General features: G+C 74.5%; 104 protein-coding genes, 1 tRNA gene and 1 pseudogene (2 of these 106 running past the window's edge). 54 read left to right on the top strand and 52 right to left on the bottom strand.

The features are described from left to right. On the top strand, positions 1 to 438 hold the end of the coding sequence (locus tag LN037_RS01935) for a L,D-transpeptidase (protein ID WP_230749279.1). It extends 756 nt beyond the left edge of the window; the window shows 438 of its 1,194 coding nt (coding positions 757-1,194); the start codon falls outside the window, past its left edge; it ends in the stop codon at positions 436 to 438. A gap of 10 nt (positions 439 to 448) precedes the next feature. Here LN037_RS01935 and LN037_RS01930 read toward each other — a convergent pair whose 3' ends face one another. From LN037_RS01930 to LN037_RS01905, 6 genes are all read right to left on the bottom strand, one after another. Then, a complete protein-coding gene (locus LN037_RS01930) occupies positions 449 to 889 on the bottom strand; it encodes an FHA domain-containing protein (RefSeq protein ID WP_230749278.1) in 441 nt (146 codons plus the stop codon). After that, positions 886 to 2,133 (bottom strand): PP2C family protein-serine/threonine phosphatase, encoded by a 1,248-nt coding sequence (locus LN037_RS01925; RefSeq protein ID WP_230749276.1) that lies wholly within the window; start codon positions 2,131 to 2,133, stop codon positions 886 to 888. The genes LN037_RS01930 and LN037_RS01925 overlap by 4 nt, the downstream gene beginning before the upstream one ends. After that, positions 2,130 to 4,388 (bottom strand): serine/threonine-protein kinase, encoded by a 2,259-nt coding sequence (locus LN037_RS33285; protein ID WP_230749275.1) that lies wholly within the window; start codon positions 4,386 to 4,388, stop codon positions 2,130 to 2,132. Before LN037_RS33285 ends, LN037_RS01925 begins: the two co-directional genes overlap by 4 nt. 100 nt (positions 4,389 to 4,488) lie before the next feature. Continuing rightward, complete coding sequence (locus LN037_RS01915) at positions 4,489 to 5,463, bottom strand: glutamate ABC transporter substrate-binding protein (RefSeq protein ID WP_230749273.1); 975 nt, start codon at positions 5,461 to 5,463, stop codon at positions 4,489 to 4,491. Next, a complete protein-coding gene (locus tag LN037_RS01910; protein ID WP_230749272.1) occupies positions 5,460 to 6,803 on the bottom strand; it encodes a GlnX family signal transduction membrane protein in 1,344 nt (447 codons plus the stop codon). Before LN037_RS01910 ends, LN037_RS01915 begins: the two co-directional genes overlap by 4 nt. Before the next feature lie 90 nt (positions 6,804 to 6,893). Then, positions 6,894 to 7,514 (bottom strand): C40 family peptidase, encoded by a 621-nt coding sequence (locus LN037_RS01905; protein ID WP_230749270.1) that lies wholly within the window; start codon positions 7,512 to 7,514, stop codon positions 6,894 to 6,896. Positions 7,515 to 7,751: 237 nt separating this feature from the next. Here LN037_RS01905 and LN037_RS01900 point away from each other — a divergent pair, with 237 nt between their 5' ends. After that, entirely contained in the window at positions 7,752 to 8,714 is a 963-nt protein-coding gene (locus LN037_RS01900) for an undecaprenyl-diphosphate phosphatase (RefSeq protein WP_372460350.1), read from the top strand. Between the two features lie 3 nt (positions 8,715 to 8,717). Here the strand turns inward: LN037_RS01900 and LN037_RS01895 are convergent, their stop codons facing one another. After that, positions 8,718 to 9,242, bottom strand: coding sequence for a type II toxin-antitoxin system PemK/MazF family toxin (locus tag LN037_RS01895; protein ID WP_230749267.1), 525 nt, complete (start codon positions 9,240 to 9,242; stop codon positions 8,718 to 8,720). A gap of 52 nt (positions 9,243 to 9,294) precedes the next feature. On the opposite strand from LN037_RS01895, the gene LN037_RS01890 reads away from it, so the two are divergent. Continuing rightward, positions 9,295 to 10,923 carry a Na+/H+ antiporter gene (locus LN037_RS01890; RefSeq protein ID WP_230749266.1) on the top strand — a complete coding sequence of 543 codons (1,629 nt, stop codon included), beginning with the start codon at positions 9,295 to 9,297 and terminating at the stop codon, positions 10,921 to 10,923. A gap of 27 nt (positions 10,924 to 10,950) precedes the next feature. On the opposite strand, the gene LN037_RS01885 is transcribed toward LN037_RS01890, so the two are convergent. Beyond that, positions 10,951 to 12,597: a dihydroxyacetone kinase family protein gene (locus tag LN037_RS01885; RefSeq protein ID WP_230749264.1), complete on the bottom strand. Its 1,647-nt coding sequence runs from the start codon at positions 12,595 to 12,597 to the stop codon at positions 10,951 to 10,953. Between the two features lie 132 nt (positions 12,598 to 12,729). Here LN037_RS01885 and LN037_RS01880 point away from each other — a divergent pair, with 132 nt between their 5' ends. After that, complete coding sequence (locus tag LN037_RS01880; protein WP_230749263.1) at positions 12,730 to 13,389, top strand: thermonuclease family protein; 660 nt, start codon at positions 12,730 to 12,732, stop codon at positions 13,387 to 13,389. Positions 13,390 to 13,433: 44 nt separating this feature from the next. Continuing rightward, positions 13,434 to 13,712, top strand: coding sequence for an MSMEG_0570 family nitrogen starvation response protein (locus LN037_RS01875; protein WP_230749261.1), 279 nt, complete (start codon positions 13,434 to 13,436; stop codon positions 13,710 to 13,712). Here the strand turns inward: LN037_RS01875 and LN037_RS01870 are convergent, their stop codons facing one another. After that, on the bottom strand, positions 13,713 to 15,197 hold the full coding sequence (locus tag LN037_RS01870) for a serine/threonine-protein kinase (protein ID WP_230749260.1): 1,485 nt from the start codon (positions 15,195 to 15,197) through the stop codon (positions 13,713 to 13,715). A gap of 256 nt (positions 15,198 to 15,453) precedes the next feature. Between LN037_RS01870 and LN037_RS33280 the strand changes: the two genes are divergently transcribed. From LN037_RS33280 to LN037_RS01845, 5 genes are all read left to right on the top strand, one after another. After that, a complete protein-coding gene (locus LN037_RS33280; RefSeq protein ID WP_308286088.1) occupies positions 15,454 to 15,951 on the top strand; it encodes a helix-turn-helix domain-containing protein in 498 nt (165 codons plus the stop codon). Continuing rightward, positions 15,948 to 16,148 carry a hypothetical protein gene (locus tag LN037_RS01860; RefSeq protein WP_230749258.1) on the top strand — a complete coding sequence of 67 codons (201 nt, stop codon included), beginning with the start codon at positions 15,948 to 15,950 and terminating at the stop codon, positions 16,146 to 16,148. The genes LN037_RS33280 and LN037_RS01860 overlap by 4 nt, the downstream gene beginning before the upstream one ends. Positions 16,149 to 16,289: 141 nt before the next feature. After that, positions 16,290 to 17,576, top strand: coding sequence for an FAD-dependent oxidoreductase (locus LN037_RS01855; protein ID WP_230749256.1), 1,287 nt, complete (start codon positions 16,290 to 16,292; stop codon positions 17,574 to 17,576). 186 nt (positions 17,577 to 17,762) lie between these two features. Next, the gene (locus tag LN037_RS01850; RefSeq protein ID WP_230749254.1) at positions 17,763 to 22,469 is read left to right on the top strand and encodes a cation-translocating P-type ATPase; all 4,707 of its coding nucleotides are present in this window, start codon (positions 17,763 to 17,765) and stop codon (positions 22,467 to 22,469) included. A gap of 95 nt (positions 22,470 to 22,564) precedes the next feature. Next, positions 22,565 to 23,485 carry a DUF2188 domain-containing protein gene (locus tag LN037_RS01845; RefSeq protein ID WP_230749252.1) on the top strand — a complete coding sequence of 307 codons (921 nt, stop codon included), beginning with the start codon at positions 22,565 to 22,567 and terminating at the stop codon, positions 23,483 to 23,485. 156 nt (positions 23,486 to 23,641) lie between these two features. Here LN037_RS01845 and LN037_RS01840 read toward each other — a convergent pair whose 3' ends face one another. Beyond that, positions 23,642 to 23,896 (bottom strand): WhiB family transcriptional regulator, encoded by a 255-nt coding sequence (locus LN037_RS01840; protein WP_230749251.1) that lies wholly within the window; start codon positions 23,894 to 23,896, stop codon positions 23,642 to 23,644. 497 nt (positions 23,897 to 24,393) lie between these two features. On the opposite strand from LN037_RS01840, the gene LN037_RS01835 reads away from it, so the two are divergent. Both LN037_RS01835 and LN037_RS01830 read left to right on the top strand, forming a co-directional pair. Then, a complete protein-coding gene (locus LN037_RS01835; protein WP_230749249.1) occupies positions 24,394 to 24,609 on the top strand; it encodes a hypothetical protein in 216 nt (71 codons plus the stop codon). 32 nt (positions 24,610 to 24,641) lie between these two features. After that, the gene (locus tag LN037_RS01830) at positions 24,642 to 26,150 is read left to right on the top strand and encodes a DUF2867 domain-containing protein (RefSeq protein WP_230749247.1); all 1,509 of its coding nucleotides are present in this window, start codon (positions 24,642 to 24,644) and stop codon (positions 26,148 to 26,150) included. On the opposite strand, the gene LN037_RS01825 is transcribed toward LN037_RS01830, so the two are convergent. Then, complete coding sequence (locus LN037_RS01825; RefSeq protein ID WP_230749245.1) at positions 26,147 to 27,235, bottom strand: carboxylate-amine ligase; 1,089 nt, start codon at positions 27,233 to 27,235, stop codon at positions 26,147 to 26,149. The genes LN037_RS01830 and LN037_RS01825 overlap by 4 nt on opposite strands. A 48-nt stretch (positions 27,236 to 27,283) precedes the next feature. On the opposite strand from LN037_RS01825, the gene LN037_RS01820 reads away from it, so the two are divergent. Both LN037_RS01820 and LN037_RS01815 read left to right on the top strand, forming a co-directional pair. Continuing rightward, the gene (locus LN037_RS01820; RefSeq protein WP_230749244.1) at positions 27,284 to 27,754 is read left to right on the top strand and encodes an NUDIX domain-containing protein; all 471 of its coding nucleotides are present in this window, start codon (positions 27,284 to 27,286) and stop codon (positions 27,752 to 27,754) included. Further along, complete coding sequence (locus tag LN037_RS01815) at positions 27,732 to 28,913, top strand: acyl-CoA dehydrogenase family protein (RefSeq protein ID WP_230749242.1); 1,182 nt, start codon at positions 27,732 to 27,734, stop codon at positions 28,911 to 28,913. The genes LN037_RS01820 and LN037_RS01815 overlap by 23 nt, the downstream gene beginning before the upstream one ends. Position 28,914: 1 nt before the next feature. Here LN037_RS01815 and LN037_RS33275 read toward each other — a convergent pair whose 3' ends face one another. Beyond that, complete coding sequence (locus LN037_RS33275) at positions 28,915 to 30,240, bottom strand: GGDEF domain-containing protein (protein WP_230749240.1); 1,326 nt, start codon at positions 30,238 to 30,240, stop codon at positions 28,915 to 28,917. A 370-nt stretch (positions 30,241 to 30,610) separates the two neighbouring features. Here LN037_RS33275 and LN037_RS01805 point away from each other — a divergent pair, with 370 nt between their 5' ends. After that, the gene (locus tag LN037_RS01805) at positions 30,611 to 30,757 is read left to right on the top strand and encodes a hypothetical protein (RefSeq protein WP_230749238.1); all 147 of its coding nucleotides are present in this window, start codon (positions 30,611 to 30,613) and stop codon (positions 30,755 to 30,757) included. 128 nt (positions 30,758 to 30,885) lie between these two features. On the opposite strand, the gene LN037_RS01800 is transcribed toward LN037_RS01805, so the two are convergent. Beyond that, on the bottom strand, positions 30,886 to 32,196 hold the full coding sequence (locus LN037_RS01800; RefSeq protein WP_230749237.1) for an MFS transporter: 1,311 nt from the start codon (positions 32,194 to 32,196) through the stop codon (positions 30,886 to 30,888). A gap of 192 nt (positions 32,197 to 32,388) precedes the next feature. Here LN037_RS01800 and LN037_RS01795 point away from each other — a divergent pair, with 192 nt between their 5' ends. The 3 genes from LN037_RS01795 (at position 32,389) to LN037_RS01785 (ending at position 34,547) form a co-directional block, all read left to right on the top strand. After that, the gene (locus tag LN037_RS01795) at positions 32,389 to 32,886 is read left to right on the top strand and encodes a DUF3145 domain-containing protein (RefSeq protein WP_230749236.1); all 498 of its coding nucleotides are present in this window, start codon (positions 32,389 to 32,391) and stop codon (positions 32,884 to 32,886) included. Positions 32,887 to 32,908: 22 nt separating this feature from the next. Further along, complete coding sequence (locus LN037_RS01790) at positions 32,909 to 33,493, top strand: hypothetical protein (protein ID WP_230749234.1); 585 nt, start codon at positions 32,909 to 32,911, stop codon at positions 33,491 to 33,493. Between the two features lie 202 nt (positions 33,494 to 33,695). Next, positions 33,696 to 34,547 carry a hypothetical protein gene (locus LN037_RS01785; RefSeq protein WP_230749232.1) on the top strand — a complete coding sequence of 284 codons (852 nt, stop codon included), beginning with the start codon at positions 33,696 to 33,698 and terminating at the stop codon, positions 34,545 to 34,547. Positions 34,548 to 34,565: 18 nt separating this feature from the next. On the opposite strand, the gene LN037_RS01780 is transcribed toward LN037_RS01785, so the two are convergent. The 7 genes from LN037_RS01780 to aceE (LN037_RS01750) form a co-directional block, all read right to left on the bottom strand. Next, positions 34,566 to 35,828 carry a beta-ketoacyl-[acyl-carrier-protein] synthase family protein gene (locus LN037_RS01780; protein ID WP_308286087.1) on the bottom strand — a complete coding sequence of 421 codons (1,263 nt, stop codon included), beginning with the start codon at positions 35,826 to 35,828 and terminating at the stop codon, positions 34,566 to 34,568. Next, positions 35,825 to 36,067, bottom strand: coding sequence for an acyl carrier protein (locus LN037_RS01775; RefSeq protein WP_018331414.1), 243 nt, complete (start codon positions 36,065 to 36,067; stop codon positions 35,825 to 35,827). The genes LN037_RS01780 and LN037_RS01775 overlap by 4 nt, the downstream gene beginning before the upstream one ends. Positions 36,068 to 36,104: 37 nt before the next feature. Further along, positions 36,105 to 37,088 (bottom strand): beta-ketoacyl-ACP synthase III, encoded by a 984-nt coding sequence (locus LN037_RS01770; RefSeq protein WP_230749230.1) that lies wholly within the window; start codon positions 37,086 to 37,088, stop codon positions 36,105 to 36,107. After that, entirely contained in the window at positions 37,085 to 38,020 is a 936-nt protein-coding gene (locus tag LN037_RS01765; protein WP_230749228.1) for an ACP S-malonyltransferase, read from the bottom strand. The genes LN037_RS01770 and LN037_RS01765 overlap by 4 nt, the downstream gene beginning before the upstream one ends. 172 nt (positions 38,021 to 38,192) lie before the next feature. Next, positions 38,193 to 39,443 carry a PucR family transcriptional regulator gene (locus tag LN037_RS01760; protein WP_230749226.1) on the bottom strand — a complete coding sequence of 417 codons (1,251 nt, stop codon included), beginning with the start codon at positions 39,441 to 39,443 and terminating at the stop codon, positions 38,193 to 38,195. A gap of 99 nt (positions 39,444 to 39,542) precedes the next feature. Continuing rightward, the gene (locus LN037_RS01755) at positions 39,543 to 39,746 is read right to left on the bottom strand and encodes a cold-shock protein (protein ID WP_018331418.1); all 204 of its coding nucleotides are present in this window, start codon (positions 39,744 to 39,746) and stop codon (positions 39,543 to 39,545) included. Positions 39,747 to 39,968: 222 nt separating this feature from the next. Beyond that, a complete protein-coding gene (gene aceE, locus LN037_RS01750) occupies positions 39,969 to 42,791 on the bottom strand; it encodes a pyruvate dehydrogenase (acetyl-transferring), homodimeric type (RefSeq protein ID WP_230749225.1) in 2,823 nt (940 codons plus the stop codon). A 311-nt stretch (positions 42,792 to 43,102) separates the two neighbouring features. On the opposite strand from aceE (LN037_RS01750), the gene LN037_RS01745 reads away from it, so the two are divergent. From LN037_RS01745 to LN037_RS01735, 3 genes are all read left to right on the top strand, one after another. Continuing rightward, entirely contained in the window at positions 43,103 to 43,546 is a 444-nt protein-coding gene (locus tag LN037_RS01745) for a DUF3052 domain-containing protein (RefSeq protein ID WP_230749222.1), read from the top strand. Positions 43,547 to 43,604: 58 nt separating this feature from the next. Next, positions 43,605 to 44,075 (top strand): peroxiredoxin, encoded by a 471-nt coding sequence (locus tag LN037_RS01740; protein ID WP_230749221.1) that lies wholly within the window; start codon positions 43,605 to 43,607, stop codon positions 44,073 to 44,075. A gap of 54 nt (positions 44,076 to 44,129) precedes the next feature. Beyond that, positions 44,130 to 44,201 (top strand) — tRNA-Val (locus LN037_RS01735). 4 nt (positions 44,202 to 44,205) lie between these two features. Here the strand turns inward: LN037_RS01735 and LN037_RS01730 are convergent. Next, positions 44,206 to 44,454 carry a hypothetical protein gene (locus tag LN037_RS01730; protein ID WP_230749219.1) on the bottom strand — a complete coding sequence of 83 codons (249 nt, stop codon included), beginning with the start codon at positions 44,452 to 44,454 and terminating at the stop codon, positions 44,206 to 44,208. Between the two features lie 230 nt (positions 44,455 to 44,684). Here LN037_RS01730 and LN037_RS01725 point away from each other — a divergent pair, with 230 nt between their 5' ends. After that, positions 44,685 to 45,443: a histidine phosphatase family protein gene (locus LN037_RS01725; protein ID WP_230749217.1), complete on the top strand. Its 759-nt coding sequence runs from the start codon at positions 44,685 to 44,687 to the stop codon at positions 45,441 to 45,443. Here the strand turns inward: LN037_RS01725 and LN037_RS01720 are convergent. The 3 genes from LN037_RS01720 to LN037_RS01710 all read right to left on the bottom strand — a co-directional run bounded on the left by LN037_RS01720 (position 45,419) and on the right by LN037_RS01710 (position 48,828). After that, a complete protein-coding gene (locus LN037_RS01720) occupies positions 45,419 to 47,794 on the bottom strand; it encodes an excinuclease ABC subunit UvrA (RefSeq protein ID WP_230749215.1) in 2,376 nt (791 codons plus the stop codon). The genes LN037_RS01725 and LN037_RS01720 overlap by 25 nt on opposite strands. An 88-nt stretch (positions 47,795 to 47,882) precedes the next feature. Beyond that, positions 47,883 to 48,230 carry a carotenoid oxygenase family protein gene (locus tag LN037_RS01715; protein WP_372460349.1) on the bottom strand — a complete coding sequence of 116 codons (348 nt, stop codon included), beginning with the start codon at positions 48,228 to 48,230 and terminating at the stop codon, positions 47,883 to 47,885. A gap of 7 nt (positions 48,231 to 48,237) precedes the next feature. Next, positions 48,238 to 48,828 carry a DUF3159 domain-containing protein gene (locus tag LN037_RS01710; protein ID WP_230749211.1) on the bottom strand — a complete coding sequence of 197 codons (591 nt, stop codon included), beginning with the start codon at positions 48,826 to 48,828 and terminating at the stop codon, positions 48,238 to 48,240. Between the two features lie 202 nt (positions 48,829 to 49,030). On the opposite strand from LN037_RS01710, the gene LN037_RS01705 reads away from it, so the two are divergent. Beyond that, entirely contained in the window at positions 49,031 to 50,218 is a 1,188-nt protein-coding gene (locus tag LN037_RS01705) for an MFS transporter (protein ID WP_230749208.1), read from the top strand. Positions 50,219 to 50,267: 49 nt separating this feature from the next. Further along, positions 50,268 to 51,035 (top strand): class I SAM-dependent methyltransferase, encoded by a 768-nt coding sequence (locus LN037_RS01700; protein ID WP_230749206.1) that lies wholly within the window; start codon positions 50,268 to 50,270, stop codon positions 51,033 to 51,035. Here the strand turns inward: LN037_RS01700 and LN037_RS01695 are convergent. Next, positions 51,022 to 51,522 carry an SRPBCC family protein gene (locus LN037_RS01695; RefSeq protein WP_230749204.1) on the bottom strand — a complete coding sequence of 167 codons (501 nt, stop codon included), beginning with the start codon at positions 51,520 to 51,522 and terminating at the stop codon, positions 51,022 to 51,024. The two genes, LN037_RS01700 and LN037_RS01695, sit on opposite strands and share 14 nt — an antisense overlap. Positions 51,523 to 51,670: 148 nt before the next feature. Continuing rightward, a complete protein-coding gene (locus tag LN037_RS01690; protein WP_230749202.1) occupies positions 51,671 to 52,144 on the bottom strand; it encodes a MarR family winged helix-turn-helix transcriptional regulator in 474 nt (157 codons plus the stop codon). Between the two features lie 98 nt (positions 52,145 to 52,242). Here LN037_RS01690 and LN037_RS01685 point away from each other — a divergent pair, with 98 nt between their 5' ends. The 7 genes and pseudogenes from LN037_RS01685 to LN037_RS01655 all read left to right on the top strand — a co-directional run bounded on the left by LN037_RS01685 (position 52,243) and on the right by LN037_RS01655 (position 58,766). Further along, a complete protein-coding gene (locus LN037_RS01685) occupies positions 52,243 to 53,331 on the top strand; it encodes a substrate-binding domain-containing protein (RefSeq protein WP_230749201.1) in 1,089 nt (362 codons plus the stop codon). A gap of 123 nt (positions 53,332 to 53,454) precedes the next feature. Then, positions 53,455 to 53,739 carry an FmdB family zinc ribbon protein gene (locus LN037_RS01680; RefSeq protein WP_230749199.1) on the top strand — a complete coding sequence of 95 codons (285 nt, stop codon included), beginning with the start codon at positions 53,455 to 53,457 and terminating at the stop codon, positions 53,737 to 53,739. Positions 53,740 to 53,856: 117 nt separating this feature from the next. Next, positions 53,857 to 54,492: an AmiS/UreI family transporter gene (locus tag LN037_RS01675; protein ID WP_230749197.1), complete on the top strand. Its 636-nt coding sequence runs from the start codon at positions 53,857 to 53,859 to the stop codon at positions 54,490 to 54,492. A gap of 32 nt (positions 54,493 to 54,524) precedes the next feature. After that, entirely contained in the window at positions 54,525 to 55,778 is a 1,254-nt protein-coding gene (gene fmdA / locus LN037_RS01670) for a formamidase (RefSeq protein ID WP_230749195.1), read from the top strand. Between the two features lie 233 nt (positions 55,779 to 56,011). Further along, positions 56,012 to 56,518, top strand: a pseudogene (locus LN037_RS34000) (GAF domain-containing protein); the annotation flags it as partial. 295 nt (positions 56,519 to 56,813) lie between these two features. Further along, complete coding sequence (locus LN037_RS33995; protein ID WP_372460343.1) at positions 56,814 to 58,205, top strand: GMC family oxidoreductase; 1,392 nt, start codon at positions 56,814 to 56,816, stop codon at positions 58,203 to 58,205. A 15-nt stretch (positions 58,206 to 58,220) separates the two neighbouring features. After that, positions 58,221 to 58,766: a YbhB/YbcL family Raf kinase inhibitor-like protein gene (locus LN037_RS01655; protein WP_230749191.1), complete on the top strand. Its 546-nt coding sequence runs from the start codon at positions 58,221 to 58,223 to the stop codon at positions 58,764 to 58,766. A 96-nt stretch (positions 58,767 to 58,862) separates the two neighbouring features. Here the strand turns inward: LN037_RS01655 and LN037_RS01650 are convergent, their stop codons facing one another. Further along, positions 58,863 to 60,074, bottom strand: coding sequence for a glycoside hydrolase family 1 protein (locus LN037_RS01650; RefSeq protein ID WP_230749189.1), 1,212 nt, complete (start codon positions 60,072 to 60,074; stop codon positions 58,863 to 58,865). A 133-nt stretch (positions 60,075 to 60,207) separates the two neighbouring features. On the opposite strand from LN037_RS01650, the gene LN037_RS01645 reads away from it, so the two are divergent. Together LN037_RS01645 and LN037_RS01640 are read left to right on the top strand one after the other, a co-directional pair. Further along, positions 60,208 to 61,044, top strand: a complete 837-nt coding sequence (locus LN037_RS01645; RefSeq protein WP_230749187.1) for an alpha/beta fold hydrolase — start codon at positions 60,208 to 60,210, stop codon at positions 61,042 to 61,044. Between the two features lie 106 nt (positions 61,045 to 61,150). Continuing rightward, entirely contained in the window at positions 61,151 to 62,215 is a 1,065-nt protein-coding gene (locus tag LN037_RS01640; RefSeq protein ID WP_230749185.1) for a nitrilase-related carbon-nitrogen hydrolase, read from the top strand. Positions 62,216 to 62,219: 4 nt separating this feature from the next. Here the strand turns inward: LN037_RS01640 and LN037_RS01635 are convergent, their stop codons facing one another. Beyond that, on the bottom strand, positions 62,220 to 62,555 hold the full coding sequence (locus LN037_RS01635) for a hypothetical protein (RefSeq protein ID WP_230749183.1): 336 nt from the start codon (positions 62,553 to 62,555) through the stop codon (positions 62,220 to 62,222). Then, on the bottom strand, positions 62,542 to 63,342 hold the full coding sequence (locus LN037_RS01630) for a ParA family protein (RefSeq protein ID WP_230749181.1): 801 nt from the start codon (positions 63,340 to 63,342) through the stop codon (positions 62,542 to 62,544). The genes LN037_RS01635 and LN037_RS01630 overlap by 14 nt, the downstream gene beginning before the upstream one ends. Before the next feature lie 421 nt (positions 63,343 to 63,763). Between LN037_RS01630 and LN037_RS01625 the strand changes: the two genes are divergently transcribed. Together LN037_RS01625 and LN037_RS01620 are read left to right on the top strand one after the other, a co-directional pair. Further along, positions 63,764 to 64,144 carry an STAS domain-containing protein gene (locus LN037_RS01625; protein WP_230749179.1) on the top strand — a complete coding sequence of 127 codons (381 nt, stop codon included), beginning with the start codon at positions 63,764 to 63,766 and terminating at the stop codon, positions 64,142 to 64,144. A gap of 107 nt (positions 64,145 to 64,251) precedes the next feature. Next, positions 64,252 to 64,644 (top strand): hypothetical protein, encoded by a 393-nt coding sequence (locus LN037_RS01620; RefSeq protein WP_230749523.1) that lies wholly within the window; start codon positions 64,252 to 64,254, stop codon positions 64,642 to 64,644. A 75-nt stretch (positions 64,645 to 64,719) separates the two neighbouring features. On the opposite strand, the gene LN037_RS01615 is transcribed toward LN037_RS01620, so the two are convergent. The 8 genes from LN037_RS01615 to paaA are packed head-to-tail and all read right to left on the bottom strand — an operon-like array spanning position 64,720 to position 71,885. After that, positions 64,720 to 65,610, bottom strand: coding sequence for an enoyl-CoA hydratase-related protein (locus LN037_RS01615; RefSeq protein ID WP_230749177.1), 891 nt, complete (start codon positions 65,608 to 65,610; stop codon positions 64,720 to 64,722). Positions 65,611 to 65,661: 51 nt separating this feature from the next. After that, a complete protein-coding gene (gene paaI, locus LN037_RS01610) occupies positions 65,662 to 66,036 on the bottom strand; it encodes a hydroxyphenylacetyl-CoA thioesterase PaaI (RefSeq protein ID WP_230749502.1) in 375 nt (124 codons plus the stop codon). Positions 66,037 to 66,056: 20 nt separating this feature from the next. Further along, positions 66,057 to 68,090 carry a phenylacetic acid degradation bifunctional protein PaaZ gene (gene paaZ / locus LN037_RS01605; protein ID WP_230749176.1) on the bottom strand — a complete coding sequence of 678 codons (2,034 nt, stop codon included), beginning with the start codon at positions 68,088 to 68,090 and terminating at the stop codon, positions 66,057 to 66,059. 7 nt (positions 68,091 to 68,097) lie between these two features. Further along, positions 68,098 to 69,153, bottom strand: coding sequence for a 1,2-phenylacetyl-CoA epoxidase subunit PaaE (gene paaE, locus LN037_RS01600; protein ID WP_230749174.1), 1,056 nt, complete (start codon positions 69,151 to 69,153; stop codon positions 68,098 to 68,100). After that, entirely contained in the window at positions 69,153 to 69,641 is a 489-nt protein-coding gene (gene paaD / locus LN037_RS01595; protein ID WP_230749171.1) for a 1,2-phenylacetyl-CoA epoxidase subunit PaaD, read from the bottom strand. Before paaD ends, paaE begins: the two co-directional genes overlap by 1 nt. A 5-nt stretch (positions 69,642 to 69,646) precedes the next feature. After that, the gene (gene paaC / locus LN037_RS01590; RefSeq protein WP_230749170.1) at positions 69,647 to 70,570 is read right to left on the bottom strand and encodes a 1,2-phenylacetyl-CoA epoxidase subunit PaaC; all 924 of its coding nucleotides are present in this window, start codon (positions 70,568 to 70,570) and stop codon (positions 69,647 to 69,649) included. Then, positions 70,567 to 70,911, bottom strand: coding sequence for a 1,2-phenylacetyl-CoA epoxidase subunit PaaB (gene paaB / locus LN037_RS01585; RefSeq protein ID WP_372460348.1), 345 nt, complete (start codon positions 70,909 to 70,911; stop codon positions 70,567 to 70,569). Before paaB ends, paaC begins: the two co-directional genes overlap by 4 nt. 2 nt (positions 70,912 to 70,913) lie before the next feature. Continuing rightward, the gene (gene paaA, locus LN037_RS01580) at positions 70,914 to 71,885 is read right to left on the bottom strand and encodes a 1,2-phenylacetyl-CoA epoxidase subunit PaaA (RefSeq protein WP_230749168.1); all 972 of its coding nucleotides are present in this window, start codon (positions 71,883 to 71,885) and stop codon (positions 70,914 to 70,916) included. A gap of 102 nt (positions 71,886 to 71,987) precedes the next feature. Here paaA and LN037_RS01575 point away from each other — a divergent pair, with 102 nt between their 5' ends. Next, positions 71,988 to 72,689, top strand: a complete 702-nt coding sequence (locus LN037_RS01575) for a glycerophosphodiester phosphodiesterase (RefSeq protein WP_230749166.1) — start codon at positions 71,988 to 71,990, stop codon at positions 72,687 to 72,689. A gap of 6 nt (positions 72,690 to 72,695) precedes the next feature. Here the strand turns inward: LN037_RS01575 and LN037_RS01570 are convergent, their stop codons facing one another. Next, positions 72,696 to 72,926 carry a hypothetical protein gene (locus tag LN037_RS01570; RefSeq protein ID WP_230749164.1) on the bottom strand — a complete coding sequence of 77 codons (231 nt, stop codon included), beginning with the start codon at positions 72,924 to 72,926 and terminating at the stop codon, positions 72,696 to 72,698. Here LN037_RS01570 and LN037_RS01565 point away from each other — a divergent pair. The 3 genes from LN037_RS01565 (at position 72,925) to LN037_RS01555 (ending at position 74,865) form a co-directional block, all read left to right on the top strand. Continuing rightward, positions 72,925 to 73,779, top strand: a complete 855-nt coding sequence (locus LN037_RS01565; RefSeq protein WP_230749162.1) for a 3-hydroxyacyl-CoA dehydrogenase family protein — start codon at positions 72,925 to 72,927, stop codon at positions 73,777 to 73,779. The two genes, LN037_RS01570 and LN037_RS01565, sit on opposite strands and share 2 nt — an antisense overlap. A 27-nt stretch (positions 73,780 to 73,806) precedes the next feature. Further along, entirely contained in the window at positions 73,807 to 74,322 is a 516-nt protein-coding gene (locus LN037_RS01560; RefSeq protein WP_230749160.1) for a hypothetical protein, read from the top strand. Positions 74,323 to 74,508: 186 nt separating this feature from the next. Further along, positions 74,509 to 74,865: a DUF1801 domain-containing protein gene (locus LN037_RS01555; RefSeq protein ID WP_230749159.1), complete on the top strand. Its 357-nt coding sequence runs from the start codon at positions 74,509 to 74,511 to the stop codon at positions 74,863 to 74,865. 28 nt (positions 74,866 to 74,893) lie between these two features. On the opposite strand, the gene LN037_RS01550 is transcribed toward LN037_RS01555, so the two are convergent. After that, positions 74,894 to 75,631 carry a TIM barrel protein gene (locus tag LN037_RS01550; protein WP_230749157.1) on the bottom strand — a complete coding sequence of 246 codons (738 nt, stop codon included), beginning with the start codon at positions 75,629 to 75,631 and terminating at the stop codon, positions 74,894 to 74,896. Next, positions 75,628 to 76,764, bottom strand: coding sequence for an aminotransferase (locus LN037_RS01545; RefSeq protein WP_230749155.1), 1,137 nt, complete (start codon positions 76,762 to 76,764; stop codon positions 75,628 to 75,630). The genes LN037_RS01550 and LN037_RS01545 overlap by 4 nt, the downstream gene beginning before the upstream one ends. Before the next feature lie 46 nt (positions 76,765 to 76,810). Here LN037_RS01545 and LN037_RS01540 point away from each other — a divergent pair, with 46 nt between their 5' ends. The 4 genes from LN037_RS01540 (at position 76,811) to LN037_RS01525 (ending at position 80,208) form a co-directional block, all read left to right on the top strand. After that, on the top strand, positions 76,811 to 78,448 hold the full coding sequence (locus tag LN037_RS01540; RefSeq protein ID WP_230749153.1) for a flavin-containing monooxygenase: 1,638 nt from the start codon (positions 76,811 to 76,813) through the stop codon (positions 78,446 to 78,448). Positions 78,449 to 78,479: 31 nt separating this feature from the next. Then, positions 78,480 to 79,109: an acyltransferase gene (locus LN037_RS01535; RefSeq protein WP_230749151.1), complete on the top strand. Its 630-nt coding sequence runs from the start codon at positions 78,480 to 78,482 to the stop codon at positions 79,107 to 79,109. A 94-nt stretch (positions 79,110 to 79,203) separates the two neighbouring features. Continuing rightward, a complete protein-coding gene (locus tag LN037_RS01530; protein ID WP_230749149.1) occupies positions 79,204 to 79,770 on the top strand; it encodes an LLM class flavin-dependent oxidoreductase in 567 nt (188 codons plus the stop codon). Between the two features lie 15 nt (positions 79,771 to 79,785). After that, positions 79,786 to 80,208, top strand: coding sequence for a hypothetical protein (locus LN037_RS01525; RefSeq protein WP_230749148.1), 423 nt, complete (start codon positions 79,786 to 79,788; stop codon positions 80,206 to 80,208). A 3-nt stretch (positions 80,209 to 80,211) separates the two neighbouring features. On the opposite strand, the gene LN037_RS01520 is transcribed toward LN037_RS01525, so the two are convergent. The 4 genes from LN037_RS01520 to LN037_RS01505 all read right to left on the bottom strand — a co-directional run bounded on the left by LN037_RS01520 (position 80,212) and on the right by LN037_RS01505 (position 86,401). Then, positions 80,212 to 81,348, bottom strand: a complete 1,137-nt coding sequence (locus LN037_RS01520; protein ID WP_230749146.1) for a 3-isopropylmalate dehydrogenase — start codon at positions 81,346 to 81,348, stop codon at positions 80,212 to 80,214. A gap of 63 nt (positions 81,349 to 81,411) precedes the next feature. Beyond that, positions 81,412 to 83,604 carry a hydantoinase B/oxoprolinase family protein gene (locus tag LN037_RS01515; RefSeq protein WP_230749145.1) on the bottom strand — a complete coding sequence of 731 codons (2,193 nt, stop codon included), beginning with the start codon at positions 83,602 to 83,604 and terminating at the stop codon, positions 81,412 to 81,414. Between the two features lie 17 nt (positions 83,605 to 83,621). Next, on the bottom strand, positions 83,622 to 85,736 hold the full coding sequence (locus LN037_RS01510) for a hydantoinase/oxoprolinase family protein (RefSeq protein ID WP_230749143.1): 2,115 nt from the start codon (positions 85,734 to 85,736) through the stop codon (positions 83,622 to 83,624). Beyond that, positions 85,679 to 86,401 carry a GntR family transcriptional regulator gene (locus LN037_RS01505; RefSeq protein WP_230749141.1) on the bottom strand — a complete coding sequence of 241 codons (723 nt, stop codon included), beginning with the start codon at positions 86,399 to 86,401 and terminating at the stop codon, positions 85,679 to 85,681. Before LN037_RS01505 ends, LN037_RS01510 begins: the two co-directional genes overlap by 58 nt. A gap of 268 nt (positions 86,402 to 86,669) precedes the next feature. On the opposite strand from LN037_RS01505, the gene LN037_RS01500 reads away from it, so the two are divergent. From LN037_RS01500 to LN037_RS01490, 3 genes are read left to right on the top strand one after another with little or no spacing between them, the layout of a single operon-like run. Continuing rightward, positions 86,670 to 88,109, top strand: a complete 1,440-nt coding sequence (locus tag LN037_RS01500) for an aldehyde dehydrogenase family protein (RefSeq protein WP_255692880.1) — start codon at positions 86,670 to 86,672, stop codon at positions 88,107 to 88,109. Between the two features lie 17 nt (positions 88,110 to 88,126). Next, positions 88,127 to 88,906, top strand: a complete 780-nt coding sequence (locus tag LN037_RS01495) for an SDR family NAD(P)-dependent oxidoreductase (protein ID WP_230749136.1) — start codon at positions 88,127 to 88,129, stop codon at positions 88,904 to 88,906. Between the two features lie 51 nt (positions 88,907 to 88,957). Beyond that, positions 88,958 to 89,743: a FadR/GntR family transcriptional regulator gene (locus LN037_RS01490; RefSeq protein WP_230749133.1), complete on the top strand. Its 786-nt coding sequence runs from the start codon at positions 88,958 to 88,960 to the stop codon at positions 89,741 to 89,743. Positions 89,744 to 89,750: 7 nt separating this feature from the next. On the opposite strand, the gene LN037_RS01485 is transcribed toward LN037_RS01490, so the two are convergent. The 3 genes from LN037_RS01485 to LN037_RS01475 all read right to left on the bottom strand — a co-directional run bounded on the left by LN037_RS01485 (position 89,751) and on the right by LN037_RS01475 (position 92,189). Next, positions 89,751 to 90,572: an alpha/beta fold hydrolase gene (locus LN037_RS01485; RefSeq protein WP_230749131.1), complete on the bottom strand. Its 822-nt coding sequence runs from the start codon at positions 90,570 to 90,572 to the stop codon at positions 89,751 to 89,753. Beyond that, positions 90,563 to 90,736: a hypothetical protein gene (locus LN037_RS01480; RefSeq protein WP_230749129.1), complete on the bottom strand. Its 174-nt coding sequence runs from the start codon at positions 90,734 to 90,736 to the stop codon at positions 90,563 to 90,565. Before LN037_RS01480 ends, LN037_RS01485 begins: the two co-directional genes overlap by 10 nt. Positions 90,737 to 90,872: 136 nt before the next feature. After that, positions 90,873 to 92,189, bottom strand: a complete 1,317-nt coding sequence (locus LN037_RS01475) for an LLM class flavin-dependent oxidoreductase (protein ID WP_230749127.1) — start codon at positions 92,187 to 92,189, stop codon at positions 90,873 to 90,875. 746 nt (positions 92,190 to 92,935) lie between these two features. Between LN037_RS01475 and LN037_RS01470 the strand changes: the two genes are divergently transcribed. From LN037_RS01470 to LN037_RS01460, 3 genes are read left to right on the top strand one after another with little or no spacing between them, the layout of a single operon-like run. Continuing rightward, complete coding sequence (locus LN037_RS01470; RefSeq protein WP_230749125.1) at positions 92,936 to 93,946, top strand: iron ABC transporter substrate-binding protein; 1,011 nt, start codon at positions 92,936 to 92,938, stop codon at positions 93,944 to 93,946. Between the two features lie 26 nt (positions 93,947 to 93,972). Continuing rightward, positions 93,973 to 95,463, top strand: a complete 1,491-nt coding sequence (locus LN037_RS01465) for an ABC transporter permease (RefSeq protein ID WP_230749123.1) — start codon at positions 93,973 to 93,975, stop codon at positions 95,461 to 95,463. Beyond that, a complete protein-coding gene (locus tag LN037_RS01460; protein WP_230749121.1) occupies positions 95,460 to 96,530 on the top strand; it encodes an ABC transporter ATP-binding protein in 1,071 nt (356 codons plus the stop codon). The genes LN037_RS01465 and LN037_RS01460 overlap by 4 nt, the downstream gene beginning before the upstream one ends. On the opposite strand, the gene LN037_RS01455 is transcribed toward LN037_RS01460, so the two are convergent. Both LN037_RS01455 and ppdK read right to left on the bottom strand, forming a co-directional pair. Beyond that, positions 96,460 to 98,919, bottom strand: coding sequence for an AMP-binding protein (locus tag LN037_RS01455; RefSeq protein ID WP_230749119.1), 2,460 nt, complete (start codon positions 98,917 to 98,919; stop codon positions 96,460 to 96,462). The genes LN037_RS01460 and LN037_RS01455 overlap by 71 nt on opposite strands. Before the next feature lie 124 nt (positions 98,920 to 99,043). Beyond that, the gene (gene ppdK, locus LN037_RS01450) at positions 99,044 to 101,719 is read right to left on the bottom strand and encodes a pyruvate, phosphate dikinase (RefSeq protein ID WP_230749117.1); all 2,676 of its coding nucleotides are present in this window, start codon (positions 101,717 to 101,719) and stop codon (positions 99,044 to 99,046) included. Between the two features lie 266 nt (positions 101,720 to 101,985). On the opposite strand from ppdK, the gene aceE (LN037_RS01445) reads away from it, so the two are divergent. The 3 genes from aceE (LN037_RS01445) (at position 101,986) to lpdA (ending at position 107,981) form a co-directional block, all read left to right on the top strand. Then, the gene (aceE, locus tag LN037_RS01445; RefSeq protein WP_230749115.1) at positions 101,986 to 104,709 is read left to right on the top strand and encodes a pyruvate dehydrogenase (acetyl-transferring), homodimeric type; all 2,724 of its coding nucleotides are present in this window, start codon (positions 101,986 to 101,988) and stop codon (positions 104,707 to 104,709) included. Between the two features lie 32 nt (positions 104,710 to 104,741). Beyond that, positions 104,742 to 106,097 carry a 2-oxo acid dehydrogenase subunit E2 gene (locus LN037_RS01440; RefSeq protein WP_230749113.1) on the top strand — a complete coding sequence of 452 codons (1,356 nt, stop codon included), beginning with the start codon at positions 104,742 to 104,744 and terminating at the stop codon, positions 106,095 to 106,097. A gap of 96 nt (positions 106,098 to 106,193) precedes the next feature. Continuing rightward, positions 106,194 to 107,981 carry a dihydrolipoyl dehydrogenase gene (lpdA, locus tag LN037_RS01435; RefSeq protein ID WP_230749111.1) on the top strand — a complete coding sequence of 596 codons (1,788 nt, stop codon included), beginning with the start codon at positions 106,194 to 106,196 and terminating at the stop codon, positions 107,979 to 107,981. A gap of 2 nt (positions 107,982 to 107,983) precedes the next feature. Here the strand turns inward: lpdA and LN037_RS01430 are convergent, their stop codons facing one another. Continuing rightward, entirely contained in the window at positions 107,984 to 109,069 is a 1,086-nt protein-coding gene (locus LN037_RS01430; protein WP_230749109.1) for a zinc-binding dehydrogenase, read from the bottom strand. Further along, positions 109,062 to 110,042, bottom strand: a complete 981-nt coding sequence (locus LN037_RS01425) for a Gfo/Idh/MocA family protein (RefSeq protein WP_230749108.1) — start codon at positions 110,040 to 110,042, stop codon at positions 109,062 to 109,064. The genes LN037_RS01430 and LN037_RS01425 overlap by 8 nt, the downstream gene beginning before the upstream one ends. 43 nt (positions 110,043 to 110,085) lie before the next feature. Between LN037_RS01425 and LN037_RS01420 the strand changes: the two genes are divergently transcribed. Then, the gene (locus LN037_RS01420; RefSeq protein ID WP_230749106.1) at positions 110,086 to 111,063 is read left to right on the top strand and encodes a glucosyl-3-phosphoglycerate synthase; all 978 of its coding nucleotides are present in this window, start codon (positions 110,086 to 110,088) and stop codon (positions 111,061 to 111,063) included. Continuing rightward, a complete protein-coding gene (locus tag LN037_RS01415; protein WP_230749104.1) occupies positions 111,063 to 112,244 on the top strand; it encodes a glycosyltransferase in 1,182 nt (393 codons plus the stop codon). Before LN037_RS01420 ends, LN037_RS01415 begins: the two co-directional genes overlap by 1 nt. Here the strand turns inward: LN037_RS01415 and LN037_RS01410 are convergent. Next, positions 112,241 to 112,858 carry the 3' portion of an SMP-30/gluconolactonase/LRE family protein gene (locus LN037_RS01410; protein ID WP_230749102.1) on the bottom strand. It continues 276 nt past the right edge of the window, so 618 of the gene's 894 nt are visible here — the last part of the coding sequence; the start codon falls outside the window, past its right edge; its stop codon occupies positions 112,241 to 112,243. The genes LN037_RS01415 and LN037_RS01410 overlap by 4 nt on opposite strands.

Here is a 112,858-nt window from a genome sequence, read left to right as displayed (position 1 = left end):
GAGCAGATGCAGATCCTCGACAACGGGGCCGTGGTGAGGACGATGAAGATCAGCCTCGGGTCGCCGACGTTCCCGACCCACACCGGCCCCCACGTCATCTCCGACAAGCAGCCCAGCGTCGTCATGGATTCCGCGACCTACGGGGTCATGCCCGGCCAGCCCGGCTACTACCGGGAGACGGTGCTGCTCGACGAGCGCATCTCCGACGACGGCGAGTTCGTGCACTCGGCCCCGTGGTCGGTCGGCCAGCAGGGCAACGACAACGTCTCGCACGGCTGCGTCAACCTCAGCCCCGCCGATGCGCAGTGGTTCTACGACCACTTCGGCGTCGGCGACGTCGTCGAGGTGACGAACTCCGGCGGCCCCGCGCTCCCGCTGTGGGACCGGTGGGGCGACTGGGAGATGCCGTTCCCGCAGTGGCAGGCCGGCACGACCTGAGCCGTCGGCGTCAGACGCGGCCGAGCACGAGCGTCGTGAAGGCCCCCACGTGCACCCGGTCGCCCGCCCGCAGCGGGACCACGGTGTCGAGCGCGATCGGGTCGTCCGCGTAGTTGATCGTGGTGCCGTTCGTCGAGCCGGGGTCGAGCACCGACCAGCCGTCGTCGTCGGGCAGCGGCAGCAGGACCGCGTGCAGGTGGGACACCCCGGGGTCGAGCGGCGGCCCGGCGAGGTCGATCTGCGGCGGCGGGGTGGAGCCGTTGACCCGGCGCCGCCCGATCCGCACCTCCGCGCCGGTCAGCGCGACCTCGGCGCGGGGATACCCGTCCGGGAAGGTCACGGCGGCGATGTCGGGGCCCTCGCGGGCCACGACCGTCTCGTAGTAGCGGCGGTCGGCCTCCACGGTCACCGTCCACGCCCCCGTCCCCGACGGCGGGTGGGGTCCGGTCACGGCGTGTCCCGCTCCGGGACGGCCACGTCGACGACGACGAGCGTGGTGTTGTCGGTGCCGCCGTCGTCGAGGGCCGCGTGCAGCATCGCCGTGGCCGTGTCCGCCGGGCGGTCGGCGACCAGCCGCGCAAGGTCGGCGGGCACCGGGACGTGGTTCCAGAGCCCGTCGCTGCAGATCAGCACCTTGCCGGGCCGGTCGGCCGCGTGCGCCACGACGTGGGCGGGACCGGGCGGTCCGTCCGCCGCGACCCAGCGGGTGATCGCGTGCGCGCGCGGATCGGCGTAGGCCGCCTCCGCGTCCAGCAGCCCGATCGCGACGGCCTCGGCCGCCCAGGAGTCGTCGGTGGTCAGCACCACCGACTCCTCCGGGTCGTCCGGCACCAGCCAGTAGGCGCGGCTGTCGCCGATCCAGCTGATCACGAGGATCTCGTCGACCACCAGCGCCGACACGTAGGTGCAGGCCGGCGCGTCCCGGCCGACGGCGAGGGCCGCCACCGCGTCCGTCGCCGCGTCCGCGCAGACGTGCGCGAGCTCGGTGAGGTCGACCCCGCCGGTCGCGGTGAGGTCCGGGTCGTCGACGTCCGGGTGGGCGAGCGCGTCGTGCGCGGCGTCCAGGACCGCGGTGCAGGCGGCCAGCGAGGCGGCCTCGCTGCCCGGCACCGAGGCCACCCCGTCGCAGACCACCCCGACGACGAGCTCCCCGGCGTCCCCGGCCAGGGGCAGCCGGGCCAGGCCGTAGGCGTCCTCGTTGGCGGCCCGGACCCGGCCCAGGTCGGTGATCGCGGCCGCCCCCGGGACCGCGTGCTCGGCGTGCTCCCGCGCGTCGGCGGGGACGGTCCCGGCCGCCAGGTCGTCCCCGGCCGGCCCGCCGTCCCCGCCGTCCCCGGCGGCCCGTCCGGCTGCCTCGTCGGCAGCCCGCTCGGCGGCCTCGTCGGCTGCTCCGTCGGCGATGGTGCCCTCCCCGCACGCCGCGTGCGGCGTCTCGTCCCCGGCCGTCGGCGACCGTCCGTCGGTATCCTCCGGCACCGCGGGCCCGACCCGCGCGGTGACCGGTCGCGCCCGCGTCCCGGGCCGCCGTTCCGGCGGTGGTCCCGCCGTCTCCGCCAGGGGTGCCCCGCAGGCCTCGCAGAACCGGTCTCCGGGTTCCCCGGCCTCGCCGCACGCGCCGCAGAGCGCTCCCCGGTCGTCCCCGTCCACGTCGCTCCCGGGGTCCGCGGCCCGGTCCGTGGCGCCCGCGGCCGTCATCGTGCGGTCCAGGGGCGGGCGTCGTTGGCCGCGTCGACCAGGGCGAACCGCTCCGCCGTCGTGCGGGCGAAGCGGGCCCGCAACCGGTACCGCGACTCGAGCGCGAGCCCGAGCGCGTGGTCGTCGAGGGCGCAGCCGAACAGGCTGCCGGTGGTCCCGGCGTCGTCCAGTCCGCGGTAGGCCTCGAGCACCTCGGTCTGCAGGGTCGCGGCACGCAACGGGTCCAGGTCGACCTCCCCCGTGCGCGCTCCGGCCTCCATGACCGTCGAGCGTGTCAGACGCGGCGCGCCGAGGAGCACCCGGACGGCCGCGACCCGCGCGTCCGGGGCGTGCACCGACGTCGGCGGCACCTCGTCGAGCACCGCGACGGCACCGGCGCGGTCGCCCCGGCCCACTCGCAGCCGGGCCAGGGCGAAGGCGGCCCCGGTCCACGTGCGGTCGGTGCGCCAGACGCGTTCGAACCGCTCGACGGTCACCTCGTCGGCGAGCTCCCCGGCCGCCGCCGCTGCGTGCTCACCGAGCACGGCGAGCGCGAACGTCGGCGCGAGTTCGCCCGGCAGCGCGTCCGCGACCTCGTCGGCGAGGCGCGCCGCCGCCCGGGCGGCGCCGGTCGCGGCGGCGTGGCGCGCCCGCAGCCACGCCCACGTCCACTCCCCGGGCAGCGCGTGCCGTTCGAGGGCCCGGCCCGCGGCCTCGGTCTCTCCCGCGTCGAGGTGCGCGGTCACGGCCGCGAGCCGGGCCTGGTCGGTGTCGAGGGCCCCCGTGGCCGACACCGCGGCCAGGACCGCGCGGGGGCCCTGGGCGCCCGCCGCGACGATCTCGGGGGTGGCCGGGTCGTCGGGGTCGGGCAGCGGCGGGGGCAGGGCGGCCGCGAGCTCCTCCGGGCCGGCGGGCGCGTCGACCCCCACCGCCGCCGGCGGGGCCGCGAGCATCGTCGACAGGCGCGGCGGCGGGGCGGTGTGCACGGCGGTGAGCTGGCGCAGCACCCCCTCCATCTGGTCGGCGAGGGTCTCCACGTCTCCGAAGCGGGCCGACGGGTCGAGGGCGGTGGCCCGCTCCAGGAGCCGCCGCAGCGGTTCCTGCTGCAGGGCGGGGGCGTCCTCGGGCAGCGGCAGCACGTCGCGCATCGCGCCGTGGAAGTCGAAGTCCGCGACGAGCACCGCGAGCGTCCGCCCGACGGTGTAGACGTCCGAGGCGACCGACGGCCCCACGCCGTCCGGGCCGATCTCCGGGGCCTGGTAGCCGACCGTGCCCCACACGTCGCCGCCGGGCTCGTCGACATGGCGGACGGCACCGAGGTCGATCAGGGTGACGTCGGTGCCGGTCTGCACGACGTTGTCGGGCTTGAAGTCGCAGTAGAGCAGGCCGCGGTCGTGCATGTGGGCGAGCGCCGGCAGGACCTCGAGGACGTAGGCGAGCGCGTGCTCGGGGTCCATCGGCCCGTGCGGGTCGCGCATCGTCCGCAGCGACCGCCCGCCGACGTACTCCATGACGATGTAGGTCGCGTCCCCGTCCGCGACCACGTTGTAGATCCGGACGATGTGCGGGTGCACCAGCTGGGCCAGGAAGCCCTGCTCGGCGTCCGCGGCGGCGAGGGCGGCGGCGTCCCCGGTGTTCAGCAGGCCCTTGAGCACCACCCACCGGTCGCGGACCCGGCGGTCGCGCGCCAGGTAGATCCAGCCCAGGCCGCCGTGCGCGAGGCAGCCGAGCACCTCGTACTGGTCGGCCACGAGGTCGCCCGCCGCGAGCCCCGGCGTGAACGAGAAGCGGGTGCCGCACTGCGGACAGAACCCCTCGGTGCGGCCCGGGCGCCCGCCGCGGGCGCGCCCGACCGGCGCGTCGCACGCCCCGCAGTACCGGCTGCGCTCCGGCACCGTCGGGTCGGCGAGCACCGCGTCCGCGGGATCGGCGGCCGGTTCCGGGTCGATCGCGACGAGGCCCGCGCCGATCGTCCGCCGCCCGGACCCCGACCGGCTGCGCCCGGAACCGCGCCCCGAGCCGCGACCCGGTCCCCGTCCCGATCCCCGCCGCGAGCCGGAGTCGCTGCGACCCGACGGCGTCGACCCCGAGCCGCCGGAGGCCGCCGTCGCCGGACCGGCTGCCGTCGCCGGGCCGGCTGCCGTGACCGGACCGGAGGCTGCCGTGGCGGGCGGGGACGTCGTGGTCGGCCCGTGGCCGCAGGATTCGCAGCCGCCGTCGTCCGCCGCCGTGCCGTCGCAGCCTGCCCGGGCGCACCGCGCGGGGGAGCCGGTCACCGGGCGGCCCCGTCGGCGCTCGTCGTCCGGCCGGACCGCACCGCGACGGGGTCCGCGGGTGGGTGGACGCCGGACACGGCGGTGGAGGGTGCCACGGCCGTCACCCGGCGTAGGCCGCGACGGTCGGGACCGCGGCGGCGCTCCCGACGGTGGACGTGGCGATCGCCGCGAGGGTGCCGTCGGCCCGCATCCGGTCGAGCGTGCCGTTGACGAACCGCAGCAGGTCGGTGCGCTGCGGCGCGATCGCGATGCCGTAGGGCTCGGCGTTCAGCGCGGCGCCGCGGACCTCGAGACGGCGGTCCTCCAGGGCGAAGCCGGTGAGGATCGCGTCGTCCGTCGTGGCCGCGTCGACCTGGCCCTGCTGCAGCAGCACGAGGCAGTCGCTGTTCTCGGGCACCCCGACGACGGTCGGCGGCCGCCCGTTCGTCCCGCGGGTCGCCTGGAGGGTGGCGAGCGAGGTGGTGCCCAGCGGCGCGCACACCGGGCGGCCCCCGAGGTCGGCGATCCCGGTCACCGGCGAGGTGCGCGGCACGACGAGGCGCTGGGCCGCCTCGTAGTAGGGGGCCGACATGCCGACCTGCCGCTTGCGCGCGCAGGTGATCGTCATGGCCTGCACGACCATGTCGACCGACCCGTCGAGCAGGTTGGGGATGCGCTGTGCGGAGCTCTCGATGCGGAAGCGCACCCGCTCCGGGTCGCCGAGGATCGCGCGGGCCATCTCCCGGGCGACGGCGACGTCGAGCCCGGTGAGCTGTCCGGTCCGCGGGTCGCGGTAGCTCAACGGCACCGTGGACTGGTCGATCCCGACGACCAGGGCACCGCGCGCGACGATCGCCGCCATCGTGGACCCGGGGGGCATCGCGCCGGGAGGCGGTGGCGGTGTCGGCGTGAGGCTGAGCCGGGGATCGCCGCAGCTGGTGTCACGACCCGGCAGCGGGGGACCGGTGACGACGGTGGTGCCCGCGGGGACGGGGCGGACCGGCTCGACCGGCCCGGGTGGGGGCGTCGCCGAGCACGCCGCGAGCAGGGCGAGGAGCACCACGAGCAGCCCGGCCCGCCGGACGGACGCGCTCACCGGTACTCCTGGAGCCGCGGCCACACGCCGGCCACGAGCCCGCCCGCCGCGAGCAGCGTCAGCACCGCCACCCCGAGCGGGAGCAGCACCGTCGCGTCGCGGGCCAGCGTGGCGTCGTCCGCGGCCGCGGTGGCGGTGCGCGCGACCCCGCGGTCCAGCGCGTCCAGGACCTGCGTCACCGCACCCTGCCCGCCGTTGGCACCGGAGGACAGGGCGAGGGCGACCGCCTGCTCGTACTCCCCGGCCACGTCGAGGGTGCGGACCAGTTCGTGCACCGTGATGCTGCGCCGCCCGGCGACCTGCGCGGTGAGCGCGTCGTCGGCGACCGGCCCCTCGCCGGCCGCGGCCCGGGCCCGGTCGAGCAGGCCCTGCCAGCCGTAGAGGGCGATGCTGCGCCGCACGTAGTCCTGCTCGTAGGCCCCGCCGGTGGAGCGGGCGACGAGCGTGAGGATCTCGTCGCTGCGCGACTGCAGCACCGCGAACCGGGCCGCGACCAGTTCGCGGTTCGGACCGATCCCGTCGTCGCGGGACGCCGCGGTGGCCACGGCACTGACGCCGAGCGCGACCACGCCCCACAGCCCGAGCACGGCGAGCGCCCCGCCGGCCAGGACCAGACCGGGCGTCCGTCGTCGTCGGGTGGTGTACGCGATCCGCCGGTGCAGCCGCCACGTCGCCACGAGCGCGGCGATCAGGGCGACAAGCGCGAGCACGGTCCACACCCCGCCGTCGGCCCCGTCCTGCTCGTCCCCGAGGGCGGCGGACTGCAGGTCGTAGATCTGCTGGGCGGCGGGCAGCAGGTCGCCGCGCAGGAAGGCCGACGCCTCGCGCAGGTAGGCCGAGCCGTAGGTGAGGCCCTGCCGGTCGACCGCCCGCGCCGTCTCCACCAGCCCCGTGTAGGCCGGGATCCCCTGCGCGAGCGTGGTGACCGCCGCGGCGTCGGCGCCCGCGCCGGTGGACGCCGACCCGAGGACCGCGAGCGCGCGGCCCGCGGCCGCGAGGTCGGTCTGGTACCGCAGGCGCAGCGTGGCCGGCTCGTCGGCGCCCAGCAGGAAGCCCTGCCCGGCGCTCGTGTCGGCGTCGGAGAGGGCGCGGTAGAGCTCCTGCGCCGAGGCGGTGAGCGGGCCGCTGCGGGTGACGACGTCGTCCGCGGCCGCCCCGGTCCGCAGGGCGGCGACCAGCGCGAGCACCCCGGCGAGCAGCACCAGCAGCAGCGCGACGAGGGCGGCGCGGGCGAGCTGGCCGACGCGGGTGGTGCGGCCGAGCTCGGCCAGCTCCGCGGCCCGGGCCCGCCAGGAGGGGGACGACCCGGCGTCGGGGGGTGCCGGCGCGGTGAGGCTCACCGGTGTCCACCCCCTCCCGTCGTGGTGTCGATCACCCTAACCGAGGGGTCCGACGACGTGGCCGCGTCGACGGGGCGGGCACGGGCCCCCTCAGTAGGGCGCGTACGCCCAGCCCAGCGGACGCTGGAAGTAGTCCACCGGCACGATGCCGACCTGGTGGTGGGCGCTCGAGGACACCACGCGGCCGTCGCCGAGCGAGAGCGCGACGTGCCCGTCGGAGGAGGTGTCGTAGAAGACCATCGCCCCGCGCGGGGCGTGCCGCCAGTCCGTGTGCTGCTGCTGGGACTCCCAGTCCTGGATCGCGCTGGCGTAGTGCCCCTGCGTGCCGAACGCGTTCTCGACCGCCCGCTCGCACCAGTTCTCGTAGGTCGTGGAGCCGATCTTCGACTCGAAGCGCTCGATCGCGGCGTCGACCTTGCGCGCCTGCGCCTGCAGCCCCGCGGCCTTGGTCAGCTCCGGCACCGTCGCGGCGGCCGAGGTGGCGTCGGCCGTCACCGGCGCGACGGCGGCGGCCCCGGCCGGGGTGCTCCCGGCGGTGAGGTGCAGGTCGGCGGCGACCGTGGTGACCGTGGTGACCGACGAGGACGACACGGCGGGGGCGTGGGTCCCGGCCCCGCCGAGCGCGGCGGCGCCGACCGCGCCGGCCGCGATGCCGAGCACGGCGGTCAGCGGGTGGACACCGAGGGACGGGGCGGCGAGGGCAGCGGTCATGGTGCGGGGTCACCTTCCTCCGACGGCGGCCCGGGCGTGGGGAGCGGGGGAGCGTGACCGGGCCGTGATCCGACCGGGGCACGATAGCAACCTGTTCGTGATTCGCGCCTCGGCCCCGATTCCTTTCCGTGTCGCCTGCCGGGAGTTTGCGAATTCTTTTCTCGTTAGGCTCGGCGGCGACGACGTCGAGATGAGAGGCCATTCGTGTCGGCACACCTGAGCTGGCTGGAAGCGGCGGTGATCGGCGCGCTGCAGGGCGTCGCCGAATTGTTCCCCGTGTCCAGTCTGGGCCATTCCATTCTGCTGCCGGCCGTCATCGGCGGCTCGTGGGCGCGCGATCTCGACGTCACCGCGAAGGATTCGCCCTATCTCGCGTTCGTGGTCGGTCTGCACGTGGCGACCGCCCTCGCGATGATCGTGTACTTCCGGCGGGACTGGGTCCGGATCCTCACGGGACTGGTGACGAGCATCCGCGACCGTCGCGTCGTCACCGACGACCAGCGGCTGGCCTGGACGCTGGTCATCGCGACCATCCCGGTCGGGCTCGCCGGGCTCGTCCTCGACCAGCTGTTCCGGACGCTGCTCGCCCGGCCGGTGCCCACCGCCGCCTTCCTGGTGGCGAACGGGGTGCTGCTGATCGCGGTGGAGCAGCTCGCCCGACGGCGGGGCGGGTCGGCCCCGGCCGCCTCCGTCGACGCCCCTGCCGCGTCCGTCGACGCCCCGACCGTCCGGCTCGACGCCCCGACCCAGGTGCTGCGCGGCGGGTCGGTGGGGGTCGCGACGGCACCGACCGCCGAGGAGCAGGCCGACGGGCGGCTCGCCCGGCTGCCGCTGCTGACCGCCGTGCTCATCGGCGCCGCCCAGGTCCTGGCGCTGCTGCCCGGCATCAGCCGGTCCGGCGCGACGATCGGCGCGGGCCTGCTCGGGCGGCTCTCCCACGAGGACGCGGCCCGCTTCGCGTTCCTCCTCGCGACCCCGGTGATCCTCGCGGCCGGCGTGCTCAAGCTGCCCGAGCTGTTCGGGCCGGCGGGCGACGGCATCCGCGGCCAGGTGCTCCTGGGCTCGGTGCTCTCCTGGGTCGGCGCCTACCTGTCGATCCGGTTCCTGACCCGGTACTTCGAGCACCGCTCGATGCGCCCGTTCGGCGTCTACTGCATCGTCGCGGGTGCCGCCTGTCTGGCGTGGTTCAGCCTCTCCTGACCCTCAGTGCCAGCCGTAGGCCGAGCGCAGCTCCGCGGCCACCCGATCGAACCGGTCCTGCGGCATGACGGCGCCCTCGCGGCGGATGCCGTGCTCGGGCACCTCGAGCACCCGGTCGAGACGGACGTAGGAGTCCCGGCCCTCGCGGTCCCACGGCCCGGAGCCGATCGGCAGCCAGTTCGCGTCGTCGGCGCGGTGGCTCTGGGAGGAGAGCATCAGCCCGAGCAGCTCACCGGCCTCCGCGGCGCGGGCGACGACGAGCACCGGGCGGTCCTTGCCCTGCGAGGCGTCCTCCTCGAACGGCACCCACGTCCAGACGATCTCGCCCGGGTCGGCGGCGCCGTCGAGGTCCGGGGCGTAGCTGATCTGCCGGGCCCGCTCGGACGAGGGCACCGTGCGCACGCCCCCGGGCATGGGCGGGGGCGGGCCGGCGGGCTGCCGACGTCCCGAGTCGTTCTCGTCGGTGGAGGTCAGCATGTCCAGCCCGACCTGCAGCGCCTTGCCCACGAAGTCCCCGAATCCGGCCATGGCGCACAGCATGCCGAACGCGCCGGCCCGCCCACGCCCCTAGGGTCGGGCGGTGACCGTGCTCCTCGTGGTCGTCGGCGCGATGCTCGCCGCGGTGCTCCTCGCCGGGGCGGGTGACCGGCTGCGCCTGCCCTGGCCGGTGCTGCTCCTGCTCCTCGGCGCGGTCGCCGCGTTCGTCCCCGGCATCGAGGCGCCGGACATCGACCCCGAACTGATCCTCCCGCTGTTCCTGCCGCCCCTGCTCTACGCCACCGCGCAGCGCACGTCCTGGGCGCTGTTCCGGCAGCGCTGGCGCGCGATCGCGTTCCTCGCCGTCGGTCTCGTCGTCGCCACCGTGGCGGCGGTGGCCGGCACCCTGGTCGCCCTGACCGCGGTCCCGGTCGCCGCGGCGATCGCGCTGGGGGCCGCGGTGGCGCCGCCGGACCCGGTCGCCGTCGAGGCGGTCGCCGGGCCGCTGCGGGTGCCGCGCCGGCTGGTCGCGACCCTGCAGAGCGAGGGGCTGTTCAACGACGCCACGTCCCTGGTCGTCTTCACGACGGCGATCGCGGCGGCGTCGGCGGGCGGCGAGCTCGGGGGCGTGGCGATCGTGCTGCGGTTCGTCTACGGCGCGGTCGTGGCGGTGGCGCTCGGCTTCGTCGCGGCGTGGCTGGCCCGCCGGCTGCTCGACCGGCTAACCGACGTCGTCGCCGGCAACGGGCTCACCCTCGTCCTGCCGTTCGCGGTCTACCTCGCGGCCGACGCGCTGGGGGCGTCGGGCGTGATCGCCGTGGTGGTGACGGCGCTGCAGATGCAGCAGCACTCCGACGCCGACGCCTCCGAGGCCCGCCTGGCCGCGGCGTCGTTCTGGAGCGTCGTCGAGCTGCTCGTGACGGGCGTGGCGTTCGCCCTCATCGGCCTCGAGCTGCGCACCGTCGTGGAGCAGGCCGACCGCTCACTGGGAGAGATCCTCGCGCACGCCGGCATCGTGTGCCTGGTCGTCATCGGGGTCCGGGCCGTGTGGATGACGGTCATCTGGCTGACGTCGGCCGGCCCGGCCGTGCGGCGCGGCGAGGAACGCGCCCCGGCCACGGCGGCGGAGACCGTGGTGCTCACCTGGGCCGGGATGCGGGGGCTCGCCACCCTCGCCCTGGCCCTCGCGATCCCGCTCGCCCTCGACGACGGCTCCGCGTTCCCCGACCGTGCCGAGCTGGTCATCATCGCCTGCGGCGTGCTCGTCGTGACCCTCGTCGGCCCGGGCCTGACGCTGCCGTGGCTGGTGCGCCGGCTCGGGCTGCGGGAGGACGACGGCGTGGCGGTCGAGGCCGAGCGCCGGCTCGCCGACCGCGCCCGGCGGGCGGCCCTCGACGAGCTCTCGGCCGTCGACCGGGCGGCCCTCGGCATCGACGACGAGCAGGGCGAGCAGGTCCTCGACGCGCTGCGCGGCCGGTTCGCCCGCATCGGCCGCACGCTCGCCGGGGACGACGTGCCGCGCCCCGGCGGCGAGGTCGACGACGTCGACCGCGACTACGCCGAGCGTCTCGCCCGCATCCAGCGGCGCCGCGAGCAGTGGCAGCGCCTGCAGGCCGTGGCGCTCGCCGCCGCTCGCCGCGAGGTCGTCGCGGCCCGCGCCGAGCCCGGCGTCGACCCGGAGGTGGCCGACCGGGTGCTCCGCCGGCTCGACGTCCGCAGCCTGGCCATGTGAGTCCGTGGCCCCGGCCACGGGACGTGCTCACATGGCGAGCGCGGCGAGCCACACCGTGACCGCCTCCGCGCCCGCGTCCCGGTGCCCCTGCACCCGGTCCCCGAGATAGGACGACCGCCCGCGGCGCGGCGCCATCGTCTCCGTCGACGCCGCTCCCTCCCGGGCGGCCTCGAGCGCGTCGGACACCGACCCCGACGAGGCGAGCGCCGACGCCGCCGGCAGCAGCGCGTCGAGCATCGTGCGGTCCCCGGCCTTCGCCCCGCCGAGGTCGGAGACGCCGTCGGCGCCGGCCTGCAGCGCCGTGGCCCAGGACCCGCCGTCGGCGAGGTGCTCCGCGGCGTGCAGCAGTCCCGTCGCGTAGAGCGGGCCGGACGTCCCGCCGATCGCCCGGCGCAGCGTCGCGGCCAGGCCCTGCAGCACCGCGACCGCGTCGTCCCAGCGGTAGGAGTCGAGCTCCTCGGTGATCGCGTCCGCCCCGCGCGACAGCGACGTGCCGAGGTCGCCGTCACCGGTCGCGGTGTCGAGCTCGGTCAGGTGCGGCTCGGCGTCCCGCACCGCCGCGCACACCGCCTCGACGGTCGCGCGCATCCCCTCCGGCGCCGCCACGCCGGACGGTCCCGCGGCGGTCGCCTCCCCGGCCGCGTCGGGCACCGTGGGCACCCCGCCGGCCACCACGCCCGACCCCGAGGGCCAGGCGGCGGACCGGGCGGGCGCGTCGAGCCGGGCGAGGCGCTCGTCGTCGAGCCCGAGCACGGCGATCGAGAAGCCGGCCATGTCGATCGAGGACAGGAACGTGCCGGCCCACGCCCGCTCCACCGTGACACCGCGCCCGTCCAGGTGCTCGAGCGCCCGGCGCAGCAGGATCGACAGCTCCATCGGCGGGGTCGCGCCGGTGCCGTTGACGAGGACCGCGACCCGGTCGCCCTCGCCGAACCCGCGGTCGGCGCGGATCGTGTCCAGCACCTCGTCGACGAGCTCGTCGGCCGGACGCAGCGACTCCCGCCGCACGCCCTGCTCCCCGTGGATGCCCAGGCCGATCTCGATCTGGTCGGCGTCGAGGACGAAACCGGGCTCACCCGCCGTCGGGACGGTGGCCGCCGAGAGCGCGACGCCCATGGTGCCCACCGCCGACGCGGCCTCGCGGGCCGTGCGCGTGACCTCCTCCAGCGACGCGCCGTCCGCGGCGGCCGCCCCGGCCGCCTTCGTGACGAGCACCGTGCCCGCCAGCCCCCGCCGCCCGGCGGTGACGTCGTCGTCGGCGTCGAGCGCCACGTCGTCGGCCACCGTGACCATCTCGCACGCGATGCCCTCGGCGCGGGCGAGCTGCGCCGCGAGCCCGAAGTTGAGCCGGTCGCCGGTGTAGTTCATGACGACGAGGAGCACGCCCGGGTGGTCGCGGAAGGCCCGGATGCCGGAGAGGACCGCGTCGGCCGACGGCGAGGCGAACACCTCCCCGCACACCGCGCCGGCGAGGTGCCCCGGGCCGACGTAGCCGGCGTGGGCGGGCTCGTGCCCCGAGCCCCCGCCGCAGAGCACCGCCACCTGGTCGGTCGGCAGGTCCGTCCGGACGAGCACGGTGGTGCCCTCGACGAGCGCCGCGCCCGGCGTCGAGCGCACCACGCCCTCGAGCGCCTCGCGCACCACGTCACCGGCGTCGTTGATCAGCTTCTTCACGACCCGGGGGTACCCGGACGGATCACCCGTTCAGCCTCCGGGCTCACCTGGTTGCCCCCGAACCGGCCGGTGTGGCGGGCGCGGAGAGCGGCAAGGAGTAGGACCGGCGACGGGACGAGGACGAGGAGGGCGATGGCGAACCGGATCGGGCCCTCGACGGGGGCGCACCGGGCGGTCCGCCCGGGCCCCTCGCCGCTGCGGGTCGGCCTGGCGGCCCTCGCCCTCCTGGCCCTGGGCGTCGGCGTCGGGCTGCTCGTCGCGCCGCGCGGCGCCGACACCGCCGCACCGCGGCCCACGAGCGTCGTGACGTCCCCGGTCTCGGCCGCGCCCGCGGCGTCCCACCCGACGATGCTCGGCCAGGTGGTGCGCGTCGACTCCGGCGACGAGGTGGTCGTCCGGGTCGGGGAGCGCGAGATGGTCGTCGCCGTCCTCGGCATCACGGCCCCGCGCATGGCGGGACCGCAGCGGACCACGGGGGAGTGCGGCGCCGCCGACGCCCTGCGCTTCGCCGACCGCACGCTCTCCGGGCAGACGGTCACCCTCGTGCCCGACCCGACGATCCCCGAGAGCGACGACGCCGGCCGCCGGCTCGCCTACGTCGTGCTGCCCTCGCAGCTCAGCTACACCGACGCGGCGCTGCTCGCGGGCGTCGTCGCCGCCGACACGTCCCGGCCGCTCTGGTACGCGCCGGTGTTCGCCCGCGAGCAGGCCGAGGCGGTCACCGACGACCGCGGCATCTGGGGCGCGCCCTGCCGCGCCCGGCCCGGCGAGCCCTTCCCGGCCGGCCGCTGACGGTCCCGACGACGGGAGCGGCCGGGTCGGCGAGGATGGGCGCCATGCCCGAGATGCACGTGCGGCTGCGCTGGCCCGACGGGACCACCGACCGCGTCTACTCGCCCTCCCTCGTGCTCGCCGAGCATCTCGAGGAGGGGGCGGCCTACCCGCTCGAGGAGTTCGGGCGGCGGAGTCGGGAGGCCCTCACCGAGGCGAGCGAGCGGGTGCGGGCGGCGTACGGCTTCCCGTGCGGTCGCGCGGCCGCATCCCTGGCCGGGATCGAGGCGCGGCTCGCCCGCCAGTCCGGCGGGGAGGTCGTGGTCGAGGCGATCGAGCGCTGATCAGCGGCCGGTGCCGAGCACGCCGCCCAGCAGTCCGCCGACGCCCTGCAGGACCTCGCCGACGGCGCCGGGCCGCTGCGTGCGGGTCGGGGTGTCGTCCTGGTCCGCCGCCACCGCGTCGTCCTGGTCCCCGGTGTCGGGGGTCTCGACCGTGCGGGTCGGCTCCGGGTCCGCGGTCTCGCGCGTGCTCTCCGCCGTGCGGGTCGGCTCGGCGCGGGTGGACCGGGTCGTGGGCTCGGTCGTGCGGCGCACGGGCGCCGCGGTCGCGGCGTCCGACGACCGCGTGCTCGGCGCGTCCGTGGTCGGTGCGTCCGTGCCCGGCTCCGCGGGGGACGCCGGCGCCGGGAGGACGAAGGCGGGCGGTCCGGGCGACTCCGGTGCGCCCACCGTGGCCCCGCCCGCGACGACGCTCGGCCGGTCGTCGGCCGACACCTCGGCGACCGGGCCGGACGACGCGATCGCGACGGTGCCCGCGAGCACCGCGCTCGCCGCGAGCCCGGCCAGCACCAGGACCCCGCGCGTCCCCGTCGCCCGCGGCACGCCCGCGCGGTTGGGCGCGGACCGGGTCAGCGCCCCGCCGACGATCGCGAGGGAGCCGACGCCCGTGGAGGACGCCGGGCCCGTGGCGACCACCTCGGGGGAGGTGAGCAGCGACGCCGTCGGCGGCTCGGCCTCGACGAGGGCCCGGCGCAGCGTGCCCGAAGCGGTCGCGGCGTCGGGGCGGTCGGCGGGCGCGGTCGCGGTCATGGCGGTGAGCAGCGTCGCGAGCTCGGGCGGCAGCCCGTCGGGCAGTACCGGCCCGCGGTCGAGGCGGGCCTGCGCCGCGGAGAGCGGGTCGCCGGGGAAGGCCCGGCGCCCGGTCAGCGCCTCGATCAGCACCAGCCCGAGGGCGTAGACGTCGGCCGGCGCCCCGGCCGGCTCGCCGCGGACCTGCTCGGGGGCGAGGTAGGGCGCCGCACCGACGGTCAGGCCGGTGTCGGTGATCCGCGGGGCGTCGGCGACGAGGGCGACGCCGAAGTCGGCGAGGTGCGCCCGGCCGTCGGAGTCGAAGAGGACGTTGGCCGGCGTCACGCCGCGGTGGGTGACCCCGGCGCGGTGCAGGTGGTCCAGGGCGCCGCCGACGGTGGCCGCCGTCCGGAGGGCGTCCGCGAGCCCCAGCCCGCCGTCGGGGGTGTTCGCCGCGGCGAGCCGCGAGACGAGCGATCCACCGCCGAGGAGGGCCATGACCACGAAGGCGCGGCCGTCGTGCTCCTCGACGTCGTAGACCGGCACGAGACCGGGGTGGTCGAAGCGGGCGAGGAGGCTGAGCTCGCGGTCCGCCCGGGGGTCGGACTCGACCCGGAAGATCTTTACCGCCGCGTCGCGGCCGAGCAGGGTGTCGTGCGCCCGGATCACCACCGAGCCCACGCCGCGCCCCAGGACCGGCCCGCACGCATAGCGTTCGGACAGGCGTGTCGGCAACGTCGGAACGCCCACCGTCGTCATGCCGGGTCAACCTCCACCGCTCGCGGGCCACGGCATCGTCCCGTGCGGTTACCCCGGTCGGCCCATTCGCACCGCAGAATTCGCCCGAAGATGTGAGGCGGTTCGCGCAGGCGTGACCGGGCCGTCTGAATCGTTGACAGAAGTTGCAGTCCCGAGTAGAACTTTGCCACGGGTCGCGCGGCGTCGAGCCGGTCGTGACCTGCACCGAAAGCAGTCCCGGGCCACCCGGGGGACGACCGCAAGGACGCGACGAGCAGTGGGCGCCGAGGGCCTCGACGACGAGGACGTACCCGCCCTGACCACCGGTCAGGCCGCGGACGTGCTCGGAGTGCAACCGGCGTTCCTGCGCAGTCTGGACGCGGGTCGGATGCTCCGCCCACAGCGATCGGCGGGCGGGCACCGGCGTTGGACACGCCGGCAGCTGACCCTCGCCGCCAGGGTGCGCGCGCTCTTCGACGAGGGGCTGACCCTCACCGCGGCCTGGAAGGTCGTCTCGCTGGAGGACCGGGTGGGCGAGGTCGAGCGCGAGCGCGACGTCGCCCTGGCCGAGCTCGACCGCACCCGCCGGGAACTGGCCCGGGTGCGCCGGGAGTCGGCCGAGGCAGTGAAGGCCCGCACCGGGACCACCAGCCGGTCCGGGTCGTCCGTGCACGTGAACCGCGTGCCCGGGCTCCCGCGCGTCACCGGGACGTCGTCCCCCGGCGCGTGCTCGTCGACCACCCCTGCGACCACCACGGACATCACCTCGCCATGAAGCTCATCGATCCCCTCCGCACCCACCGCCCGGCCGTGCTCCGCCGCCCGATGCCGCCGTCGCTGGCCCGCATCCCGCTCGTGGACCTGTGCACCTGCAAGCACCCCCGCGAGTCCCACGAGCACTACCACGCCTCCGAGGACTGCGCGCAGTGCGACTGCCGCACCTTCGTCCGCTGGGAGCCCGCGGCCATCTGAGCCCGTCTCCCGCGTGCTGATCCGAGGCCCTCGCCCCACCGTCGCCCGACGGCGGGCCGGGGGCCTTCGTGCGTCCCGGGCCCGGGAGACCCGTGTCGCTTCCGACGGCGCCCTCCGCGCGGGCCACCTACCCTCATCCTCGTGACGACCGTCGACGAACCGGCGCCCGCCGCTGCGCTCACGGTCCCCGCCCCGGCGCGCACGCCGCGTCCGCGCGCCCTCGTCGTGGGCGCGGGCATCGCCGGGCTCGCCGCCGCCACGTCGCTGCACCGCGCGGGCTGGCGGGTGACCGTCTGCGAGCGGGCCCCCGCCCGACGCACCGGCGGCTACTTCGTCCGGCTCGCACCGGAGGGCGTCGAGGCGGCCGAGCGGCTCGGCGTCGACGAGTCGCTGCGCAGCCGGCTCCCGGCCGACGGCATCATCACCGGCGTCGACGGCCGGGGACGGACCACCTCGCGGGTGGACGCGGCCATCGTCGAGGACGGCGTCAGCCTCGCGCTGGTCCGCGGCGACCTGGAGGCCGCGCTCTGGGCCGGTCTGCCCGACGAGGTCGAGGTCCGGTTCGCCACGGCACCCACCGGCGTCGCCGACGACGGCACCGTCGTCCTCGACGGGACGACGACCCGCTGGGACCTCGTCGTCGGCGCCGACGGCGTCCGCTCGGCGGTCCGCGAGATGGTCTTCGGCCCCGAGGCCGCCTTCCGGCACGACTTCGACCACGTCGTCATCTCCGCGGTGCTGCCCCGGTTGCCGGGTCGGCTCGTCGAGGGCGACTACGTCGTGCTCGTCGAACCCGGCCGCACGGCGCACCTCATGGCGATGGCGGGCCACGACCCCGTCGTCTTCTTCACCTACCGCGCCGACCTGGAGCAGACGGCCGGCACCGAACCGGCCGCGCGGCCCGAGGAGGCCCTGCGCGCGGTCTACGGGGACTTCGACGGGCTGATGCCCGAGATCCTCGACCTCGTCGCCGAGGCCGGGACCACCCACGCCGACACCGTCGGCCAGATCCAGTTGCGGCGCTGGAGCAGCGGTCGCGTGGTCCTGCTCGGCGACTCGGCCTGGTGCCCGACGCTCTACTCCGGACACGGGTCGGCGCTCGCCCTCGCCGGTGGCGAGGCACTGGGCCGGCACCTGCGCGTCCCCGCCGACGACGAGCCCGCCCGGCTCGACGTGCCGGCCGCCCTCGCGGCGTGGGAGGCCGAGCGACGCCCCGGCACCCGCACCGCGCGCACCGCGGCCCGCCGGGCCCGGCACTTCTTCCTGCCGGGCAACCGGGTCGTCACGGCGCTGCGCGCCGTGGCCCTGCGCGTCGCCTCGTGGCCGATCGCCTCGCGCCTGTTCGGCAGCGGCGCCCGCACCCGGGACGCGGACGTTCACCGGACGGTCACCGCGTCGTCCGGGTCCTCCGGGCGCCGCCGTCCGTAGACTGTCGCTCGATCGGTCCTGCAGGGTCCCGGAGTAGCCTGGATCTCCGATCGCCGCAGGACACCGGCGTTTCCACCGCCGAGTACACCGGGAAGAGAACCACCCCGGTACCGCCATCGCGCGCTTCACCGCAGGGGCGCCCCGACCCCGCACGTCGTGCTGTCGAGAGGACGAGTCACCACCCCCATGCACCCCGACCCGACGGACGCCCCGCACCGCCCCCGCTCCCTGCTGGCGCGGCTGGCCGACCCCCTGGGCGTCGCCCGGGCCGCGGTCGACGCCCTGGACCCCTCGCGGTACCGGGGACGGCGGGTGTGGCGCGGTGACGGCCGCGTCCACATCGGCGTGCCCGCGACGTCGCGCGAGGCCGGCTCGGAGCTGCTGCGGGCGGTGGAGAAGGCCCTGACGGCGCACCCCGCCGTCGACTGGGCGAGCGTGAACGCCGCGCTGGGCGTCGTCGTCGTGTCGCTGGCCGAGGACGGCCCGGCCCCCGACGGGCTCGACGAGACCGTCGACGACCTCGTCGACCTGGTCGAGGTGCTGGAGGAGCAGGAGGCCGTCACCGACGGCGCCGCGCACCCCGCGGGCGGGCACTCGCCGACCGCGGTGTCGCAGGCCCTGACCACCTTCGCGGCCGACCTCGCCGGGCTCGGCGCCGCCGGGATCGGCTCGGTCCTGCGCCGCACCCCGCTGCCCGTGGAGCTCGCGTCGGCGGCCTCGTTCGTCGACCACCAGCCGCGGCTGCGGGCCGCCGTCGAGCGGGCGCTCGGCCGCCAGCGCGCCGACATCCTGCTCGCGCTCACCAACGCCGCGGGCCAGGGCCTGGGGCAGGGCTCCACCGGCCTGCTCGTCGACGCCGCCTACCGCGCCCTGCAGATCGCCGAGGCCCGCGCCGCCGCCGACGCCTTCACGCGCGCCGAGCCCCGTCTGCTGGCCGATCCCGAGCAGGTCGGCGTGCCCGCCGACGACGCGCTGACGCTCGACGCCCGCCCCGTGCCGTTCCCGACCGGTCCGGTCGAGCGCCACGGCGACCACGTGGGTCTCGCCGCGCTCGGCGGGTTCGGCACCACGCTCGCGCTCGGCGGCCCGCGCCGGGCCGTCGGGGTGGCCCTGTCGACGCTGCCCAAGGCCGGCCGGATGGGCCGCGAGGGATTCGCGACGACGTTCGGTCGCGTCCTGTCCCGCCGCGGCGCCGTCGTCGTCGAGCCCACCGTGCTGCGGCGGATGGACCGGATCGACACGGTCGTCCTCGACGCGTCCGCGCTGACCACCGGGGCACTCATGCTCGGGGACCTCGTGCTCGTCGACGGGGAGGGCCTCACCGCCCCGGACGGGACGCCCGTCTCGGTCGAGTCGCTCACGCCGCTGGTGCACGAGCTGTTCGACCCCTCCGACGCGTCGGGCACCGTCACCCACCACGCCGGCTGGTCGCTCGCCCCGCTGCCCGTGGGCCGGGAGGACGAGCCCGTCGTCGCCGAGGCGGTCGACGCGCTGCACACCGACGGGGCCACGGTCGTGCTCGGCCTGTCCCACGGCAGCCCCGGCGACCGGGCCCTGGTCGCCGTCGTCGGCGCCCTGCCCGAGCCCGCCGCGGCCGCCGAGGCGCTCGGCGCGGCCGCCCGCCGGGCCGGCCTGACGCTCGTCGTCGGGACGGACGAGCCCGCGCCCGCCGCCGACGCGGCCGACGACGCCGCCGGGCTGCCGGGCGCGGACGGCGCCGTGCCCGCCACCCGACGCACCGTCGACCGGCAGGTCCCCGGCGGCTCGGGCCTGGCCGCCGCAGTGCGGATGCTGCAGGTCGAGGGCGCCGGCGTGCTCGTCGTCTCCCGCGACCGCCGGGCGCTCGCCGCGGCCGACCTCGGCATCGGCGTCACCCGGGCCGACGGGATCCCGGCCTGGGGCGCGCACGTCCTCGTCGGCGACGACCTGGCCACGGCGGCGCTGCTGATCGAGGGTGTCAAGGTCGCGAAGGCGACGTCCGGGCGTTCCGTGGCGCTGGCCCGCGCCGGCACCGTGCTCGGCGCCGCGATGGCCACGGCGGGCACCGCGCCCCGCGGTGCGTCCCTCGCCGGCCTCGCGGTCAACGGCGCGGCCGGTGTCGCGCTCGGCGCGGGCGCCTGGTCGGCCTCCGAACTGGGCCGCAAGACGCTCGTCCCCGGGGTCTCGCGGACGCCGTGGCACGTCATGCCCGCCGAGACCGTGCTGACCCGCCTGGACGCCTCCGATCGCGGGCTGTCGTCCGCGGAGGCCGCCCGCCGCGTCCGGGAGGACCCGGCGGCCGCCGAGGAGTCCACCTCGCTCGGCCGGGCCTTCATCGACGAGCTCAACAACCCGCTCACGCCCGTGCTGGCCGGCGGCGCCGTGCTCTCCGCCGCCATCGGCGCGATCGCGGACGCCGCGATCGTCGTCGGCGTGACCGCGGCGTCCGCGCTCATCGGCGGGGTGCAGCGCGTGGTCACCGACCGCGCCGTGGCCGGGCTCCTGGAGCGCTCGTCCACCCGGACCCGCGTCCTGCGCGACGGCGTGCCCACCACCGTGACCGCGGACGACGTGGTCGTCGGCGACGTGGTCGAGCTCGGCCCGGACGACGTCGTCCCCGCCGACTGCCGCGTGCTGCGCGCCGACGCGCTCGAGCTCGACGAGTCGTCGCTGACCGGCGAGTCGCTGCCGGTGCCGAAGACCGCCGCGCCCGTCATCGCCCGCTCGGTGGCCGACCGGCGCTCGATGCTCTACGAGGGCACCACCGTGGCCACCGGTCGTGGCCGGGCGGTCGTCGTGGCCACCGGCTCGTCGACCGAGGTCGGCCGCTCGACCGCCGCGGCCCGGGCCAACGCCCCGGTCGCCGGGGTGGACCAGCGGCTCTCCGGCATCACGAAGATCACCACCCCCCTCGCGCTGGCCTCCGCGGCCGCGGTGGTGGGTGCGGGCGCCGTCCGCGGGCTGCCGATGAACCAGAACCTGCACTCCGGCGTCGGTCTCGCCGTCGCCTCGGTGCCCGAGGGTCTGCCGTTCATCGTCTCCGCCGCCCAGCTGGCCTCCGCGCGCCGCCTGAGCGCGGAAGGGGCCCTCGTCCGGAACCCGAAGACCATCGAGGCGGTCGGCCGGGTCGACGTCCTGTGCTTCGACAAGACCGGCACCCTCACCGAGGGCAAGCTGGCGCTCTCCGCGATCTCCGACGGCGTCAAGCTGCGGCCCACCGACCGGCTCCGCAAGCGCCAGCGACGCGTCCTCGCCGCGGCCCTGCGGGCGACCCCGCGCCCGAAGCCGGGGGAGCGGCTCGCCCACCTCACCGACCGTGCCGTCGTGTTCGGGGCGCAGTCCTTCGACGTCGACCCCGAGCACAAGCGCACCGCCTGGTGGCCGGTCGCGTCGCTCGACTTCGACCCCAGCCGCGGCTACCACGCCACCCTCGGGGAGGCGCGGACCGAGGAGGGCGTCAAGGAGCAGGTGCTCTCGGTCAAGGGCGCCCCCGAGGTCGTCATCGCCCGGTGCGTGGACTGGGCCGGGACCGAGCTCGACGACGAGGCCCGTCAGCGGCTCGTCGAGCACACCGACCTGCTCGCCGGCCAGGGCATGCGCGTGCTCGCGGTGGCCGAGCGGTCGGAGCCGTGGGGGGACCGCCCCGAGGACGGGCTCGAGGTCACCGACGACGACGTGGCCGACCTCAGCTTCGTGGGTTTCGTCGGCTTCACCGACCCGGTGCGCGCCGGGTCGCAGGCCACGGTCCGCGACCTGCGCGAGGCCGGGGTGCAGGTCGTCATGATCACCGGGGACCACCCCTCGACCGCGGAGGCCGTCGCGGAGGAGCTCGACGTCCTCGGCGGGGCGAGCGCAGCGACGGGGAACCCGACGCGCGGCATCGTCATCACCGGCCAGGAGATGGACGAGCTCGACGACGACGCGCTCGACGCGGTCCTGCCCTCCGTGCGCGTGGTCGCCCGCGGCACGCCCGCGCACAAGGTGCGGGCCGTCCAGGCCTTCCAGCGCCTCGGCCGCACGGTCGCCATGACCGGCGACGGGGCCAACGACGCGCCGGCGATCCGGTTGGCGGACGTGGGCATCGCCCTCGGCCGCCGCGGCACCCCCGCGGCCCGTGCGGCGGCGGACCTCGTCGTCACCGACGACCGGCTCGAGACGATCCTCGCGGCGCTCGTCGAGGGCCGCGCGATGTGGGCGTCGGTCCGCGAGGCGCTCGGCGTGCTCGTCGGCGGCAACATCGGCGAGATCGCCTTCACCGTGCTGGGCGCCTCGACGACGGGCACGTCACCGCTCACGGCCCGGCAGCTGCTGCTGGTCAACCTGCTCACCGACCTCGCGCCGTCGCTCGCGCTCGCCGTCCGCGCCCCGGCGCCCGGCGACGCCCGGTCGCTGCTCGCCGAGGGGCCCGAGGCCTCGCTGGGCGACGCCCTGAACCGCGAGATCGGGCTGCGGGCCGCGGCCACCGCCGGCGGCGCCTCGCTGGCGTGGATCCAGGCCCAGGCCACCCCGTACGGCAGCCCGGCCCGCGCCCGCACGGTCGCGCTGGCGGCCCTCGTCGGGACGCAGCTGGGGCAGACCGTGGCCGCGGGCGGGCACCGCAGCCCGCTGGTGGTCGGGGCCTCCGTGGTCTCGGCCGGGGCGCTCTTCGCGGTCGTCCAGACGCCGGGCGTGAGCCAGTTCTTCGGCTGCACCCCGCTGGGCCCGATCGCGTGGGGCCAGGCCGCGGGATCGGCCGCGGTCGCGACGGCCGCGTCGATCGTCGGGCCGGAACTGGTCCGCCGCTACGGCGACGTGGTCGCCCCCGAGGGGTCCGCGCTCGCGGCGTTGCTCGAGCGGCTCGCCGAGGTCCGGGACGAGGCGGGCGCGCGGTACCTGGAGCTGCAGGAGAAGGCCACGGCTGCACTGACCGGGTGAGTGGCGCTGATCACCCCACGGTGTTTGTGCAGGTCGCAGGCGGGGAACACTGTGCGTGACAACGCACCCGGAACCAGGGAGTAGTGGGAACCGCCATGGCCGACCGCGACGTGAAGCCGACCGACGACGGCTGGCAGGTGCTGAAGAAGGGCGCCCAGCGCGCGAGCGCGAAGGCGCCGACGCAGGTCGAGGCCGTCGCCCGGGCGACCGAGATCGTGTCGAAGGACGGCGGCGGCAAGGTCGTCGTCTACGGCACCGACGGCAAGGTCCGCGAGACCCAGACGGTGAAGGCGGGCGCGGACACCGCCACCGAGGCGCCGAAGAACGCCGCGAAGGCCACCGCAGCGGGCGCCCGGGCCACCGGTCGGGCCGCCGCCGACAAGGCGGGCAGGACCGCGCAGGCGGTCACGTCCGACGCGAAGGCGACCGGCGAGAAGGTCGCCGACCGCGCCGAGACCTCGGCGAAGAAGGCCTCCGCCCAGGCACAGGCCGGGGCCGAGGGCGTCGTCGAGGAGGCGAAGGCCGCCACGAACGGCAAGGCCCCGAAGGCCGCGGCCGAGGACGCCGCGACGATCGCGCAGACCAGCGGCAAGCAGGTCGCCGAGACCACGGGCCGGGCGGGCGAGCGCATCGCCAAGGACACCGCGCGGGCCGGCAAGCGCGCCGGCCAGACGGTCGGGGCGGCCGCCGAGGAGGCGGGCGAGAAGGCCGTCGAGGGCGGCGACCGCGCGGCCCGCGTGAGCCAGGGCGTCGACCAGGAGCTCAACACCGTCGGCGACGACCTCGCCGGCAACATCGCGAGCGTCACCGAGGCGCAGGCCCGCAAGGTCGACGCCGCGGTCGAGGAGGCCACCCGGCAGGCGAACGCGGCCGCGCCGTCGTACAACCCGGTGCGCATCGCCGGTCAGGTCGCGAGTTTCGCGGTCCGCACGGCGTTCAGCGTCACCGGCGCCGTCGTCTCCGCCGGCGGTCAGGTGCTCTCCGGCGCCGCCCGGAAGGTCACGGGCCGCCGCTGATCCCGCTCTGCGCCAAGGGCCCCTCCGGTCGACGTGTCCGACCGGAGGGGCCCTTCGCGCGTCCGGGGTCGGACCCCGCGCCGTGTGCGACCCCGGACACGACGAAGGGCCCGCTCCCGGCGAACCGGGGGCGGGCCCTGCGTGCGAGTCGAACCGTCAGGCGCTGACGCCGACGGAGCGGCCGGAGAGGCGCGCGCGACGCATGTCGCGGCGGTCCTCCTCCGAGGTGCCGCCCCACACGCCGGCCTCCTGGCCGGTGTCGAGCGCCCAGCGCAGGCACGCGGCCTGGAGCGGGCAGGTACCGCAGATGAACTTCGCGGCGGTCAGCTGCTCCGCCCCGGGGCCCTCGGTGCCGACGGGGAAGAAGAGTTCGGGGTCGTGGTCGCGGCAGGCCGCGAGCTCCCAGTCCATGGGTCCTGCTGTCCTTTCCGATGTCGCCTGTGTCGCCTGTCGTGTCGCCGCGCGCGGTCGTGCGTCCGTCGAGGCGCGTGCGCACGCTCACGCGCCCGGCGCCGTGGTACGGACGCCGTGACGGGGTCAGTCGTCGATGGGTGCTGCCAGCCAGGACACGCCGATGCCGGCCGCAGAACGATCCCTGGATGGAACCGCTGCCGCCTGTGACATCAAGCCGCCCGATCCGCGTGCGCGTCCAACGGTTTCCCGTCGATGCACAGCGATCTCGGACCGACAGCGCTCGCGGCGCCGTCCGGCCTTCATGAATATCCGGACAACATCGCGAACAAACGAGTGTCGTCCCGATCGGCGTCCGGGTGAACTGTGATTCGCACCACTGATCACGGTCGCGGTCGGTGACGATCTCGCGTGGACCACCGTACGTGCATCAACTCCCGTCGGGGGGCACACTGACCGGTGATACCGATGACACCCGACCCGGGCGGAGCGTGGACATGCGGGCGATCGTCCTGGCGCTGCGTGACATCGTGGTCGGCGGGATCTGCGCCGGTTCCCTCGTCGCTTTCGTCCTGCACCACCCGCTGATCGGCCTGGTGCTCGGCGTGGTCGGGCTCTGGCAGGTGGTCCGCATCTTCAACGGGCGGCCGAGCATCATCGGCATCGACCAGCGCTGGGCGGACCGGGAGGGCAAGCCGAACGTCCGCGGATGACGCGACCGGCCGGCTCCCGCCAGGATGATCGGATGCGCTGCGCCGTCATCGGGTCCACCGGCTACCTCGGGACCCGTCTCGTGCCCCGCCTGCTGGCCCGGGGGGACGCGGTCGCGGTGCTCGTGCGCTCACCGCGCAAGCTCGCGCTGACGGGCTGGGCCGGCGAGGTCGACGTGGTCCCGGGCTCGCTCGAGGAGCCGGACGCCATCGAGCACCTGGTGGCCGGCGCCGACGTCGTCGTGCACCTCGCGCACGCCCTGGAGCAGTCCGACTTCCCGGAGCGGGACCGCGCGGCCGCGCACGCCGTGGCGACCGCGGCCTCCGCCGCGGGCGTGGGTCGACTCGTCTACCTCGGGGGCCTGCGTCCCGGCCCGGGCGCCCCGGCGTCGCGGCACCTCGCCTCCCGCGCCGAGGTCGCCGACATCTTCCTCGCCTCGCCCGTCCCGACGGCGGCGCTGGAGGCCGGCATCGTCGTGGGGTCCGGCTCGGCGAGCTTCGAGATGATCCGCTACCTCGCCGAACGGGTCCCCGTGCTGCCCGGCATCCCGTGGCTCGCGCACCGCACGCAGCCCATCGCGGTCGACGACGTGCTCCACGCCCTCGTCGCCGCCACCGACCTGCCGGCCGACGTGGACCGGCGCCTGGAGGTGGGCGGCCCCGACGTGCTGACCTACCTCGACCTGGTGCAGCGCTACGCCCGCCTCGCGGGGCTCCCGCAGCGCGTCGCCGTCCCGGTCCCGCTCCCCGTCCCGCCCGGCGGGCCGACCGTGGCGGCGATGGCGATGGAGCTGCTCTCGCCGCTGCCGCGCCGCCTCGTCGAGCCGCTGATCGAGTCGCTGCGCCACGAGCTGGTGTGCGACCCGGAGTCGCTCGCCGACGCCCGGCGCCTGCTCGGGGACCCACCCGGGGGCCCGACCACCTACGGCGCCGCGGTGCGCGCGGCGCTCGGCCGCCGGCGCGACGGCGTCGACCCCGCGGACCGCGACCCGACCCCCGTGCTCGGCCAGCCGGGCCGCCCCGCCGCGCTCGCGCTGCCGTCCGACCCCGTCGGCTCCGGCGGCGCCACGTGGCGGTGGTCGACGACGGCCCGCGGCAGCGCGCCCGCGGACCGGGTGTGGGCCGCGGTGCAACGTATCGGCGGCGACACCGGCTGGTACGCCCCGCCCGGCGTGTTCGGCGCCCTCGGCTGGGCCGACCAGCTGCTGGGCGGCGTCGGCGGCTACCGCGGGCGCCCGCACGGGCGGGACCTCGTGGTCGGGGACGTCATCGACGGGTGGCGGGTCGAGGCCCTCACCCACGACGACGGCCTGCGCTCGCTGCGGCTGCGCGCCGACCTCAAGGTGCCGGGGCGCCTCTGGCTCACCTTCACGGTGCGTCCCGACGGCGGGGGAGGGGCGGCCCTGACCCTCGAGGTCGCCTTCGCCCCCTCCGGGCTCGCGGGCGTCGCCTACGGCGCGGGGCTGCGCGTCGGTGCGCCCCTGGTGTTCGGACCGATGGCGCGCGGTGCGCTGCGCGCCGGAGAGCGGACGGGGTCGTCCTAGCGGCCGTCCGTGCCCACCTGTGCGGAGCGCACCACCTCCTGCAGGCCGCCCGACGCGAACGCCGTCCGCTGGGCCGCCGCGCCCGTCGTCCCGTCCAGGACGCGCCGCACCCCGTCGTGCACCGAGTCCCGGTCGGCCCCGAGCGCCGCGTCGACGTGCTCGAGCAGCGCCGACACCGCCTCGCGGGCCGGGACCGGGCGGCCCGACACGGGGTGCACGAGGACCCCGGTCTCGCCCGACCCGACGCACCCGGAGCGCGCGGCGCGCCAGTGCGCGAGCCGCAGCACCTCCACCGGCGTCGGGGTCGGCGGCCCGCCCTCCGCCCACGCGGTCGCGGCGGTCGTCACGAGGGCCCGGGCCAGCAGGGCGATCGTCACCGCGTCGTCGACGGTGAGCGAGACGTCGGTGACCCGGACCTCCACGGTCGGGAAGTGCGCGGCCAGCCGGGCGTCGAAGTAGACCATCCCGTCGTCGACGATCGTGTCCGTCGCGACCATCGCCGTCACGGCCGCGTCGTACGCGTCCACCGAGCCGAACACCGCGGACGGTCCGGCCGAGGGCATCCGCGCCCAGACCAGCGACCGGTAGCTCGCGTACCCGGTGTCCTCGCCCCGCCAGAACGGCGAGTTGGCCGACAGGGCACGCAGCACGGGCAGCCACGCCCCGAGCCGGTCGAGGACCCCGACGCCCTCCTCGCGCGAGGCGATCTCCACGTGGACGTGCTGCCCGTTGGTGAGCTGGGCGGTGGCGATCGCCCCGAAGCGCTCCAGGATGCGCCCGTAGCGGCCCTCGACCGACGTGGCGGGGCCGGGCGGGACCGGCGAGGTCGCCAGCGCCGCGACCGCCGCGCCGGACGTCCTCGCGGCGCGCGCCGCGTCGGCCCGCCGGCGACGCAGGTCGGCCGCGAGCGCCCCGGCGTCGACGTGCGGGACCGACCCCGTCTCCACCTGCTCGGCGCGCATCTCCCCGTCGAGGTCGTCGGCGGCGGGCAGGACCGCGGGGGCGAGGCCGAGCGGGGTGCCGTCGTCGGGATCGACGAGCAGCAGCTCCTCCTCGACGCCCATGCGCCGTGTCGATGCGTCCACGACGGGGGATGTTCCCAGCAGGGACGGGCGGACGAACGGGAGACTCGGGTGGCGCGGGGCGCGAACGGGGACGGCTGGGTGGTCTGCGGTGAGGGCCACCGGCACTGGGGTCGCTACGGGGCGGCGGGGCTCCTCCTCGTCGCCGAGGAGCACCTGCTGCTCGCGCACCGCATCTTCTGGAGCCACCACGGCAACACCTGGGGCATCCCCGGCGGCGCCCGCGACGAGCGCGAGTCCGCCGTCGAGACCGCCCTGCGCGAGACGGCGGAGGAGACCGGGCTGGACCCGGCCCGACCCGTCGTCGGGACCGTCTCGACCGACGACCACGGCGGGTGGAGCTACGCGACGGTGCACGCCTCGCTGGACGCGCCCGTGCCGCTCACGCCGCAGGACGGGGAGGCGTCCGAGCTGCGGTGGGTCCCCCTCGCCGAGGTGGGTGACCTGGACCTCCACCCGGGATTCGCCGCGTTCTGGGCCCAGCACCTAGCGTGGGACCATGGCTGCTCCGGACCCCAGTGACTTCCTCGCCGTCGACGCCGAGCTGAGCGCGGAGGAGCGCGACATCCGCGACGCGGTGCGCGACTACGCCACCGCGGAGCTCGCCCCGCGGATCGCCGAGTGGTACGAGTCGAACACGCTCCCGCGCGACATCGCGAAGGGGCTCGGTGCGCTCGGCCTGCTCGGCATGCACCTCGAGGGGTACGGCTGCGCCGGCACCAACGCGACCAGCTACGGCCTGGCCTGCCGCGAGCTGGAGGCGATCGACTCGGGGCTGCGGTCCTTCGTCTCGGTGCAGGGCTCGCTCGCCATGTTCGCGATCCACCGCTGGGGCTCCGAGGAGCACAAGCAGCAGTGGCTGCCGCGGATGGCCACCGGCGAGGCGCTCGGCTGCTTCGGGCTCACCGAGGCCGACGCCGGGTCCGACCCGGGCTCCATGCGCACCCGCGCCCGCCGCGACGGCGACGACTGGGTGCTCGACGGCTCCAAGATGTGGATCACGAACGGGACGCTCGCCGACGTCGCGGTGGTGTGGGCGCAGACCGATCCGGAGCAGGGCAGCACGGGGATCCGTGGCTTCGTCGTGCCGACCGACACCCCCGGGTTCACCGCGAACGAGGTCAAGCACAAGCTCTCGCTGCGCGCGTCGCTGACCGCCGAGCTCGTGCTCGAGGGCGTGCGGCTGCCGGCCGATGCGATGTTCCCCGAGGTCACCGGCCTCAAGGGCCCGCTCTCGTGCCTCAACGAGGCCCGCTACGGCATCCTCTGGGGCGCGGTGGGCGCGGCCCGCTCCTGCTACGAGGCGGCGCTGGCCTACGCGCTGGACCGCGAGCAGTTCGGCAAGCCGATCGCCGGGTTCCAGCTCACCCAGCGCAAGCTCGCCGAGATGGTCGTGGCGGTGAACCAGGCGTCGCTGACGGCGGCCCGCATCGGCCGGCTCAAGGACGCCCACGAGCTGCACCCGGCCCAGGTCAGCTTCGGGAAGATGGCGAACGTGCACGCGGCCCTCGACGTCGCCCGCACCGCCCGCACCGTGCTCGGCGGCAACGGGATCACCCTCGAGTACCCGGTCTTCCGGCACATGACGAACCTCGAGACCGTGCTGACCTACGAGGGCACCGAGGAGATGCACGCCCTGTCGATCGGCCAGGCGCTCACCGGCCTCGCCGCGTTCCGCTAGCTCACCCGACGTCGGGCCGGGCCGGGTCGGCGGTGACCGTCCGGTTCCGGCCCGCGTGCTTCGCGCGGTAGAGCGCCCCGTCGGCGGCGGCGAGCAGGTCGTCGACCGAGCGGCCGCCGTCGGGGCAGGGGGCGCAGCCGATCGAGGCGGTCAGGCCACGGACCCGGGCGTGCGTCCCGGTCGCGGTCGGCACGGTGAGGTCGATGGCGGCGATGCGGCCGCGCAGGCGCTCCGCGGTCAGCGTCGCCGCCTCGGCGTCGACCCCGGACAGGAGCACCACGAACTCCTCGCCGCCGAAGCGGCCGACCGCGTCGTAGGCGCGGACCTCCGCCGACAGCGCCGCCGCGACGGCCCGGAGCACCTCGTCGCCGACCAGGTGGCCGTGGCGGTCGTTCACGGCCTTGAACTCGTCGAGGTCGACCATGAGCACCGCGAGGCCGCCGTCGTGCCGCCGGGTGCGGGCGATCTCCTTCGCGGCGACCTCGGCCCACGCGGCGCCGTTGGCGAGGCCGGTCTTCGGGTCGGTGCGGGCCGCGTGCCGGAACTGGTCGACCAGCACGCCGCGGTGCAGCATGATCACCGGGACGAGCAGGATCGGGACGAGCCAGGGCGACGCCGCCGCGAGGACGGCGAGCGCGGCCCCGAGGGCGAGCGCGCCGAGCCCGAGGAGGGTGTCGGCGGGGCTGGCGAAGTGCCGGCGCAGCGAGGTGCGCGGTGACACGAGGCGGATGATCCCGACGACGAGGCCGTGGTTGACCGTCCAGCGGACCAGGGCGGCCACGGCGATCAGGGCGAGCCCCGCGGGCCCGGCGGCCACGCGCAGGAGCGTGTCGCGCTGCACGCCGTCGAGGAGCAGCCCCGCGGCGGTGGTCCCGAGGACGACGGTGGCCCAGGAGAAGATCCAGCGGTGCGGCGGCGGGCGCCGTTCGTTGCGGGCCCACCAGTAGGCGAAGACCGCGGTGACGAGCACCAGCGAGGGGCCGATCTGGGTGAGCAGCAGGCCCGCGAAGGTCCACATCGACTTGAGGTCGATGAAGGGCTTGTCGCCGGGGCTGATGCGGACCCGCTCGATGTGGCGGGCGGCCTCCGCGTGCAGGGCCGAGCCGAGGAACAGCAGGGCACAGATCAGCCACGCCTGCGGTGCCGGCGGGGTGAGGTTCACCGTGGCCACCACGGCGCCCACGGCCGCGAGGTCGATGAGCAGGACGTACACCAGCGCGGCCCGCGGCAGGGACCAGAGCGCCCAGCGATCGGGACGACGTCCGGGGGCCCCACGGTGACGCTGCGGAGTGCCCGCACCGTCCGGCCGGGCACGCGGCGTGGTCACGTTCTGCAGCCTCCGACGATCTGCGCATCGTGTTCCGGCGGGTCCGGGAGGGCGGGGGCGCGCGGTCCCACCGGTGTCCCGGAGCCCCCCTCCGACCCCGTGAACGGTACCGCGCGACACCGCGGCGAGGGTCAGTGGATCACCCTTTGGTGTCATCTCACCTGGATGGTTGACGCCCAGTCGCCGTCTGGTGACCCATAGCCACAACGCTCAGGCTGAGAGCGTCCGACCGCACGCCCCGCCCGCGGCCCGCTCGGCCGAGGGATCCAGGATCTGTCACGCAAGGTGACAGCGTCACGCGATGGAGTCGTCCCGACCCGTCCTGTGATGGGGCACACGACAACGCACTGCGACTGCCGGAGGCATACGGATGCGCATCTCGTCCGACTCGAACTGGACCCGCGACTCGAACTGGAGCCGGGACTCCAACTGGAGCTTCGCGGACTCGAACTGGAGCCGGGACTCGAACTGGAGCTTCGCCGACTCGAACTGGAGCCGCGACGCCCACTGGCGCTGACCGCAGGTCGCACCACGTCGCGCAGAGGGTCGCGCAGCACCTCGCGCACGACGTCGCACACCACCGAGCCGCCGGCCGGGAGCCCCCACGGGCGACCGGTCGGCTCTCGTGCGTCGGAGGCCGGCTGCTCATGCCGCCTCGTCCGCGACGTCCTCCTCGGGTTCGGCCACGGTTGCCGGGGGCTCCGCGGACGCCCGCGCCCACGCGCGCGCGGCGAGCAGGGCGACGACGATCCCGACGACCCCTCCGATCGCCACCGCCGTCGAGGGGGCCGTGCGCTGCGCGAGCAGCCCCGCGAGCAGCACGCCGACCCCCTGGGTGACCCGCAGGGCCGTGACCGCCAGTCCGAACGCCTGACCCCGCCGGGCGTCGTCGACGCTCACCACGAAGGTCGCGTTGGCCGGGACCTGGTAGGCGCAGGCCATCCCCGAGACCACCCACGCGAGCAGCAGCACCCAGAGCGGGGGACCGAGGGCCGACACCACGAGCGGGACGCACGACGCGACCGCGAGCGGCCCGATGAGCCGTGGCCGTCGGTGGGGCGCGACGAGCCGGGTCAGCAGCAGGATGCCGAGGACCTGACCCAGCGGGTTGGCCGCGAGCAGCAGGCCGACGGCGACGGTGCCCGCCCCGAGCTCCGCGGCGTAGGGCGCGGCGAGGCCCTCCACGGTGACGACGAACGCGGAGATGCACGCCAGCCCGATCAGGGACCGCAGGCGTGGGTCCGAGCCGACGATCCGCGCCCCGGCGACGACCCGCGCGGCCTCGCCGCGCAGCCCGCCCCGCGCCGACCCCCGGTCGGCGTGCTCGGCTGCGTCGTCGGGAGTCGCGGCCTGCTGCTCGGGCACCCCGAAGCGCAGGACGAGCGCGGAGACGAGGAAGGTCGCCGCGTTCACGGCGAGCGCGGGGGAGACCCCGAGGAGGGCGACGAGCGGGCCGCCGAGGGCGAAGCCGAGGACCTGGGCGAGCTGGTAGGTCGTGCTGATGACGGCGTTGCCGGCGACGTACCGGTCGCCGCTCAGCAGGTGGGGGAGGATCGCCGAGCGCGCCGCGAGGAACGGGGCGGCGAGCAGCTGGCCCGCCACGAGGAGGACGACCAGGGCCGGCAACGGGGTGCCGGGGATCGCCATGGCGGCCACCAGCACCGCCCGCGCCACGTCGGTGACGACCATGACCCGACGCCGCGGGTACCGGTCGGCGAGGCCGGAGAGCAGGGGGCCGGCGACGAGGTCGGGCAGGAACGTCAGCGCGTAGGTCAGCGCCGTCAGCGCGGCGGACGCGGTGCGCTGGTAGACGAGGACGGACAGCGCGACGCGGGCGACCTGGTCGCCGAGGATCGACAGCAGCTGCCCGAGCCAGAGCCGCCGGAAGGCCGGGACCGCGAGCGCGTCGCGGAAGGTCGCCGGACGGTCCCCGCTCCGTTCGTCGCCCCCCGTCATCGTCCGTCGACGCTAGGCGAACGGCCGGTCGAGATCCACGGGTGCCCCGGCCGCGACACGCCGAGGCACGCGGTGCACTGGCGTATCAGGGGCACCACAGGGCACACTGCTGCACCGGTTGGTCATCGCGAGCCGCGGACCGAGTTCGAGGACGTTGGGGAAGACGCTTCTCGTCTCGTTCGGAGGTCAGCAGTGAGCACCCGTGGCGTGGTCTACGTCCACTCGTCGCCGCCTGCGGTCAATCCGCACGTCGAGTGGGCCATCTCGGGCGTCCTGGACGCCCGTGTTCAGCTGGACTGGAGCAAGCAGGAGGCCGCTCCGGGCCAGATGCGGGCCGAGTGCTCCTGGACGGGGCCGGTCGGGACCGCCGCGCGCCTGGTGAGCGCGCTGCGGGCCTGGGGCATGCTCCGGTTCGAGGTGACCGAGGACCCGAGCCCCGGCACCGACGGTGAGCGGTACTCGCACGTCCCCGGCCTGGGCCTCTGGCACGGCCGCACGAGCGCCAACGGCGACGTCGTGATCGGCGAGGACCAGCTCCGGTCGGCGATGGCCGCCGCGCGCCGGACCGGTCCCGACGCCCTGCACCACCGTCTCGACGAGCTGCTCGGCCGCCGCTGGGACGACGCCCTCGAGCCCTACCGCTTCGCCGGTGAGGGTTCCGCCGTGGGGTGGCTGCACCAGGTCGGGTGATCCGGGCTGGTTCGATGTCCTCATGCGCCTCCTGCGGCCCGCCGTGATCGTGCCGATCGCCCTGGTGCTCGTGCTCGCGACGCTCGGGACGGTCGCCGCACTGCTCTCCGCCCGGGCCGCCGGCACGGCCCGGGACGCCCTCGGCGACACCGGGCCCGCCCTGGCCGGGGTCGACCTTCCCGACGACGGGTCCGCCGGCCCGCCCACCGTCGTCCTCACGCCCTCGGCCGCCGCCTTCCCCCGCGCGGCCGAGATCCGCGACCTCGTCCAGCGCCAGGTCGACGCCCGGAATGCCGGCGACTTCGTGGGCTGGGTGTCCACCTCGTCGGCGACCTCGGTGGCATCGGTGTCCGCGGCGCAGTTCGCCGAGCGGAACCGGACCGTGCAGGTCGGGTCGCCGATCCTGCGGCGCATCGACCCGGTCGGCGGCGGGGAGTACGTCGTGCCCACGGGGTGGATCACCACGCAGGATCCGGCCGCCGCCCCGCCCGACGTGCCCGCCGCGCGGCTGTGCTGGCAGGTGTCGCTGACCGTCGTGACCGAGCGCGGGCAGCTCAAGATCGTCGAGCCGTTGGCGGGGAGCAGTCTGCGGACGCCCTGTGGCTGACGCCAGGTGAGCACTAAAGGTCGCTATAGCGACCTTTAGTGCTCACCTGCGAAGCACATGGAACCGGTTCGCCTGGTCGTCACTCCAAGCCCATGTGGACGAACTGACGGCATGGCAGACCCTCCGGACCGGCCAACACGACGTGGCGTGCCTCCGACAACTCCTCGCCCAGGGCCTGACGAGGGCCACGGTCCGCGCGCACGTGGCCGCCGGCCGGTGGGTGCCGCTGTTCCATGGCACCTACGCCCTGGTCACCGGTGAGCCCACTCCGGAGATGTGGCGCTGGGCGGCACTGCTCTTCATCCGCGGACCCGCCCTGCTGAGCCACGAGTCGGCGGCCGCCGTGCTCGGGCTCCGAGGGGGCAGGGACGGTCTGCCCGTCCACGTGACCGTGCCCTACGGATCGTCGGCGCGCGGCTGCGCGGACCTCGTCGTGCATCGGAGCCGCGCCTTCGCGCACCTGGGAATCGAACGGGACGGGCTCGCGCTGACGTCGAAGGTCGTCACGCTGATCGACCTGGCGGTGGAGGCGCCGACGGCACGCGACGGCATGCGGAGCCTGACCGCGGGTGCGGCTGCGGCGCGAGTCGATCCGGCGAAGCTCGTCGAGAGTCTCGGTGTCCGACGACCGCGTCGGTACCGGAAGGCCCTCGTGGCGGCAGCGGAACTGCTCGTCAGCGGGGTCGGGTCGGTGCTCGAGGGCGACTGGGCGATCGACGTCGAACGAGCGCACGGCCTCCCGGTCGGCGCCCGTCAGGTGCTGCACCGGGTCGGCGAGACGAATCGCTACGAGGACGTGGAGTACCGCATGCCGCTCGGCATCCTCACCGTGCGGCTCGACGGCTGGATCTTCCACGCCAACCGGTCGACGGCCCGCAACGACCGGGCGCGGGACAACGCGGCCGAGCTGGAGGGTCGGGCCCGGCTGACCTTCGGGTACGAGGAGGTCCACGGCGACGCCTGCAGCACCGCGCGCACCCTGTGGACCCGCCTCGTCCAGCTCGGCTGGGACGGCGAGTTCATCGAGTGCCCGCGGTGTGCAGGTGAGCACTAAGGGTCGCTATAGCGACCCTTAGTGCTCACGAGCGAAGCACAAACTGACGTTGTGCCCGCCGAAGCCGAACGAGTCGTTGATCGCGGCGTCGAGGGACACCTTCCGCGCCTCGCCGGAGACCACGTCGAGCTCGACGTCGCCGTCGAGGTCGGTGAGGTTCGCGGTCGGCGGGATCTGGCCCTCCTTGACGGCGAGGATCGTCGCGATCGCCTCCACGGCACCGGCGGCGCCGAGCAGGTGACCGAGCGAGCCCTTGGGCGCGGTGAGCACCGGGTGGTCACCGATCGCCTTGCGCACCGCGACCGTCTCCGCCACGTCGCCGACCGGGGTCGACGTCGCGTGGCAGTTCACGTGCCCGACGTCGGCCGGGTCGAGGCCCGCCGTCCGCAGGGCCGCCGCGATGGCGCGGGACTGGCCCGTGCCCTCGGGGTCGGGGGCCGTGATGTGGTACGCGTCCGCGCTGGTGCCGATGCCGGCGAGACGGCCGTGGATCGTGGCGCCGCGGGCCTGCGCGAACTCGGCGCGCTCCAGCACGACCATGCCGGCGCCCTCGCCGAGCACGAAGCCGTTGCGCTTCGCGTCGAACGGGCGGGAGGCCTGCGTGGGGTCGTCCCAGTCGTGCGCCATGGTGCGGGCCTGGCAGAAGCCGGCGAGCGTGATCGGCGCGATGCACGCCTCGGCGCCGCCGGCGACGACGACGTCGACCTCGTCCGCCTGCAGCATCCGCCACGCCCAGGCGATCGCCTCGGCGCCGGAGGCGCAGGCCGACACGGGCGCGTGGATACCGGCGGCCGCGCCGAACTCCAGCCCGACGTGCGCGGCGGGTCCGTTGGGCATGAGCATCGGGATCGTCAGGACCGCGACCTTGCGCAGACCCTGCTGCTCGAGCAGGTCGTCCTGGTTCAGCAGGGTCGTCGCCCCACCGATGCCGGTGCCGATGATGACGGCGAGCCGGAGCCCGTCGACCTTCGGCGAGCCGCCGTCGGTCGAGGGGTAGTCGCCGAGGTCGGCGTGCTCCCAGGCCTGGCGGGCCGCGATGATGGCGACCTGCTCGGACCGGTCGAGACGACGCAGCTCGACGCGCTTGAGGACCTCGGACGGCTCGACGGCGAGCTGCGAGGCGAAGTTCACCGGCAGCTCGAAGCGGGCGTAGTCCTCGGAGAGCTCCCGGGTCCCGCTGGCACCGGCCAGGAGACCGTCCCAGGTGGACTGCACGTCTCCGCCGAGCGGGGTCGTCGCTCCCATCCCGGTGACGACGACCCCCTGGCCGGCGGCGCTCACGAGTGGGAGGAGATGTAGTCGACGGCGTCGGACACGGTGGTGAGCTTCGCCAGCTCGTCGTCCGGGATCTTGACCCCGAACTTGTCCTCGGCCTGCACGGCGATCTCGACCATGGAGAGCGAGTCGATGTCGAGGTCGTCGACGAACGACTTCTCCGGGGTCACCTCGGAGGCGTCGACGCCGGCCACCTCCTCGACGATGCTCGCGAGGTCGGGGAGGATCTCTTCCTTGGAAGCCACTCGGTTTCCTTTCTCGTGGGTGTGGTGCAGCCGGAGACTAGGGGAGGACGACGACCTGGCCGCCGTACGACAGGCCGGCTCCGAACCCGACCAGCAGGGCCACGTCCCCCGACTTCACGCGCCCCGCGGCGCGCATGTGGTCGATCGCCATCGGGATCGACGCGGAGCTGGTGTTGCCGGAGTGCACGATGTCGTCGGCGACGACCATGTCGTCCCGCGCCCCCTCGGAGCGCAGCTTCTTCGCGATCGCCTCGACGATCCGCAGGTTCGCCTGGTGCGGCACGAGGACGTCGATGTCGGCCGGGGTCAGCCCCGCCCGCTCGATCGCCTTCAGCGCCACCGGCGCGATCTTGGTGGTGGCCCAGCGGAAGACCGCCTGGCCCTCCTGGCGCAGGTAGTTCTGCTCGTCGATGCCGATGGTCTTGACGAGGTCGCCGGCCGCCCCGAGCACGACCGGGCCGACCCCGACCTCCTCGGGCGTCTCCGCCGCCGTCAGCACCGCGGCGCCCGCGGCGTCGGCGAAGATGATGCAGACCGAGCGGTCGTCCATGTCGAGCCAGTCGGTGAGCTTCTCCGACCCGACGACGAGCACGTTGCGGGCGCTGCCGGCGCGGATCATGTCGGCCCCGACGCCCACGCCGTAGCAGAAGCCGGCGCACGCCGCGTTGAGGTCGAAGGCCGCGATGCCGTTGACCCCGACGCGGTCGGAGAGCTGCGCCGCCGCGTTCGGGATGGGGGTGGGCATGGTGCAGGTCGCGACGATGACGGCGTCGAGGTCGGTGGGCGCGATCCCGGCGTCGGCCAGGGCCTTCGACCCGGCGTCGGCGCCCATGGACACCACCGAGTCGGTGTCGGCGGCGAACCGGCGCTCGGCGATCCCGACGCGGCTGCGGATCCACGCGTCGTTGGTCTCGACGCGCTGCGCGAGCTCGTCGTTGGTGACGACCCGGTCGGGCTGGGAGCTGCCGAGACCGATGATGCGGGCCCCGGCGACCGGGGGAGCGGTGCGCAGGGAGGTCACGAGGTGCCCCGCAGGGTCTCGACGGCGGAGCCGAGGTGGTCGGGGGTGGAGACGTTCACGGTGGCGGTGCCCTTGATCTGCCGCTTGACCATCCCGGTCAGCGTGCCGGCGGGGGTGAGCTCGATCGCGGCGGTGATGCCGCGCTCGCGCAGGGTGTCCATGCAGGCGTCCCACCGCACCGAGAGCGTCACCTGCGCGACGAGCCGGTCGAGCATGTCGTCCCCGGAGGTGACGACGGCGCCGTCGGCGTCGGAGAGCAGCGGCGTCGTCGGGTCGGCCGGGGCCAGCTCGGAGCGGTGCTCGGTGACCCAGGAGCCCAGCGCCTTCTCGGCCGGCTCCATGAAGCGGGTGTGGAACGCGCCGGCGACGGCGAGCGGGCGGACCCGCGCCCCCTCCGGCGGCTCGGCGACGAGCGCCTCGATGTCGCTCGTGCGTCCGGCCGCGACGACCTGACCGGCCCCGTTGCGGTTGGCCGGCTCGAGGTCGTGTGAGGACAGCACCGCGAGCACTTCACTGGAGTCCCCACCGAGGACCGCCGCCATGCTCGTCGGTTCCACCGCGCACGCGGCGGCCATCTCCCGGCCGCGGACGGCGGCGAGCGCCACGGCGCGGTCGGCGGCGAGGACGCCGGCGATCGCGGCGGCGGCGATCTCGCCCACGGAGTGCCCGGCGACGACGGTGCCCTCGGGCAGGTCACCGGCCTCGTCGCGCAGCGCCTCCCAGGAGAGCAGGGCGCTCGCGACGAGCAGCGGCTGCGTCACGGCGGTGTCGGCGATCGCGTCCGCGTCGGCCTCGGTGCCGAGGTGCTCGAGGTCGAGGCCCGCGGCCTCGGAGAACTCGGCCAGCCGCTCGCGGACACCGGGGCGCTCCAGCCACGGCGCGAGCATCCCCGGCTTCTGGGCGCCCTGGCCGGGCGCGAGGATCGCGATCACAGCACGTACTCCATCACGGCCGGGTGGTCGGCAGCAGCAACTCGGGTCACGAATCCTCCCCGGTGTTCGTTGTCGGGTTCCTACAACAACGCTTCCCGACGACGGGTCGCGCCGCCGGCACGGAGCGTCCGGGCTGCGGTTCCAGCCCCGTGTCCCCACGCATCGTCGCAGCTCACGGCGTCGTGTCGGGTTCCGGTGTGGCGCCGCTCGCACGGAGACGGTCGAGCGCGATGGCCGTTCGCAACAACGTCGCGCCGCGCGCGTCACCGGGATGGGACCCGGTGAGGTCGGCCACTCGCCGCAGGCGGTAGCGCACGGTGTTGGGGTGGACGTAGAGCGAGCGCGCGCACGCCTCGAGCACGCCCGCGTGGTCGAGGTAGGACTCGACGGTCTCGGTGAGCGAGCCCCCGGCCTCCCGCAGCGGGCGGGCGACCTCCTCGACGAGCGTCGTGGCGGCGGAGCGGTCGCCCGCGAGGACGCGCTCGGGGAGCAGGTCGTCCGCGTCGACGGGGCGGGGTGCGCCGGGCCAGGCGGCGACCGCCCGGTGTCCGGCGAGCGCGCGGGCGGCGGACTCGTGGGCCTCGAGCAGCCCGGCCACCACCGGCCCCGCGACGACGGCGCCGGGTCCGAAGGCGTCGGTGAGCGTGAGGACGGCCAGGGACCCGCACCGCTCCTCGCGGGGGTCGGGGGCGTCGTCGGGACGCTCCTCGTCGGCGGACATGATCATCAGCAGGTGCCGGCCGTGGGCGCCGAGCAGCACCGCGGTCCCCGCGCGGTACGCGGCGCGCCGGACCCCGTGGAGCGGATCGGGCCCGGAGGGCCGGCGGGGGTCGGGGTCGGTGGCGGGCGGGTTGCCGACCAGCACGCGCGCCCGGGCCGCGGGGTCCCAGCCGAGGGCGGCGGCGCGGGAGAGGACCGCGCCCGCGGTGTGGGGGTCGCCGCGGACCACCGCGTCGACCACGAGCGCCTCCAGCCGGGCGTCCCACGCGCCGCGGGCCTCGGCGGCCGAGGCGTAGACGGTGGCGGCCGCGAAGGCGACCTCGCGGCCGAAGCGCAGGACGGCGGCGACCAGGGTGGCGCGTTCGCTGCGGCTGCCCGCCAGGGCCGGGATGCGCTCCTCGAAGACCTCGGTGGCGATGCGGACCAGCTCGACGGTCTGGCGCAGCGTCATCTGCCGGGCGAGGTCGGGCGGGGCGCTGCGGAACGCCTCGGCGGTGAGGCGGGGCGTGGCGTCCGGGTCGCGGAGCCAGGCGACGAAGTTCGCGGCGCCGAGCTGGGTGACCATGAGAACCCCGGCGCGCTGCTCGGCGGTGAGGCGGTCGAACCACGGCAGGCGGGCCGACATCTCGGCGACCCCGGCGCTCGCGACGCCGCCCGTGGCGAGCTCCAGGCGCCGGTAGGTGTCCGCGGAGACCCGGGCCATCCCTCACCACACCCTCGTGGTCGACAACGACGAACGGGGCCCCGACCGGCAGTGCCTGCCGGGCGGAGCCCCGTTCGGGTAGACGCGTCTGCGCGCTACTTACAGCGGCGTGACCTGAACGGCCTGCAGGCCCTTCTGGCCCTGCTCGACGTCGAACGAGACGCGCTGCCCCTCGTCCAGGGTCCGGAACCCGCGAGACTGGATCGCCGAGTAGTGGACGAAGACGTCAGCGCCACCACCGTCGGGAGCGAGGAAGCCGAAGCCCTTCTCGCTGTTGAACCACTTGACGGTGCCTTCTGCCATTCCTGCTCCTCATACCGATGTCCCGGGGGTTCGTTCCTCCCCCGGCCTTCGAGCCGCCGCCGGAGCGATGTACTCCAACCGCCGGACCCGCCGGTGGCCCCGTTGGCTACGAGGTGGACCGGGCGGTCGGCGACAGCCTAGCGGGATCCCCTGGGGAGGAATCCAGCCCCGAGCCCTGAAAAGTCACCGCCCGGTCACGGGGGCGGTCCTCCCGGGTCGGGCTCATGCCACCCCGCTGTCCGAGGTCTGCGGCCCGGCGGCCTGCGGGTCGTGGATCTGGTAGCGCGCCGCCGCGTCCCGGACCGTGGACTGGTCGACCTCGCCCCGCCGCGCGAGCGCGGCCAGGACCGCCACGACGACGTTCTCGGCGTCCACCCCGAAGTGCCGGCGGGTGGCCGGCCGGGTGTCGGACAGGCCGAAGCCGTCGGTGCCGAGCGTCGTGTAGTCGCCGGGCACCCAGGGGCGGATGAGGTCGGGCACCGCGCGCATCCAGTCCGACACCGCGACGACGGGTCCGGCCGCCTCGGCGAGCGCGGTGGTCACGTACGGCGTGATCGGCTCGGCCTCGGGGTGGGCCTGGTTGTGCTGCTCGCAGGCCACCCCGTCGCGGCGCAGCTCGCCGTAGGAGGTGGCCGACCACAGGTCCGCCTGGACGCCCCACTCGGTCGCGAGCATCTCCTGCGCGCGCTGCGCCCAGCTCATCGCGACCCCCGAGGCGAGGATCTGCGCGCGCGGCCCGGGGCCGCCCGGGGCCTGCGCGTACCGGTAGAGCCCGCGCAGCAGCCCGTCCACGTCCACGCCGTCCGGCTCGGCCGGCTGACGGTAGGGCTCGTTGTAGACGGTGAGGTAGTACAGGACGTTCGGGTCGCGCCGCGTCGACGCGGCCGCCTCGTGGTCCGGCTCGGCCGGCGGGTGCTCCTGCTCGTCCTGGCCGAACATCCGCGCCAGCCCGTCGCGGACGACGTGCCCGATCTCGAAGGCGAAGGCGGGGTCGTAGGCCACGACGGCGGGGTTGGTCGCCGCGAGCAGCAGCGAGTGCCCGTCGTTGTGCTGGAGGCCCTCGCCGACCAGCGTGGTGCGACCCGCCGTCGCGCCGAGCAGGAAGCCGCGGGCCATCTGGTCCGCCGCCGCCCAGATGCCGTCGCCGGTCCGCTGGAAGCCGAACATCGAGTAGAAGATGTAGATCGGGATCATCGGCTCGCCGTGGGTGGCGTAGGACGTCCCGACGGCGGTGAAGGAGGCGACCGACCCGGCCTCGTTGATGCCCTCGTGCAGCAGCTGCCCGGTCTCGGACTCGCGGTAGGCGAGCAGCTGGTCGGCGTCGACCGAGGTGTAGAGCTGGCCGAGCGGGTTGTAGATCTTCAGGTTGGAGAAGAACGAGTCCATCCCGAAGGTGCGGGCCTCGTCCGGGATGATCGGGACGACCCGCTTGCCGATGCCCTCGTCGCGGGTCAGCTCCTTGACCAGGCGGACGAACGCCATCGTCGTGGCGATCTCCTGCTTGCCCGAGCCGCGCTTGACCACGTCGTAGGCCTTGTCGCCGGGCAGGACCAGCGGCTGGTGGCGCAGCCGGCGCTCGGGGGCGGGGCCGCCGAGCTGGCGGCGGCGCTCGAGCATGTACTGGATCTCGGGCGCCTCCTTGCCGGGGTGGTAGTAGGGCGGCAGGTAGGGGTCGCGCTCCAGCTCGGCGTCGCTGATCGGCACGCGGACCTCGTCGCGGAAGGTCTTGAGGTCCTGCAGGGTCAGCTTCTTCATCTGGTGGGTCGCGTTGCGGCCCTCGAACGTCGGGCCGAGCGTGTAGCCCTTGATCGACTTGGCGAGGATGACCGTCGGGCGGCCCTCGTGCTCCATCGCGGCCTGGTAGGCGGCGTAGACCTTGCGGTAGTCGTGCGCGCCGCGCTTGAGGTTCCAGACGTCGTCGTCGGAGAGGTCCTTGACGAGCTCCTTGGTCCGCGGGTCGCGGCCGAAGAAGTGCTCGCGGACGTAGGCGCCGTCGTTGGCCTTGTAGGTCTGGAAGTCGCCGTCCGGCGTGGTGTTCATGAGGTTGATCAGGGCGCCGTCGCGGTCGGCGTGCAGCAGCCGGTCCCACTCCCGGCCCCAGATCACCTTGACGACGTTCCAGCCGGCGCCGCGGAAGAACGACTCGAGTTCCTGGATCACCTTGCCGTTGCCGTGCACCGGCCCGTCGAGGCGCTGGAGGTTGCAGTTGACGACGAAGGTGAGGTTGTCGAGGCCCTCGGCCGCGGCGACGTGGATCGCGCCGCGCGACTCCGGCTCGTCCATCTCGCCGTCGCCGAGGAACGCCCAGGTGTGCTGCTGGGAGGTGTCCTTGAGGCCGCGGTTGTGCAGGTACTTGTCGAACCGGGCCTGGAAGATCGCGTTGATCGGACCGAGGCCCATCGAGACCGTGGGGTGCTCCCAGAACCACGGCATGAGGCGGGGGTGCGGGTAGGACGGCAGACCGCCGCCCGGCCCGGCGTGCGAGAGCTCCTGGCGGAAGCCGTCGAGGTGCTCGGCGCCGAGGCGGCCCTCGAGGAAGGCGCGGGCGTAGATGCCGGGGGAGGCGTGGCCCTGGATGTAGACGTGGTCGCCGCCGCCGGGGTGGTCCTTGCCGCGGAAGAACCAGTTGAAGCCGACCTCGTAGAGCGAGGCCGCGGAGGCGTAGGTCGAGATGTGCCCGCCGACCCCGACGCCGGGCCGCTGCGCCCGGTGGACCATCGCCGCGGCGTTCCAGCGGATCCAGGCGCGGTAGCGGCGCTCGGTGTCCTCGTCGCCCGGGAACCAGGGCTCCTGGTCGGTGGGGATGGTGTTGACGTAGTCGGTCGAGAACAACGACGGCACCGCCACGCGACGCTCGCGGGCGCGCTGGAGCAGCTGCAGGATCAGGAAGCGGGCCCGCTGCTGGCCGGCGGAGTCGAGCACGCCGTCGAAGGACTCGATCCACTCGGCGGTCTCGTCGGGATCGATGTCGGGCAGGTGCGTGGAGAGCCCGTCACGGATGACGTGCACGCGGTTGTCGGTCCGGGAGCCGTTCTGCGCTGACAACTGCTGCCACTCCTCGTGCTCGTGGTCCCGCCGATCGGATGTGATGCCGACGATCGGAACCGATTCTGCCCGTGGGTTCACCACGACGCCCCTCCATGGTCACCCCGTGTCGCCGGGTCGTCATCTCTACCGCCGGGTAGTCGCGTCGTGTCGAGAACCGCGACGACCCGCCGTCGTCGTGAGCCCCGGCCGCGTGGCTGGTTGCGTCCGGCACCCCGGCCGTGTTCGCTGTGCGTCACGAGGCCCCGGCGGGGCGCTCGCGAGGCGGGCCCAGCGGGGTGCGCCCACGACACGGAGGAGGGACGGGGAACGTGGTCGCGGCCGCGGGGGACTCCGACGGCAGCCGGAGTGATCTGGCCAGCAAGCTCGGGGTCGAGCCGGGGATGATCGTCCAGGAAGTGGGCTGGGGCTCCGACGTCGACGACGACGTCCGGTCCGCGATCGAGGAACGCTGCGGCGAGGACCTCCTCGACGAGGACGCGCAGGAGGTCGTGGACGTGGTGCTGATGTGGTGGCGCGACGACGACGGCGATCTCGTCGACGCCCTCATGGACGCCCGCTCGCCCCTCGCCGACAACGGCGTGGTCTGGGTGCTCACGCCCAAGACCGGTCACGAGGGTCACGTCGAGCCCTCGGAGATCGCCGAGGCCGCCCCGACCGCGGGGCTGTCGCAGACCTCGAACGTCAGCATCTCCGACGGCTGGGTGGGCACCCGCCTGGTCGCGCCGAAGTCGGGGAGCAAGGGACGGCGCTGAGGTCGCTAGGGTGGCGCCGGCACCAGCCGGAACACCCTCACGAGGAGACGCACGCCCCATGACGGTCGAGGTCGGATCCCAGGCCCCCGAGTTCACGCTCCCGAACCAGGACCGTGAGGAGGTCTCGCTCGCGGACTACCGCGGGAAGAAGGCCGTCCTCCTGGTCTTCTACCCGTTCGCGTTCTCCGGGATCTGCACCGGGGAGTTCTGCGAGGCCCGCGACGACCTCGCCGCGTACGTCAACGACGACGTGCAGCTCATCGGCGTCTCCTGCGACCCGGCGCCGACCCTGAAGGCGTGGGCCGACCAGGAGGGCTACCGCTTCCCGCTGCTGTCGGACTTCTGGCCGCACGGGGCCGTGGGCGCGAGCTACGGCGTGTTCTCCGCCGACCTCGGCTTCTCCTTCCGCGGCACGTTCCTCATCGACCGGGACGGCGTGGTGCGCTTCGCCGAGCAGAACGGCCCGGGCGAGGCGCGTGACCAGCAGGGCTGGAAGGACGCGATCGAGCAGCTCAAGGCGTCCGCCTGAGGAAATCCCCGTTCCCGACGACGGGCCCCGGGTAGCGTTCCCGGGGCCCGGACGGGGCGCATAGCTCAGCGGTAGAGCGCCGGCCTTACAAGCCGTCGGTCGCAGGTTCGAATCCTGCTGCGCCCACCTCTCAGGTCGCCATCCGGTGCCGCCCGGCCTCGGCCACCGGCGTCGCGACGACGACGGTGGTCGGGGTCGTGTCGGTGGCCGTGTCCATGTCCGTGTCCATGTCCGTGGGCGCGGCTGCCGGTGCCTGGGCCCTCGCCTCGGCCCGGCGGGCGTACACGTCGTCGAGCGACCGCGCCTTCGAGCCGCCGAACATCATGAGCAGCCCGACGGCGACCACGGCGACGCCGCACATCAACCAGAGTGTGTCCACGAGGAGTCCGTTCTGTCGGTTGTGTCCGGATCGTGGCGACGCCTGCTGAGGAACGCCTGAGATCTCCGCGCGCCCTCCCTCCAAGGTGGGAGCCGATCTCCGTCGCGAGTGGTACGTGGGGCAGGTTCCGGGGCCCGTCGGCCTGCCTGCTGTGCACCTCGCGGCCGGCGTTCGCCCCGGCGCAACCGGCGGGTGGAACACCGGCCGCCCCGTCGGGCACGGTGGGCCCCGTGTACCGCGTCGTCCTCCTGCGCCACGGCGAGACCCACGGCTACCTCGGCGATCTCGGGTTGACCGAGCTCGGGGAGTCCCAGGCCCGCGAGCGGGGCCGGCAGCTCGCGAAGGAGCTCGCGACGACGGCGCCGCCCGGCACCCGGGTGCGCTTCCCGCACGCGCCGACCGCGCGAGGGACGGCGACGGCGGTGACGCTGCGCGCGACCGTGGCGGAGGCGCTCCCCGACGGGCACGGCCTCGACCTCGGCGAGCTCGAGCCGGACACGCACTTCGACAGCCTGCAGTTCTTCCACGACGGCGCGGCGCGCGAGTCCTCGGGGGTCGCGAAGGACCGTCGCGCGCTGGACCCGGGCAGCGGCGCCGACCCGGACTGGGCGCTGGAGTTCGACCGCTTCGACTCGAACTACGGCGAGCTCTCCAAGACCGGCGGGCCCATCGACCGGTGGCTGACCTCGACCACGCTGCGCTTCGAACCGCCGCAGATCGCGGTCTACCGGCTCTGGGCCGGGGTCACCGCGCTCGCGGCGAAGGACGAGATCGCGCTGGTCAGCACCCACTCCGGCCCGATGCGCGCGTTCGTCGCCGCCGCGATCGGGAGCGACCCCGGCGAGCCGGAGAACCTCGAGCCGGTCGAGGTCACGCTCGACGGGCGGCTCGCCGAGGTCGTGTTCCGCGAGCACCGCGTGGTCGTCGAGGTGCCCGACCGGCTCCCGCCCTGGATCGCGCCCGGCTACGTCGCGGGGGACCGCACGTAGTCGGCCAGGTGCTCGCCGGTCAGCGTCGAGCGGGCCGCGACGAGCTCGGCGGGCGTGCCGCTGAAGACGATCCGCCCGCCGTCGTGACCCGCGCCCGGCCCGAGGTCGACGATCCAGTCCGCGTGCGCCATCACCGCCTGGTGGTGCTCGATGACGATCACCGACGTCCCGCCGTCGACCAGCCGGTCGAGCAACCCCAACAGCGCCTCGACGTCGGCGAGGTGCAGACCCGTCGTCGGCTCGTCGAGGACGAAGGTCCCGCCCTTGGTCCCCAGCTGGTCGGCGAGCTTGAGACGCTGCCGCTCGCCGCCGGACAGCGTGTTCAGTGGCTGCCCGAGCCGCAGGTACCCGAGCCCGACGTCGACCAGGCGGGCCAGCACCTTGTGCGCCGCCGGCAGCTTCCCCGGCCCGTCGGCGAAGAACCCCTCCGCCTCCGCGACCGACATCGCGAGGACCTCGCTGATGTCCCGCCCGCCGAACCGGTACTCCAGGACGTCGGCCGAGAACCGCTTGCCCTCGCAGACCTCGCAGGTGACCGCGACCGAGGCGATCGGCCCGAGGTCGGTGTCGATCACGCCCGCGCCATTGCAGTTCGGGCAGGCCCCCTCGGAGTTCGCGCTGAACAGGGCGGGCTTGACGCCGTTGACCTTCGCGAACGCCTTGCGGATCGGCTCCAGCAGCCCGGTGTAGGTGGCCGGGTTGCTGCGCCGCGAGCCCCGGATCGGGGTCTGGTCGACCACCTCGACGCCGTCGCGCCCTGCGATCGACCCGGTGACCAGTGAGCTCTTGCCCGACCCCGCCACGCCCGTGAGCACCACGAGCACACCGAGCGGGACGTCGACGTCCACGTCGCGCAGGTTGTGCGTGTCGGCTCCGCGGATCTCCAGCTGCCCGGTCGGCGTCCGCACCGTGTCCTTGAGGGCGGCGCGGTCGTCGAGGTGGCGCCCGGTGACGGTGCCGCTGGCGCGCAGCCCCGCCACGGTGCCCTCGAACTGGATCGTCCCGCCGTCGGTGCCGGCGCCGGGCCCGAGGTCGACCACGTGGTCTGCGATCGCGATGGTCTCGGGCTTGTGCTCGACCACGAGGACGGTGTTGCCCTTGTCGCGCAGCGCCAGCAGCAGCTCGTTCATCCGCGCGATGTCGTGGGGGTGCAGCCCGATCGTCGGCTCGTCGAAGACGTAGGTGACGTCGGTCAGCGCGGAGCCGAGGTGCCGGATCATCTTCGTCCGTTGGGCCTCGCCGCCGGAGAGCGTGCCCGACGGCCGCTCCAGGCCGAGGTATCCGAGCCCGATGCGGACGAACGAGTCGAGCGTGTGCGACAGCGACTCGATCAGCGGCTTCACCGAGGGCTCGTCGATCCCGCGCACCCAGTCGGCGAGGTCGCTGATCTGCATCGCGCTGGCTTCGGCGATGTTCACGCCGCGGATGCGCGACGACCGGGCGGCCTCGGTGAGCCGCGTGCCGTCGCACTCCGGGCACGTGGTGAAGACGACGGCGCGGTCGACGAAGGCGCGGATGTGCGGCTGCATCGCCTCCCGGTCCTTCGACAGCATCGACTTCTGGATCTTCGGGATGATGCCCTCGTAGGTGAGGTTGATGCCCTCGACCTGGATCTTCGTCGGCTCCCGGTACAGGAGGTCGTGCAGCTCGCGCTGCGTGTACGTCGCGATCGGCTTCGCGGTGTCGAAGAATCCGCTGCCCTTGAAGATGCGGCCGAACCAGCCGTCCATGCTGTAGCCGGGGATGGTGAACGGGCCCTCGTCGAGGGACTTCGAGTCGTCGTAGAGCGCGGTCAGGTCGAAGTCGGACACCGCGCCGCGGCCCTCGCAGCGCGGGCACATCCCGCCGGTGATCGAGAACTCGCGGCGCTCCTTGACCTGCTGGCCGTTCTTCGTGGTGGTCACGGCGCCCGCGCCGCTCACCGAGGCGACGTTGAACGAGAACGCCTGCGCCGAGCCGATGTGCGGCTCGCCGAGGCGGCTGAACAGGATGCGCAGCATCGCGCCCGCGTCGGTGGCCGTGCCCACCGTGGAACGCGGGTCGGCCCCCAGCCGCTGCTGGTCGACGATGATCGCTGTGGTCAGCCCGTCGAGGACGTCGACGTCGGGCCGCGCGAGCGAGGGCATGAAGCCCTGCACGAACGTCGAGTACGTCTCGTTGATCAGCCGCTGCGACTCGGCGGCCACCGTGGCGAACACCAGCGAGCTCTTGCCGGAGCCGGACACCCCCGTGAACACGGTGAGCCGGCGCTTGGGCAGGTCGACGTCGACGTCGCGCAGGTTGTTCTCCCGCGCGCCGAGCACGCGGATCCGCTCGTGCGCGTCGGCGGCGTGCCGGGTGTCCGTGCTCATGGTCGTCTCCCTCGCTCGCGGACCGTCCGACGACTCGACCCGGTCCGCCCCCGGAACGTGACGGGAGACTAGCGAGGCCCCCCGACACTCACTCCTGAGTCGGCAGCCAGGCCCCGTGCAGCCCGAGCGGGACGCGGGTGGGGACGTGCACCCGGGCCACCGGTCCCGACGCCGGGTCCGCCGCCGGGATCACGAGGAACGAGCTCGCCCCGTCGGTCCGGTCGGTCGCGAAGGTGACCCACCAGCCGCGGGTCTCGTCGGGGTCCCCGGGGCGCGGCACGAAGCACGGCTCACCGACCGCGAGGTCGCCCGCGAACCAGGAGGACGTGGCCCCCGACGCCGGATCCACCCAGAACAGGGCGTCGTGGTCCCCGCCCGGCAGGTCCTGCCGGCCGCTGTCGCCCCCGAGCGCGATCGTGCCGTGGTGCTCCCCGATGCGGCGGTCACGACGCCACCCGCGGTGCCGCGTCCGCCCGGACGTCCGCGGTCGCGTGGTCGGGGTACCACATCGTGAACTTCACGGCGGCGACCAGCAGCAACGTCGGCACGACCCAGCCGAACAGGTCCGCGAGCCCGGGGGTCGTCAGGACGATCAGCGCGCTCACCGCCTGCAGCGCGAAGGTCGCGGCCCAGACCCCGGTGATCATCACGTTGACGTGCCGGAAGAGCGGGCTGCCCCAGTACTCGCGCGGGGTGCTCTGTCGCGCGTAGTGCTCGGTGAACGGACGCCGCAGGAGCAGCGAGGCCACGGCGATCACCGTGATCGCGATCCCGGAGATCAGCGCCGCGCGGTCCTCGAGCCACTGGAGCCGGCTCCGCTCCAGGATCAGCGCGAGCACCGTGAGCGCCGCGAAGAACGTCGCGCCGCCCGCGTCCAGCACGCCGATCTCGCCGCTGCGCCGCCAGTCGGGCACCGCGAGCACGAGCGTGGCGACGAGCGCGGTGGGTGCGGCCCACTGCCACGTGGAGGGACCGGAGAGCACGCTGAACACGATCCACGGGACGAACCCGAGTACCACCGACATCTTCTGCACCAGCACTCCTCGGGTCGAGGCGGAATCGGACGAGCCGATCGTCACACTCCGTACGTCTCCTGCGGGAGGGTTGCGACGGTTCCGTGACCCGGATGCGATGTTCGGTCAGCAGCACGTGACCGTCCGCCCACACTCCGGGTGCCGCGTAGGCTCGACGTCCGTGACGTTCCTCGTCCCGCCCGCCGGGACGGTCTGAGACCCCGTGCCCCGCACCCCCTCGGCCGGCGCCTTCACCGCGGCGTCCGTCTCGCTCGTCGCGGTCTGCGGCGCGGCCGGCGTGCCGGCCCCGCTCTACGTCGTCTACGAGCAGACCTACGGCCTCCCGCCGGTGGCGCTCACCGGGGCCTTCGCGATCTACATCGTCCCGCTGCTCGCCGCGCTGCTCTGCTGCGGCGGCCTCTCCGACCACGTCGGACGGAAACGGGTCGCCGTCCCCGCGATCCTCACCGGCGCGGTCGCCGCCCTGGTGCTCACGACGGTCGACTCGGCCGCGCCGCTCATCCTCGGCCGGGCGATCCAGGGTCTCTCGGTGGGGCTCGCGCTGAGCGCGCTCGGCGCCTTCGTCGTGGACCTGGTGCCGCCCTCGCGGCCCGGGCTCGCCGGGGCCGTGACCAGCGGGGCGCCGCCCGGCGGCATCGCCCTCGGGGCGCTCGCCTCCGGCACGGCGGTCCAGCTCGCACCCGCGTCGGCGCCGGTCGGGGCGTTCCTCGGGACGGCCGCGCTGCTCGCGGCCGCGGCGGTGACCGTCGCACTGCTGCCCGAGACGGTCGCCCGGCGGCCAGGTGCCGTCCGCTCGCTGCGGCCCGTCGTCCGGGTCCCGCACAGCGTCCGCCCGGTCTTCCCGGCGGTGTGCCTGCTCGTGGCGGCGACGTACGTGCTCGGCGGGTTCCAGCAGGCCCTGGCCCCGTCGTTGGCCGTGTCGGTCCTCGGGCGGGAGGACCTGTTCAGCGGTGCCCTCGCGGTGGCGGTCTACCACCTCGCCGGCCCGACCGCGGGTCTCGCGGCCAACCGGCTGCGCGCCACCCACGCCCTGGCCTGCGGGGCCGCCGTCCTCGCGGCCGGAACGGCCGGGTTCGTCGTCGCGATCGCCGTCGGCAGCTTCGGCGCCTACCTGGCCGCGGCGGTCGTCGCCGGGGCCGGCTTCGGGGTCGCGTTCGCCGGAGCCATGCGGGTGCTGCTCGACCGCAGCCCCGCCGGCGCCCACGCCGGGACCCTCTCCGCGATCTACCTGTTCTGCTACCTCGCGGCGGCCGTCTCGAGCCTGCTCGCCGGGGTGGCGGTGGAGGTCTGGGGCCTGGCCGCGGTCGCCTCGGTGCTCTGCGGCGTCGTCGTCCTGCTGGTCGGCGCCGGGACCGCGGGCTCGGTGCTGCGGATGCGGCCGGCGACCTGACCCGATCAGATGTCCCCGCCCGGGACCCGGGCGTGCCACGCTGCGCCGGATGACCGGACAGATCGCCGACCACTACGGCCGGCTCGCCGCCACGTACGACGACCACTGGACCCACGACCCGGAGTACGTCCGTGGCGTCGTGCGGGCGATGTCCGGCGCGCTCCGGCTGCACCCCGGCGACGCGATCGCCGACGTCGGGTGCGGCACCGGGCTCTACACCCGGCAGCTCGCCGACGACGTGGCCCCGCTGCGCCCGATCGTCTGCGTCGACCCGACGCCGGCCATGCTCGACCAGGTGCCGGCGACCCCGGCGCTGCGCCCGGTGCTCGCGAGCGCCGAGGACGTCGCCTCCGGCCGGGTGTCCCTGCCCCTGCCCGGGCCGTTCGACGCGATCGTCGTCAAGGAGGCGATCCACCACGTGACGGACCGGGCGGGCACGCTGCGCGGGCTGGCCGGACTGCTCTCCGACCACGGTCGGATGCTCGTCGTGATGCTGCCGCGCACGATCGGCCACCCGCTCTTCGCGGCCGCGCACGACCGGTTCACCGAGCTCCAGCCCGATCCCGCCGACGTCGCCGAGGCCATCGCGACGACGGGTCTGCGCGCCTCGGTCAGCTACCGCACCTTCCACGTCGCGATCGACCGCGAGCGCTACGTCCGGATGCTCGAGGCGCGGTACATGTCGGTGCTCGGCGAGTTCTCCGAGGCGGAGCTGGCCGAGGGCATCGCCCAGTTCCGCCACGCCTACCGCGAGGAGCCGGTGCTGCGCTTCGAGGACCACTTCGCCTTCGTGACGGGGTGGGTCAGGCCGGCGTGACCGGCCGGGCCCCCTCCACGGCCGCGGCGAGCCGGTCGAGCGTGGCCCGCAGGTCGTCGGCGGAGACGAAAGGGCAGAACGCGGCGAACTGCGGGTCGCGCAACGTCGACCAGTCGTAGGTCTGGGTCACCTCGGTGACGCCGTCGCGCTCCTCGAGCTCGTAGACGTAGGTGTGGCCGCCGGTGGTGAGGTGCGCGAGCTTCGGCCCGAGCTCGGAGTCGGGGTCGAGCTCGGGCGCCCAGCCGATGCGGCGGCCGTCCTCGAAGGTGGTGACGGTGTTGAACGTCCGCCACGGACCCAGGTCGTCGCGGTACATCCGCATGGTGAACACCTGCCCGACCGCGGTGACCCGATCGCTGTCGCTGCCCTGCAGCAGCCCCGACCCGTCGATGGCCGCGTGTTCCCGCGGATCGCCGAGCACGGCGAAGACGCGCCCGGCCGGAGCCTCGATCGTCCGCGTGACCTGCATCTGCGTGTCCGTACCCATGGTCGTCTCCCCGTGACGTGACCCCCGGCCACCCGGGCGGGCGGCGCGTGCCGGGCACCGTGGCCCCGGACGGCCGCACCGGACAACGCCGAGCGACGACCGCCGCCCGAATTTCGCACCGGCGGCCACCCGCTCGGCCCAGCGCTGGTCAGGCCCTGGGCTGTTCGAGCGGGACCGCGGCCGGGAGGAGCCCGCCCTGCAGGCGGCGCAGGAGCGCCTCGAAGGTCTCGACGTCGGGCCCGAGCAGGTCCCGGAACTGCGCCCGGACCGCGGCGGTCGCCTCGTCCCAGTCCGCGAGGGCCGCCCGCCCGCGCGGGGACAGGACGATCAGCACCCGCCGTCGGTCCGTGTGGTCGCGGCGCCGCAGGAGGAGGTTGGCCGCCACCATCCGGTCGACCAGCTTGCTGAGCTTCGGGGCCAGCAGGAGCACGTGGTCGGCGACGGCGGTCATCGTGCACCCGCCGCGGTCGGCGAGCAGGCGCAGGATCCGCCACTGGTCGAGGCTCGACCCGCGGGCCCGCAGTGCCTCCTCGAGGCGCGCGGTGAGCGTGCGTTCGACGAGCGAGAGCAGACGGAGCGGCTCGTCGCCGTCCGGCACGCACCCCTCCGCGCTCGCTGCCACGTCCCGGATCGTAGCCGCGACACCGTCCGGGGCCGACGGACGAGAACTCGTACGATCGGAGCACTGGCGCGGTGCACCGTGCTCGCTAGCGTCGTGGCATGGCCGACCCGCTGCGCCCGCACGGGGGAGGAGCGCGGGCGCGGGACGTCCTCGACATGGCACTCGTGGTGCCGTTGCAGGGCCCGGCCGGTCTCTTCGGGCCGTCGTGCGAGAGCTGTGCCGCCCTCGCCGTGGCGGAGATCAACGCGGACGGCGGCGTGCTGGGGCGGGAGCTCAACCTCGTCCCCGTCGACGGCGGCCGCAGCCCGGCGGAGGTGGCCATCGAGGTGGACGCCCTGGTCAGCGCCGGAGCGGTCCAGGCCGTGACCGGCTGGCACATCTCGGCCGTGCGCGAGGCGGTGGCGCCGCGCATCGGCAGTCGCGTCCCGTACGCCTACACCGCGCTCTACGAGGGGGGCGAGCACCGCCCGGGCCTGTTCCTCACCGGCGAGACGCCCGACCTGCAGCTCGGCCCGGCCCTCGACTGGTTCGACCGCACCGCCGGCGTGCGCCGCTGGACGATCGTGGGCGACGACTACGTGTGGCCCCGCCGGTCGGCGGCCACGGCCGCCCGGCACCTGCGGCGGCGGGGTGGCACGGTCTGCGACGAGATGTACGTCCCGCTCGGCACCACCGACTTCGCCGAGGTCGTGCGGCGGGTCGAGGCCAGCCGCTGCGAGGCCGTGCTGATGCTGCTCATCGGCGACGACGCCGTGGCGTTCAACCGGGCCTTCGCCGCCGCGGGCCTCGACCGCGACGTCCTGCGCTTCAGCTCCCTCATCGAGGAGAACGTGCTGCTGGCGTCCGGGCCGGGCGCCACCCGCGGCCTGATGACCTCGGCGGGGTACTTCGAGGACCTCGCGACGAGCGCCGGGCTGGACTTCGCCGCCACCTACTTCCGCGAGTTCGGCGACGACGCGCCGGTGCTGAACAGCCTGGGGGAGTCCTGCTACGAGGGCGTCCGGCTGCTCACCGAGCTGATGCGGCGGGCCGGGTCCACCCGGGTGCCGGCGCTGATGTCGGTGGCCGACGGGCTGGCCTACGAGAGCCCGCGCGGGACGGTGGAGCTGCGTGACCGGCACCTGCAGCAGTCGGTCTACCTGGCGGTGGCGGACGGCCTCAGCTGGGACGTCGTCCAGCAGCTGTGACCGTCCGGAGCCGGAGCGTGACGGTCGTTGACACCCCGATGTGGTCTGGATAACTTTCCTGGGAAATCATTTCCGGAGGCGACGACCCGGCAGGCCGGCGTCACGAGGGACGGAGCCGGCCCGATGCCCCTGTACGCGTACCGGTGCGACGCGGACGGCCCGGTCGAGGTCATGGCCCCCATGGGTGCCGCGACCCCGACGGTCCCGTGCCCGACCTGTGGGGCCGGTGCGGTCCGGGTGATCACGGCCCCGCGCCTCGGCGGCGCCCGCCGCGACCTCGTCGCGGCCATCGACCGGGCCGAGGCGTCGCGCACCGAGCCGGCGGTGGTGTCCGCGCCGCCGCCGCGTCCGGCCGCCCGGCCGGCCCCCCGGCTCGACCCGCGCACCGCGTCCCTGCCCCGGCCCTGACCCGGTCCCGAACCCCGCCCCGACGAGCACGGCGCCCACCGGGTGCCGTGCCGCCCCGCCCTGCCCCGACCACGACAGGAGCCGATCCCGTGCTGCCCTCCGACCCGACCCCGCCCCGTGGCTAGCGTCGGCCTGCTCTTCGTCGGCGCCGTGCTGTTCATCAACGGCGCCATGCTGCTGGGGTGGGTCGAGGCCCGCTCGGCCGCGCCGATGAACTTCTTCGTGGGCGGGCTCCAGGTCATCACCCCGATCTACCTGATCGTCACCGCCGACGGCGACGCGGACACGATCCTCTCCGCGTCCGGGCTGTTCCTGTTCTCGTTCACCTACCTCTACGTCGCGGTGAACCTGACGTTCGACCTGGACAGCACCGGCCTCGGCTACTTCTGCCTCTTCGTCGCGGTCACCGCGGTCGTCTTCTCGGCCCTGAACTTCACGCGGCTCGCCGACCCGGCGTTCGGCGTGATCTGGCTGTACTGGGCCTTCCTCTGGCTGCTGTTCTTCCTGCTCCTCGGCCGCAAGCGCGAGGGCATCGGCCGGTACACCGGCGCCGTCTGCGCCATCCAGGGCTGGGTGACCGCGTGGGTCCCGGCCTTCCTCCTCCTGACCGGCGCCTACGCCGCCGTCAGCACGCCCCTCGCGATCGCCCTCGCCGTGTTCGGGGTCGTCGTCTTCGTCGCGCTCGTCCCCTGGGCGCGCCGGGCACGACCCGCGCCGACGTCGACGCCGTCCACCGAGCACGTCCCCGCCTGAGCCCCCGCCCGACCCGTCCCAGGGAGAGACCGATGCCCCAGCAGGTGTTCCCGCTCGACAGCACGAAGGCGTTCACCGACCAGCAGAAGGTCGGCCACAACCGCTGGCACCCCGACATCCCCGCGCAGGTGCACGTCAAGCCCGGCGACTCGTTCCGGGTGGACTGCCGGGAGTGGTTCGACGGCGCGATCCACAACGACGACTCGGCCGACGACATCCTGAACGCCCCGCTCAACGGCGTGCACGTGCTCTCCGGCCCGATCGCCGTCGAGGGCGCGCAGCCCGGCGACCTGCTCATCGTCGACATCCTCGACGTCGGGCCGATCCCGCAGGAGGACTCGGGACCGCTCGCGGGGCAGGGCTGGGGCTACACCGGGGTCTTCGCGAAGTCCAACGGCGGCGGCTTCCTCACCGACCAGTTCCCGGACGCCTACAAGGTGATCTGGGACTTCCGGGGCGGGAAGGCCACGTCCCGGCACGTCCCGCACGTCGAGTTCACCGGCATCGTGCACCCCGGCCTCATGGGCACGGCCCCGTCGCACGACCTGCTGCGCCGCTGGAACGCCCGCGAGCAGGCGCTGATCGACACGAACCCGGGCGCGGTGCCCCCGCTGGCCCTCCCGCCGCAGCCGGACTCGGCGATCCTCGGGTCGCTGACCGGCGACGACTACGAGCGGGCGCGCAACGAGGCCGCCCGCACCGCGCCGCCCCGCGAGAACGGCGGCAACCAGGACATCAAGAACTTCACCAAGGGCAGCCGCGTCTTCTACCCGGTGTTCGTCGACGGCGCGAACCTCTCGATGGGCGACCTGCACTTCTCCCAGGGCGACGGCGAGATCACCTTCTGCGGCGCGATCGAGATGGGCGGGTTCATCGACCTGCACGTCGACCTGATCAAGGGCGGCATGGAGACCTACGGCGTCTCCGAGAACGCGATCTTCATCCCGGGCAACACCGACCCGCAGTACAGCGAGTGGATCGCCTTCTCCGGCACGTCGGTGACGCTCGACGGCGAGCAGCGCTACCTCGACTCCCACCTCTCCTACCAGCGGGCCTGCCTGCACGCGATCGACTACCTGACGACGTTCGGCTACTCGCCGATCCAGGCCTACATGATCCTCGGGGCGGCCCCGATCGAGGGCCGGCTCTCCGGCGTCGTCGACATCCCGAACTCGTGCTCGACGGTCTACCTGCCCACCGGCATCTTCGACTTCGACGTCAAGCCCGGCGCGAACGGGCCCACCCGGATCGATCCGGGCACGGGGGTGCCGATGTCCCGCGGCTGACCACGCCCGGCCCACGACCGAGCACGCCCGGAGCACGACCGCGCACGGCCCCGCCCGCACGACGGCGGGGCCGTCCGCGTGTCCGGACGACGCACCGGACCAGGAGGGCCCGCGCCGCGAGGTCGCGACCGTCCGTCTCAGATTGACACCGCGACCCCGGTCCCCGCCGGAGTCACCTCTGTCACAGTCGACAGCGTTCACCGACCGCGACGGCGCGTGCGAGGGAGGGCGGGATGACGACGGACCTGTGCGAGCGCGAGCGGCTCGCCCTCGCCCGCGACGCGGTGCCGGCCTCGCGGCGGGTCGTCGCCTCCTGGAAGCGCAGCGCGGGCTACGGCATCGCGCTGGACACCGTGGACCCCGCCTTCGCCGGTGCGGTCGACGACCAGTCGCTGTTCTACGAGGCCGGCCACGCGATCCTCGCCGAGATGGGAGCCTCGCTCGCCGACGAGCCCGTCAGCCTGATGCTGACCGACGTCGACGGCCTCGTCCTCGACCGCCTCTGCAACGACCGGCGCCTGCTGGCCGCCCTCGACGGCGTCTCCCTCGCCCCGGGGTTCGACTACTCCGAGCGCACGACGGGCACGACGGGGCTGGGCCTCGCCCTCGCCGACCGCGTCCCCACCCTCGTCCGCGGGGACCAGCACTACTGCACCCGCCTGTGGGGCTACACCTGCGCGGCGGTGCCGGTCGTCGACCCCGTGTCCGGCGACCTGCTCGGCAGCGTCAACCTCACCACCTGGTCGCAGCGGTCGCACACCCTGCTGCTCGCGCTGGCCCGGTCCGCGGCGACCGCCACCGAGGCGCTCGTGCTCGCCCGCGGCCAGGGGCACGCGCCGCGACCGGCCAGTCGCGGTCGGGTCGTCCGGGTCCCCGCGCGGCGCGACGACGCCGGGGCGCGGGGTTCGGGGGGCGGGCGGCGGCACCGTCGCGAACGAGCTCTGCCGGCGCGGGTTCAAGACCGTCGTCCTGGAGGCCGGGCCGCACCTGACCGGCGAGGACTACCACCAGGACGAGTGGGCCGCGTTCGGGCAGATGGCGTGGAGCGACCCGCGTACCACCTCGGGCAGCTGGCAGGTCGCCACCGACTTCCCCGATCTCCCGGCGTGGATCGTCAAGGCGGTCGGCGGCACCACGACCCACTGGGCCGGCGCCTGCCCGCGCTTCAAGGCACACGAGTTCCACGCCCGCAGCACCTACGGCGACCTCGACGGCGCGAGCCTGCTCGACTGGCCGATCACGCTCTCGGAGCTCGAGCCGTACTACGACCGGGCCGAGATCAAGATGGGGGTCAGCCATCGCCACGGCCGCCCGCCGCTGCCGGCGAACAACAACTACAAGGTGTTCGCCAACGGCGCCGAGAAGCTCGGCTACCGCTACTACTCGACCGGGCCCTACGCGACGAACGCCGAGCCCTACGACGGGCGCCCGGCCACCGTCCAGGACGGCTTCAACTTCCAGGGCGACAAGCACGGCTCGAAGTGGTCGACCCTGGTCGCCGAGCTGCCGAAGGCAGAGAGGACCGGGAACCTGGACCTCCGCCCGGACAGCCACGTCGCGCAGATCGAGCACGACGCCTCGGGCCGGGCCACCGGCGTGCTCTACGTCGACCGCAACGGGACCCTGCGCCGCCAGCGCGCCGCGGTGGTCTGCGTGGCCGGCAACTCCATCGAGACGCCCCGGTTGCTCCTGCTCTCCGGGTCGGCGCAGCACCCCGACGGTCTCGCCAACTCCTCCGGGCAGGTGGGCCGCAACTACATGCGGCACACCACCGGCACCGTGTGGGGGCAGTTCGACAAGCCGGTCAACATGCACCGCGGCGAGACGATGGCCGGCGTGATCGCCGACGAGTCGCGGCTCGACACCGACCGCGGCTTCGTCGGCGGCTACTACATGGAGACCATCTCGCTCGGGCCGGCCTTCCTGGCGAAGTTCATCGCGCCGGGACGCTGGGGCACGCCGGTCACCGAGCTGCTCGACGACTACCGCAACACCGCCGGGATGTGGGTCATCGGCGAGGACATGCCCCGCGCCGACAACCGCGTCACGCTCTCCGGTGAGACCGTCGACCAGCACGGGCTGCCGGTGGCCAACGTCCACTTCGACGACCACCCCAACGACACCGCGATGCGGCGGCACGGGCAGCGTCAGGGGGCGGCGGTCTACAAGGCGGTCGGGGCGCACCGGACGATCGAGACGCCGCCGTACCCCTCGACGCACAACCTCGGGACCTGCCGGATGAGCCAGCGGCCCCGCGACGGCGTCGTCGACCGGTTCGGGCGGGCCCACGACGTCCCGAACCTGTTCATCTCCGACGGCAGCGTCATGACGACCGGGGGAGCGGCGAACCCGACGCTCACGATCGTCGCCCTCGCGACCCGCCAGGCGGAGTACATCGCCACCGAGCTCCACAAGACCCTCGACTGACCAGGAGAGGCACCGATGACCACGGCCACCGCGCCCCCCGACCCCTATCTCTTCCTCCCCGACGTCGGGACCTTCACCGTCACGAGCACCGACGTCGCCGACGGCGTCCCGCTGGCCGCGCCGCACACCAGCGGCATCATGGGCGTCCCCGGTGGGGAGGACCGGTCCCCGCAGCTGAGCTGGCACGGGTTCCCCAGCGCCACGCGCAGCTTCGCGGTGACCTGCTACGACCCGGACGCCCCGACGGCGAGCGGCTTCTGGCACTGGGCCGTCGCCGACGTCCCGGCCGACGTCACCTCGCTCCCGGCCGGTGCGGGCGACCCGGACGGCTCCCGGCTTCCGCAGGGGGCGATCGCGCTCCCGAACGACGCCGGGATCCACCAGTACCTCGGGGCGGCGCCGCCCGAGGGCCACGGCGTGCACCACTACCACTTCGTGGTGCACGCGGTCGACGTGCCGCGGCTCGGGGTGCCCCGCGGGGCGACGCCGGCCTACCTGGGGTTCGTGCTGTTCAGCCACACGCTGGCCCGCGCGAGGATCACCGCGGTCTTCGAACGGTGACCACGACGGTGCCGCTGCCGCGTCCCGTGCGGCAGCAGCACCCCTCCCAGGAGATTCCTCGACGTCCTCATCGAGCGGGCCCTCGGCCCGCCCTGATCAGGGCTGCAGGGCCGTCAGCTCCCCGGTGCGGGCGACCTCGCCGAACAGCTCCGCGCTGCGGCGCGGGGTCCGCCGGCACCCGTCGGCGCGGTCGATCCCGACGAGCCCGAACGTCGGCCGGTAGCCCACGGCCCACTCGAAGTTGTCGAACGACGACCAGTACAGGTACCCGCGCACGTCGACGCCGTCGGCGAGCGCGGACGCGACCTCCGCGAGGTGGGAGGCGAGGTAGCGCACCCGCTGGTCGTCGTCCGTCGTCGCGATCCCGTTCTCGGTGACGACGACGGGCAGCCCGGCCTCGGCGATCCGGCGCAGCACCGCCCCGAAGCCGGCCGGGTACACCTCCCAGCCCATGAGCGTCGTCTCCGCGCCCTCGGGCGGACCCGCCGTCAGGTCCGGCGACGTCGCGTCGATCAGGGCCCGCGAGTAGTACTGCAGCCCGACGAAGTCCCCGACGTCGCCGCCGGCCCACAGGTCGTCGAGGTGGGTGTCGACCATGACCATCCGGGCGGCCGCCGTCGCCCCCTCGTCGGCCTCGTCGCCGGGGCGCAGCGGCTCGAGGTGGGGCAGGTGCAGGCACGTCCCGAGCTGTGCCGAGCCCGGCCCGGCCCGCAGCACCTCGACGGCCCTGCGGTGGGCCGTCGCGAGCACGCCGTTCACGGTGATCGCCTCGGTGAGGTCGCGGTGCCCGGGCGGGAACTGGCCGGACAGGTAGCACTCGCGGGCGACGATCTGCGGTTCGTTGATCGTGCAGACGAACGGCATCCGGTCGCCGAGCGCCGCGGACACGACACCCACGTACCGCGCGAACACGTCCAGCGCGTCCGCCGCGAGCCAGCCGCCGCGGGCGGCGAACCAGCGCGGCAGCGTGAAGTGGTGCAGCGTCACGAACGCCGTGAGGCCGTGCCGGGCGAGGGAGTCGAGCACACGGGCGTAGTGGTCCAGGGCCGCCGTCGAGAACTCGCCCTCGGCCGGCTCGATGCGCGACCACTCGAGTGAGAACCGGTGGGCGTTCTGGCCGAGCGAGGCGAGCAGGGCGAAATCGTCGTCGTAGCGGTGGTAGTGGTCGATCGCGTCGCCGGAGGGCTCGACGCAGGGCGAGGCCGGGTCGTGCTCCCAGTCCCACCAGTCGTTGTTGGTGTTGTTGCCCTCGACCTGGTGGCTGGCGGTGGCGCTGCCCCAGAGGAAACCCGGCGGGAAGATCGGCACGGTCGCCCACCCTGGCAGGACCGGACACGATCGACCACCACGGCCCGGGCCGTCGCGGCCCCGGCCGCGCCCGCTCGCACGGCGGGGGCATGGCGCCCGACCGACCGGGGAACCGTGTCCGCGGAGGTCGCTCATGGTCGAGTACGCCCACACCTACGTCGACGTCGGCGAGGTCGTCCTGCACGTCGCGGAGATCGGCGACGGTGCGCCGGTCCTCCTGATACACGGGTTCCCCCAGACCTGGTACTCGTGGACGCAGGTCGCGCCGCGGCTCGTCGAGGCCGGGTACCGCTGCGTGATCCCGGACCTGCGAGGGCTGGGCGACTCCACGCGACCGCTGCACGGCTACGACAAGCAGACCCTCGGCGAGGACCTCGTCCGGCTGCTCGACGCGCTGGGCATCGACCGGGCCGCCGTCGTCGGGCACGACTGGGGCGGCGTCGTCGCCTTCTCGATCGCCGCGCGACATCCGGCGCGCGTGACCCGGCTCGGCGTCGTCGACGTCGCGATCCCCGGCGACGGGCAACCGGACATCTCGCAGGGCGGGCGCCGCTGGCATCACGCCTTCCTCGGCACGCTCGACCTCCCCGAGGCCCTGATCACCGGGCGCGAGGAGGTCTTCCTGCGCTGGTTCTACGAGCACTACGGCCACCACCAGCGGGTCCTTCCCGACGACGCCGTGGCCGAGTACCTGCGCTGCTACACCGCCGCCGGCGCGCTGCGCGCGGGCTTCGAGCTGTACCGGACGGTGCCGCAGGACATCGCCGCCCACCAGACCCTCGGGAAGATCGACGTGCCCGTCCTCGCCGTCGGGGGAGCGACGTCGTTCGGGCGCGGGAGCGAGGTCGAGGAGTCGCTGCGGCGGATGGCGCACGACGTGACCGGCCACGTCCTCCCCGAGTGCGGGCACTGGGTGCCGGAGGAGAAGCCGCGCGAGCTGGCGGAGCTGATCGTGGGGCACCTCGCCTGAGCCCGGCCGCCGCCACGCTCGCTCAGCCGCTGGGTGCGCAGCGCGCCCGTGAGTACCGTCCCGTGGCAGGACACGGACGAGTACGCACAGGGCGGAGCCACTTCTCGTGATCGAGCCGTACACCGCGGTCGGACTGATCCCGACGTTCTGGGGCATCCGCGAGCGCGCCGACATCGCGCACAACCTCGAGCACCTCGAGAGCCTGACAACGGCGGCGTTCTGGCTCTCCAACCTCGACGTCCCGGTGAAGCTGCTCGTGATCCCGGAGGGCGCCCTCCAGGGCTTCAACGACGAGATCCTCGACGTCGACCACGTCGATTTCGCCCACCACTGCGCGATCGACCTGCCCGGGCCCGAGACCGAACGGCTCGGGCGCCTGGCGTCGCGCTGGGGCGTCTGGATCATGGCGCAGGCCAAGGTGCGGCACCCCGAGTGGCCCGACCTGTTCTTCAACGCGGGCTTCGTGCTCTCGCCCGACGAGGAACTCGTGCTCGTCCACTACAAGCTCAACGCGCTGCTGCCGGTGGAGCGGTCGGTGTCGCCGCACGACCTGTTCGACTGGTGGGTCGACCGCTACGGCCGCACCCTCGACGCCTTCTGGCCGGTGGCCGACACCCCGATCGGCCGGCTCGGCGTCATGATGGCGATGGAGGGCTGCTACCCGGAGAACGGACGCGGTCTCGCGCTCAACGGGGCGGAGGTCGTCTACCGCGCCTCGCTGCCGGTGCCGTTCACCGAGAACGACGTCTTCGAGATCACCAACCGCGCGCGGGCGCTGGAGAACAACTTCTACGTGGTCGCCCCGAACATCGGCGGCTACCACCTCCACCGCGAGAGCCCGACGCCGATCGACGCGGGCGGTGGTGCCTCGATGATCGTGAACCACCGCGGGCAGATCGTCGGGAAGCAGTTCGACACCAACGGCTCGACGTTCGTCAGCGGGGTCGTCGACATCGAGGCGCTGCGCCACCACCGGGCGTCCGCGCAGATCAGCAGCTGGGCCAAGGACATCCGCGCCGAGCTCGCGCAGATCGTCTACGAGCGACCGATCTACCCGAAGAACCTCTACCTCGACCGCACGCCCCCGCACCACGAGGAGTACCGGCGCGAGATCCTCGCGCGCCAGGTCGAGCTGATGCAGGAGCGCGGCGCCTGGCGGCGGCCGGGCTGAGCGGTCACGGTCGCGGCGGGGGCACGTCCAGGTAGCCGCGGATCGCGTCGCGCAGGAGGTCGACCACGGGCCGGCCCTCCTCGATCGCCCGGATGTGCAGCTCGTCGCGCAGCGCCCGCGGCACCCGCCCGGAGAGGTAGACCAGCTCCTGGCGGGTGGGTCCCGAGCCCTTGTGCTGCCGGCGACCGGCCGCGGGCATGAGCGGGCTGGGGGAGGGCGCGAGCATCGAGCTCGGCTCGGGGCGCCGGCGTTCGGGCGGGTTCCCCCGACGACGGGCCTGGGCCGGATCGGGTGCGGACCGCCCGGAGGGCGGCGTCGCGCGGGGCTCAGACGGCGGCATCGAGCCGGACCTCCAGCTGGTCGGCGAGGGTGGAGAAGATCTCGACGAGCGGCCGGGCCGGTGCGCCGCGGGCCCGCAGGGGCTGCGCGGCGTCGATGGCCTCGGCGAGCACCGCGCGCGACGGCACGGGCGGGGACCAGACGAGGTCGCCGAAGGTGTCGGCGACCGAGTCGGTGTGCCAGGCGTGCAGGCCGCGCCGCCGGTCGTGCTCGTTGACGATCACGCCCGACACCGCGAGATCGGGCCGCCCGAGGTGGCGGCGGTAGGCGGCGACGAAGTCCCGGACGCGGATGGCGCCCTGCAGGTGGTCGTACTCCGGGCGCAGCACGAGCACCACGGTGTCCGCCGCGGCGAGCCCGAGCTGGGTGAGGTGCCCCAGCGACGGCGGGCAGTCGAGGAGGGTCACGTCGTAGTCCTCGGCGACGCCGGTGAGGGCGACGTCGAGGCGCTCGTGCGACCCGAGCTGGCCCGCCTCGGCGACCCGCGCCTCGAGGTCGTAGCGGGCGGGGACGAGGTCGATGCGCTCGGCGAGGTCGGCCGGGGCCCACCGGCAGCCGACGAGGGCGTCCGCCGCGCAGCCCTTCTGGTTCGCCGCGACCACCTCGGCCGCGGTGACCATCTCGGCGAGGTCGGCCTCGCCGTAGCCCAGGCGCCGGGACAGGTTGGCCTGCGGGTCGAGGTCGACGGCGAGCACCCGGCGGCCGCGGGCGGCCAGGGCCTCGGCGAGGTGGGCGATGGCGGTCGTCTTGCCCGCGCCGCCCTTGTTGTTGGCCACCGCGATGCGCATCGCGCCTCACCCCCGCCCGAGCTCCCCGACCCGGCGGCGCGCCTGCTCGGTGCAGCGGTGCCGGGCATGCACAGTGACACCCACGCAGGCGTGCTCACAAGCACTCCTGCACACGTGCACGTGTGCACACGGCGCGACTCGACCAGGTGGGTCAATCGACGCTGGTGAGCGGCGTGCGCCACACCCGTTCGGCACAGCGCGGGTGGGTGAATCGCTTACGCTTCTTCGTTTTCCGGTCACCTGCACCGCGGTGCGGCCCCTTCCGGACGAACCCGCTGCCGCCTATGGTCCGACGACACCGATCGCCGCACCGACGCCGCCGGGACTCCACCCGCCGCCGGGCGATCCGGACGCCGCGACCACGTCATCGCCCCCGGGCGAGGAGACGATGCCGCCCGCGCGGGGACGAGGGGGAGCTGTGATGGTCATGGAGCCGGCCGCGCCACCGCCGGGGCGCCGTGCGCGGTCCGGGGGCGCGGACGGGCTGGCGTCGACCGTCGTCGACCACCCGACCGGCACCGTCGTCCGGCTCGCCGGCGGCCTGCGCGCCGCGACCGCCTGCGTGCTGCGGGAGGCCGTCGAGGGTGCGCTCGACGACGGGTCGGCGGCCGTGGTGCTCGACCTGACCGACGTCGTGGCCGAGGACGACCTCGGCCTGTGGGCGATCCCGGCCGTCGCGGGCGACGCCCACGCCCGGGGCGTGGCCTTCACCGTCGTGGCGCCGAAGCGGAGCCTGCGCATCCGGCTGCGCCGGCTCGGCGGGCGGCCGTTCGATCTCACCGAGGTGCCCCTGGTGCGGTGAGAAGCGAGAGCAATGCTCTTGTTTTCCTGGACGGTCACTGTCAGGGTGAGAGCACTGCTCACTCACGAGGTCGGGTCGCGACCTCCGCACCGCCCAGGAGAACCACCGTGTCCGCTCCGACGCACGACGCCGCCCCGACCTCCCCGTCCTCCCGCCCCACCCCCCGACTCCCGCGCCTGGTCGTCGTCTCGGCGGGCCTCGCCGCCCTGATGGTCGTCGGGGGGTTCGCCCTGCTGGCGGTCGTCCCCGTGGCCCTCGCCCTGATCGGGACGCTGCAGGAGGCCCGCCTCCGGGCGCTGCGGTGGTGGGCGGCCGGGCTCGCCGTCGCCTACGCCGTCCCGTTCGCGCTGTACGTGCTCGACCCCGACCGCCCGGCCAGCCTCACGAAGGCCATGCACCCCGGCTTCGTCGTCCTGATCGCCGCCGCGGGCGTCGCCGTGATCCTCGCCGCCGTCGTGCAGCGGCGCCTCCACCTCACGTCCGTGCGCCCGGCGAACTGACCGGCGGCCCGACCCGGCCGATGATCGAGTGCGGCGATGTGCACCACTGCTGACGCACATCGCCGCACTCGATCGTCAGGCGTCGGGGGCGGGCGGCACCAGATCGTCCGGGACACCCGGCCAGGGGTCGACGAGGTCGAGGTAGTCACCCGGCGAGGCGGTGAACGACGGCGGCCGCTTCTCCAGGAACGAGGTCACGCCCTCGGCGGCGTCCGGCCCCGCCCCGAGCGCGGCGATCACGCGCGTGTCCGTCCGGTGGGCGTCCCACGGGGACTCGGCGCCGAGCATCGACCACATCATGCGGCGGGTCAGCGCCACCGAGACGCCGGACGTGTTCTCCGCGATCTCCGCCGCCAGCGCCCGCACGGCCGCGCCCAGCTCGTCGTCGGGGACGACCCGCGAGACCAGCCGCCCGGCCAGCGCCTCGGCGGCGGGGAAGACCCGCCCCGTGGCGACCCACTCCATCGCCTGCGAGATGCCGACGACGCGCGGGAGGAACCAGCTGGACGCGCCGTCCGGGGCGATCCCGCGGCGCGTGAAGACGTAGCCGAAGCGCGCCGACTCCGCGGCGATCCGAACGTCCGCCGGGAGCAGCATCGACGCCCCGATCCCGACGGCGGGCCCGTTGACCGCCGCGATCACCGGCTTCACGGCGGCGGCGATCCGCAGGACCGCGACCCCGCCGAGGTCGCGGGGCATCCCGTCGATCGTCCCGCCCGCGCGCAGCCGCGCGTCCCGGACGGCCTCGTAGTCGAACGTCGACCCGCCCCGGCCGAGGTCCGCGCCCGCGCAGAAGGCGCGTCCCGCTCCGGTGAGCACCACGACGCGGACGGCGTCGTCGGCGTCGGCCGCGTCGAACGCGGCGACGAGCTCGGTCGCCATGGTCGGGGTGAACGCGTTCATCCGGTCCGGGCGGTCGAGGGTGATCGTCGCGATCCCGTCGGCGACCTCGTAGCGGATCTCCATGTGGCCTCCGGCCTCGTGAGCACTAAGGGTCGTGATAGCGACCTTTTCTGCTCACGAGCGAAGCACACGCGATCGTCCACGGAACTCGGCGATCACCAGCCCGTCGGTGGGGCGCGTGATCGTGACGTCGTAGACCCCGGAGCGGCCGTAGCGGGTGCGCTCGACGGCCACGGCCTCGAGCACGTCGTTCTCCCGGGCGGAGGCGACGAACACGATGTCGCCGCCGGCGGCGACGGTCACCGGCCCGGGGGAGTTGCAGGCGCACGCGAAGGCGGAGTCGGCGAGCAGGAACAGGTAGCCGCCGTGGCACATGCCGTGCCCGTTGACCATGTCGGAGGTGACGCGCATGGTCAGCCGGGCCTCGCCGTCGGCCGCGGCGTGCAGTTCCATGCCGAGCTTGCGGGACGCGGCGTCGTCGTCCCACATGCGCTTGACCGAGGCGGCGATCACGAGGTCTCCGCCTGCTTCGCCACCAGCGTGAGCACGTCGTAGCGCGCCACCGAGTCGCCGTTCTGGTTCGTGACGTCGGCGTCCCAGCGGACCTCGCCGTACGCGGCGGTGTCGCGGGGGGTGATCTGCTTGGCGGTCAGGGTGATCGTCAGCTCGTCGTCGAACTTCACGGGCGTCAGGAACCGCAGGGAGTCGACGCCGAAGTTGGCCAGCACGGGCCCGGGCGCCGGGTCGACGAACAGTCCGGCCGCGAACGAGACGACCAGGTACCCGTGCGCCACGCGCTCCCCGAAGAACGGGTTGGCCTCGGCGGCTGCACTGTCCATGTGCGCGTAGAAGGTGTCGCCGGTGAACTCCGCGAAGTGCTCGACGTCCTCCAGCGTCACCCGGCGCGGACCGCCGACGACCGTGTCGCCGATCCGCAGCTCCTCGAGGTGCTTGCGGAACGGGTGGACGTCGGTGACGCGGCGCTCGGTGCCCGGCACCCACCGCCCGGTGATCGCCGTGAGCATCTCCGGCGAGCCCTGCACCGCGGTGCGCTGCATGTGGTGCTTCACCCCGCGGACGCCGCCCATCTCCTCGCCGCCGCCGGCCCGGCCGGGGCCACCGTGGACGAGCTGCGGCATCGGCGAGCCGTGGCCGGTCGAGGTCGTCGCGTCGGCCTGGTCGAGCACCAGCAGGCGACCGTGCCACGGGGCGACGCCGAGCACGACCTCCCGGGCGAAGTCGCTGTCGCCGGTGACCACCGACCCGGCGAGCGACCCCTGACCGCGGGCGGCCAGCTCGATGACCTGCTCGGTCGAGGTGTAGGGCACCAGCGAGGACACGGGGCCGAACGCCTCGACCTCGTGCACGGCCGCCGAGTCGGGGTCGGCGGCGAGCAGCACGGGGGAGAGGAACGCGCCGCGCTCGGCGTCGGCGTCGGTCACCTCCACGGTGTCCGGGGACCCGAAGAGCACCCGCGAGCCGTCGAGCAGGGCCTTGAGCGAGCGCCGGACCTCCTCGCGCTGCTCCAGGCCCGCGAGCGCGCCCATTCGCACGTCCGGGTTCGCGGGGTTCCCGATCGTGATGCGGCCGAGGCGCTCGGACACGGCCTCGGCCACGGCGTCGAGGTGCTCACCGGGCACGAACGCGCGCCGGATCGCCGTGCACTTCTGACCGGCCTTCACCGTCATCTCGGTGACGAGCTGCGTGACGTACAGGTCGAACTCCGGCGTCCCCGGCGTCGCGTCCGGTCCGAGGATCGAGCAGTTCAGCGAGTCGGCCTCGGCGGTGAACCGGACGGCGCGGGCCGCGAGGTTCGGGTGCGTGCGCAGCTGCCGGGCGGTCGACGCCGAGCCGGTGAAGGACACGAGGTCCTGCCCGGTGAGGTGGTCGAAGAGGTCGCCCACGCTGCCGGCGACGAACTGCACGGCGCCGTCGGGCAGCAGGCCGGAGTCGACGATCAACCGGACCAGACCCGCCGTCAGGAAGGCCGTGGGGGTGGCGGGCTTGACGATCGACGGGACCCCGGCCAAGAACGCCGGGGCGAGCTTCTCCAGCGGGCCCCAGCAGGGGAAGTTGTAGGCGTTGACCTGGACGGCGACGCCGTGCAGCGGGGAGAGCACGTGCTGGGCGAGGAAGGAGCCGTCCTTGGAGAGCGGCTCGACGTCGCCCTCGACGAGCACCGTGCCGGCCGGGAGCTCGCGCTTGCCCTTCGACGCGTAGGCCTGGAGGACGCCGATGCCGCCGTCGACGTCGAACTTCGAGTCGCCGAGGGTCGCGCCCGTGCGCGCGGAGAGGGCGTAGAGCTCGTCGCGGTGCTCGCGCAGGTGCCCGGCGAGGGCCTTGAGCAGGGAGGCGCGCTGGTGGAACGACAGGTCGCGCAGCGCCGGACCGCCGACGGACCGGGCGTACGCGGCGGCGCCCGCGAAGTCGAGGCCGTCGGTGGAGAGGCAGTCGACCTCGTCGCCGGTGACGGCGTCGAACATCGGCCGGCCCTCGCCGGACCCGGCCTGCCAGCGGCCCTGCAGGAAGCTCTCGACCGGCATGTCGCTCCTAGACGTCGTAGTCGATGGTCAGCTCGTCGGAGACCGGGACCGACTGGCACGTCAGCACGAACCCGGCCTCGACCTCCTCGGTCTCCAGCGCGAAGTTGCGCTGCATCGCCACCTCGCCGGTGACGACCTTCGCGCGGCACGTCCCGCATACGCCACCCTTGCAGGCGAACGGCAGGTCGGAGCGCACCTTCTGCGCGGCGTCCAGCACGAAGGAGTCGGGCGGGATCGTGGCGGTGACGCTGCGGCCGTGGAGCACGATGGTCGCCGTCGCGCCCTCGGCCGGGGCGTCCTCATGGCGGCGCGGCTGCGGCGGCGGGGTGTCGACGTAGAACAGCTCCGCGTGCACCTTCTCGCGCGGGACGCCGAGGTCGGCCAGCTCCTCGCGCGCGCCGGTCACCATCTCGAGCGGTCCGCACAGCCACCAGTGGTCGACCTGCGGGGTCGGCACGAGGTGGGTGAGCAGCGTCCGGAGCTTCTCCCGGTCGAGCCGCCCCGCGAAGATCTCTGCCTCGACGGGCTCGCGGGAGAGCACGTGGTCGAGCTGGAACCGCGCGCGGTAGCGGTCCTTCAGGTCGGCGAGCTCCTCGGCGAACATCACGGTGTCGGCGCGGCGGTTGCCGTAGAGCAGCGTGACGTGGGTGTCGGGGTGGGCGGCCAGCACGGTCGCGGCGATCGAGAGCACCGGCGTGATGCCCGACCCGGCGGCGATCAGCGTGTGGTGCTCGCCCGGCTGCGGGTCCGGCGTGAACCGGCCGTCGGGCGGGCCGACCTCGAGCGTGTCGCCGACCGCGAGGCGGTCGACCAGCCACTCCGAGAACATCCCGGTCTCCACCCGCCGCACCCCGATCCGCGGCGCCGCTCCCTCCGGGGCGCAGATCGAGTAGGAGCGGCGCTCGCCGTCGTGCGAGAGCGTCAGGTACTGCCCGGCGCGGAACGCGTAGTGCTCGCGCAGGTCGGGCGGAACGTCGACGGTGACCGCGACGGCGTCGTCGGTGAGGCGCTCGACGGCGGCGACGCGCAGCGCGTGGAACCCGCTCCCGACGGCCGTGGTCATCAGATGTCCTTCATGTGCTCGAAGGGCTCGGAGCAGGCGCGGCAGCGACGCAGGGCGGTGCAGGCGGTGGGCCCGAAGCGCGACAGCTCCTCGGTGTCGGCGCTGCCGCAGCGCGGGCAGTCGACCCGCTTCGGCGGCGCCGCCAGTGTCAGCGGCACCGGGCCGGTCGACCGCGGCCCGATGTGGGCGGGCGGCGCGACGCCGGCCTCGGCGAGCTTGCGCCGGCCCTCGTCGGAGATGAGGTCGGTCGTCCAGGGCGGCGTGAGGCTCACCTTCACCTCGACCTCGCCGAACGCACCCAGCCTCGAGCGCAGGTCGTCGGCCATCGCGTCGAGCGCGGGGCATCCGGCGTAGGTGGGGGTGATGGTGGCGGTGATGCGCCCGTCGTCCTGCGACACCGACCGCAGCACCCCGAGGTCGGCCAGCGTCAGCATCGGCATCTCGGGGTCGGTCACCTCGGCCGCGGCGTCCCACAGCTCGGCGGTCATGGCGGTCACCACGTCGCGTCCGGGTGCGCGCGGGCCAGCGACTGCATGACGGCGAGGACCTTGCCGAGCGCCTCGGTGTGCACCCCGTCGCGGCCGCCCCGGCCGCCCACCAGCCCGACGGCGGGTCGGGTCGGCTCGGTCAGCGTCGCGACCGGCAGGACCTGCGCGAGGTCGGCGTCCACGGCCGCCTGCAGCGACGCCGGGTCGACCGCCACGCCGGCCTCGACCAAGCGCGTCTCCACCGGGTGTGCGAGGAAGAGCTCGGTGACGAACGGCCACACGTCGTCGAGGCCGGCCTGCATCCGCGCGTGGGACTCGGCGGTGCCGTCGCCGAGGCGAACGACCCAGCCCGCCGCGTACTCGCGCTGGTAGGCCAGCTCCGGCACGGCCTTGCCTGCGACGGCGGCGAGCACCGGGTCGGCCGAGCCGCGCAGCGTCGTCATGAGCGCCAGGCGCCACGAGGAGTAGACGAGGATCCAGGCCATGGTGCGCCCGAAGTCGCCGAGATCCATCTCGGCGAGCGTGACGTTGCGGAAGGACCGGTCGTCCCGGAAGTAGGCCAGGACGTCCTCGTCGGACAGGCCGGCGGCGAGACCCGGCGTCCGGAAGCGCTCCGCCGCGCCGAGGTGCCCGGCGCGGGACAGGAGCACCCGGGCCTGGCCGAGCAGGTCGAGCGCGATGTTCGCGAGCGCGACCTCCTCCTCCAGCTCCGGGGCGTGCGTGGCCCACTCCGACAGGCGCTGGCTCGCGACGAGCGCGTCGTCGGCGAGCATGAGGCAGTAGGCGGCGAGGTCGGCGCGGTCGACGCCCTCCGGTGCGGGCGCCGTGACCTCGACGACCGTCTCGTCGAACCCGGCGCCGTAGGCCCAGCGGCCCTCGTGGTCGGATTCGCCGAGGGCGTCGTAGACGTTGTCGTGCGATGCATTCACAGGTGCGGCACGTCCTCGGGGATCTCGTAGAACGTGGGGTGGCGGTAGACCTTGTCGCCCGACGGCGCGAAGAACGGGTCCTTCTCGTCGGGGCTGGACGCGGTGATCGCGTCGGCCCGCACCACCCAGATCGACACGCCCTCGTTGCGCCGGGTGTAGAGGTTGCGGGCGTTGTGCAGCGCCATGTGGTCGTCGGGGGCGTGCAGCGACCCGACGTGCACGTGGTTCAGCCCGCGCTTGCCGCGGACGAACACCTCGTAGAGCGGCCAGGTGCGGTCGGGGGTGACACCGGGCCGGATGTCCGGCTCGCCCTCGGGGTGCGCGGTGACGTCGTCGGCCATGCTCATGCGACGGCCACCTCCCCTTCCTGACGACGGGTCGCGCGCTCGGCCTGCTTCGCGGCGTAGGCGGAGGCGGCGTCGCGGACCCACTGGCCGCCCTCGTGCGCGGCGCGGCGGTGGGCCAGGCGCTGCGCGTTGCAGGGGCCGGCGCCCTTCACGACCGCGGTGAACTCGTTCCAGTCGATGTCGCCGAAGTCGTGCGCCTGGCGCTCGTCGTTCCAGCGCAGCTCCGGGTCGGGCAGCGTGACGCCGAGCGCGGCGGCCTGCGGGACGGTCATGTCGACGTAGCGCTGGCGCAGCTCGTCGTTGGTGTGCCGCTTGATGCGCCAGGCCATGGACTGCTGGGTGTTGGGGGAGTCGCCGTCGGCGGGGCCGAACATCATCAGCGAGGGCCACCACCAGCGGTTCACCGCGTCCTGCACCATCTCGCGCTGGGCGTCGGTGCCCGCCATCAGCGTCATGAGCAGTTCGAAGCCCTGCCGCTGGTGGAAGGACTCCTCCTTGCAGATCCGCACCATCGCCCGGGCGTAGGGGCCGTAGCTGGAGCGGCACAGCGGGACCTGGTTGCAGATCGCGGCGCCGTCGACGAGCCAGCCGATGACGCCGATGTCGGCGTAGGTCAGCGTCGGGTAGTTGAAGATCGACGAGTACTTCTGCTTCGAGTCGATCAGCTTCTCGGTGAGCTCGGTGCGGTCGACGCCGAGGGTCTCGGTGGCCGAGTACAGGTACAGCCCGTGACCGGCCTCGTCCTGCACCTTGGCGAGCAGGATCGCCTTCCGACGCAGACTGGGTGCGCGGAGGATCCAGTTGCCCTCGGGCTGCATGCCGATGATCTCGGAGTGCGCGTGCTGCGCGATCTGCCGGATCAGGGTCTTCCGGTAGCCCTCGGGCATCCAGTCGCGCGGCTCGATCCGGCCCTCCGCGGCCACGGTGGCGTCGAACGCCTCGGCCAGCTGCTGCTCGTCCCGGTCCACAAGCCCTCCCGAATGTTCGTTCGGTTGCCGATGGTGCCCGACGGCGGGGCCCCGACGCAAGCCGTTCGTCTCGTCGTCACCCCGCTCTGGTCGGATGTGAGCATGCCCGACGTCGTCGCCCACCGGGGAGCGTCCGCCGACGCCCCCGAGAACACCCTCGCCGCCGTCGCGGAAGCCCGCCGGCAGGGCGCCGACGGTCTCGAGGTCGACGTGCAGCGCACCGTCGACGGCGCGCTCGTGATCCACCACGACGCCACCCCGCGGCGCACCACCGACGCCGGGGAGGCGCTCGCCGACCAGCCCCTGGGCGCGCTCACGCTGGCCGACCTGCGCACGTTCGACGCCGGCGCGGGGGAGCGCATCCCGACGCTCGCCGAGCTCCTCGACGCGGCGGGCGACCTGCCGGTGCTGCTGGAACTGAAGGACCCGTGGCACTACCCGGGTATCGGGGACGAGGTGGTCGCGGAGCTGGCGGGGCGCCCCGCCGTCGTGATGTCCTTCGACCCGACCGCTGTCCGGGGACTCGCGGCGCCGGGGGTGCGGGTGGGCCAGCTCCTCGCCGCGGCGCCCGACGCCGCGCTGCTCGACGACATCGCGACGTACGCGGAGCTCCTCACCGTCGATCACCGTGCGATGACCGCCGACCTGGTCGCCGCGATCCGCGAACGCGGGATGTCGCCGGGCGTGTTCACCGTCAACGAGGGTGCGGAGATGCGGCGCATGCTCGAGCTCGGGCTCGGGCTCGACCGGATCATCACCGACCGCCCGCGGTGCCTCCGGCAGCTGGTCGACGTGCAGCACTGACCCTCGTCACGCAGCGGCGGTGCCGGGTGGACCGCCGCCACCCGGGACGGGTCGTCGGTCGGGGTCGATCCACCGGGGTGGGGTGAACCAGGGGCGGCGGCCGACCATGCGGATCTCCCAGCCGCCGTGGTGCACGAGGTGGTGGTGGTAGCGGCAGAGCAGGACGAGGTCGGGATCGGTGGCGCCGCCATCCTCCGTCCTGTCGAACGGAGCAATCTGCGCCAGGGTGCTCGCCATGACGATTCCCGAGAGCGTCGGCGTGATCGGCGGCGGCACGATGGGTGCGGGTATCGCCCACGTCCTGCTGACGGCGGGTGCGACGCGGGTGACCGTGGTGGAGAGCGACGACGAGCGCGCGGAGGCGGCCCGGTCCGCCGTCGGGACGAGCCTGCAGGGCGCGGCGGACCGCGGGAAGCTGCCCGAGGGCGAGACCGTGGAGTCGCTGCTGGACCGGGCGGGCTTCGTCGTCGGGGCGGGGGAGCTGCCCGAGGACGCGGGCCTCGTCGTCGAGGCCGTGCCGGAGAAGATCGACCTGAAGCAGCAGATCCTGGGCGACGTGGCGCGACGCTGCCCGGACGCGGTGCTGGCGTCGAACACGTCCTCGCTCTCGGTCGCCGCGATCGGCGCCGAGCTGCCCGCGGAGCGCGTGATCGGCATGCACTTCTTCAACCCCGTCCCGGCCCAGAAACTCGTCGAACTGATCCGGACGCCGCAGACGTCGACGGAGGTGGTCGAGCGGGTGCAGCAGTGGGTGGGCGACCTCGGCAAGACCCCGATCGTCGTCGACGACTCCCCGGGGTTCGCGACCTCCCGGCTCGGTCTCGTCGTCGGGCTGGAGGCGATCCGCATGGTCGAGGAGGGCGTGGCGACCGCCGAGGACATCGACACCGGCATGGAGCTGGGCTACCGGTGGCCGATGGGGCCGCTCAAGCTCACCGACGTGGTCGGACTCGACGTCCGGCTGGCCATCGCCGAGCACCTCGCCACCGAGCTCGGCGACCGGTTCGCGCCGCCGCAGCTGCTGCGCGACAAGGTCGAGCGCGGGGAGCTGGGCCGCAAGAGCGGACAGGGCTTCCACTCCTGGAGCTGACCCCACGGCCTGGCTAGCGTCCGCGGCATGACGACGACGGTGCGGCGGGTCGCGCTCGACGTGGAGCCGGCGGTCAACAGCACGGTCGTGATGATGACCGTGCTCGCCGTGGCGATCGACCGGGGTCTGACCGACTTCGGCGACGTCCTCGAGCTGACCCTCGGCCCGCTGCTCGCGACGTTCGCGGCCCATCTCTTCGCGACGACGCTCAAGGCGGTCCACGCCGAGCACGCCCTGCCCTCGGGCCGGCGGTTGCTGGCGCTCACGGGGCACGCGGCGCAGTACCTGCTCCCCGCGCTGGCGCCGCTGGTGATCGTCGCGGTGATCGCGACGACCGGCTACATGGGTCCGCTCGGCCCCGAGGAGTCGGCGCACATCACGATCGACCTGAGCTGGGTCGCCCTGGTGGTGCTCGGCGCCGTCGGCGGGTGGCGGGCGCTGCGCCGCTGGTGGGGCGCCGTCCTCGGGGCCGTGGGGGCCTTCGCGGTCGGCCTGGTCGTGGTGCTGCTGCGGATCGTGCTCGAGGGTGGCTTCACCTCGTGAACCACTGCTAGCGTCCGCCCCGGCACCTCGGTGCCCTCGCGCAGTCGATGACGACCGGTCGTCTGACACATCGGCGGAGAGGTCTGACCTCGGTCAGGACACGTCCGCGGTGGAGATTGCTCAACCGTTCCGCCGGGCGGTTGTCCACCATGCCGCGGATGCGGCGCGAGAGAGAGGTGGCCCGACGTGCCACTGACCGACCGGGCGACGAAGGACCAGCACGCGGTGCTGGAGAAGATCGCCGCGATGCCGGAGCCCTACACGACGATCGCCGCGCGGCTGCACGAGACGATCCTCGCTGCCGCACCGCGGCTGAAGCCCCGCATCTGGTACGGCATGCCCGGCTACGCGACCGGGCGGAGCACCCCCGTGCTGGTGTTCTTCCGACTCGACGACGGGGTCATGTCGTTGGGGCTGTCCGACAAGGCGACCGTGGAGCGCGAACGGGGCACCACGCTGCGCCCGTCCGCCTGGTACCTCGACGACGTCGACGACGCCACGCTCGCGAGGATCGCGGACCTCGTGCGGACCGCGGTGGGATGAGCGCTCCGTCGTAGAGCGGGAACGGTCGTCACGGCGACCGTTCCCGCTCACCGGCCGCGGGCACGTGCTCCAGCGCCACCCACCCCGTGTAACCGACGGCCCGCAGCGCGCGCAGCCACCGCGCGAGCGGCAACGAGCCCGTCCCCGGCTCCCCGCGACCCGGTGCGTCGGCGATCTGCACGTGCGCGAACTCCGCGCCCCGCGCCGCGATCGCGGCGTCGACGTCCTCGCCGTTCACCGCCAGGTGGTACAGGTCGGCGAGGACGCCGGACCCGGGGCCGAGCCGCCCGACCAGCGCGAACGCGTCACCCGTCGTCAGGACCGGGTAGTCGTCGACCGCCGACAGCGGCTCGATCAGCAGCGTCGAGCCCTGGGCGTGCGCGGTCGCACAGGCCGCTGCGAGCCGCTCCGTCGCCGCCTCGGACACCGGGCCACGCCCGACGAGCGTGTTGTGCATCGAGCAGCCGAGCCGGCGCCCGATCTCGAGGCCGATCGCCAGCGAGTCGGCGAACTCGGCCGGGCGGTCCCCGACGATCCCGCGCTCGCCGGCCGCCATGTCGCCGCCGAACAGATTCATCGCGATCAGCTGCACCCCCGCGTCGGTGATCGAGGCGCAGAACGCGTCGACCTCCGCCTCGCCCGGATCGGCGGAGGCGAAGGGCCACCAGGACTCGACGACGTCGAAGCCGTCCGCGTGGGCGCGGGCCGGGCGCTCGAGCACGGGCACGTCGGGGTAGCGGATCGAGACGTTGACCCCGACGCTCACGCGCCGAACTCCCGCAGCCGCGTCACCAGGTCGTCGACCTCGGTCAGGTTCCCGACGCTGACCCGCATCGCACCGTCGTCGACGGCCTGGAAGTCGGTGCCGGACATGACCAGCACGTCCTGCTCCGCGAGGAGGGCCTGCACGACGGCGGGTGTGTCCGTCCCGGTGCGCGGGTGCCGGACCCAGGCGAAGAACCCGCCGAGCGCGACGACCTCGAACCCGCCCGGCCGGGCGCGCATCGCCTCCGCGAACGCCGCCCGCCGCGCGGCGACCTCGGCCGCGCGCTCCGCCCGCCAGCCCTGCGCCTTCACCAGGCCGGCCCACGCGGCCTCCTGCCCGATCCTCGGGGCGCCGATGGCCACGCAGTCGAAGAGCTTGAGGGCCTGCCGGCGCAGCGCCCCGCCCGCGACGAGCATCCCGACGCGGTAGCCGGCGAGCGCGAGGTCCTTGGAGAAGCTGTGCAGGCCGACGACGGTGTCGCGCCATCCGGGGTCGGAGTAGAGCGAGTGCGCGGGGCCGGCCCGGAAGGCGCGGTAGGTCTCGTCGAGGACGAGCGCGAGGTCGTGCCGGCGGGCGAGGTCGGCGAAGGCCGCGAGCTCGTCGGCGGGGATCTCGACGCCGCTCGGGTTGCCGGGCGTCACGAGCACGATCGCGCGGGTCCGCGGGGAGACGAGCGCCTCGGCGTCGGCGGCGCGGGGGACGAGGTCCGCGTCGGGCTCGACGATCACCGGCTCGACCCCGCGCATGTGCAGCCACATCGTGTGGTTGAAGTAGGTCGGGCGCGGGGTGATCACCTCGTCGCCCGGAGCGCACAGGGCGTCGGCGGCCAGACAGAACGCCTGGTTGCAGCCCGCCGTCACGACCATGTCCTCGGCGCCGACGTCGCCGCCGTGCTCGGCGCGCAGGGCCTCGGCGAACGCCTCGCGCAGGTGCGGCAGCCCGGCCTGGGCGGCGTAGCGGGCGTCGGCCGCGACGCCTGCGGCGTGCTCGACGACCTCCGGGGCGGGCGGGTAGGCGGGCGCGGCGCGGGCGAGGTCGAGCAGGGGTCGACGGCCACCCGCGGTGCCCACCGCGTCGTAGGCGGCCGCCATCGGCGAGTCGACCCCGGCGGCGACGCGGTGGGACAGGCGCACGGCCGACAGCATGCCGGGGACGCGATCCTGGGGCACCCTCGAGGACATGAGCGACGGTGATGGCGGGCACACCGATGTGATCGTGATCGGCGCCGGGTTCTCCGGCCTCTACGCGCTGCACCGGCTGCGCTCGCGCGGCTTCTCGGTCCAGGTGCTCGAGCAGGCGGACGGCGTCGGCGGGACCTGGTACTGGAACCGCTACCCGGGCGCCCGCTGCGACTCGGAGAGCTATTACTACTGCTACTCGTTCGACCCCGAGCTCGAGCAGGAGTGGCGCTGGTCGGAGCGCTACCCCGGGCAGGAGGAGATCCGCGGCTACCTCGAGCACGTCGCCGACCGCTACGACCTGCGCCGCGACATCGCCTTCGGGGTCCGGGTGGAGCGCGCGGAGCGGGACGGCGAGGGATGGACCGTGACCGCCGCGGACGGGTCGTCCCGACGATGCCGCTGGCTCGTCACGGCGGTCGGCTGCCTGTCGACGGCGAACGTGCCCGACATCCCGGGGCTCGAGGACTTCGCGGGGGAGTGGCACCACACCGGGCATTGGCCGCACGACGGGGTGGACGTGCGCGGCCGGCGGGTCGGGGTCGTGGGCACCGGGTCCACCGGCATCCAGGCGATCCCGGTCCTGGCCGCGGACGCCGGGCATCTCACGGTGTTCCAGCGGACCGCGAACTACTCCATCCCGGCCCGCAACGCGCCGTTGTCCGAGGAGGAGATGGCCGCCACGAAGGCCGACTACCCGGCGATCCGGCGCGTGCAGCAGGGGTCGACCAACGGCCACCCGTTCGTCCTGTCCGACGTCGACGTGCTCGATCTCCCCGCCGACCGGCGGCGCGCGCTCTACGAGCAGGCCTGGGAGCGGGGCGGGCTGCGGTTCCGCGCCGCGGTGAAGGACGTGCTGACCGACCCGGAGGTGAACGCCGACACCAGCGAGTTCATCCGGGACAAGATCCGGGAGACGGTGCACGACCCGGCCACGGCGGAACTCCTGACGCCGCGGGACCACCCGTTCGCCACCAAGCGGCCGCCGATCGACACGCACTACTTCGAGACCTACAACCGCCCGAACGTCTCGCTCGTCGACGTGCGGGCCGATCCGATCGAGCGCGTGACCGGACGCGGCTTCCGCCTGGCCTCGGGCGTGGAGCACGAGCTCGACGTCATCGTGTTCGCCACCGGGTTCGACGCCCTGACCGGCCCGCTGCTGTCCTTCGACCTCCGGGGGCGGGACGGGGTGTCGCTGCGCGAGGCGTGGCGGGAGGGCCCGCGCACGCACCTCGGGCTGGGGGTCGCCGGCTTCCCCGACCTCTTCACGATCACCGGGCCCGGCAGCCCGTCGGTGCTGACCAACATGCCGACCGCCATCGAGCAGCACGTCGACTGGATCGCCGACCTGCTGGAGCGCCTGCGCGACACGGGGGAGACGGCCGAGCCGACCCCGGAGGCCGAGGCGGCGTGGGCGTCCGAGGTGGCGCGCGCCGCGGACGCGACGCTGCTGCCGCAGGCCGCCAGCTCCTGGTACCTCGGCGCGAACGTGCCGGGGAAGGCGCGCGTCTTCCTCCCGTACGCGGGCGGCTACGCCCGCTACCGCGCCACCTGCGACGACGAGGCGGCGGCCGGCTATCCCGGCTTCGGGCTGGCGGAGAACCGGACGAACCTCGCGAATCGTCACGCTGTGTAACACTGCTCGAGTCTCGACCGACGGTCGAGTCATGAGCTGGGCGGAGAAGGTCGTCGGCGAGTTCCGGGTGTCGCCGTGGCGCACGCTCGCGCTCGGCCGTCCGGGCCGGATCACGGCGTCCCGACGGTTCCGGGTCTGCCACCGTGACCGCATCCACCTCGCCACCCCGGACGCCCGGCTCCGCCTCGGCACCCACCCCTTCGGTTTCGCGCGGGGCGACCAGGGTGGCCTGCTCCGGCTCGACGGCGACCTCGAGCTGAGCGGCAACGTGCAGGTCGGGGTGGGCGCGGCGTGGACGGTGGGGGAGGGCGCCCGGTTGGTGATCGGGGCGCGGACCTACTTCTCGCCGAACACCCGCATCGTCGCCATGAACGGCATCACCGTGGGCACCGACTGCGCGATCTCGTGGGACGTCCAGCTGCTCGACGAGGACTTCCACGAGGTGATCGTCGACGGTGACGTCCGCGCCACCGGCGCCCCGATCAGCATCGGGAACCACGTCTGGATCGGCTCGCGCGCGACCGTGCTCAAGGGCTCGGTCATCCCCGACGACACCTCCGTCGCTTCGGGCGCGGTGGTCGCGGGCGTGTTCACCGAGCCCGGCACGGTCCTCGCCGGGTGCCCGGCGAAGGTGGTCCGCCGCAACGTCGTCTGGACCTGACTCCTCGTCCGCGGGCCCTCGCCGTGGGACGCTCGGGCGACGGCGCCGTCGCCCCGCCCGTCGTCGGCGCGTGACCCGCGACGAGGAGGTTCCCGTGCAGGTGTCCTGTGCCTTCCCGACCGCCCTGAGCACGCCCGACGACATCGCCGTGGCCGAGGAGCTCGGCTACGCGCGCGCCTGGGTCAACGACACGCCCCAGCAGAGCCCCGACGTGTGGATGACCCTCGCGCTCGCGGCCGAGCGCACCGAGCGGATCGGCCTCGGGCCCGGCGTGCTCGTGCCCAGCCTGCGCCACCCGATGGTCAACGCCGCCGGGACCGCGACCCTCGCAGCGCTCGCACCGGGCCGGGTCGCCGTCGCGTTCGGCACGGGCTTCACCGGCCGACGCGCCATGGGGCACCGCGCGATCACCTGGTCGTTCATGGACGCCTACATCCGGGCCTACCGCGCGCTGCTGCGCGGCGAGGTGATCGAGTGGGAGGGCGCCCGCATGCGGATGCTGCACCCCGACGGGCACGCCCCGGCCCGCCCGGTCGACGTGCCGGTCCTCGTCGGCGCCCTCGGCCCGAAGGGCAACAAGGTGGCGAACGAGCTCGGCGACGGCCTCTTCGTCACGCTGGCGCAGCCCGACTTCATGACCGAGTACTCCTGGGTGCCCTAGCCGGCCTGGGGCACGGTGCTCGACGACGACGAGCCCCAGGACTCCGAGCACGCGCGGGTGGCCGCCGGGCCGGGCTGGGCGTTGGCCTACCACGGCGCCTACGAGTTCGCGGGCGCCGAGGCGGTCCGCGAGCTCCCGGGCGGCGACGCGTGGATGGACGTCGTGGAGCGGACGCCGGCCGACGAACGGCATCTCGCGGTGCACGCCGGGCACTGCGTGGAGCTCAACGAGGAGGACCGCGCCGCGTGGGACGCGGGCGGCCACGTGATGGTGCGCGACGCGACGCTGACCGGGACCCCCGACGAGGTCCGGCGCCACCTCGAGGCCCTCGGAGCCCGGGGCGTCACCGAGATCGTCTACCAGCCGTGCGGCCCGGACACCCGCTCCGAGCTCGAACGGTTCCACGTGGCGGCGGCCGGCGTGGCGGCGTCGGTCTAGACGTCACCCCGACCCGCGACCCCCGGCACGGGCCAGGGCGGTCATGAGCGACGTGGTCGGGTCGCCGAGCGCGGCCGGGTCGACCGTGCGGACCCGCTCGGCGATGCGCGCGCCGACGCCCTCCGTGGTGTCGCCCATGGCCGGCCCCGCGAGGGCCGGCAGCTCGGCGAGCACGCCGGCGGTCGCGGCCTCGAGGGCGAGGGCGGCCTCGTGCTCGCCGAGGCCCGCGAGGCACATCGCGGCGGAGAGCACGGCGGCCGCGGGGTTGGCGCGCCCGGTGCCGGCGATGTCGGGGGCGGAGCCGTGCACCGGCTCGTACATCGCCGGGTGCTCGCCGGTGGGATCGATGTTGCCGCTCGCGGCGAGCCCGAGCCCGCCCTGCACCGTCGCACCCAGGTCGCTGATGATGTCGCCGAAGAGGTTGTCGGTGACGACGACGTCGAAGCGCTCCGGGGTCAGCGGCAGGTGCTGGCACATCGCGTCGGCGTGCACGTAGTCCCGGACGACGTCGGGGTGCCCGGCCCCGAGCCACTCGACGACGTCGCTCCACAGCGCCCCGGCCTCGACCAGGATGTTCGTCTTGTGGCACAGCGTCAGCCGGCCGCGCCGCGCCGCGGCGAGCCGGAACGCGTAGTCGACGCAGGCCCGGGTCGCCGACGTGGTGGTCACCGAGTTCTGGATCGCGGTGGCGTCGTCGGTGCCGCGGTGCACGGTCGCGCCCCCGCCGGCGTAGAGCCCCTCGGTGTTCTCCCGGATGATCACCAGGTCGCAGCGCTCCGGGGTCAGGTCCCGGATCGGACTGGTGACGCCGGGGTAGAGCCGCACCGGCCGGACGTTCACCGCGTGGCGCAGGGCGACGCGCAGCGCGACGACCAGCCCCCGCTCCAGCACCCCGGGCGGCACCCGCGGGTCGCCGACGGCCCCGAGCAGGATCGCGTCGTGGTGGCGCAGCCGCTGCACCGCCGCGTCGTCGAGGGCGACCCCGTCGCGCAGCCAGCGCTCGGCGCCGAGGTCGTGGTCGGTGGTGGTGACGCCGAACCCGAAGCGGCCGGCCGCGGCGTGCACGCCGCGCAGCGCCTCCGCGGTCACGTCGGGCCCGATGCCGTCGCCGCCGATGACGGCGAGGTCGTGCGTGCGCATGCGGTTCCTCTCGGGAGACGTCGGTGCCGGGCCCCGGGGTGACCGGGGCCCGGCACCGGGCGCTCAGGCCAGGGCGAAGTCGCGCCAGTCCTTGCCGGTGCCCGGCTCGGTGTCGACCCACAGCGCGGTGAGGCAGTGCGGGCAGACGTGGGCGACGGCGTCGAGGGACGCGTGGACGTCGACGCGTCCTCCGAGGTCCTCGGGGCCGAGCGTGATCCGGCCGGCGAGGGACTCCCAGCCGCCGGACAGGTCGCCCAGCGGGGTACGGCAGTGCGCGCACCCGGCGACCGACGCGCCCCGGGCGGTCCAGATCAGCAGCGCGGTGCCCCACCGGCCGTCGGGCTCGCCGGAGACCGACGGGACGGCGCCGGCCGACGGGGCGGTCATCCGGTCGCGGCGGTCCGCGCGGACGGCGTCGCGGCGGGCCTCGGTGGCCGCGGCGTCGACGTCGCCGTCCCCGGTGAGGACGACCCCGTAGAGCCGGAGCGCGGCCTCGGGGCTGACCGCCGTGGCGGCCACGTCGGCGGCGACCCGTGCGGGGTCGCGCAGGAGCGGGTCGCCGTAGCCGCCGCCGTTCTGGACGCTGCACTCGAAGACGTCGCCGTGGGCGATCCGGGCGGCGGGTGCGACCCCGGGCAGGACCCCGTGGTCGCCGTCGAGCTCGGCGAGGTCGCTCACCGGCCGCCCGGAGGCGAGCCGGTCGAGGACGCCGCTGCCGATGACGCGTTCGAACCGCGCGCAGGACCCGGGCAGCCCGCCGAACAGGCCGGTGCGGTTGGGGAGGGCGACCCCGTGCGTGCCCAGCACGCCGGTGACCTCCTCGGTGTCGATCGGGGTGAGCGCGAACTGCACCCCGTTCCCGCCGCGGTGGGTGCCCGCGCCGCCGGAGTCGGGCACCTGCCGGCGCCACAGGTAGAGCAGCGGGTGGCGCATCTCCTGCTGCTCGACGTCGGTGGCGCCGCCGCCGAGGATCACCATCGCTCCGCCGGAGTCGACGCCGTCGCGGAACGAGAACGCCGGGCCGCCCCAGAGCAGGGAGTCCATGTACATCGAGGCGAAGGGCTCGCCGTGCTGGTCGACGCCGCCGAACTGGGAGAGCTGCCAGGAGCCGTCGCTGGGGCCGAAGGCGAAGCCCTCGTAGCGCTCGGAGAAGCTCAGCATCTTCGCGATCGCCCCGCCCGCGGAGCAGGTGGCGGTCCAGTTCGCGCCCGCGGTGCCGCCGGAGACCGGCATCGGTTCGACGGCGGTGACGCACAGGCCGTCCGGGGCGATCACCTCGACCGGCCGCATGATGCCGTGGTTCCAGGGGATCTCCCCGCCGAAGGTGCACAGCATCAGCGTGGCCACCGCGCCGAGCAGCCCGCCGCGCGTCGTCATGCCGTAGGCCGGGCTCTGCGGGCTCGACCCGGAGAAGTCGAAGACGAGCCGGTCGTCGGCCTTGGTCATCACGCAGGGCACCTGCAGCAGCTCGACCCCGGCGTCGCCCGCGCGGCCCGAGCCGTCCGGCCGGTCCAGGTAGGAGGTGTGCTCGTAGGTGCCGTCGGGCAGCTCGCGCAGCATGGCGCGCAGGTCGGCCTCGGAGTTGTCGAGCGTCTTCTCCATCGTCGCGCGGACGGCATCGGTGCCGTAGCGGTCGCACAGCTCGCCGAAGCGCTGCTCGGCGACCCGCAGACCGGCCAGGAAGGCGCGGAAGTCGTTGGCGACGGTGTCGTGCATGCGGGAGTTCAGGACGATCGTGTCCCACAGCTCCTGGTTCACCACCCCCTGGCGCACGATGCGCCCCGGCGGGATGCGGATGCCCTCCTGGAAGACGTCGGTCGCGGTGGTGCACCAGCTGCCGGGGTCCATGCCGCCGAGGTCGACCTGGTGGGCCATGCAGCCCAGCCACGCCACGATCTCGCCGTCGCGGAACACCGGGCTGCAGAACTGCACGTCGTTCTGGTGCATGGCGGCGAGGTACGGGTCGTTGATGATGAAGACGTCGCCGGGCTCGATGTCGGAGTAGCGCGCCAGGAACTCCTGCACGCCCATCGCCCCGGTGTAGAGCGGCGTCAGCAGGTAGACGCCGATGATCGCCATCTCGCCCGCGGCGGTGTAGATGCCGAAGTTGTAGTCCGTGGCGTGCACGACCGGCGAGCCCGAGACGTGCTCGACGGTGGTGGCGCCCTCGGAGTTGATCGACCAGAGTTTGTGGCGGATGACCTCGTAGGTGACGGGGTCGACGCCGCCGGTGGGGGTGCTCACGGGTGTGCTCACGGGGATCCTCCGGGTGCTCAGGCGCGGGTCTGGATGACGAGGTCGCCGGTGCCGTCCACGACGGCGTCCTGGTCGGGGCCGATCACCACCGTCGTGTCGGCGAGCTCGACGATCGCGAGGCCGTCGATGGTCATGCCGTCGTGCAGCTGCTCCCCGCGCCACACCGCGGCGTCCTGCCAGCCGCCGCCGTGGAAGACCCGGCGGGTGCCGGCGGCGCCGCCCGACCCGGTGGTCGGTCCGGCCACCGAGGAGAACTCGGCGCGGGGGACCGGGCTGGTGGCGACGACCCGGAACGTCGTGATCTCCACGCCGCCCTCGAGGAACGCGGCGCCCTTGCCGAAGCGGCCCTCGTACTGCTCGACGAACCGCTCCACCATCCCGTTCACGTCGTCGGCGGTCAGGGCGCGCCGCCCGGCCTCCAGCGTCACCGTCAGGACGTGGATCTGGGCGCGGAACCGGATCTCGACCGACCGGACGACGGTGACGGTGTCCTCGTCGGCGCCGGCCGCGACGAGGTCGCGGGTGGCCCGGCGGGCGAGCGTCTCGAACGTGGCGGTCAGGGTGTCCGGCGGGAGGGCCGCGGCGTGGTCCGTGGTGCCGGGCGGCGTCTGCATCGGCTGGGAGATCTCCTCGACCATCGTCAGGTCCGAGCAGCCGATCCCGAACGCGGAGTGCACCGAGGCGGTGATGGGCACGATGATCTGCGGGCAGCCCAGCTCGGCGCCGTAGGAGAACGCGTGGAGCGGGCCCGCCCCGCCGTAGGCGAAGACGGCGAAGTCGGTCGGGTCGTAGCCCTGCTCCACCGTGACCTGGCGGACGAGGTCGGCCATGCGGGAGTCGACGATCGTCTTGATGCCCTCGGCGGCCTGCTCGACGGTGAGCCCGGCCGGCTCGGCCACGTGGGTCGCGATCGCGTCGCGGGCCTTCCCGACGTCGAGCGTGAGCCGGCCGCCGAGGAAGTTGTCCGGGTTGAGGTAGCCCAGGACGAGGTCGGCGTCGGCCACGGTCGGGCGGTCGCCGCCACGGCCGTAGCAGGCCGGTCCCGGGCGGGCGCCGGCGCTCTCCGGGCCCACCTGCAGCACCCCGTTGCGCACCGAGGCGATCGACCCGGCCCCGGCGCCGATCGCGCGGACCGCCACCGAGGGCAGGGCGAGCTGGTCGCGGCCGATCAGGGTCGTGTTCGACATGACCGGCAGGCCGTCGAGGACGAGCCCGACGTCGAAGCTGGTGCCGCCCATGTCGGTGGTGACGACGTTGCGGTGCCCGGAACGGGTGCCGAGGAACTGGGAGGCGATCACGCCGCCGACCGGCCCGGACATCACCGTCGCGGCGGCCCGCTTCTCGACCTCGTCGAAGGTGGCGAGCCCACCGTTGGACTGCATCAGCAGCGGGCCGCTGCGCAGACCGGCCTTCGTCAGGGTGTGCTCGAAGCTGTCCAGGGACCCCTTGAGCACGGGGCGCAGGCTCGCGTTCACCGCGGTGGTGAGCGTGCGCTCGTACTCGCCGATGCGGGGCAGGAACTCGCTGGAGAGCGTGACGCCGAGCTCGGGGGCCTCCTCGGCGACGATCTCGGCGACGCGACGCTCGTGGGCGTCGTTCGCGAACGACCAGAGCAGGGCGACGGCGATGACCTCGGCGCCCCCGTCGCGCAGCGCGCGGACCGCGCGGCGGACGTCGTCCTCGTCGAGCGGGCAGACCACGCGCCCGGCGTAGTCGATGCGTTCGGTGATCTCCTCGGTCATCGCCCGCGGGACCACGGTCGGCTGCTTGACGAGCGTCCGGAAACGCTTGATGTCCTCCTCGTCGAGCCCGATGCTCTTGAACCCGCGCATGATCGTGAGGGTGTCGCCGAACCCCCGGGTCTGGAGCAGCCCGACGCGGCGGGCGCGGCCCTCGAGCATCGCGTTGGTCGCGATGGTCGTGCCGTGCGCGAACACCTCCACCCGGCCGAGCAGGTCGCCCAGCTCGACGCCGCGCTCGGCGGCCGCGTCGACGAGCGTGTCCAGCACGCCCTCGGCCGGGTTGTCGGGGACGGTCGAGGACTTGTAGCGCCCGACGTGGCCGTCCTGGTCGATCACGACCGTGTCGGTGAACGTCCCGCCGATGTCCGAGGCGACGTAGTAGGTGGGCATGGGGTCACTCCTTCGTGGACTCCGCGGAGCTCGTCGATCGTGGTCTGGATGTGGGCGCGGGCCAGGCGCTCGGCGGCGTCCTCGTCGGCGTCCTCGATCGCCCCGGCGATGGCCTCGTGCTCGCCGATCGTGCGGGTGGCGGTGGCCGGTTCGACGAGGGCGACGGGGGCGAAGACCTGCGCGGTCATGCGCAGCACGGGCGCCTGCGCGACGAGGAACTCGTTGCCGCTCAGGTGCAGGATCTGTTCGTGGAAGTCCACGTTGGCCCGGGTGTAGGCCCGTGGTGACCACGGGTCCAGCGCGGCGCGCTGGGTGGTGATGACGCGCCGCAGGTCCCGGCACCGGGCCGGGGCGGGCCGGGAGCGTGCGGCCAGCCGGGCGGCGAGCCCGTCGAGCACCGCACGCACCTCGTAGGCGGCCAGCAGCGTGTCGACGTCGCCGGTCACCACCCGGGCGCCCTGACCCGGTTCGACCCGGAGCAGGCCGTCCTGCTCGAGCACCCGGAGGGCCTCGCGCAGCGGGGTGCGGCTCACCCCCAGCTCGGCGGCGAGGCTCTCCTGCGGCAGCCGCGCCCCGGGCGGGTAGCGGCCGGCGTAGATGCGTTCGCGGAGCACCGCGGCGAGCTCGTCGACGAGGCCGGTGGCGGCGGACACCCGTCGGTCCACGGTGACCTCCTGCCGTCGTCGGCGTCGTCCGGTAGCTCTGGATACAGCGGCCAGAGAGTGGACTGTGACGCGGACGATAGTCAAGGAGTCCACCTGTTCCCGCTGATGAGAGGGCTCGTCGTGGCCTCGGGAAGCCCGGTGCGCGGTGCCGACGACGTCTCTTGACGGCGGCGAGTGCGCGCTGCATGCTCGCTGGACCGCCTGCTGGTCAGACCAGCAACGACGTCGTCGTCAGGAGGGGTTCGTGACTTCGCGACCCGCGTTCGTGCTGCCCGACATCCCCGCGGGGCTCCCGATCGGTCCCGGATGGCGGACCGACGTCGCCCACGCTCCCGTGGTCTTCCCGTTCGACGGGTCGACCGTCGCGCAGGCGCCCGTGGGCACCGTCGAGCTGGCCGGCGAGGCGCTCGCGGCCGGTGCCGCGGTCCGCCGGGAGGTCGCCGCCCTGAGTTCGGCCACGCGCCGCGCGATCCTCCTCGGGGTGGAGCGCGAGCTCGCCGCGCACGCGGAGCAGTTCGTCGAGCTGCTGATCGCGGAGACCGGCAAGACCCGCGCGGACTGCACCGTCGAGTTCTCCCGCACCGTGTTCACCTGGACCGCGACGGCGGAGGAGGTCGCGCACCTGCACGGCGAGACCGTGCCGCTGGACCTCCAGCCCTCCGGCGAGGGGATGGTCGGGTACTGGACGCGCCGGCCGATCGGGCTGGTGATCGGGATCGCCGGGTTCAACGGCCCGGTGCTGCTCGCCTCGCACAAGATCGCCCCGGCGATCGCCGCCGGCTGCCCCGTGGTCTGCAAGCCCGCGCCGGCCACACCGCTCACCACGCTCTGGCTCGCCGACATCGTCCGGCGCGTCGCGGTGGAGCACGGCGCCCCGGCCGCGATGGTGCAGGTCGTCACCGGCGACGCCGAGGTCGGGCGGACGCTGGTCACCGCCCCCGAGGTGGCGGCGGTGTCGTTCACCGGGTCGGCCGCGGTGGGGCATCGGATCGCCCGCGACGCGGCGCCGCGCAAGACCCTGCTCGAGCTCGGCAGCAACGCCGCGCTCGTCGTCGACACCGACGCCGACCTCGACCGCGCCGTCGACGCGGTCCTGCGCGGCGGCTTCTACTTCAACGGCCAGGCCTGCATCGCCGTGCAGCGGGTGATCGTCTGCGAGCCGGTGCGCGAGGACCTCCTCGGCCGGCTGACCGCCCGCATCGGCGAGCTCACCACGGGCGACCCGCGTGACCCGGGCACGCGTATCGCGCCGCTGATCGACGAGTCGGCGACCCGCCGCGTCCTCGACTGGATCGAGCAGGCCGAGCGCGCCGGGGCGACGATCGTGCACGGCGGGCGCGCGGCCGGCCGCTCGATCGAACCGACGATCCTGCTCGACGTCCCCGAGGACCAGCAGGCCTGGTGCGAGGAGATCTTCGCGCCCGTGGTGGCCGTGAACTCCGTGCCCGACCTCGACGCGGCCCTCGCGACGGCCAACCGGTCCCGCTACGGGCTGCACGCCAGCGTGTTCACCCGCTCCCTGGCGACCGCCTTCCGGGCCATCGACGAGCTCGAGGTCGGCGGCGTGATCGTCAACGAGGTCCCCGGGTTCCGGTCGGACGTCATGCCCTACGGCGGGGTGAAGGACTCCGGCATCGGGCGGGAGGGGCCCCGCTTCGCGATCGAGGAACTGACCGTGACCCGCATGGCCGTCATCCGGCCCCAGTGACCCCGGGAGAGACCGACGTGACCGACTACCGACAGCTGTTCGACCTGCGGGACCGGCGGGCGCTGCTCCTCGGCGCCGGGGGGATCGGACGCGAGGCCGGGCTCGCCCTGGCCGCGCACGGGGCCGAGGTGGTCTGCGCCGACCGCGACCTCGCCACCGCCGAGGCCACCGCCGCCGCGATCTCCGGCGACGGGGGCCGGGCCCGCGCCGTCGCGCTCGACATCACCGACCCCGCCGACCTCGAGCGTCACCTCGACGAGATCGGGGACCTCGACGTCGCGGTGCTCACCGCGGCGATCAACGTCCGCAAGCGGATCCTCGACTACGACCTCGACGAGTTCGACCGGGTGGTCGGGCTCAACCTGCGCGGGACCTTCGTCGTGCTGCGTGCGGTCGGGGCCCGGATGGTCGCCCGCGGCTCAGGCAGCATCATCGCGTTCTCCTCGATCCGTGCCCGCACCGTCGAGCCGGGCCAGAGCGTCTACGCCGCGACGAAGGCGGGGCTGGAGTCCCTCGTGCGCGCGGCGGCGGTGGAGTTCGGGGAGGCCGGGGTCCGCGTGAACGCCGTCGCCCCCGGCGTCGTGGAGACGCCGCTGACGGCGCAGATCCGCGCCGACGAGGACTGGTACCGCGCCTACGCCACCAAGGGCGCCCTGGGCCGGTGGGCCTTCCCCCCGGAGCTGGCCGGCGCGGTGGTCTACCTCGCCTCGGACGCGGCCAGCTTCGTCACCGGCTCCACGCTCAGCGTCGACGGCGGGTGGACCGCGGTCGACGGCCGGTTCACCCCGCCCACGTGAGCGGGCACCGTCGTCGGCGCGGCTACCGTGGACGTCCGTGAGGACGCGCCGATGACCGACACCGGGGGCGGCGCGGGGACCGCGGCCGGCGAGCACCGAGCGTACCGACGGGTGGTCGACGACGTCGAGGCCCGGATCGCCTCCGGCGACCTGCGCCCCGGCGACCGGCTGCCCAGCGAGCGGGAGCTGGTCGACCGGTACGGGATCGCCCGGTCCTCGGTCCGGGAGGCGCTGCGCGTCCTGGAGAGCCTCGAGCTGGTCCGGTCGGCCCCGCGCGACCCCCGCGGGCCCCTGGTCCTGCCGGTCACGGCCGCGCCCCTGCGCCGCTCCCTCGGGCTCATGACGGCGAGCCGGACGATCACGCTGCCGGAGCTGGTCCAGCTGCGGATGGTCATCGACGCGTCGACCAACCTCATCGCGGCCCGTCGGCGGACACCGGCGCACCTCGTCGCGCTCGAGCGGAACATGGCCCGGATGCGGGGCCTGCTGCACGAGAGCTATGCCCGGTTCAGCCACGCCGACCTCGAGTTCCACGAGATCCTCGCGGACGCGGCGGGACACGAACTCGTCCGGCTCTACGGCGAGGCCGTGCGGGAGGCGGTCCTCGACCTCATCCAGCAGACGATCCTCGACGCCGACGACCAGGAGGCGCACAAGCTGCGCTCGATCCGCCACCACGCGGCGGTGTTCGACGCGGTCGAGGCCGGCGACGGTCTCGCGGCCTCGCGCCTGGCCCGGGAGAGCCTGTACCAGTACTACGCCGACCACGTCGGGGACGAGGACCGCGAGATCATGGCCGCCCTCGTCCGCGAGTGCGGTGGACGCACGGACGGCTGAGCGGCCCTCAGCGGACGCTCGTCGCGTGCAGCTCCACGAGCCGCGTGAAGATCTCCGGGTACTCCAGGTTCGTCAGGTGGCCGGCGCGGGGGAGGACCGCCAGGTCGGCGACGGGGAGCGTGCGCCGCAGCATGAGGGTGGCGTCGATGGCCTCGTCGTCGCGGTCGCCGACCACGAGCAGCGTCGGCACCGTCATCGCGACCAGCCGCTCGGTGAGGTCGTAGAGGGACGGCCGGGACGCCTGCACCCCGCGCATCGTCAGGGCCGCGCCCACCGGGTCGTGCTCGGCGAGGATGCGCAGGTGCTCGTCGTGGGCGTGCTCGTCGCGCTCGCGCAGCGACAGCCGGGCCGGGCGGTTGCCGTACTCGGCGGCGACGGCGGCGCTGCCCTGCGACTCGTAGGCCTCGGCGAGGGCGAGCGCGTCGGCGCGGAACGCCTCCGCGCGGTCCGGCGCCGCCCCGTAGCCGCAGCCGGCGACGACGAGACCGGTGCACCGGTCGGGACGCGTCAGGCCCAGGTGCAACGTCGCGAACCCGCCCATGGAGTTCCCGACGACGAGCGCCCGCTCGATCCCCAGCGCGTCGAGCACCGCGACCGCGTCCGCGACCGCCCGGTCCTGCGAGTAGGCGGCCGGATCGGTCGGGACGTCGGAGTGCGGGTAGCCCCGGGCGTCGTAGGTGATGCAGCGGTAGCGGCCGGTGAGGTGGCCGAACTGCGGCGCCCACGAGCGGTGGTCCCCGCCGAACTCGTGCAGGAACAGCACGGGCGGTGCGTCGCCGCCCGTGTCGTAGACCGCCAGGCCGACCCCGTCCTCCGTCGTCACCCGCACGCCGCCGCCACCCCCTCCAGGCTCTCGACCGCGGCGCGGACCGGCGGCCTGTGCGTGGCCGTGTCGCGGACGACGGCCATGATGGTCCGCACGGGGGTCGGCCGCACCACCCGGACGGTGCAGAGCTCCGGCGGGAGACCCCGCGTCCCGAGCAGCAGCAGCACCGTCGGCCACCTCGTCGCGGGCTCCTCGCCGCCGCCGGCCAGCTTGTCGCGGGCTCCTCGCCGCCGTCGGCCACCCTGTCGCGGTCGTTCACAACGACAAGGTGGCGCAGCCGCGTCGGCAGCCCGCGACAGGTGCTCAGTCGTCGAGCCCCAGGTGCGAGCGCAACGTCGTGCCCGCGTACTCCTCGCGGAACAGCTTGCGACGCTGCAGCTCGGGGACCACCTGGTCGACGAAGTCGTCGAACGTCCCCGGGAGCTGGGCGGCGGAGAGGATGAACCCGTCCGCCTCGCCGCCGGTGAACGACGCCTCGATCTGGTCGGCGACCTCGGCGGCCGTGCCGACGAACTGGGGGAGCAGGATGCCCTGCGCGTAGAGCCGCCCGATGTCGCGCAGGGTGAGGCTGTCCCGCTCGGAGAGCCGGCGGGCCACGTCGAACAGCCCCTGCGACCCGGGCACCTCGACCTGCTCGACCGGCGCGTCGAGGTCGTAGGCCGAGAAGTCGTGGTCGGTGTGCACGGAGAGCGTGATCAGCCCGGACACGGGGTCGGCGAGCTCGTTGTGGAACGCCTGCTTCTCCCGCGCGATCGAGTTGGTCTCCCCGACGAAGGGGATGAACGACGGCAGGACGTTCACGTGGTCGGGGTTGCGCCCCGCGTTCGAGGCGAGGCTCTTGACGTCGTCGTAGTACGCCCGACGACCCTCCGGCGTGGGGTCGATCTCGAAGATCGCGTCGGCCCAGCGAGCGGCGAACGCCTTGCCCTTGGGCGACGAGCCGGCCTGGAACAGCACCGGCCGTCCCTGCGGCGAGCGTGGGGTCGGCAGGGGCCCGCGCGTCCGGTAGAAGGCCCCGTCGTGGTCGACCCGGTGGACCTTGTCGGGGTCGGCGAAGAACCCCGAGGACTTGTCGCCGACGAGCGCGTCGGGCTCCCAGCTCTCCCAGAGGGCGACGGCGGCCTCGACGAACTCCTGGGCGCGGTCATAGCGCAGGTCGTGGTCGAGGGCCTTGTCCAGCCCGAAGTTGCGGGCCTCGGCGCTGGAGAGCGAGGTGACGATGTTCCAGCCCGCCCGGCCCCGGCTGAGGTGGTCGAGGCTCGCGAAGACGCGGGCGACCTCGAAGGGGTGGAAGTAGGTGGTGCTCTTCGTGACGGCGACGCCGAGGTTCCGCGTGACCGCGGCGATGCTCGCGACGACGAGCGACGGGTCGATCGTCGCGCTGGCCTGCGTCCCACGCCGGAGCGCCTCGGCCTCGTCGCCGCCGAAGTTGGTGGGCACGGCGAGCAGGTCGGCGAAGAACACGAAGTCGAACAGGCCGCGCTCGAGGGTGCGGCCGACGCGGTGCCAGTAGTCGGGGCCGAACACGTCGAGGTCGGAGGCGGGGTGGCGCCACGCGGCGTGCGAGTGCGGGACGTGCGAGGCGATCTGGAAGCCACCGAGGTGGAGCTGACGCGGCACGAGGAGGAGTCCTTCGGATCGGCGGGGCGCGGCGACGGACGTCGCGGGGCGCGGGAGGACGCACGCCACGGGCACGGACCCGGGCGGCGGACCGGATCGATCAGAAGGGTCGACAGGCGCAGCTGCACGTGCGCATGAGGTCGACGAAACGGCGGCTGACCAGCACGCGCATCGTGATCCTCTCGCCGGTGGGCTCGCCCGATCCTCACCGGCTCCTCGACATCGGGTCAACAGGCGGCGCGAGCCCTGTGGCGACGGTCTCGAGATGTCCGGTCCTCGGGCTGCGGGGCGGTCGAACCGGCACCTGCCCTCCCGGCAGGCCGGCGTGCGGTGCGGAAAGCGGATCGTGACGCAGCCATGCGTCGATCTGGCCTGAGCATCACGCGCTGTCTCGAGCACCGACCGGCCGGTGCTGGCTCACCTTGTCGCGGGCTCCTCACCGTGGCCGGTCACCTTGTCGTCGTGATCACCACGACAAGGTGGCGCGGTCCGGTCGGCAGACCGCGACAAGGTGCTCCGGCGGGGTGGTCGGACTCGTCGGGAGCGCGCTGTGCCTGGTCGGGGTGGCGGTGTCGCGGCGGTCGTGACGATGTGGCGTTGCTGTCACCGGGTGCAAGCAATGACGCATTGCTTGCACCCAGGAACCAGTGACACAGAGCGCGCACTCGACGGCGCCGATCGTGGGATAGCTTAGGCTCCCCTCACGGACGAAAGGGGTGCTGGTGACGATCCGGACGATCCTCGCGGTGGCACTGTCACTGACGGTGCTCGCGGGCTGCGGGAGCGGGGCGGAGCAGACCGCGCCGCGCATCGAGGGTGCGCCCACCCTGACGATCTACAGCGGCCGCAACCAGGAGCTCGTGGGCGGCCTGCTGGAGCGGATGCAGACCGCGATCGGCGCCAACGTCGAGGTGCGCTACGGCAGCACCGGCGAGATGAGCGCCCAGCTCCTCGAGGAGGGCGCGGACACCCCCGCCGACGTGTTCTTCGGCCAGGACGCCGGCGCGCTGGGCGCGCTGTCGAAGGCGGGCCTGCTGGCGCCGCTGCCGGCGGAGACCACCGCGAATGCCCTGCCGCAGTACCGGGCGGCCGACAACACGTGGGTCGCCACCTCGGGCCGCTCCCGCGTCGTCGCCTACAACCCCGACCGCACGCCCGCCGACCAGCTCCCGCCGAACGTCGACGCCCTGCTCGACCCGCGCTGGCGCGGCCAGATCGGCTACGCCCCGTCGAACGCGTCGTGGCTCTCGTTCGTCACCGGCCTGCGTCTGCTGCGCGGCGAGGACGGGGCGCGGCAGTGGCTGACCGCCTTCGCGGGCCAGCAGCCGCAGCGCTTCGACGGCAACGGCGCGATCGTCGACGCGATCAACCAGGGCACCGTCACCCTCGGCCTGGTCAACCACTACTACCTCTACGAGAAGACCCACGACATCGACCCGGCGACCTACCGGGTGGCCAACCACTACGTGCCGAACGACCCGCTCGGCCTGGTGAACGTCGCGGGTGCCGGCGTGCTGCGGGCCACCGACCAGCCCGAGCTCGCGAACCGCGCCGTGCAGTTCCTGCTCTCCCGCGACGCGCAGCAGTACCTGGTCGACGAGACGAACGAGTACCCGACGGTCGCCGGTGTGGCCCGCTCCCGGGCGGTGCCGCCGCTGCCGCCGATCGAGACGCTCTCCCCGCCGCCGGTGCGCCTCGCCGACCTCGACTCCGTGGACGTCACCCAGCGGATGCTGCAGGAGACGGGGCTGCTCTGAGCGCTCGACGTCCGCCGTGGCCCCTGGTGGTCTGGGGTGCGGCCGCCGCCGTCGTGGCGGCCGTCCCCCTGGTCCACCTCGTGACCCGCGTGGTCGGCGCGGGCGGGCCCGCGGTCGTCGCCACGCTCACCGCCCCGCGCACCCTCGACCTGCTCGTGCGGTCGGCCGCCCTCACGGCGGCGGTGACCGCCGCCTGCGTCGCCCTCGGCACCGTCGCCGCGTGGCTCGTCGCCCGGACCGATCTCCCCGGACGCCGGGTCCTCGCGGTGCTGCTGCCCCTGCCGCTGGCGGTGCCCTCGTACGTCGCCGGGTTCACGTGGGCGGCCGAGGCGCCGTGGCTGGCCGGCTTCCCGGCCGCCTTCGCCGTGCTCACGGCGGTCAGCTACCCCTACGTGCTGCTGCCCGTCCTCGCCGCGCTGACCGCCGCCGACGGGACGACCGAGGAGGTCGCCCGCTCGCTGGGTCACGGCCCGCTCCGGGTGGCGTGGACCGTCACCTGGCCGCGCGTCCGCCCCGCCGCGACCGCGGGCGGGCTGCTCGTGGCGCTGTACGTCCTCTCCGACTTCGGCGCCGTGTCGCTGCTGCGGTTCGACACCCTCACCCTCGGCATCTTCACCAGCTACCGCGGCACCTTCGACCGGACCCCGGCCTACGTGCTCGGCCTGCTGCTCGTGCTCCTCGCGGTCGCCGTCGCGCGGGGGGAGGCCCGCGCGCGCGGCCGTGCCGAGGCGCCGGTCTCCTCGGCCGCCGGCCGCCCCGCCCCCCGCGTCGCGCTGGGTGTCGCGGGTCCGTTCGCGACGGCGGGTCTGGTCGCGGTCCTGCTCGTCGCCCTCGGGGTGCCGGTGGTGAGCCTGGTGCGGTGGTCGGCGCTCGGGGCGTCGTCGCTCGACGTCGCCGACCTGGCGGCCGCCGCGGTCGCGACCGCCGGGGTGGCGTTCGCCGCGGCCGTGGTGACCACCGTGCTCGCCGTCGGGGTCGGGGTGCTCGGCGCCCGCTGGCCCGGCCGCACCACCCGCGGGCTCGAGGAGCTCTCCTACCTCGGCCACGCGCTGCCCGGCCTCTCGGTCGGGCTCGCGGTCGTCGCGCTCGGCGTCGCCTGGCTGCGCCCGCTCTACCAGACCACCACGCTGCTCGTGCTCGCCTACGCCGTCCTCTTCCTCCCGCTCGCGGTCGGCGCGGTGCGCTCCGCGGTGGAGGCCACCCCGCCGCGCTTCGAGGAGGTCGCGCGGTCACTCGGGCGCGGCCCGCTCGCAGCCCTCGCCCAGGTCACCGCGCCGCGGGCGGCGCCCGGGATCGCCGCGGGCGCGACGCTGGTGTTCCTGACCGTCGCGAAGGAGCTCCCGGCGACGCTGCTCCTGCGTCCCACCGGCACCGAGACGCTCGCCGTGCGGCTGTGGTCGCTGTCCTCGGTCAGCCGCTACGCCGCGGCCGCCCCCTACGCCGCCGTGCTCGTGCTCGTGGCCGCCCTCCCCGTCGTCGTGCTGCTGCGGGGAGTCGACCGGAGGAGGCAGACATGACCGACCCCGCCCTCGAGGTCCGCGGGCTGCGCGCCTCCCACCCGGGCGCCGTCGTCCTGCACGACGTCGACCTCACCGTCGCCCCCGGCTCGCTCACGGCCGTCCTCGGCCCCTCCGGCTGCGGGAAGACGACCCTCCTGCGCGTCGTCGCGGGCTTCCACGGTCCCGACGACGGGTCGGTCCGGCTGGGCGGGCGCCCGGTCGCCGGGTCCGGTGTCACGACCGTGCCGCCCGAGCAGCGGCGCATCGGCCTCGTGCCCCAGGACGGTGCGCTGTTCGAGCACCTCACCGTGGCCGGCAACGTCGGGTTCGGGCTCCGCTCCCTCGACCGCGCGGCGCGCCGCGAGCGGGTCGCCGCGATGCTCGACCTCGTGGGGCTCGCCGAGCTCGCCGCCCGCCGGCCGCGTGAGCTCTCCGGCGGTCAGCAGCAGCGGGTCGCGCTCGCGCGGGCCCTCGCCCCGCAGCCCCGCCTGGTGCTGCTCGACGAGCCGTTCTCGGCCCTCGACGCCAGCCTGCGCCAGGAGCTGCGGGAGGAGGTCCGGCGTGTGCTGCGCGCCGCGGGGGCGGCGGCCGTCCTCGTGACCCACGACCGGTCGGAGGCGCTCGGCCTCGCCGACCGCCTCGTCGTCCTGCGGACGGGTCGGGTGGTGGCCGACGACGACCCGCGCACGGTCTACCGCGACCCGCCCGACGCCGACGTGGCGCTCCTGGTCGGCGAGGGGGTCCTGCTGGCCGCCCTACGACGTGGCGACCACGCCGACACCGATCTCGGGCGGCTCGCCGTCCGCGGGCCCGGCGAGGGCGGCGGCCACGTCGTCGTCCGTCCCGAGGAGCTCGTGCTCGTCGACGACCCCGCGGCCGTCCGGCTGCCGGTGCGCGAGGTGCTGTTCGCCGGGGCCACCAGCACCGTGGTGCTCGGCCTGCCCGACGGCGGGTCGGTACGGCTGACCACCGGCGGCCCGGCGCCCGACCCGGGCGCGGTCGTCGGGGTGGCGGTCACCGCGCCGGTGCGTTGGCTGCCGGCACCGGAGCCGTCGCGGGCCGAGCCCGTCCCCGCCGGCGGCTGACGGCCGCGACCCCGGCGGCCCCGACCCACCACGCCGCCACCCCGACGGCCAGGGCGAGGACGACGAGCACCGGACCGGGCACCCCGCGGTCCGCGAGGCCGAGCACGGCGAAGTGGGTCAGGTAGATCGCGAGGGAGGCCGCCGCCAGGGTCGAGGCCACCGACGCGATCGCCGCCGGGAGGGCGACCCGGCGGACGAACAGCAGGATCAGCACCCCGACCGCGACCAGCGCCGCACGCCACGGCTCCACCGGGAAGAAGGTCCCGGCGAGGACGAGCGCCGCGAGGCCGACCGCACCCCGCCGGGCCGGCGTGGTCGCCCGGAAGACGACCCAGCCGAGCACCACCAGCCAGGCCACCCGGTGGGTGTCGAAGATGCCCTCCAAAGCGGTGTCCACCGGCCAGAACCGCCCGACCAGCGCGCCCGCCAGGACGGCGACCGGGAGGCCGAACGGGTACCGGCGGTCGAGCCGGCGTACGGCCGGCACGGCGTGGAGCAGGGCGAGGAGCACCACGATCTGCAGGAGCGCCGCGATGAACCAGTAGGCCGGGATCAGCGGCGTCACGACCGAGCCGAGGAGCAGGGCGTCCACGGGCGCCGCGTCGGGCTCGGTCACCGACCGCAGCGCGATCCAGGCGGCGGACGGGACCGCGAGGGCGGCGGCACCGCGCAGGAGCCGGCGCGTCGGATCGGGGGCGGCCAGCGCGAAGCGGGCCACGGTGAACCCGGCCAGCACCAGCAGCAGGTGCGCGCCGCCGAGCACCTCCCACACCTCGGCGTGGGTGCCGACGACCGCCACGATCGCGGCCGCGCGCAGGGCCACCACGGTCTCGATCTCCCGGCGGCCGGCGCGGCCCCGGGGCGGGACGGCCGGCGTCGCGACGCCGAGCTCGCCGAGCGGGATTCGGTCCCAGCCCTCCGGCAGCCGACCGAGGACCCGCTCCAGATCGGCGGCGGCCCGCACGTAGGTCAGCGAGGTGCCGCCGAGGTCGACGAAGCTCGCGTCGTCGCGCAGCGGCGTGCCGGGCAGGGCCCTGGCGAACACCTCACGCACCGTGCGCGGGCGCCCGCGCACGCCGCCGGCCCGCCCGAGGGCGCGGACGGCGACGTGGTCGACCTTGCCGTTCGTCAGCCGCGGCAGCTCCGCGACGGGGACCACGAGGGGGCGGGCCGGCAGCCCGGTGAGCAGGGTCCGCGCCGCGTCGACCGTCGTGGCGTCGCCGACGACCGCGACGACGAGCGTGCCGTCGTCGCCCGCGCAGGCCGCACGTACCCCGCCGTCGTGCAGCAGCCGCTCGAGCGCGTCCAGGTCGACCCGGACCCCGCCCGGTTTCACCACGCGCCGCAGCCGACCCGTGACCTCGACCGACCCGTCGTCGTGAACCCGCCCGAGGTCACCGGTGCGCAGGGCCTCGACCTCGCGGCCCCGGGCGAGGTCGGCGGGCGAGTCGGCGTAGCCGAACATGACGTTCGGGCCGTGGTAGACGAGCTCGCCGTTCCCGGCGACGGTGAAGCGCCCGCCGGCCAGCGGGCGTCCGACCGAGTCCGGCCGCACGGCGGCGAGGTCGGGATCGGAGATCGTCATGCGGGCCGTGGCCTCGGTCTGGCCGTACATGACGTGGAAGCGCCAGCCGCGGCGCCGCCCGAGCTCGGTCCAGCGGGTGACGTCCTCGGGGGCGAGGCGGCCGCCGGCCTGCGTGACGTAGCGCAGGTCGGTGAGCGAGGACAGCGCGGGAGCGCCGTCGAGCAGCCCGAAGGTGTGCGGCACCCCGTGCAGGCTCGTGGCCCGACCCGCGTGGACCCCGGCCCAGAACGACGGCTCGGTGACCGCGTCGGGGCGCAGCAGCAGGGCCGCACCGCGGTCCAGCGTCGTGTGCAGGACGGACAGGCCGTAGCAGTAGTGCAGCGGCAGCATCGCCACGGCGCGGTCGTCGGGCCGCACGTCGAACCGGTCGGCGACGGCGGCGACGTTCGCGTCGACGCCCGCCGCGCCGAGCCGCACCAGACGCGGGGAGCCGGTGGAGCCCGACGTCGCGAGCAGCAGGGCGAGGCCGGGGTGCAGCTCGTGCGCGGACCCCGGCCGGGTCTCGGTGACGGTGCCGGCCACCACCACGGCGTCCGGGTCCCAGGCGGCCCGCAGCGCCGCGACGCGCGCCGGGTCGGGCGGCGCGAGCAGCACCGCGTGCCCGCCCCGCAGGGCCCCGAGGTAGCCGACCACCGACGCCACGTCGATCGACATCACCGCGAGGACCAGCCGACGGCGCGGCCCGAGCGCCCGCGCGACGGTGTCCGCACGGGCCGCGAGCTCACGGTAGGTGACCGACTCGTCGTCGGAGACGAGGGCGATCCGCCCGTCGTGTCGCGCGAGCTCGCGGGCCAGGCTGATCACACACGCATCGTGGCGGATCCCGGACGAAAAGGACAGGCTGCCCTAACTTCGCTCGGGGTCCGACGATGTGGCGTTCCTAGCACTGGGTGCAAGCAGTGACGCATTGCTTGCACCCAGGGGGTGCTCAGCCGTGCTGCACCTCCGCGCGGCCGGCCTCCAGACGGGCGACCGGCACCCGGAACGGCGAGCAGGACACGTAGTCCAGGCCGGCGCGGTGGAAGAAGTGCACCGAGTCCGGGTCGCCGCCGTGCTCGCCGCAGATGCCGAGCTTGAGGTCCGGCCGCACCTCGCGGCCGCGCCACGACGCGATCTCGACGAGCTCGCCGACGCCCACGGTGTCGAGCGACTCGAACGGCGAGACGCCGAAGATGCCGTGGTCGAGGTAGGCGGAGAAGAACGAGCTCTCGACGTCGTCGCGGGAGAACCCCCACGTCGTCTGCGTGAGGTCGTTGGTGCCGAACGAGAAGAACTGCGCGACCTCGGCGATCTGGGCGGCCACCAGTGCGGCGCGCGGCAGCTCGATCATCGTGCCGACCTGGTGCTCGACGGGGGCGCCGCCCACCAGCGACTCCGGCTCCTGCACGACCTGGGCGATCTCCGCCGCCACCGCCTGCAGCTCCTGCACCGTGCCGACCAGCGGCACCATGATCTCGGGGAGGACGTTCACGCCCTCCTCGGCCAGGGTCGCCGCCGCCCGGGTGATCGCGCGGATCTGCATCGCGAACAGACCGGGCACCTGGATCCCGAGCCGGACGCCGCGCAGCCCCAGCATCGGGTTCTGCTCGTGCAGCCGGCGCACGTTCTCCAGCAGCGCCTCCTGCTCGTCGGTCAGCTCGCCGCGCTCGCGGGCGACCGCCACCTCCACCGACAGCTCCGTGAGGTCGGGGAGGAACTCGTGCAGCGGCGGGTCGAGCAGGCGGATCGTCACCGGGAGGCCCGCCATCGCCCGGTAGAGCGCGGTGAAGTCCTCGATCTGCATCGGCAGGAGGGCGGCGAGCGCCTTCTCGCGCTCGTCGCGGGTCTCGGCCAGCACGAGGTCCTCGACCAGCGAGCGGCGCTCGCCCAGGAACATGTGCTCGGTGCGGCACAGCCCGATGCCCTCGGCGCCGAACCGGCGGGCCAGGGCCGCGTCGTCGCCGGTGTCGGCGTTCGCGCGGACCTTCATCCGCCGGCGGGCGTCGGCGTGGGACATGAGCCGGTCGACGGCGACGACGAGCTCGTCGTCGGGATCGACCTCGCCGGTCTCGAGGTAGGAGACGACGGGGCTCGCCGACACCGGGATCTCGCCGAGGTAGACCTCGCCGGAGGTGCCGTCGATGGCGATGACCTCGCCCTCGTGGACCTCCCGGCCCGAGGCCGTCGTGAACTTCTTCGCCCGGACGTCGACCTCGAGCTCCTCGGCCCCGCACACGGCGGTCTTGCCCATGCCGCGGGCGACCACCGCGGCGTGCGAGGTGCGCCCGCCGCGGCTGGTCAGCACGCCCTCCGCGGCGATCATGCCGCCGAGGTCGTCGGGGTTGGTCTCGCGGCGCACGAGGACGACCTTCTCGCCGCGCCTCGCCCAGGCGATCGCGGTCTCCGAGTCGAAGACCGCCTTCCCGCCGGCCGCGCCGGGGGAGGCGTTCATCCCCGTCGTCAGGAGCTCCTTCTCGGCGTCCGGGTCGAAGCGGGGGAACATCAGCTGCGCGAGCTGGTGGCCGGTGACCCGCAGCAGGGCCTCGTCGAGGTCGATGAGGCCCTCGTCGACGAGCTGGGTCGCGATGGTGAACGCGGCCGCGGCGGTGCGCTTGCCGACGCGGGTCTGCAGCATCCACAGCTTGCCGCGCTCGATGGTGAACTCGATGTCGCAGAGGTCGCGGTAGTGCTGTTCGAGCGTCGTCATGATGCCCATGAGCTCCTGGTAGGAGCTCGGGTCGAGGCGCTCGAGGTCGGTCAGGGGCAAGGTGTTCCGGATGCCCGCGACGACGTCCTCGCCCTGCGCGTTCTGCAGGTAGTCGCCGTAGACGCCGCGGGTGCCCGACGCCGGGTCGCGCGTGAAGGCGACGCCGGTGCCGGAGTCCATGCCGAGGTTGCCGAACACCATCGAGCACACCGAGACCGCGGTGCCGAGGTCGGCGGGGATGCGCTCCTGGCGGCGGTAGATGTGGGCGCGCTCGGAGTTCCACGAGTCGAAGACCGCGCGGACGGCGAGGTCGAGCTGCTCGCGCGGGTCCTGCGGGAAGTCCCGCCCGGCGTGCTCCCGGACGAGGCCCTTGTAGGTCTCGACCAGGGTGGCGAGGTCGCCGGCGTCGAGGTCGAGGTCGTTCTTCGTGCCCTTCGCCGCCTTGGCGGCCTCGAGCGCGTCGTGGAAGTGCTCGGCGTCGATCCCGAGCACCGTGGCGCCGAACATCTGCACGAGGCGGCGGTAGGAGTCCCAGGCGAAGCGGTCGTCGCCCGCCTGCGACGCGAGCCCGTGCACCGAGGTGTCGGTGAGCCCGACGTTGAGGACGGTCTCCATCATCCCGGGCATCGAGAACTTCGCACCGGAGCGGACCGAGACGAGCAGCGGGTCGTCGGCCTGGCCGAGGTGCTTGCCCATCGTCGACTCGAGCGCGGTCAGGTGCTCGGTGACCTCGTCGGCCATGCCCTCGGGCTCGGCGCCGCCCGCGAGGTAGGCGCGGCAGGCGTCCGTCGTGATGACGAAGCCCGGGGGCACCGGGAGGCCGAGGTTGGTCATCTCGGCCAGGTTCGCCCCCTTGCCGCCGAGCAGGTCGCGCTGGTCCCTGTCGCCCTCGGCGAAGTCGTACACGTACTTGGTCATCGCCCACCCCTCCGGTCCACCGACACACCCGGTGAGAACGTGGCACGTCACGCGGATGGAGGCCATGCCCCGACCGGCGCAGGGCCCGACTCGCTCGATCCAGTAGATCCAGCCCACACCACGGCCCGCCGCACCCCCTCCAACCGGCCGGTAACAGGGCGAAGCTCAACGATGGCTCAGGCGAAACGCCGCTCACCTTCCGTCGTGACCGCTCGCACGGCAGGGTGGGTGCTCCGGCCCACAGCGATCAACGAGGACTGCTCCGCATGCTCGACGACACCCAGCGCGACCCCGACCCCGAGGGCACCGACGAGTGGCGCGAGGCCCTCGAGTCGGTGCTGGCGGTGGAGGGGCCGCAGCGTGCCCACGACCTGCTCGACGAGCTGATCGGCCAGGCCCGTCGGGCCGGCGCGCCGGTCCCGTACTCGGCGACGACGCCCTACGTGAACACCATCCCCGTCGAGGACGAGCCGCCGCACCCGGGCGACCGCGCGGTGGAGCACCGCATCCGGTCGGCGATCCGCTGGAACGCGGTGGCCACCGTGCTGCGGGCGAACAAGGAGTCCTCCGAGCTCGGCGGGCACATCGCGAGCTTCCAGTCGGCGGCGACGCTCTACGACACCGGCTTCCAGCACTTCTGGCACGCGCCGTCGTCCGACCACGGCGGCGACCTGGTGATGATGCAGGGGCACTCCTCGCCCGGCATCTACGCCCGCGCGTTCCTCGAGGGCCGCCTGTCCGAGGAGCAGATGGACGCCTTCCGGCAGGAGACCGGGGGGAACGGCCTGTCGTCGTACCCGCACCCGTGGCTCATGCCGGACTTCTGGCAGTTCCCCACGGTGTCGATGGGCCTCGGCCCGCTCATGGCGATCTACCAGGCGCGCTTCCTCAAGTACCTCGAGGGCCGCGGGCTCGCCGAGACCGCCGACCGGCACGTGTGGGCGTTCCTGGGCGACGGCGAGATGGACGAGCCGGAGTCGCTGGGCGCGATCTCGCTGGCCGGCCGCGAGCGCCTGGACAACCTCGTCTTCGTCGTGAACTGCAACCTGCAGCGCCTCGACGGGCCGGTCCGCGGCAACGGCAAGATCATCCAGGAGCTGGAGGGCCTGTTCCGGGGCGCCGGCTGGAACGTCATCAAGGTGATCTGGGGCAGCCGCTGGGACGAGCTGCTCAAGCGCGACACCACCGGACGGCTCCACCAGCTCATGGAGGAGTGCGTCGACGGCGACTACCAGACCTTCAAGTCCAAGGACGGCGCCTACGTCCGCGAGCACTTCTTCGGGCGCTACCCGGAGACCGCGGAGCTGGTCGCCGACTGGTCCGACGAGGAGATCTGGGGCCTGACCCGCGGCGGCCACGACCCGTCGAAGATCTACGCGGCCTACGCGGCGGCGACCGCCCAGAAGGACCGCCCCACCGTCATCCTCGCGAAGACGGTCAAGGGCTACGGGATGGGCGAGGCCGGCGAGGGCCAGAACATCTCCCACCAGCAGAAGAAGATGGCGGGCGAGCAGCTCACGATCTTCCGCGACCGGTTCGACCTGCCGATCTCCGACGAGGAGATCGACTCGCTGCCCTACCTGAGCTTCGCGCCGGACTCCGAGGAGGCCGTCTACCTCCGCGAGCACCGCGAGGCGCTCGGCGGGTCGCTGCCGGCGCGGCGCGCCCGGTCGGAGTCGCTCGAGGTGCCGGAGCTCTCCGCGTTCGGGGCGCAGCTCGCCGACTCCGGCGACCGGAGGATCTCCACGACGATGGCGTTCGTCCGCGTGCTCAACACGCTGCTGCGGGACAAGAAGATCGGCAACCGGGTCGTCCCGATCGTCCCCGACGAGTCCCGCACCTTCGGCATGGAGGGCATGTTCCGGCAGTTCGGGATCTTCTCCCGGGTCGGGCAGCTCTACACGCCCGAGGACGAGGGGCAGCTGATGAGCTACAAGGAGGCCGAGAACGGCCAGCTGCTCCAGGAGGGCATCAACGAGCTGGGCGCGATGTCGTCCTGGATCGCCGCGGCGACGGCGTACTCCACCAGCGACGTCCCGATGATCCCGTTCTACATCTACTACTCGATGTTCGGCTTCCAGCGCGTCGGCGACCTCGCATGGGCGGCCGGTGACCTGCGCGCCCGGGGCTTCCTGCTCGGCGGCACGGCGGGGCGGACCACGCTGAACGGCGAGGGCCTGCAGCACGAGGACGGGCACTCGCACCTGTTCTCCTCGGCGATCCCGAACTGCGTGTCCTACGACCCGACCTTCGCCCACGAGGTCGCGGTGATCGTCCAGGACGGCCTGCGGCGGATGTACGCCGAGCAGGAGGACGTCTTCTACTACCTGACCCTGATGAACGAGAACTACCACCACCCCGCGCTGCCGGGGCTGGGCGACGACGCCGCCGAGGCGGCGACGCGCGAGGGCATCATCAAGGGTCTCTACCTGCTGCAGGAGGGGGCGCCGGTCCCCGCGCGGAAGTCGCGGTCGAAGGCCGCGCAGAAGCCGCGGGTGCAGCTGATGGGCTCCGGCACGATCCTCAACGAGGTGCTGGCCGCGGCCGAGATGCTGGAGTCGGACTGGGGCGTCGTGGCCGACGTGTGGAGCGCACCCAGCTTCACCGAGCTGCGCCGCGACGGCATCGACACCGAGCGCTGGAACCTGCTCCACCCCACCGAGACGCCGCGCAAGTCGTGGGTCGAGCAGCAGCTCGAGGGCCGGCCCGAGGGGCCCGTCGTCGCCGCGACCGACTACATGCGGGCGTTCGCCGACCAGATCCGGGCGTTCGTCGTCGGACGGCGCTACGAGGTGCTCGGCACCGACGGGTTCGGTCGCTCGGACTACCGCGCCGCGCTGCGCGACTTCTTCGAGGTCGACCGGCGCTTCGTCACGGTGGCGGCGCTCTCGGCGCTGGCACGCGACGGGAGGATCGAGGCCTCGGTGGTCGCGGACGCGATCGCCCGGTACGAGATCGACCCCGAGCGTCCCGCCCCGGCGCACGCCTGACCCCGCCCGTACGGCCAGAGAGGCAACAGACGATGTCGGCGCCCGCCGCAACCCAGGTCACCGTCCCCAACATCGGCGACTTCTCCGACGTCCCGATCATCGAGGTCCACGTCTCGCCCGGCGACACCATCGCCGTGGACGACCCGCTGCTCACCCTCGAGTCCGACAAGGCGACGATGGACGTGCCGTCCTCGCACGCCGGCACGGTCGCCGAGGTGCTCGTCGCCGTCGGCGACGCCGTCAGCGAGGGCACCCCCGTCGTCGTGCTGGACGCGGGGGAGGGCGAGCCGACCGAGGACGGCGGCGACGCCCCGACCCCGTCCGGGGCCGCCGCGCAGGCCGACACCGAGGCCGCCGCGCAGGAGCCGGACACCGAGCGCCCGTCGTCGAACGGGTCCGCGCGCAGCGGGTCGAACGGGTCGTCCGCCCCGGCCGACGCCCGGTCGACCGCCACCCCCGCGGCCTCCGAGCTGCCCGCCCACGCGGGTCCGAGCGTGCGCAAGCTCGCGCGCGAGTTCGGCATCGACCTCGCGCAGGTCAGCGCGAGCGGGCCGAAGGGGCGGATCACGAAGGAGGACCTGCTCTCGTTCGTCCGCGGCGGCGACGGGGCCTCGGCGCCGGCCGCCCCGGCCGCCGCGCCGGCGGGGGGCTCGGGCATCCCCGAGATCCCCGCCCAGGACTTCTCGGTGTTCGGCGAGGTCGAGACGCAGCCGCTCTCGCGGATCACCCGCATCTCGGGGCCGTTCCTGCACCGGTCGTGGCTGAACGTCCCGCACGTCACGCACAACGACGACGCGGACATCACCGACACCGACCGGTACCGCAAGGAGCTCGACACCGCCGCGAAGGCGGAGGGCTACCGGGTCACGCTGCTCGCGTTCCTCATGAAGGCCAGCGTCTCGGCGCTCAAGGCCTTCCCGACGGTGAACGCCTCGCTCACCCCGGAGAAGGACGCGCTGATCCTGAAGCGCTACTACCACATCGGCGTCGCGGTGGACACGCCCGGCGGCCTCGTGGTGCCGGTCATCCGCGACGTCGACCGCAAGGGCATCGTCGAGATCTCGAAGGAGCTCGGCGAGGTCTCGGCGCGGGCCCGCGACGGCAAGCTGACCGGCGACGACATGAAGGGCGGCACCTTCACGATCTCCTCGCTCGGTGGGATCGGCGGCACGGCGTTCACGCCGATCGTCAACGCCCCGGAGGTCGCGATCCTCGGTGTCGTGCGGTCGCGGGTGGCGCCGGTGTGGAACGGCTCGGAGTTCGAGCCCCGCACCCTGCTGCCGCTGTGTTTCTCCTACGACCACCGCGTCATCGACGGCGCCCTCGCCGCCCGCTTCACCCGGCACGTCGCCCACACCATGGGCGACGAGCGCCGCCTGCTCCTCTAGGTGCGCTTCGCGCAGGTGAGCACTAAAGGTCGCTATAGCGACCGTTAGTGCTCACCTGGCCGCAGGCCACCCCTCGTCTTCCGGAAAGGTTCCGTTGTGGCTGACACCGTCGTCGTCGAGGTCCCCGACATCGGCGACTTCACCGACGTCCCCGTCATCGAGGTGCACGTGACCGAGGGCAGCGAGATCGCCCTCGACGAACCGCTGCTGACCCTGGAGTCGGACAAGGCGACGATGGACGTCCCCGCCGAGGTGGCGGGCACGGTCACCGAGGTGCGCGTCGCGGTCGGCGACCGGGTCTCGCAGGGCAGCGCGATCCTGGTCGTGACGCCGGTCGGCAGCGGTTCGCCGGAGCCCGCCACGCCCGCGCCGACGAAGAAGGCCTCGACGCAGACCGAGAAGCCGGGCGCGAAGGAGCGGAACCGCACCGCGCCGACGCCCGCGTCGGACGGCGCCGAGGACCGGCACGTCGGGCTGCTCGTGCTGGGCGCGGGACCCGGCGGCTACACCGCGGCGTTCCGGGCGGCCGACCTCGGGATGGACGTCCTCGTCGTCGACTCCCGTGACACGCTCGGCGGGGTCTGCCTCAACGTCGGCTGCATCCCCTCGAAGGCGCTGCTGCACGCGGCCAAGGTCATCGCCGAGACCAAGGAGATGGCCGACCACGGCGTCTCGTTCGGCGCCCCCGAGATCGACCTGGACAAGCTGCGCAGCTGGAAGGACGGCGTCGTCGGCAAGCTCGTCGGCGGCCTCGCCGGGCTGGCCAAGCAGCGGAAGGTCGCGACCCTGCAGGGCGTCGGCCGGTTCGTCTCCCCGCACCGCGTCGAGGTCACGACGGCCGACGGGTCGACCACCACCGTCGGGTTCGACCAGGCGATCGTGGCGGCCGGCTCGGAGCCGGTGAAGCTCCCGTTCGTGCCGCACGACGACCCGCGGGTGCTCGACTCGACCTCCGCCCTGGAGCTCGCCGAGGTGCCCGAGCGGCTGCTCGTGCTCGGCGGCGGCATCATCGGCCTGGAGATGGCCACGGTGTACGCCGAGCTGGGCTCGAGGATCACCGTGGTCGAGCTGATGGACCAGATCATCCCGGGAGCCGACAAGGACCTCGTGAAGCCGCTGGCCAAGCACATCGGGTCGCGCTACGAGAACGTCTTCCTCTCCACCAAGTGCACGAACGTCGAGGCGACGGAGAAGGGCCTCGTCGTGTCGATGGAGGGGAAGAAGGCGCCGGAGCAGGACACGTTCGACGCCGTGCTCGTGTCGGTCGGCCGGGTCCCGAACGGGAAGGTGCTCGGCCTCGACGCGGCCGGGGTCGACGTGAACGACCGTGGCTTCCTCGCCGTGGACGAGCAGATGCGCACGAACGTCGGGCACGTCTTCGCGATCGGCGACATCGTCGGGCAGCCCATGCTGGCCCACAAGGCGGTGCACGAGGGCAAGGTCGCCGCCGAGGTGGCCGCGGGGAAGCCGAGCGCGTTCGACGCCAAGGTCATCCCGTCGGTGGCCTACACCGACCCCGAGGTCGCGTGGGTCGGGGTCACCGAGAACGAGGCGAAGGCGCAGGGGCTGTCGTACGAGACCGGCACGTTCCCGTGGGCGGCGTCCGGGCGGTCGCTGTCGCTGGGCCGCTCCGAGGGGTCGACGAAGCTGCTCTTCGACACCGAGACCGACCGCATCATCGGCGCCGGGATCGTGGGGCCGGCCGCGGCCGACCTCATCACCGAGGCGGCCCTGGCCATCGAGCTCGGTGCCGACGCCGCCGACATCGGCCTGACCATCCACCCGCACCCGACGTTGTCGGAGACCGTGGGCATGGCGGCCGACGCGTTCGAGGGCACGCTGACCGACCTGTACCTGCCGAAGAAGAAGCCGGCCAAGGCCTGACGTCAGGCGGTGAACACCGTCTGCACGCCCACCGGGCGCCGGCCGTCCGCGAGGGCGGTCAGGTGCTCGGGGGCGGCCGCCAGCGGGACCCGGTCGGTGATCACGTGCGCGAGCAGGTCGGCGCCCCGCGCGGCGAGGAGGTCGAGGGTCGCGGCCGACAGCCGGTCGCGGTCCCAGGCCCCGCGCAGCGACCGGGGCACCCGCCCGATCTGCGCGCACCGCACGCCCAGCCCGTTGTGGTGGAACTCCTCGCCGAGCCGGACCGCGTCCGCGCCGTCGGCGTAGAAGGCGAGGTCGATGACGGTGCCCTGAGGGCGCAGCAGCCGCAGGGCCAGCGCCAGGGCGGCCGACCGCCCGCGGCACTGGAACACGACGTCCGCGCCGTGGTCGCCGGGGCCGTGCCGCCACCCGCGTTTGAGGTCGGAGACGTCCCCCGGGTCGCGCGTGGCGAGCCCGAGCGCCCCGGCCACGGCGCGACGCTCCGCGGTCGGGTCGAGCACGGTCACCGACGCCGCGCCCAGCGTGGCGGCGAACAGGCCGACGAGCAGCCCGACCACCCCCGCACCGACCACGGCCACCGTCCGGTCGACGACGCCGCCCCCGAGCGCGTCCGACCCCTCCTCGGCGGCGGCGTGCAGCACCCCGTTGGCGCAGATCGGGCCCATGTGCGCGGCGTAGATGCCGAGCACCGGGTCGAGGTCGGGCGGTAGCGCGACGATCCGCTCGCGGGCCGGGTCGGCCCGGTGGGCGGTGCGGTGGCCGTAGGTCATGGCGACGTGCGCGCCCACGGTGTGCGGGGCCGCGGGCCCGGCCGCGACGACCTCGCCGACCTGCATGTAGCCGACCTTCCGGACGGGATAGCCCGTCCCCGGACGGTCCGGGTCGAACAGGCCGAGTTCCGGGTCCCACGCGTGGTGCAGCATCGGGTTGGTGCCCTTGACCCAGCTCAGGTCGGTGCCCGCGGACAGGCCGGAGTACCGGGTGCGGACGTCGAGCCCGTCGTCGGGGAGCGGGCCCGGCTCGTCGTCGGGAACGAGGCGGACCCGCCCGGGAGCCTCGACGACGAGGACCTGCGCGCGGTCAGCCATCGAGCCGGATCGTCGCGCCGGAGGCGGCCGCGTCGGCGAGCGCGCACGCCAGCCGGTGGGTGCGGAGGGCCTCGTCGTAGTCGACGACCGTCCCGGGACCCGGCCGCCCCAGGAGGTGGTCGACGAAGGAGCGGTCGGCGGCGCCGCGCGCCACGGCCGGGTCCACCTCCACCGACCACGTCCCCTCGGGGTCGCGGACCTCGAGCTTGTCCTCGGTGATCGTCACGGCGAGGTCGTCGGCGTAGACCTCCACGCCCGCGCGGTGCTTCCACCCCAGACGGCAGGTCGCCGCCACCGTTCCCACGGCCCCGCTCGCGAAGAGCAGCGTGCCCGCGGTGGCGGAGTCGACGTCGCCGCCGGCCGGGGGCGCGGCGTCCACCACGGCGTGCACCGCGACGACCTCCCCGGCGAGCAGCCGTGCCACGTCGAGGACGTGCACGGCCTGCTCCACCACCTGCCCGCCCGACGCGGCCCGCTGCGACCACCACGGCACCGGCGGGACCCGGTCGAGCCAGGTCGCGACGACGAGCCGGACGTTCCGCCCCGCGAGCAGCTGTCGCGCGCGGGCGACGACGGCCGAGGACCGCCAGTGGTGGCCCACGGCGGTCGCGACGCCCGCCGCCCGGACCTCGTCCCGCACGTCCTCGGCCAGGGCGACGTCGAGACCGAGGGGCTTCTCGACGAAGAGGTGGACGCCGGCGGCGGCGAGGCGCCGCTCGGGTTCGCCGTGGGCAGCGGGCGGCACGCAGACCCACGCCGCGTCGAGGCCGCGGGCGAGCAGTCCGTCGACGTCGGCCGCGGGCGTCGTCCCGACCTCCGCGGCGAGGTCCGCGGCCCGGGTGGCGTCCGGGTCGACCACCCCGACGAGCTCCACCTCCGGCATCGCCGCGAGCGTCCCGGCGTGGCGCCGCGCCACCCCGCCCGCCCCGACGAGACCTACACGGACGCCGACGTCGCTCTTGGTCACCGTCACGAACACGCTGGTACCCGAACGGGTGAAACGGGCACCACGGGACATGCTTCCCGAGGGACGCAGCTGGCTCTCCCGGCGGTCCGGTCGCGTGGACGACTGGTCGTTGGACCAGCTGGTGGAGCGCAAGGACGACCGGCGGGTGAGCGTGGGGCTCCCGGCCCGCGACGAGGCCGAGACCGTCGGCGCGATCGTGGCGGTCATCCGGGACGTGCTGGTCGAGCGCGTCGGCCTCGTGGACGAAATCCTGGTGGTCGACTCGTGCTCGGTCGACGCCACCGCGGCCGTCGCGGCCGCGGCCGGCGCGCGGGTCGTGGCGCAGGACGCGGTGCGTCCGGACCTGCCCGCCGCCGAGGGGAAGGGCGAGGCCCTGTGGAAGGGGCTGATCGCCTGCACCGGCGACCTGGTCGTCGCGGTCGACGTCGACCTGCGCGACTTCGGTCCGGGGTTCGTGACCGGCCTGCTCGGGCCTCTGTTCGACGATCCGGGCGTGGCCTTCGTCAAGGGCTTCTACCACCGGCCGCTGATCGTCGGAGGCGGCGTGGACGTCGACGGCGGGGGCCGGGTGTCGGAGCTGCTGGCCCGGCCGCTGATCAACCTCGCGTGGCCCGCGCTCGCCGGGTTCGTCCAGCCGCTGGCGGGGGAGTTCGCCGCGAGGCGCGAGCTGCTCGAGGCGATCCCGTTCCTCACCGGCTACGGCGTCGAGCTCGGCATGCTCGTCGACGTCCTCGACCGGGTGGGGCTCGACGCCATGGCCCAGGTCGACCTCGGGGTGCGGGTCCACCGCCACCACGACCTGCACACCCTCGGGCGGATGGCGGCCCAGATCCAGCTCGCGGCCGCCGTCCGCCTCGAGCGCGACGGCGTCCTCGTCCGCCTGCCGGTCGCGCCGACGCTCGTGCAGTTCCACCGGGCCGACACGCCGACGGCGGACGTCCTGGACCGCGAGGTGGTGGTCACCGACGTCGCCGTCACCGAACGTCCGCCGGTCCGCGAGCTGCTCGCCGGGCGGCCGGTGGCGTGATGACCACCTCCGGGGCCGGCCCGACCGTCCTGCTCGACGCGGGACCGTGGCTGCCGGTGCCCCCGGAGGGCTACGGCGGGATCGAGGCCGTCGTCGCGACCCTGGTTCCGGAGCTGCGCCGGCTCGGGGTGCGCGTCGTGCTCGCGACCGTCGGGACGAGTCGGCTGGCGGTCGACGAGCGGCTGTCCGCCTTCGACGAACCCCGTTTCGCCGCGCTCGCCGCGCCCTACAACCGCGTCATGGGGATCGCCGCCGCCCACGTCGAGCGGGTCCGCGCCGAGCTGCGCGCCCGCTCCGACATCGATCTCGTGCACTCCCACCTCGAGGCGTGGGGGCTGGTGGCCTACGCCGACGCCGGGCCGCCCGTGCTGCACACCCTGCACTGGGACCTCACGAAGCACCCCGAGCTGTACGGCCGGTTCGACGGCCGGGGCCGCGTCCTCGTCAACGGGGTGTCCGCCGACCAGCTCGCCCGGGCGCCCGCCGCGCTGCGCGCCCACGCGCTGGGCCACGTCCCGCTCGCGACGCCGCTGGCCACGACCCGCCGCCCGCCCGACGTCGTCGAGGACCGGCTGGTGGTGCTCGCGCGGCTCACCCCGGCGAAGGGGCAGGACGTCGCGGCCCGGCTGGCCCGGCGGACCGGACGGCGGGTGGTGCTCGCCGGCCCCGTCGGCCCGTACGGCGACCCGGCCGCCCTCCGGCACGCCCTCGCGACCGACCCGCGGGCGCGGGAGCACCCCGACGTCACCTGGTTCCTCGAGGCGGTGGCCCCGCTGCTCGACGACGACCTCGTGCGGTGGGCGGGTGCGCTGCACGGCGAGGACCGCGACCGGCTGCTCGCCGGGTCGAGCGCGCAGCTCTGCCCCCTGCACTGGGACGAGCCCGGCGGCACCGGCGTCGTCGAGTCGCTCGCGCTGGGCACACCGGTCGTGGGCTACGCGCGGGGCTGCCTGCCCGAGCTGCTCGACCCGGGCCGGACGGGCCACCTCGTGGCGCCCGACGACGAGGACGCCCTCGCCGGGTTCCTCGCCGCGCGGGGCGAGACCGCGCTCGACCGCGCCGCGTGCCGGGCCGCCGCGTCCGCCCGCCACACGCCGGAGATCATGGCCCGGGCCTACCTCGACCTGTACGGCCGGGTGCTGGCCCGGGCCCGGGAGGGCGCCGCGCTCGATGTCGTCTAGGCGGCCGGCACGTCCACGGTGACCGCCTGCACGGCCGCCTCCCGGGCCGCGCGCCGGGCCTCGGCGTGGAAGTCCGGCGCGGTGCAGAGGTAGAGGGTCCGGCCGTCGGACCCGCCCAGTCCGCACGCGTACACGCCGGTGCCCGCCTCCACGGCGTCGACGATCTCGCCGCCCTCGCGGACCCGGATCGCCCGGTTGCCCAGCGCGTCCGCGACCCACAGGCACCCCTCGGCGTCGAGCCGCGGCGAGCAGCCGTCGGGGCCGACGACGAGCTGGCCGCCCAGCACCGTCCCGAGGTCGGACGACGTCGGCAGCGCGCCGAACGTGGCCCAGTCGCGGCGCGGGCCGAGCGACCCGTCGTCGTGGATGTCGAAGGCGCTGATGCGGTTGCCGAAGGTCTCGTCGACGAGCAGGGTGCCGCCGGAGACGACGCTGCCGTTGGGGAACCACAGGTCCTCGGCCGCGGCGGTCACCGAGCCGTCGGGATCGACGCGGAAGACCGTCGTCGGGGCGACCGGGGCGCCGCCCATGAGGTCGAAGCCGAAGTTGCCGACCCAGGCGCGGCCGGTGGTCGAGTCGACGACCATGTCGTTGAGCTGCGCGGGCACGTGGTC

It is taken from the genome of Actinomycetospora soli, assembly GCF_021026295.1.
Taxonomy (GTDB): Bacteria; Actinomycetota; Actinomycetes; order Mycobacteriales; family Pseudonocardiaceae; genus Actinomycetospora; species Actinomycetospora soli.
Note: the sequence above shows the minus strand (reverse complement) of the source record. Positions and strands in the feature narration are given on the sequence as shown.

What these genes read in the sequence shown, in the direction of transcription:
- LN037_RS01420 (WP_230749106.1), top strand. Translation starts at nt 110,086, where the DNA reads ATGCTTCCCGAGGGACGCAGCTGGCTCTCCCGGCGGTCCGGTCGCGTG.
- LN037_RS01490 (WP_230749133.1), top strand. Translation starts at nt 88,958, where the DNA reads ATGACCGACACCGGGGGCGGCGCGGGGACCGCGGCCGGCGAGCACCGA.
- LN037_RS01740 (WP_230749221.1), top strand. Translation starts at nt 43,605, where the DNA reads ATGACGGTCGAGGTCGGATCCCAGGCCCCCGAGTTCACGCTCCCGAAC.
- paaI (WP_230749502.1), bottom strand. Translation starts at nt 66,036, where the DNA reads ATGTGGGACGACGACGCCGCGTCCCGCAAGCTCGGCATGGAACTGCAC.
- paaE (WP_230749174.1), bottom strand. Translation starts at nt 69,153, where the DNA reads ATGACCACGGCCGTCGGGAGCGGGTTCCACGCGCTGCGCGTCGCCGCC.
- LN037_RS01835 (WP_230749249.1), top strand. Translation starts at nt 24,394, where the DNA reads ATGCGGGCGATCGTCCTGGCGCTGCGTGACATCGTGGTCGGCGGGATC.
- fmdA (WP_230749195.1), top strand. Translation starts at nt 54,525, where the DNA reads ATGCCCCAGCAGGTGTTCCCGCTCGACAGCACGAAGGCGTTCACCGAC.
- LN037_RS01840 (WP_230749251.1), bottom strand. Translation starts at nt 23,896, where the DNA reads ATGGACTGGGAGCTCGCGGCCTGCCGCGACCACGACCCCGAACTCTTC.
- LN037_RS01575 (WP_230749166.1), top strand. Translation starts at nt 71,988, where the DNA reads ATGCCCGACGTCGTCGCCCACCGGGGAGCGTCCGCCGACGCCCCCGAG.
- LN037_RS01630 (WP_230749181.1), bottom strand. Translation starts at nt 63,342, where the DNA reads ATGCGCATCGCGGTGGCCAACAACAAGGGCGGCGCGGGCAAGACGACC.
- LN037_RS33995 (WP_372460343.1), top strand. Translation starts at nt 56,814, where the DNA reads ATGGCGTGGAGCGACCCGCGTACCACCTCGGGCAGCTGGCAGGTCGCC.
- LN037_RS01535 (WP_230749151.1), top strand. Translation starts at nt 78,480, where the DNA reads ATGAGCTGGGCGGAGAAGGTCGTCGGCGAGTTCCGGGTGTCGCCGTGG.
- LN037_RS01850 (WP_230749254.1), top strand. Translation starts at nt 17,763, where the DNA reads ATGCACCCCGACCCGACGGACGCCCCGCACCGCCCCCGCTCCCTGCTG.
- LN037_RS01800 (WP_230749237.1), bottom strand. Translation starts at nt 32,196, where the DNA reads ATGACGGGGGGCGACGAACGGAGCGGGGACCGTCCGGCGACCTTCCGC.
- LN037_RS01520 (WP_230749146.1), bottom strand. Translation starts at nt 81,348, where the DNA reads ATGCGCACGCACGACCTCGCCGTCATCGGCGGCGACGGCATCGGGCCC.
- LN037_RS01615 (WP_230749177.1), bottom strand. Translation starts at nt 65,610, where the DNA reads ATGGAGATCCGCTACGAGGTCGCCGACGGGATCGCGACGATCACCCTC.
- LN037_RS01440 (WP_230749113.1), top strand. Translation starts at nt 104,742, where the DNA reads ATGTCGGCGCCCGCCGCAACCCAGGTCACCGTCCCCAACATCGGCGAC.
- LN037_RS01625 (WP_230749179.1), top strand. Translation starts at nt 63,764, where the DNA reads ATGGTCATGGAGCCGGCCGCGCCACCGCCGGGGCGCCGTGCGCGGTCC.
- LN037_RS01700 (WP_230749206.1), top strand. Translation starts at nt 50,268, where the DNA reads ATGACCGGACAGATCGCCGACCACTACGGCCGGCTCGCCGCCACGTAC.
- LN037_RS01720 (WP_230749215.1), bottom strand. Translation starts at nt 47,794, where the DNA reads ATGAGCACGGACACCCGGCACGCCGCCGACGCGCACGAGCGGATCCGC.
- LN037_RS01680 (WP_230749199.1), top strand. Translation starts at nt 53,455, where the DNA reads ATGCCCCTGTACGCGTACCGGTGCGACGCGGACGGCCCGGTCGAGGTC.
- LN037_RS01430 (WP_230749109.1), bottom strand. Translation starts at nt 109,069, where the DNA reads ATGGCTGACCGCGCGCAGGTCCTCGTCGTCGAGGCTCCCGGGCGGGTC.
- LN037_RS01845 (WP_230749252.1), top strand. Translation starts at nt 22,565, where the DNA reads ATGGCCGACCGCGACGTGAAGCCGACCGACGACGGCTGGCAGGTGCTG.
- LN037_RS01635 (WP_230749183.1), bottom strand. Translation starts at nt 62,555, where the DNA reads ATGCCGCCGTCTGAGCCCCGCGCGACGCCGCCCTCCGGGCGGTCCGCA.
- aceE (WP_230749115.1), top strand. Translation starts at nt 101,986, where the DNA reads ATGCTCGACGACACCCAGCGCGACCCCGACCCCGAGGGCACCGACGAG.
- LN037_RS01805 (WP_230749238.1), top strand. Translation starts at nt 30,611, where the DNA reads ATGCGCATCTCGTCCGACTCGAACTGGACCCGCGACTCGAACTGGAGC.
- LN037_RS01870 (WP_230749260.1), bottom strand. Translation starts at nt 15,197, where the DNA reads ATGACGACGGTGGGCGTTCCGACGTTGCCGACACGCCTGTCCGAACGC.
- LN037_RS01460 (WP_230749121.1), top strand. Translation starts at nt 95,460, where the DNA reads ATGACCGACCCCGCCCTCGAGGTCCGCGGGCTGCGCGCCTCCCACCCG.
- ppdK (WP_230749117.1), bottom strand. Translation starts at nt 101,719, where the DNA reads ATGACCAAGTACGTGTACGACTTCGCCGAGGGCGACAGGGACCAGCGC.
- LN037_RS01925 (WP_230749276.1), bottom strand. Translation starts at nt 2,133, where the DNA reads ATGACGGCCGCGGGCGCCACGGACCGGGCCGCGGACCCCGGGAGCGAC.
- LN037_RS01755 (WP_018331418.1), bottom strand. Translation starts at nt 39,746, where the DNA reads ATGGCAGAAGGCACCGTCAAGTGGTTCAACAGCGAGAAGGGCTTCGGC.
- LN037_RS01685 (WP_230749201.1), top strand. Translation starts at nt 52,243, where the DNA reads ATGGCCGACCCGCTGCGCCCGCACGGGGGAGGAGCGCGGGCGCGGGAC.
- LN037_RS01815 (WP_230749242.1), top strand. Translation starts at nt 27,732, where the DNA reads ATGGCTGCTCCGGACCCCAGTGACTTCCTCGCCGTCGACGCCGAGCTG.
- LN037_RS01830 (WP_230749247.1), top strand. Translation starts at nt 24,642, where the DNA reads ATGCGCTGCGCCGTCATCGGGTCCACCGGCTACCTCGGGACCCGTCTC.
- LN037_RS01895 (WP_230749267.1), bottom strand. Translation starts at nt 9,242, where the DNA reads ATGGCCGGATTCGGGGACTTCGTGGGCAAGGCGCTGCAGGTCGGGCTG.
- LN037_RS01790 (WP_230749234.1), top strand. Translation starts at nt 32,909, where the DNA reads ATGCGCCTCCTGCGGCCCGCCGTGATCGTGCCGATCGCCCTGGTGCTC.
- LN037_RS01880 (WP_230749263.1), top strand. Translation starts at nt 12,730, where the DNA reads ATGGCGAACCGGATCGGGCCCTCGACGGGGGCGCACCGGGCGGTCCGC.
- LN037_RS01760 (WP_230749226.1), bottom strand. Translation starts at nt 39,443, where the DNA reads ATGGCCCGGGTCTCCGCGGACACCTACCGGCGCCTGGAGCTCGCCACG.
- LN037_RS01560 (WP_230749160.1), top strand. Translation starts at nt 73,807, where the DNA reads ATGACGACGACGGTGCGGCGGGTCGCGCTCGACGTGGAGCCGGCGGTC.
- LN037_RS01570 (WP_230749164.1), bottom strand. Translation starts at nt 72,926, where the DNA reads ATGGCGAGCACCCTGGCGCAGATTGCTCCGTTCGACAGGACGGAGGAT.
- LN037_RS01655 (WP_230749191.1), top strand. Translation starts at nt 58,221, where the DNA reads ATGACCACGGCCACCGCGCCCCCCGACCCCTATCTCTTCCTCCCCGAC.
- LN037_RS01565 (WP_230749162.1), top strand. Translation starts at nt 72,925, where the DNA reads ATGACGATTCCCGAGAGCGTCGGCGTGATCGGCGGCGGCACGATGGGT.
- LN037_RS01875 (WP_230749261.1), top strand. Translation starts at nt 13,434, where the DNA reads ATGCCCGAGATGCACGTGCGGCTGCGCTGGCCCGACGGGACCACCGAC.
- LN037_RS01695 (WP_230749204.1), bottom strand. Translation starts at nt 51,522, where the DNA reads ATGGGTACGGACACGCAGATGCAGGTCACGCGGACGATCGAGGCTCCG.
- LN037_RS01645 (WP_230749187.1), top strand. Translation starts at nt 60,208, where the DNA reads ATGGTCGAGTACGCCCACACCTACGTCGACGTCGGCGAGGTCGTCCTG.
- LN037_RS01510 (WP_230749143.1), bottom strand. Translation starts at nt 85,736, where the DNA reads ATGCCCACCTACTACGTCGCCTCGGACATCGGCGGGACGTTCACCGAC.
- paaB (WP_372460348.1), bottom strand. Translation starts at nt 70,911, where the DNA reads ATGGCCGACGACGTCACCGCGCACCCCGAGGGCGAGCCGGACATCCGG.
- paaD (WP_230749171.1), bottom strand. Translation starts at nt 69,641, where the DNA reads ATGACCGCCGAGCTGTGGGACGCCGCGGCCGAGGTGACCGACCCCGAG.
- LN037_RS01860 (WP_230749258.1), top strand. Translation starts at nt 15,948, where the DNA reads ATGAAGCTCATCGATCCCCTCCGCACCCACCGCCCGGCCGTGCTCCGC.
- LN037_RS01905 (WP_230749270.1), bottom strand. Translation starts at nt 7,514, where the DNA reads ATGACCGCTGCCCTCGCCGCCCCGTCCCTCGGTGTCCACCCGCTGACC.
- paaZ (WP_230749176.1), bottom strand. Translation starts at nt 68,090, where the DNA reads ATGCCGGTCGAGAGCTTCCTGCAGGGCCGCTGGCAGGCCGGGTCCGGC.
- LN037_RS01540 (WP_230749153.1), top strand. Translation starts at nt 76,811, where the DNA reads ATGAGCGACGGTGATGGCGGGCACACCGATGTGATCGTGATCGGCGCC.
- LN037_RS01415 (WP_230749104.1), top strand. Translation starts at nt 111,063, where the DNA reads ATGACCACCTCCGGGGCCGGCCCGACCGTCCTGCTCGACGCGGGACCG.